Source organism: Microbispora sp. KK1-11 (assembly GCF_006874435.1).
GTDB classification, from domain to species: domain Bacteria; phylum Actinomycetota; class Actinomycetes; order Streptosporangiales; family Streptosporangiaceae; genus Microbispora; species Microbispora catharanthi.
Map to the genome: position 1 here is coordinate 169,473 of NZ_VIRJ01000003.1, position 111,999 is coordinate 281,471.

Below are 111,999 nucleotides of genomic sequence, written 5' to 3' on the forward strand. Positions count from 1 at the left end.
GCAGGCGGGCGCGGGGGCCCGGCACGTCGTAGAGGACGCTGGCGCCGCGCCCGGTCATCGGACCACCGCCAGGCGCCGGGCCAGCCGGCCGGACAGCAGGTTCATGGGAAGGGTCAGCACGACGAACCCGGCGGCGAAGCCGAGGAAGATGGGAATGATCGCGTCTCCGTGGGCGTCGAACAGGTTCTTCATCCGCAGCGCCGCCTCCATGACGCCGATCGCGGCCGCGACCGTCGTGTTCTTGACCAGCGCGTTCAGCAGGCTCCCGAGCGGCGCGATGACCGTGCGCACCGCCTGGGGGAGGATCACCAGGCGGAGCGTCTGCAGGAACGTCAGCCCGATCGCCCGGGCCGCCTCCGCCTGCCCGAGCGGCACGGTGTTGATCCCCGACCTCACGACCTCGCACACGAAGGCCGAGGTGTAGGCGGACAACCCGATGATCGACAGCCAGAAGCTGTTGAGCGACAGGTCGTCCCGGGAGAACTGGACGTTCATCACCGTGCCCAGGCCGAGACCGCAGAACACGATGATCAGTGTGAGGGGCGTGTTGCGCAGCACGTTGACGTACAGCGCACCCGCCCCTCGCAGCACCGGCAGCGGACTGACGCGCATGGCCGCCAGCACGATTCCCCAGATCAGCGAGATCACCCCGCTGACCACCGTGAGCTTCACCGTCAGCCAGAACGCGCCGAGGATGACGGGAAGCTCGTCGACGACGGCCTCCACCGCCGGCCTCCTTCCAGTGCCGCTATCGGTGCTCTAGTACCGTTCGACGGACGGCGGCGAGGTGAAGTATTTGCTGAACTCGCCGAGGTTGGCGTCGAGGGCCTTGCGCCAGCTGCCGTCCTTGAAGAACTTCTCGATCGCGTTGTTGATCGCGTCGCGGCCGGCCTTGTCGTCCAGCTTGATGCCGATGCCGTACTTCTCCTCGCTGAACGGCTGGCCGATCAGCTTGAACTTGCCGGGGAACTGGGCGGCGAACCCGGCGAGGATCGTCGCGTCCGTGGAGATGGCGTCGACCTGCTTGTTCTCCAGCAGCGGCAGGCACGCGCCGTACCCCTGCTGCTGGGTGAGGTTCTTGGACTCCCACTCCGCCCCGAACTTGTCGGCGAGACGCTTCGGCGACGACGAGCCCTGCGCACCGCAGACCTTCTTGTCCTTGAGGGAGTCGACCCCGGTGATCGAGGTGTCGTCGGCGCGGACGAGGATGTCCTGGCCGGTGACCAGGTAAGGCCCGGCGAAGGAGATCTTCTTCTTGCGCTCGTCGGTGATGGAGTAGGTCGCCACGACCATGTCCACCTGGCCCTGCTGAATGAACGGCTCACGGTTGGCCGACTGGGCCTCCTTGAACGTGATCCCGCTCTCCGGCACGCCGAGTTCCTTGGCGACGTACCTCGCCACGTCGACGTCGAACCCGCCGTAGCTGCCGTCGGGCTTCTTCAGGCCCCAGCCCGGCTGGTCGATCTTGATGCCGATCACGAGCTTCTTGTCGTTCTTGGCCTTGTCGGCTATCGAGTCCGCACCGGAGTTGCCGCAGGCCGTCAGGCCGGTGGCCAGGGCGGCCAGCGCGAGCAGGCCGGCTCCGAATCGCATCCGCGTCACCTTTCGCTTCTTGTGGAGCTTGTCGTGAGCTGGGATCAGTGAGTGAGGATCTTGGAGAGGAAGTCGCGGGCGCGCTCGGTGCTCGGCTGGGTGAAGAACTCCGAGGGCGACCCCTCCTCGACGATCTGGCCGTCGGCCATGAACACGATCCGGTTGGCCGCCCTGCGGGCGAAGCCCATCTCGTGGGTGACGACCATCATCGTCATGCCGTCCTTGGCCAGGCCGGTCATCACGTCGAGCACCTCCTGGACCATCTCGGGGTCGAGGGCCGAGGTGGGCTCGTCGAAAAGGATCATCTTGGGGTCCATGGCCAGCGCGCGGGCGATGGCCGCGCGCTGCTGCTGACCGCCGGACAACTGGGCGGGATACTTGCCCGCCTGAGAGGCGATGCCGACCCTTTCGAGCAGTTCCATGCCCCGCTGCTCGGCCTGCTGCCGGGAGATCTTCCGCACCCTGGTCGGGCCGAGCGTGACGTTCTCCAGGATCGTCTTGTGGGAGAAGAGGTTGAAGGACTGGAACACCATCCCGACCTCGGACCGCAGGCGCGCCAGCGCCCTGCCCTCGGCGGGCAGCTCCCGCCCGTCGAAGACGATGGTCCCGGTGTCGATCGTCTCCAGGCGGTTGATCACCCGGCACAGCGTCGACTTGCCGCTGCCGGACGGGCCGATGACGACGACCACCTCGCCCCGGCCCACGCTCAGGTCGATGTCCCTGAGCACATGCAGGGGACCGAAATGCTTGTTGACTCCCTCCAGCCTGACAAGCGGGTCGGAACCACTGATCTCCGTCATGGTCAACAACGTAGGGGGGTCAAGGCTGCCGAGTCACTAACGGGCCGGTACCGAATAGATCACATCCCGGCTGCTCAGGACATCACTCCCGGTTTGTCCGTACGGCCCGCCCCATGCGGCCCGGGACGCGGTCCCGATTGGCTCCTGCCGACCTCTCATCGTGTAGGAGCGCAGATGCTGAAAAATCCGGATCTGTTTCGGAAGACCGTGGCGGGAGCGGCCATGCTGGCGTGGCCCGTCCTGCTCGGCCTGGCCTTCCTGACCTCGCCGCCGGGCACCGAGCACGATCCCGCGGTGTTCCGCGCCAGCCCGGTGCAGGTGCAGGCCAGCGCGCTGCTGTTCCAGTGGGCGACCGTCTGTCTGGTCCCGGTGATCCTCGGGCTAGCCCACCTCCTCCGCGCGCGGGCGCCGCGCACCGGCAACATCGGCGCGGCCGTCGGCCTGACCGGCGCGGTCACCGCCACCTGCCTGTTCATGACCGACTTCTACGACCTGGCGCTGGCGCTCACCCTTCCGGACGCCCCGGCCGCCAGGGTGACCGAGGTGGCCGGCGCGCTCGGCGGGTTCGTGTACGGCATCCTCCTGCCGGGCTTCCTCCTTCACGTGAGCCTGCTGGTGCTCCTGACGGGCCTGGCGGCGGTGCGGCGGGCGCCGTGGTGGGTTCCCGTGGCGGCGCTCGCGGGGACCTGCGGGCCGTTCCTCACGATGGGGCAGCCGCCGGCCGTCCAGGCCATCGGGTCGCTGTTCCACCTCGCCGCGTTCGGCGCGGTCGCGCTGAAGGTCCTGCGCATGCCCGTGGACGACTGGCGGGCCGCCTGAGCGCCCGCGGCGCCCGCCCGTCCGCTACAGGCCCGATTCCCTGACCCGCATGATCGCCTCGGCCCGGTCGGCCACGCGCAGCTTCGCGAAGATGCTGGAGACGTGGTTGCGCACGGTCTTCTGGCTCAGCCCGAGCCTGGCCGCGATCTGGACGTTCGTCAGATGGCCGGCCACCAGGCCCAGGATCTCCCGTTCACGCGGGGTGAGTTCGGGAAAGCTCGGCTCCGGCTTGCGGCCGAGATCGGAGAAGTAGCCCATCAGCCGCCCGGCGAGGGCGGGGCCGAAGATGGCCTCGCCCTCGGCCACGGCCCGGATCGCACGCACGAGCTCGGCCCGCCGCGCGCCCTTGAGCACATACCCGCGGGCCCCCGCGCGCAGTGCCGCGAAGACCGCGTCGTCGTCGTCAGCCATGCTGAGCACCAGGACCCGCACGTGCGGGTTGTCCCTCGTGATCCGCTCGGTCGCGGCCACCCCGCCCATGCCGGGCATGGCGAGGTCCATCAGCACGACGTCGGGCTGCACGCGGGGGAGGAGGGCGAGGGCCTGCTCGCCGCTGGCCGCCTCGTCGGCGACCTCCATCTCCTCCACCGGCCGCAGGAGCGCGCGCAGCCCCGCCCGGAAGGCCGCGTGGTCGTCAACCAGCAGCACGCGGATCGGCTCCATCGCCCGCCTCCCGTCTCGTGTCCTGCGCCGTGTTCAGGCGTGTGTTCCCGGCCGTGTTCCGGGTCGTGTTCTCGGCCGTGTTCCGCGCCGGAAGGCGGGCCAGTACGCGCGTCCCGCCGCCGGGCCGCGGGCCGATCACGCAGGTGCCGCCGAGCTCGGCCGCCCGCTCGCGCATCGACGCCGTGCCCACCCCGCTCCCACCGCCGTCCGCGTGCGGCTCGCCGCCCTCGTCGGCGACCTCCACTTCGAGCACGCCCGCATGAGTCCCGCCGGTCATGCCGAGCCGTACGCGCACCCGCCCGGCCCCGGCGTGGCGGCGCGCGTTCGCCAGCGCCTCGGCCGCGATCCGGTACGCCGCCACCTCGACGGCCGCGGGCAGCGCCGGGAGGGAACCGTCGATCTCGACGTCGATCTCGACGCCGGGCAGCCGGGCCGCGTGCGACCTGATCGCCCCGGCCAGGCCCAGCGTGTCGAGGGCCGGCGGCCGCAGCCCCTCCACCAGCGTCCGTACGTCGCCCATCGCCGTGCGGGCGTCCGTCATGATCTCTTCGAGCATCGCCAGGGCGTCCGGGTCGCGCACCATGTCCTGCACCGCCTCCGCGCGCATGGTCAACGCGGCCAGCGTCGGTCCGAGCCCGTCGTGCAGGTCGCGCCGCAGCCGCCGCCGTTCCTCCTCGCGGGCCGCCACGAGCCGTTCACGGGAGCGCTGCAGGTCCGCCGACAGCCGTACGGCGTGCACGGCGATCCCCGTCTGGCGGGCGAGGTCGGCGAGAACCCTGCGGTCTCTCGGGCCGAGCCCGCTCTCGCCCGGACGCGGAGACAGGACCAGGTCGCCCACCGGCTCGCCCCGGTGCACGAGCGGCAGCCGTACGGCGCCGGGGGAGGGCGCGCCGTAGGCGTGGGTCGGCCCTCCGGCGACCTCGACCGCGACGTGCGGCAGGCGCAGCGCCTCCGCCACCGACCGGGCCGCCGCGGCCAGCACCGCACCCGGCTCCGCCGCCTCCTCCAGGCGCCTGCCCAGCAGGGCCAGCGCCGCGTACGGATCGTCACGTCTGCCGTACATCACCAGATTGACGGCGCGTTGCAGCCGCTCGCGCAGCGGCGCGAAGACGAGGGCGACCACCCCGGCGGCGGCCACCGACACCGGCAGCCCGTCCGCCGTGCGGAACACCGCGCCGAGATAGGTGACCACGAGCACGTAACCGCCGAACACGCACGCCGACAGCAGCACGTAGACGAGCGTGCGGTTGATGACGAGGTCGATGTCGAACAGACCGTGCCGCAGCACCGCGACCGCGGCGGCGGCCGGGAGCAGGCAGGCCGCGAACGTCCCCATGAGCTCCCAGAACGGGCTGGTGATGGGCCAGATGGAGCGCGGGTCGCCGTCCGACAACCCCGCGGCCACCCGCCCCGCGACGATCAGCCCGGCGAGCCCCGCGGCGTACCCGAGCCACTTGAGCTGGACCCGTTCGTCGGCGTCGCCGCGGCCGGCCCGGCGTACGAGGCCGGCCGCGCCCGCCACGAACAGGGCACCCATCAGCCCGGTCGTCAGCGGCTCGACGAACGGGGAGACCGCGGCGAGCGCGGGAACCCCGAGGGGGTTCGGCAGCGGTGTGCCCCACCCGAGCTGGTGGCTGGGGCCGGGCAGCAGGGCGCTCAGCGCGGTCGTCACGGCGGCGACCGCGGCGAGCGCACACAGGGTCGTCCGCCACCCGGGCGACGACGGCCGTCCCGACGGGAAGAAGGCCGGCACGGCGGCGACCGACAGGTTGGCGGGGACCCACAGCCACGTCTGCGGCCAGGCCATCGGGGTCGCGAACGGCAGCCCCGCCAGGGCGTAGTGCCCGGTCGCGTCCAACAGCGCGAAGCACAGGCCGCAGGCCGCCATCAGCCAGCCGACGGCGTTGCCCGGACGTTCGGCGGTGATCAGGCCCCCGACCAGCGCGCAGGCGGTGACGAACAGGAGGTGGCTCTGGGCGAACAGCCCGGCGCCGTTGCGGTGACCGAACACCAGGGCCGCGCCGACCAGGAGCAGGCTGAGCACGCAGACCGCCCACGCCGTACGCTGCACTGCCCGCCTCCTTCGCGCCTCCGGCGCGACCGCCGAGTCGGGCTCAGGCTAGCGACCGAAATGCCCAGACGAACAGGACAATGTCCCAGGACGTCCGGGGTCTCGCGGTCCCGGGCAGCGGCTCATCGGGGGACAGCGGTCATCGTGGGGCAGCGGTCATCGTGTGACAGGGAAACTGAAAAGGCCGGCGTGACCGGCGCGATGCTCGCTCCGGCCGGCGATCTGAGGCGCTTCGCGGACGGGGAGGCGCAGGACGAACCGCGCTCCCCGTTCGCTGTCCTGGATGGTCAAGGTGCCCTGATGCGCCTCCGCGATCTCCCGCGCGATCGCCAGCCCCAACCCGGTCCCCCCTGAGTCCCGGTCGCGTGAGGCCTCCAGCCGGGTGAAGCGGTCGAAGACCGTTTCCCGGTGTTCGGGGGCGATTCCGGCGCCGTCGTCGAGGATCTCCAGCGTCGCCGCCGGTCCGTCGGCACGCACGCTGACGGTGATCTGTGAGGTGGCGTGCCGTTCGGCGTTGTCGAGCAGGTTCACCAGGAGCCGGGTGATCCGCAGCCGGTCGCAGTCGACGAAGACGTTCTGCTGGATATCCCGCACGATCTCCATTCGGTAGGTGCGGCGGTCGAGCTCGCCGCGGACCAGCCGGCCGAGGTCGGTCGCACTGAGGTCGAGGGGGGCGCGGGCGTCCAGCCTGGCCAGGGTCAGCAGGTCGGTCACGATCGCCTGGAGGCGGTCCACTCCGGCGAGCACCGCCGCGGTCATCGTCGGCCAGTCGGTGTCGTCCGGATGCATCAGGGCCTCTTCGAGTTGGGCCCGCATGGCGGTGAGGGGGCTGCGCAGGTCGTGAGAGGCGTCCGAGGTGAACTGCCGCAGTTGCTTGTACGCGCCTTCGAGCCGGTCCAGGGTGTCGTTCACCGTTCCGGCCAGGAGCTTGATCTCTTCCTGGTTGTTGTGCGCCACGGGGACCCGGCGGTGGAGATGGGTGGCGGTGATCTCCGCCAGTTCGGTGCGGATGGCGTCCACCGCGGTCATATCCCTCTTGGCCACGTGGAAAGTGCCGGCTGCCGTCATCGCGGTCATCAGCAGGGACATGCCGATCGCGAAGGACAGCGCCGCAGTGTTCCCGTACCAGGGGACCGTGGGCACCGCCACGTAGAGGAGCCAAGGCCCGTCCGGCTGGTAGACCTTGTAGGAGAAGACGGTCATGCAGCCCTTGAGGCCGGCCGGAGGGCACAGCACCCGTTCGGCGTGCACGCTCGCGCTGGTCGCGTGGAAGGTGGCCATCGGGGGCTTGCCGGCGAGTTGCGGCGTCGCCGCGACGACCTGCTGGTGGGTGTCCAGGACCTGGATCGCGATCTCCTTGCCCGCCGGCAGCACCGAGGGGAGGAACCCCTCTCTGATGAGGGGCACCGTTCGGTCCCACGCCCCGGTGACCCGAGCCCGGGCCGCGTCGGCGTCCTTGCCGCCCGCGACGACGAGGAAGAGCAGGCTGACCCCGGTGCACACCAGTGCCGTGACGGCGGAGTAACCAACCGTCCTGCGGACGAGAACGGATGATCGGTTCCAGTTCAACATCGGTTCGGGCCAATCCGTGGGGAGCGTGGGTCTGATGCCTTCACAACAGCACCACATAGATATGAATGATTCAATAAAGCGAAATTTTCGCTTTTCACAAGCCTGGGTAATGGGAGATGCGAGCCCTGGTCATGACAGTGGGATCCGCGCCCGTGATCCGGTCCGCTCCGGGCAGGGCCCGGCGTGGGGTGACGACGTCGTCGTCGCCGCTCGTATGCGATCGAGTGCGCGACGTTCCGGTACGGGCGGGGGTGGGAAAGCGCCTACCCTTGTAGTGCGATGACTGCGACCACACAGACTGTGACGACACAGGGCGCCGAAGGCGCGACGACGACACAGGGCGCCGAGCGGACCTACGAGGTGCGGACCTACGGCTGCCAGATGAACGTGCACGACTCCGAGCGGCTGTCCGGGCTGCTGGAGGACGCGGGATACGTCCGCGCGGCCGAAGGGGACACGCCGGACGTCGTCGTGTTCAACACCTGCGCCGTGCGCGAGAACGCCGACAACCGGCTCTACGGCAACCTGGGCCACCTGCGGCCGATCAAGATGGCCCGCAAGGGCATGCAGATCGCGGTCGGCGGGTGCCTGGCGCAGAAGGACCAGGGCGAGATCGTCCGCCGGGCCCCGTGGGTGGACGTGGTCTTCGGCACCCACAACATCGGGTCGCTGCCGGTGCTGCTCGAGCGGGCCCGGATCGCGGAAGAGGCCCAGGTCGAGATCAAGGAGTCCCTGGAGACCTTCCCCTCCACGCTGCCGAGCCGCCGCGAGTCGGCCTACGCGGCCTGGGTGGCGATCTCGGTCGGGTGCAACAACACCTGCACGTTCTGCATCGTGCCGTCGCTGCGCGGCAAGGAGAAGGACCGCCGTCCCGGCGACATCCTCAGCGAGGTGCGCACGCTGGTCGACCAGGGGGTCCTGGAGATCACCCTGCTGGGCCAGAACGTCAACACCTACGGCGTGGAGTTCGGCGACCGGCTGGCGTTCGGCAAGCTGCTTCGGGCCTGCGGGGACGTCGAGGGACTGGAGCGGGTCCGCTTCACCTCGCCCCACCCGGCCGCCTTCACCGACGACGTGATCGCCGCCATGGCCGAGACGCCGAACGTCATGCACCAGCTGCACATGCCGCTGCAGTCCGGCTCCGACCGCGTCCTCAAGGCCATGCGCCGGTCGTACCGGTCCGAGCGCTACCTCGGGATCATCGAGCGGGTCCGGGCCGCCATGCCGGACGCCGCGATCTCGACCGACATCATCGTGGGCTTCCCGGGCGAGACCGAGGAGGACTTCCAGCAGACCCTCGACGTCGTGCGGCAGTCGCGCTTCGCCAACGCGTTCACGTTCCAGTACTCCATCCGCCCCGGCACCCCGGCCGCGACCATGGAGGACCAGGTGCCCAAGGCCGTGGTCCAGGAGCGGTACGAGCGCCTGGTCGCCCTCCAGGAGGAGATCTCCTGGGAGGAGAACAAGAAGCAGGTCGGGCGCACTCTGGAGGTGCTGGTCGCCGAGGGCGAGGGCCGCAAGGACGACGCCACCCACCGCCTGTCCGGCCGCGCGGCCGACAACCGCCTCGTCCACCTCGCCGCGTCCGACGTCGCCGCCGAGGCGCGCCCCGGCGACATGGTCACGGTCGAGGTCACCTACGCCGCGCCGCACCACCTGGTGGCCGACAAGGTCCTGTCCGTGCGGCGGACCCGCGCGGGCGACGCGTGGGAGACGCGGCAGGCGGCCCCGCAGCGGGGCAGCGCGGTCAGCCTGGGGATGCCCACCATCGGCCGTCCCGCTCCGCTGCCCGCGGAGCCGTCCGCCTGCTCGGCCGTCTGACGCGCCGAGTCCCGCGACGGCCGGGTCACCGGCCGAGGCGGCTCAGGACCTCGTAGCAATAGGCGCGCCGCAGCTCGTCGTCGAACCGCAGGCAGGGGTCCTGGATCCGGGTGTGCGCCACGCCGTCCGCCCCCGCACGGGGCACGGCGGTGCTGCGCGTGCCCGTGTCCCGGGCGGCCGAGCTCGTGGTCGCGGAGTTCCGGGCCGCCGCGTCCTTGGCCGCGGTGTTCTCGGCGGCCGCGTTCCCGGCTGTGTTGTCTGCCGCCGATTCGCCGGTCGCAGAGCCGCGTACGGCCGGCTTCGAGGCGTCCGGCGCAGCGATGCGGGCGGGCCGGGGCCGGTGCGCATCCCCCGTCCCGGCACGGCCTGCCGTGCCGGTGGGGTCGCTTCCGCCGCTCCGTGCCGTCGAGTCGCTTCCGCCGCTCCGTGCTGTCGAGTCGCTTCCGCCGCTCCGTGCTGTCGAGTCGCTTCCGCCGCTCCGTGCCGTCGAGACGGGCGAGGGCGGCCGGGACCGGGAGGAGGGGTCCGCCGGCCGGGCGGGGCGCCCGGACGACCGCGACGCTTCAGCCTCGTGACCGGGCGGCAGCGCACCGCGTCGACGTGCCGGCCGCTCTCGCTGCGGTCGTCCGCCTTCCGCGCTTTCCGGGTCGTCTCGCGCCGCCGCTTCTTCCGTCTCCCCCCGGCGCTCAGCCGCGCGTTCCGGTTCCGTTTCCGGCCGCTCGGATGCGGGTGCCCGTGGGGCCGTCGCCGGCGAGAAAAAGGGGCCGGCAGCGGGAAATCCCGGCGCCGGACGTGCCGGTGAGGCCGCGGCGCCCAGATCGGCGGACACCGGCCGGGCGGCGGAGGGCGCCGGATCCCGGGCGGGCAGAACGGCCAGGACGACGCCGAGCCCGGCGATCGCGGTCACGCCGATCACGCCCGTCAGGGCGAGGACGGGATGGCCTTGACGCCGATGTCGTGGGGTGGGGGGATTTTCCGGCACTTTATCGATTCTTCCGTTTATCGGGCCGTGGTTTCGTTCCCCAGTCTGCCCGTGCCGGAGTCGTCGACGTAGCCGTTTCCTCTACTGTGAGCTGCTGGAACTCCAATAATCCGCGTTTCTTCCGGGCGAATCGCTTATTAAAGTTGCTGCTACTTAATAACGTGATATCTACGCTCAAGGGCGTATTCGTCGTCGCGGCCCGCAGGACATGTGGGGAGGTCCGTCTGACGGTGCAGAGGCCCGATGAGCAGAAGGAGGCCGGCCAGCGCGACGCCGCCCGCCGTCAGCCACATCGTCGGTCCCGCGCCGAGCGTGTCCCCGAGCGCCCCCGCAGCGAGCGCGCCCGCCGGAATGGCGCCGAAGTTCAGGAACTGCATGCTGACGACCGCCCGGCCGAGCAGGTGGGAGGGCACGTACGCCTGCCGGAAGCCGCCCCTGATGACGTTTCCGGCGACGACGCCCGCGGTGACCACGGAGCCTCCCAGCACGACGAGCGACAGTCTCCAGCCCTGCGCCGCGAGGGGAGTGAGCAGCGCGAACGGCGCGGTGCAGAGCTGGCACAGCACCAGGGCGCGTGCCGTGCCGAAGTGTCGCGACAGCCGGGTGGCGGCGAATGCGCCGAGCATCCCTCCCGCGCTGCCCGCCGCCACCAGGTAACCCACCGCGCCGGGGGCGACGTGGACGACGCGGACGAGGAAGACGACCAGGATCGTCTGCTGCCCGGTGAGGGCGAGATTGCTGACCGCGCCGGCGACGGTGAGCACCCGCAGGTAGGGGTCCCGGCCGACGAACCGCAGTCCCTCGCCGATCTCCCGGCGTAGCCCGATGGTTCGGCGTCGCCGGGCGGTGCCGGGCGGCCCGGCGGTCCCACGCGCCCCCGCCTTGCGGCGCTCGTCGCCGCTCTCCCGGGCGCGGATTCCGAGCAGGCAGGCGGCGGAGACCAGGAAGCTCGCGGCGTCGGCGAGCAGTCCCATGGCCGCGGCGGACGCCTGTGTGATCAGCCCCGCCAGGCCCGGGCCGGCCACGGTCGCCGCCGAGTCGGTGCCCAGCAGCTTGGCGTTGCCCTCCGCGAGGTCCTCCCGGGCGAGAAGGCTGGGGAGATACGCCTGGTAGGCCGTCTGGAAGAACACCGACGCCACGCCGGTCAGGAACGCGACGGTCAGCAGGTGCGCCAAGGTCAGGGCGCCACACCAGGCGGCGACCGGCACGCTGAGGAGCAGGGCGGAGGAGACGAGGTCGCAGGCGAGCATCACCGGCCGCCGGGGCAGCCGGTCGACCCACGCGCCCGCCGGCAGCCCCACCAGCAGCCACGGCAGCCAGGAGGCGGCGGCGAGCGCGCCGACAAGCAGCGGGCTCGCGTCCAGGACCGAGACCGCGACCAGCGGGAGCGCCACGGAGCTGATCGTGCTGCCCAGCCTGCTGGTGGTCTGTCCGATCCAGATCAGGCGGAAGTCGCGCTGATGGAGCAGCCCGCGCCGGACGGGGCGTTCGGCCGTGCTTGTGGCCGTGCTTGTGGCCGTGCTTGTGGCCGGATTCACGGCCGAGCTCATGGCCGGGCCGGGACGCCGTGGGCGAAGACGAACACCGTCTCGCGCCGCTGCCCGTCGTCGGGGATCTCTCGGCCGGCCCACCGCTGGAACAGGGCCGACAGCTCGTGGGACAGCTTGGCCAGCTCGTCCGGGGTCAGTCGCAGCCACTTGTCCATGGAGAACGCGGTGTCGCTCCAGACCTCCTGCTCCGCCTCGGGGGCGGCGTACCAGGCGCGGACGGTGTTCATGTGGAAGTCGAGGTTCAGCGACTCGGCGGCGGCCGCGACGGCGGCGGAGGCGGGGTCGCCGGCGAAGTCCCGCGAGGACCAGCGAAGGCTCGCAGAGACCGGCCGCCACCAGCGCTCACGCCGGTCGCGGGCGAGCTCGGGCGCCTCCTCGATGAGCGCGCAGGAGCCGAGCACCCGCAGGTGGTGGCTGATGTTGGCGGCGGCCTGACCGGTGCGCTCGGCCAGCATGCTGGCGGTCGCGGGGCCTTCGACGATCAGGATGTCGATCAGGCGGCGCCGCAGCGGGTGGGACATCGCCGCGAGCACCCGCGAGTCGGTGACGGTGCGGATCTCTGAGTTCGCCATACCCACACCCTGAACCAGCAACGCCTATTTCGCAACATCTCTTGCGAAAATCTTGTTTCGTAGATCTTGTTGCATATCTGAGCTGAGCCGAGCGCCTAGCATCGGCGGTGTGTCCGTTCGTGAACTGGTCGTCCTCGGCACCTCGAGCGCGGTGCCCACCCGTCACCGCAACCACAACGGCTACCTGCTCCGCTGGGACGGCGAGGGGTTCCTGTTCGATCCGGGAGAGGGCACGCAGCGGCAGATGCTGCACGCGGGGGTGAGCGCGCACGACATCACCTGGATCTGCGTCACCCACTTCCACGGCGACCACTGCCTGGGCATGCCCGGCGTGGTTCAGCGCATCGCCAGGGACAAGGTGAACCACGAGGTGCGGGCGGCCTACCCGGCGAGCGGCGAGACGTACTGGCGCAGGCTGCGCAACGCGTCGGCCTTCGCCGACACCGACGTGATCTCGCCCCGCCCGGTCTCCGGCGAGGTGGCCCGGTGGCCCTCGGGACCCGTGACGCTGACCGCGCGGCCGCTTTCGCACCCCGTCGAGTCGTACGGCTACCGCGTGGACGAGCCGGGCGGGCGCCGCATGCTGCCCCGGGAACTGGCCAGGCGGGGCGTGCGCGGGCCGATGATCGGGGAGCTCCAGCGGCACGGCTCGCTGACGATGCCGGACGGTTCGACGGTCACGCTGGACGAGTGCAGCGTCCCCAAGCCGGGACAGAGCGCGGCCTTCGTGATGGACACCCGGGTGTGCGACGGGGCGTTCGCCCTGGCCGAAGGCGTCGACCTGCTGGTGATCGAGTCGACGTTCCTGTCGGACGAGAGCGCGATGGCCGCGCAGTACGGGCACCTGACGGCGGCCCAGGCGGGCCGGATCGCGGCCGCCTGCGGGGTGCGGCGGCTGGTGCTCACGCACTTCTCCGAGCGGTACACGACGGCGGACGAGCCGCGCTTCGTGGACGAGGTGCGCACGTCCTACACGGGGGACGTCGTGACGGCCCGCGACCTCATGCGCGTCCCCGTGCCGAAGCGTGCCGACTACCAGGCCCAGCGGGCGGCGAAGTAGCCCACGTCGTACGGCGCGTCGTCGTACAGCAGCTCGGAGGCGGCCGGCGGGGGCGCCTCCTGCGCCGCGCCGCCGAGCACCTGGAAGGCCGCCCGGCCCGCCGCCCACAGTTCCCGCGCCTCGTCCGGGTCGAGGCCGAGCAGACGACCGGCGTCGCCCGAGGCGAGCGCGCGGGCGAGCATCTCGTCGTACGGCACGGCGCCGGGATGGATGTAACCCGGCGCCTTCTCGGTGCGCCTGGCCGAGCCGTCGCCCATGACCAGCAGCGCCACCCGCCGCGCCGACTCCGCCAGGCGGCGGCCCAGCGCGGCGCACTCGGCGGGAGGCGTGTCGAATCCGACCGCCTCGAACCGCAGCGCGGGCAGGCCGCCTCCGGACGCGTGCGCCCGCTCCAGCAGCCAGCGGCCGATCGTGAGCGACAGGGGCAGGACGAGATCGCCCGGGCCGACCCGGACGTCGGGGCCCCACGGGCGCAGCGTCCCCGCGGCGTCACCGGGGAAGGACGCGGTGACCTCCGCGCCGCCGACCACGGCCAGCACGTCGGGACGGGCGTCCAGGAGCGGGCCCACCGCCGCGGCGCAGGCCGCGCGCAGGTCGTCGAGTTCGGGCGCGGCGGCCCCGGCGACCTGCGGGACGAGCAGCGGAGGATGCGGGCAGACGGCAGCGGCGACCAGCACCCGATCACCCTACCCCGCCCGGCCACGCGCAGAATGGGACGTATGGACAGCAGCACGGTGGCGTTCGCGACCGTACCGACCAGGCTGGGGGACGTGCTCGCCGCCGTCACCGAGGACGGGGTCGCCGCGACGCATTTCCAGGACGGCCCCCTGCTCAGGGAGCGCATCGCCGATCGCCTCGGGATGGCCGTCGCCGCCGACCCGGCCCGTACGGCCGACGCCGGGGAGGAACTGGCGGCGTACTTCCGGGGCGAGCTGAAGGAGTTCCGCGTGCCGGTGGACTGGCGGCTCATGTCGCCGCTGCAGCGGCAGGTCCTCGGCACGTTGTTCGCCACCGTCCCGTACGGCGAGGTGGTGACGTACGGGGAGCTGGCGGCGCGGAGCGGTACGGGGGTCCCGGCGCGGGCCATCGGCTCGATCATGGGCGCCAACCCGATCCCGATCATCGTGCCGTGCCACCGGGTCGTCGCGAGCAACGGGCTCGGCGGCTTCAGCGGCGGCGAGGGAGTGGAGTCCAAGCGGTGGCTGCTCACCCTCGAAGGCCACCTGCCCCCCACTCTTGACTGGGACGTCTGACCTCGCCGCCGCTGGGACACTGGAGGGTGTGGGGCAGCAACCTGTGATCGCCGTCGTGGGCGCGACCGCGGCGGGAAAGTCCGATTTGGCCGTCGAGCTCGCGCTTCGTCTGGGCGGCGAGGTGATCAACACCGACTCCATGCAGCTCTACGAGGGCATGGACATCGGCACGGCCAAGCTGACCCGGGAGGAGCGGCGCGGCGTCCCCCACCACCTGCTGGACATCTGGCCGGTGACGCGGACCGCCAGCGTGGCCGAGTACCAACGGCTCGTCCGCCCCCTGATCGAGGACCTGCGCTCCCGCGGCCGGGTGCCCGTGCTGGCGGGCGGCTCCGGGCTCTACGTGCGCGCCGCGATCGACGACCTGGAGTTCCCGGGGACCGACCCGGACGTGCGCGCCCGGCTGGAGAAGGAGCTCGCCGCGACCGGCCCGGCGCCCCTGTACGAGCGGCTCAAGGGCCTCGATTCGGTGGCCGCGGAGAACATCCTGCCGAGCAACGGCCGCAGGATCGTCCGCGCGCTGGAGGTCATCGAGCTGTCCGGGCGGCCGTTCTCCGCCACGATGCCGTCGTACGACGCGGTCTACGACAGCGTGCAGATCGGCGTCGAGGTGCCGCGGCCGGTCCTCGACGAGCGGATCGAGCGCCGGGTCGCCCTCATGTGGGAGGCCGGGCTGGTGGACGAGGTGCGCGCGCTCGCCGCGCGCGGCCTGGCCGAGGGCAGGACCGCCGGCCGGGCGCTCGGGTACGCGCAGGTGCTGCGCTTCCTCGCGGGGGAGTGGACCGAGGAGCAGGCGCGGGAGGAGACGGTGCGGGCCACCCGCAGGTTCGCCCGGCGGCAGGAGTCGTGGTTCCGCCGCGACCCCCGGGTGGTGTGGCTGCCGTTCGACGCGCCCGACCTGGCCGACCGCGCGATCGCCGTGATCACCGGCGCCTCCTAGACTGCTGCCATGCGGTTTCTGAAGGGCCACGGCACCGAGAACGACTTCGTCATCCTGCCGGACGCCGACGCCACGCTGGACCTGTCCGCGGCGGACGTCGCGGCGCTGTGCGACCGGCGCGCGGGCATCGGCGCCGACGGGGTGCTGCGCGTCGTGCGCACCAAGCTCTGCCCGGAGGTGGCCGCGCTCGCCGGCGAGGCCGAGTGGTTCATGGACTATCGCAACGCGGACGGCGGCATCCCCGAGATGTGCGGCAACGGGGTCCGGGTCTTCGCCCGCTACCTGGTGGACGCGGGCCTCGCGGCGCCCGGCGAGTTCGCCGTCGCCACCCGCGGGGGCCTCAAGCGCGTACGGCTCGGGGTGACGGGCGACGTGACCGTGGACATGGGCAGGCCGCGGGTGCTGGGGAACAGCCGCGCGGTCGTCGACGGGCGCGAGTGCCGCGGCGTGAACGTGAACATGGGCAACCCTCACCTGGCGTGCGCCGTAGAGGAGCCGGTGGCCGGGTTCGACCTCGGCCGCGAGCCGGACTTCGACCGCAAGGACTACCCGGAGGGTGTCAACGTCGAGATCTTCAACGCCGTGGGCGACCACAAGGTGACCATGCGGGTGCACGAGCGGGGCTCGGGGGAGACGCGCTCGTGCGGCACCGGGGCGGTCGCGACGGCCGTCGCCGCCGCCCACGCCGCCGGGGAGACCACCGGCACCTGGGAGGTCCGGGTGCTCGGCGGCACGGTCACCGTCACGCTTGAGGAGGACACGAGCTACCTGTCGGGGCCGGCCGTCCTCGTCGCCTCGGGGGAGTGGCCCGCCGTCCTCTGATCGTTTCAGTGACTTGCAGAACCTTGTTCTGATCCGCCACCCTGGGTCTGGAGATTAGACCGAGGAGGGCGCATGGACCCGCGTGACGCGGTGGTGGAGACGAAGGCGGCCGTCGGGGCCCTCGGCGGGGGCTTCATGATCTCCCGGGAGGTCAAGGCGCTGTGCGAGCGCCACGGCCTCGGTCCACGCGAGATGTACTTCCGTGGCAGGTGCGGCGTCCTCGGCGAGGTGGACGCCGATGTCGTGCTCGCGGCGGTCGTCTTCTTCCCGGCCGGGCACGTCCGCGAGTCGTGGGAGGGCGGGCGCAAGCTCCCGGCCGAGGAGGCCGCCGCGCTCTACGCCGGCGCCTGCCACGACTGGGGACGGCGCAGGCTCGCCGGGCTCGGGAACGCCGACCGGCTGGCGGAGCTGCTCGCCGCCGTCGCCGACGGCGCCGACCCGTTCTGCGCGCCGCTGTTCGCCGGGTGGCGGGCCATGCCGCGGCCCGGCGGCGGGCCCGCCCTGGCGGCCCACCTGCTGCACGTCGTGCGGGAACTGCGCGGCGCCCGGCACGCGACGGCCGTGGTGGCGCACGGACTCGGTCCGCTGGACGCCACCCTCGTGGGCGCGGACAACACCGGGACGCCGATCCCGTACGACCGCACCTCCGACGTCGCCCGCTTCCTCGCCTGGCCCGAGCCCTACCCGGAGCCGGCGGCGGAGGCCGCGGCGCGCAGGGCCGGGGCGGAGGAGCTGACCGACGATCTCGTCGCACGCGCGTACGCGGCGCTCGGGCCGGCGGAGCTCGCCGAGCTGTGCGCCCTGCTCCGGGAGGCGTCCCAGGCGGCCCGGGGCCGCTGACGCGCCGGTGCGCAGAAGGCCGCGTTCGTTTGGGTCATGGTCGGCGACCTGGCAGACTGACTGCTCATGGACGTGGACATCTGGGCCTGGGTCGGTGGCACCCAGCGTGAACTGCACGAGGCGGGCAACACGGGGCTGGCCATGGCGCTGGGTGACGTGCCCGCGCAGGCGCTGGAGGGCCGTTTCACCCAGCTCGACGTCGTGGCGCCGGCGATCGCGCAGCACGCCGAGACGCTGGAGAAGCCGTGGCTGGAGTTCTTCGCGCGCTACTGGCACCTGCTCGGCCGGGTGGGCGACCGGGCGATCGGCGCGGCGGCGCTCGACGACGCCGTCGCGCTGGCGGACTTCGCCCAGCGTGACGACGTCCGCGACTGTCCCGCCGCCCCCGGCGCGGTGGAGGTCCTGGCGATGGCCCAGGCCAACACCGACGGCCCCGGCTACGCCGAGACCCGGCTTGCCGCCCTGGGCGCGGCCCTCGACGGCGTCGGCCCGGACTCCCTCGCCTTCTCCGGCCTGGCCACGCAGTACGTCGCGGCCCTGATCGACGCGGGCCAGGCGGCCGAGGCCGTCGCGTACGCCGAGGCGGCGGTCGAGCGCCTGCGCGGCGAGGGACGCGAGGCGAGCTGGGAGCTGGGCGCCGCCTCCGCGCGGGCCCTGCTCGCCGCCGGACGCCCGGACGACGCCCTGGCCGCGCTCGACGCCTCGACCGGCTTCAAGCCGGACGACCCGGTCGCGAAGGGCCGCCGCGAGACCCTGCTCAGGTCGCAGGTGCTGGCCACCCTCGGCCGTGTGCAGGAGGCCGTGGACGCGCTGCCCGACCTCGACGTGGTGGGCGACCACGCGCGCGAATGGGTGGAGTGGGCGCGCACGGTCCGCATGCTCACCGAAGGCATCGCCAACACCTGGCAGCTCGGCCGCATCCTGCGTCAGTGGATCGCCTACTTCGAGAGTGTGGGCGGCCACCGCGCCAGGTTCGAGCTGGCGCTGACGGCCGGGCACCTGGCGGTCGCCCGGCAGGGCCTGTGGCAGGCCCGCCTGCTGGCCGACTACGCCGAGGCCGCGATCGCCGACCTCCGCGTCACCGAGGGACTCGCCGAGCGGGTGGCCGAGCTGCGCGCCGCGGCCGACGCCGCCAAGGAGCTTGCGCCGCCCGGCCCCCGTGACGAGCTGGTGGCCTACTTCGACGCCGCCGACGGCCGCACGGCCGACCCCGAGCGGTGGGTGGGCTGGCTGTGGCCGTTGTCCGGCACCGACCTCGAGGCCACCCGGCGCCACACCACGACGCTCGGGTTCCTCGGCTACGCCCCGGTGGGCGCCGACGTCTACTGGAAGACGATCGTCGAGGACGGCGACCCGGCCGCCGCCGGCGACGAGGACATCTCCTACCTCACCGGCCTGCTCATCGAGGCCGGGCAGGACGAGCGGGTGGAGACCCTGGCGGCCCGGCTGCCGGAGACCCGTTCGCACCTCGCGCTCGCCCGGCTCCACCGCGCGCGAGAGCGCTGGGAGGAGACGGCGGCCGAGGCCGAGCAGGCGGTCGCCCACGAGGGCGGGCTGGAGGCGCGCCGCCTGTGGTCGGGCGCCGCCCAGCAGCTCGGCGACAACGTCAAGGCGGCCGAGATCCTCAAGCCGTTGCTCGACTCCGGCGAGGGCGAGGAGGAGGACGTCTGGCGGCTCATCGTCCTGTCCACCGCCGTGGAGGACTGGGCGACCGTCCGCGCCGCCGGCGCCAAGCTCGGCATGCCGATCGAGCCGGGCGAGGGCCCGATCGAGGAGGAGTGGCACCTGGTCCGGGTGATCCTCCCCGCCCCCGACGGCAGCCAGCGGGAGGTGCTCGCCGTACGGACCGGCCCGGCCACCGCGCGCCTGGCGATCCCGCAGCCGCGCGGCATGGAGTACAACGCGGGCGACGTCGTCGTGATCGACCCCCGCCCGCTGGAGCCGATCCCCGAGGACGAGCAGGAGCGGGAGAGCTTCGTCATCCCGTTCGCCGGGGTGACGATGCTGCGCCCGGGCGGCTACACGAGCTGGTTCTTCGACGGCGCGGCGCCGTCGGAGGACGAGTGGGCCGAGTTCAACGAGGTCCTCGCCGAGCGCGGCTGGCCGATGTGGGTCTACAGCGACGAGAACTACCGCGTCACCCACCCGGCCACCGGCGAGCAGCTCCCCGGCGTGTTCGGCTGGATCGCGATCCCGCCCGCCGTGCGGCCGGCGGAGCTCGACGCCGTTCTCGACGACGTCACCGAGCAGTGGTCCCACCCGCTGGCGTGGCTCGACCTCGCCCGTGAGGTCGGCATCGAGGCCGAGCGGCACGAGCGGATCTCCAAGGAGTACGGCCTCTGATCCGCCCGCCCGTCACCCTGGCAAAACCTTGCTCTAGAGTCGGGTTCGATTCCTGAGCGAGGAGGCGGCGTGATCCTGGACCGGTTCCGTCTTGACGGCAAGGTGGCCATCGTGACGGGGGCCTCGTCGGGGCTCGGCGTCGCCTTCGCCAGGGGCCTGGCGGAGGCGGGCGCCGACGTGGTGATCGGGGCCCGCCGTCCCGAGGGCCTGGAGCGGACCCGGCGGCTGGTCGAGGAGACCGGCCGCCGCTGCCTGGCGGTCCCGACCGACGTGTCGGTCCCCGAGGAGTGCCAGGCCCTCGTCGACGCGGCCATGGGCGAGCTCGGCCGCGTCGACGTGCTGATCAACAACGCGGGCGTCGGCACGGCCGTGCCCGCCCTGCGGGAGACGCCAGGCGAGTTCCGCCGCGTGCTCGACGTCAACCTGAACGGCACCTACTGGATGGCCCAGGCCTGCGCCCGGGTCATGCGGCCGGGATCGTCGATCGTCAACATCGGCAGCGTGCTCGGCGAGACCACGGCCGGGCTACCGCAGGCGGCCTACAGTGCGTCGAAGGCCGCCGTCGTCGGCCTCACCCGCGACCTCGCCCAGCAGTGGACCTCGCGCCGGGGCATCCGCGTCAACTGCCTGGAGCCGGGCTTCTTCGACTCGGAGATGACCGCGCAGTATCCCGACGGATACCTCGACCGCGTGCGGGAGCAGCGGGTCCTGATGAAGCGCTCGGGCGACCCGGAGGAGCTGGTCGCCGCCGCCGTCTTCCTCGCCTCCGACGCCGGTTCGTACGTCACCGGGGCGGTGCTCCCGGTCGACGGAGGCATTCTCGCCACCTGAGCCCGACCCGGGTGCCACCTCGCCGGGTGGGTCCTCACGCCGTGCCGCCGCGCCCTCACTGCCCGGTACGGCCCGTGAGGAGAAAGATCACCGGACGATCACGATATGGAGTTTAGGTGGCATTTTTCACCATATGAGGGGCAGCAGGGCCCTAGCCTCAGACCTGTTGTCAAAACAGGATCCGTGTTGCGCGTAGCGCAACGCCTGTGCGTGTGCCCTGAGGAGTCGTTGGCCCCCCGCTCTTCATTCACGGCGTGCGAGCGGCAGCCCTCGCGCCGTGCTTTGGCGTTTCCGGGCGTCCACGCCGCCTCGCGGGCGATCGCCAAGTGAGGGGAATCAGAGTGGGCACAGCCGCGATCGAGGTTCGCGGGCTCTGGAAGATCTTCGGTCCCAAGGCCGACCGGATCATCGGCAGCCCCGACGCCGACCTGGAGCCCGCGCAACTGCGGGCGAAGACAGGGTGCACCGCCGCCGTCAGGGACGTCAGCTTCGAGGTACGCCCGGGCGAGGTCTTCGTCGTCATGGGCCTGTCGGGCAGCGGCAAGTCGACGCTGGTGCGCTGTCTCACCCGGCTCATCGAGCCGACGGCGGGCGAACTGCGCATCGACGGTCAGGACGTGCGCGCCATGTCGGCCAAGCAGCTGCGGGAGCTTCGCCGTCACCGGGTGAGCATGGTATTCCAGCACTTCGGGCTGCTGCCGCACCGGAAGGTCGTGGACAACGTCGGCTACGGCCTGGAGATCCAGGGCGTCGGAAAGGCCGAGCGGCACGAGAAGGCCCGGCGCATCCTGTCGCTGGTCGGGCTGGAGGGCCATGAGGACTCCTATCCCGAGCAGCTGTCGGGTGGTATGCAGCAGCGGGTGGGGCTGGCCCGGGCCCTCGCCGTCGACCCCGAGGTGCTGCTGTTCGACGAGCCGTTCAGCGCGCTCGACCCGCTGATCCGCCGCGACATGCAGGCCGAGGTCATCCGGCTGCACCGCGAGGTCGGCAAGACCATGGTCTTCATCACCCACGACCTGTCCGAGGCGCTCAAGCTCGGCGAGCGCATCGCGATCATGCGTGCGGGCGCGATCGTGCAGGTGGGCACCCCCGAGGAACTGGTCGGGGCGCCCGCCGACGACTACGTGGCCGACTTCGTGCGGGACGTTCCCAGGGCGCAGGTGCTGTCGCTGCGCTGGATCTCCCGCGACCCCGAGCCCGACGAGCCGCTCGACGGTCCCGAGCTCCCCGCCGACACCGTGATCCACGACGCGGTCCCGGCCGCGATGGCGTCCGACCGGCCCATCCGGGTCGTCGCCGACGGCGAACTGGTCGGCGTGGTGAGCCGCGTCGACCTCCTCGGCGCGGTGCGGCCCGAGACCGAGCGCGTGGTCGTCGCCGCCCCCGCCCAGGAAGCCGGCGAAAAGCACGCCGAGAACCCCGCCGAGAACCCCGCTGAGGAGCCCGCTGAGGAGCCCGCTGAGGAGCCCGCCGGCACCGAAGAGCCGACCGGCTCGGAGGAGTCCGCCGCTCCGGAGGAGCCCACCGGCACCGAAGAGTCCGCCAGCCCTGAGGAGCCTGCCGGCGCCGAAGAGTCCGCCAGCCCTGAGGAGCCCGCCGGTCCGGAGGAGGCGGCCGGTACCGAAGAGCCCACTGACTCGGCGGAGACCGGCGGTGAGGAGCCCGTCGCCTCCGGCTCGGCCGAACAGGAGCAGCCACCGGCCGAGGGCGACACTCCCGCCGCACCGCCGAAGAGAAGGCGCGCGAGCACGCGTGCCACCGCCACTAAGAAGGCACCGAAGCCCCCGGCCGAGGGCGGAGCGGACGCGTCCGCCGACGCACCCGCCGCCGCGAGTGGCAGGAAACCGCGGGCGTCGACGGCGAAGGCGTCGGAGCAGCCTTCGGCGGAGGGCGAGGACGACGCGCCCGCGCCCGCGAAGAAGAGCACGCGCGGGGGCGCGGCGGTCGCCTCCGCCGGCGCGTCCGGGGAGGCGTAGATGGTGAGCGCGTCTGTTCAGGTGGCGCCGCCCGTACAGGCGCCGACGCGGGTCCGGCGCCTGCCGCGGTGGGTCCCGCCGGTCGTCGGCGTCGTCGCCGTGGTGGCCCTCTACGTGGCCTTCCGCGGCAAGGCCGTGCTGCCGCACGACGACGACGCCGGCCTGTTCCACTGGCTCAACGACGCCCGCGACTGGGTCGACGCCAACCGCAACAGCAACCCGATCTTCCTGTACGTCGTCAACTACCTCCGCCTGGGCGTGTCCGAGCTCTACACGCTGATCCAGGGGGCCCTGGTCGCGCTGGGATGGCCGGGGCTCATCGGCCTGGCCGCCGGTCTCGGCTGGCTCGCGGGCGGCTGGCGGATCGGGCTCGTGTCGCTCGCGGGCTTCGCCGGCGTCGGCGTGCTCGGGTTCTGGGAGGCGAGCGTCGACACGCTCGCGCTGACGCTGTCCGCGGTGGTGCTGTCGCTGCTGTTCGGCATCCCGCTGGGGATCTGGGCGGGCCGCTCGGCCCGCGTCCGGCGGATCGTGACGCCGGTGCTCGACGTCATGCAGATCATGCCGACGTTCTCGTACCTGTCGCCGATCGTGCTGCTGTTCCTCATCGGGCCGGCGTCCGCGACGTTCGCCACGATGATCTACGCGATGCCGCCGGCGATCAGGATCACGTCGCTGGCCATACAGCGGGTCTCCGGCGTCGTGGTGGAGGCGTCGGAGTCGCTGGGCGCGACCGGGTGGCAGACGCTGCGCAAGGTCCGCCTGCCGCTGGCGCTCAACACGATCATGTTGGGCGTCAACCAGACGATCGCCGCCGCGCTGTCGATGGTGCCGCTGGTCGCGCTGATCGCGGCGCCCGGGCTCGGTGTGGACCTGCTCCGCGCGCTCGCCCGGGTCAACGTCGGCGCCGCGCTGGTGCCCGGCGTTGCGATCGTGCTGATCGCCATCGTGCTCGACCGCGTGACGCGGGCCGCGGCGCAGCGGCGCGAGGGCGGGACCCGGGCGAGGGCCGTCCGCTGGGGCGGCTTCGCCGTCCTCACCGCCGCCGGGCTCGCCCTGACCCCGGTGCTGGCACAGGAGTTCCCCGAGCAGTGGCAGGTGCAGGTCATCCGGCCGATCAACGACGTGGCCGACTGGATCGAGGCGCACTGGTACACCTTCACCGGCTTCCTCAACGACACCGTCGCGTACGGCCTGCTCAACCCGCTGCAGGACGTGCTGACCAGCGCTCCCTGGTGGCTGGTCACGGTGGCGGTGCTGGCGTTCGCCTGGTGGTTGAGCGGGCCGACGGCCGGCCTGATCGCCGCGGGCTGCCTCGTGGGCGTCGCCGCGCTCCAACTCTGGCAGCACGGGATGGAGACGCTCACCATCGTGCTGGTCGCCTCCGTGATCACCATCGCGGTGGGGCTCGCGCTCGGCGTGCTGGCGGCGCGGTGGCGGTGGTTCGCCGCCGGGCTGCGCCCGCTCCTGGACGCCGCGCAGACGATGCCGTCGTTCTCCTATCTGCTGCCCGCCGTCGCCCTGTTCGGCAACGGCCGCTTCACCGCGATCATGGCCTCGTTCATCTACGCGGTGCCGGTGGTCGCGCGCCTGGTCGAGGACGGCCTGCGGACGGTCCCCGCGACCGTCATGGAGGCGGCGAAGTCGGCCGGTTCCACCGACCGGCAACTGCTCTGGAAGGTCCAGCTTCCGATGGCCCGCGGCTCGCTGCTGCTCGCGGCGAACCAGGGCATCGTCATGACGCTGGCGATGGTGGTGATCGGCGCGCTGGTCGGCGCGGGAGCCCTCGGATACGACGTCGTGGCCGGAATCGCGCAGCAGGAGGACTACGGCAAGGGCCTCACCGCCGGAGTCGCCCTGGTCCTCCTCGGAGTCATGCTCGACCGGATCACGCAAGGCGCCAACGGGCGCCGCTCTCCCCACAAGAAGAGGAACGCATGAAGAAGTTAGGCCTAATCGCAGGGGTGCTCGTTCTCGGCCTCACTGCGGCCGCCTGCGGAGGCGCCAAGGTCGAGGACGACTCCGCGGCCGCGCCGAGCGCGAGCGCCGCGGGCTCCGCGGGCGCGTCCGCGGCGGGCACGGTCAAGATGGCCATCAACGGCTGGGTCGGCTACGAGGCCAGCGCCGCCGTGGTGTCGTACCTGCTGGAGCACGAGCTCGGCTACAAGGTCGAGAAGGTGACCCTCGCCGAGGAGCCGTCCTGGCAGGGCATGGAGTCGGGCGACATCGACGTCGTCATCGAGAACTGGGGCCACCCGGACCTCAAGAAGAAGTACATCGAGGAGAAGAAGGTCGCCGTCGAGGCGGGCAGCACCGGCAACAAGGGCGTCATCGGCTGGTACGTGCCCGAGTGGATGGTGCAGAAGTACCCCGACATCACCGACTACAAGAACCTGAACAAGTACGCCGACCTGTTCAAGACCTCCGAGTCGGACGGCAAGGGCCAGATGCTGGACGGCGACCCGTCCTTCGTCACCAACGACGAGGCGCTGGTCAAGAACCTGAAGCTCGACTACAAGGTGGTCTACGCGGGCAGCGAGGCCGCGCTGATCAAGGCCGCCAAGCAGGCGACCGAGCAGAAGAAGCCGCTGCTCATGTACTTCTACGAGCCGCAGTGGCTGTTCAACCAGGTCAAGCTGGTGAAGGTCAACCTCCCCGCCTACACGGAGGGCTGCGACAGCGACCCCAAGAAGGTCGCCTGCGACTACCCGCCGTACGACCTCGACAAGATCGTGAGCAAGAAGTTCGCCGACACCGGCGGCAAGGCGTACGAGCTGGTCAAGGCCTTCCAGTGGACGAACGACGACCAGAACGCGGTCGCGGACGACATCACCAACAACGGCATGTCGGCCGAGGACGCGGCCAAGAAGTGGGTGGAGGCCAACACCGCCAAGTGGCAGGCCTGGATGCCCAAGTGATCTGAGGATCACGACGCCGTGCGCCCGTCCGGGCGTGAGCACTCGTCGGCCGCGATCCCCACGATCGCGGCCGATCCCGCTTGTTGTGGAATACTCTGCCGGTGTCGCCGCGGCCCCGCCGCTCGCGTTCGCCGCCCGTACGACATCAGATGAGGCTAGATATGAGGATCCGTCTCCTTGCCGGCGCGCTGACGCTCGCGCTGGCCATGACCGCCTGCAGTGGCGGGAGTTCGGATGACGCCGCCGGAGCAGGCGCCGTGGGCGGCACGAAGACCGTACGACTCGCGGTCAACCCCTGGATCGGCTACGAGGCCAGCGCCGCGGTCGTCGCCTATCTCCTGGAGCACGAGCTCGGCTACAAGGTCGAGAAGATCGAGAGCGGCGAGGCGGACTCCTGGAAGGGCTTCGAGAAGGGGACGGTCGACGCCGTCCTGGAGAACTGGAGCCATCCGGAGCTGAAGAAGGAATACATCGACGACAAGAAGGTCGCGATCACCGCGGGTGAGGACGGCAACAAGGGCGTCATCGGGTGGTACGTCCCCGAGTGGATGGTCCAGAAATATCCGGACATCACGGACTGGCACAACCTGCCCAAGTACAAGGACCTGTTCAAGACCGACAAAAGCGACGGCCTGGGTCAGTTCCTCGCCGGCGACAAGTCCTTCGTCACCAACGACGAGGCGCTCATCAAGAACCTGAACCTGCCGTACAAGGTGGTCTACTCCGGCAGCGAGGACGCGCTGATCGCGGCGGCCCGCAAGGCCACCGAGAACGAGACTCCGCTGCTGATGTACTTCTACGAGCCGCAGTGGCTGTTCAACCAGCTCAAGCTCGTCAAGATCAACCTTCCGCCGTACGCCATCGGGTGTGACGCCAACGTCAAGACGATCAAGTGCGACTATCCGCCGTACCTGCTCGACAAGATCGTCAGCGTGAAGTTCTCCAAGACCGGCGGCAAGGCGTACGAGTTCATCAAGAACTGGACGTGGACCAACGACGACCAGAACGCCGTGGCCTACGACATGGCGGTGAACAAGATGAGCGCCGAGGCCGCCGCGAAGAAGTGGGTCGACGCCAACAAGATCGTTTGGCAGGACTGGATTCCGGCCTGATCCACCGGACCTGATCCATCGGGCCGTTCATCGGGCCCGTTCGAGGGGCGTGGCGCGCACGGCGTGCCGCGCCCCTTTCGTCGTACCGTCGCGGCTTACCTGCGCGCCTCCTTTGCCACTTTTTTACACTTTGCTATATCTGAGAGGGATATTTCATGACCTAGGGGTGGCAGTGGGCGGGCGTGGTACCCGGTTGATCGCCGGAATCTCGGTGGCGGTGGCCGTACTGGCGGGTTGCGGGCCGATGCCCGAACTGGACGGCGACCCCACAGGGCAGGGCGGTGGCGCGAAGGGCGACTCGGGGACGGAGCGGGGCGTCAACCCGCTCGACAACCCCGACGGCACCGGCCCCGGCCTGAAGGCGATCTCGTCGGACAAGGACCGGGCGAAGGCCCGCGATCTGATCGACAAGGTGGCGACGAAGGGCCGGGGGCCGAAGACCGGCTACGACCGCGACAAGTTCGGCTACGCCTGGGCCGACAACGTGGACGACGTGCCGTGGGGGCGCAACGGCTGCGACACCCGCAACGACCTGCTCAAGCGGGACGGCCGGGACATCAAGTATCGCAGCGGGTCGAACTGCGTCATCGCCTCCATGACCCTGTACGACCCGTACACCGGCAAGACCATCGACTGGAGCAAGTCGCACGCGGCGGAGGTCCAGATCGACCACGTCATGCCCCTGTCGTACGACTGGCAGATGGGCGCGTCGCGGTGGAGCGAGAGCAAGCGCAAGCAGATCGCCAACGACCCGCTCAACCTGATCCCCGTGGACGGCTCCACCAACGGCTCCAAGAGCGACTCGGGCCCGGCCACCTGGCTGCCGCCCCGCCGCGAAATCCGCTGCTCCTACGCCGTGCGGTTCGCCCAGGTGGCCCTCAAGTACGAGCTGCCGGTGACCTCCGCCGACAAGGCGGCCATGCTGGAGCAGTGCAAGTGAAAGGTCCGGCTCACCGGTAGACGGTCTTCTTGGCCGACCGGCCGGGGAACACGACGACCAGGTGCTCCTCGGCCCCCTCGCCGCCCCGGGCGTAGACGCGCAGCCGATAGCGTCCGGGGCCCTTCACCGCCAGGTTCGGCAGCCGGGCCCCGGCGCCCTCGTCGCCGCCGTCGGCGTACGACGGCACCTCCAGGCGGCCGCTGCGGCTGACCAGGCCGATTTCGGCCGCCTGCGCCCAGCCCTTCAACCGCAGCGGGGGAGCGGAGCCGAACGCCTTGACGGTCAGGCACATCGGCTCGTTCTCGCCGTAGGTCATCACGACCGCGGAACTGCCCGCCGCGCCGAGGAACCCGTCGTCCACGCTCGCGTAGGGGTCCTCGCCCTGGGTGGTGTCCTCCGGGTCGTACACGCCGTATCCCCCGCCCTCGAACAGGAAGTACGCGGCCGTGCCCTGCCGCCGGGCCCGCAGCCGCGGCCAGGGGTCCCGGCAGCGGGCGTTGGCCTCCGCGACGTAGCTCTCGTGGTCCGCGCGTGCTCCGTCCTCGGGCCGCGTCGCCTCGGGTGGCCCGGCGTCGTACCACGAGCCGCTGTAGGCGGGGCGGGCGGTCTCCTCCGGCCCGACCAGCACAAGGAACGGCAGCAGGACCGCCGCCAGCAGGACCGGTCCGGACGGGCGGAGCGGCGCAGGTTCCGGCGGCGTGCCGCGCGGGCCGGTGAGTTCGCGGGCGGAGCGGGCCAGCCACACCGCGAGGAAGACGTCGAACTCCTCCAGCATCTCCATCAGCGGGGCGGTGTAGCTGAACGCCCACAGGACGGCGACGGCGGCGAGAGGGGTCGCCAGCGACACCGTGACGTGGCGCCAGCCGGCCGTGACGGTGTCGCGGCTCCAGCGGCCGTCGCGGTGCTGGCCGAAGAGGACGGCCACCTGCCAGGCCGCCGCCATCGCCAGGCAGGCGAACAGGAGGACCCGGGGCGCCCGCACCCCGGGCACCTCGTCCATCGCGATCACCGCCAGGCCTGCGGACCCCGGCCAGGCGGTGACGAGCGCGAACACCCGGAGCCGTCCGCGGAGAGTGAGCGCGAACAGCACCTGCAGCGGGCACCACAGGGCCAGCGTGAGCGCCTCGCCGGCGAGGTCGGGGAGCCGTACGGCCGGCAGCGGGGGGATCAGGGCCTGGGCGACGGCCAGACAGAGCAGGCGCCGCAGCCAGACCGTCCGCCGGTCCGCGGGCCGAGGCGCACGCGGGGGGAAGGTGAAGACCTGGCGGAGCATCCAGGTCTTGAGCGCGAGGATCGTGAAGAGACCCACCGCGGCCGCCACAGGCGCCGCGGTGAGGCCGTCGAAGGAGTGGTCGTCGAGCGGATACCACAGCACGGCCGCCCAAAGGGCGTCGAGACGCCCGGTGACGGCCGTGATCACGGCGCCGACGGCCGAGATCGCCAGGTAGGCCCCGGCCACGATCCACCCCGCACGCTGTCGTAACACTCGGCGCCCTTTCCGGGGTCAAAGAAGGACGATCTTAGGGGAGATCGCCTCCGGCGGCGTCGGCGGCGAGCGTCCGCCGAGGTCGCGCACCTCCTGTCAAGCGCTCACCGGGCCATTCTCCGAGCTCATCTCCATGCCGGTCTGCGTGGTGGACAGCGCGGCCTCGGGGGTGAGCCGCGCGGCGATCCTGGCCGCGAGCACGTGCTTGCACGGCCCGCGTGAGCCGCGGTGGTCCCACCACCAGGGGCAGGTGCACGACCCGTCGGTCAGGCCGGCCTCCCGCACCCCGCCGTCGGTCCGTACGCGTGCCGTGTCGCCGGTGATCTCCACGGCGCCGGCCTCGACCAGCGCCCGCGCGGCCGTCAGCCGCGGGTTGAGGTGCTGCACGTGCTCCCTGTCGTAGGGCAGCTCGCGGTGGAAGTACGCCGCGTCGGACAGGTCGTAGCCGACCCGCCCGGCCGTGCCGAGCTGGGTGAGGGCGGCCCGCACCCGCGTGGAGGACAGCCCGGCGCGGTCGGCCAGCAGGCCGATCTCCACCTCGGGCTCGAAGTTGAGCAGCATCCCCACCACGTCGGCGTCGGCCTCGGCCTCGTCGGTGGCGAGGTCGGCCAGCACCGCGCCCTCGCCGGAGAAGCCGCGCCAGCGCTCCGGCGACAGGACCAGCGTGTAGCGCATTCCGGGCAGCTCCAGCTCCCACGCGCTCGACGCCGGTCCGCCGGGAGCGGCCGGGCCGTACACCTTGAGGCTCCTGGCGAAGCGGAGCAGGGGCAGCAGCGTCGCCAGGCGGCCCACGCCGGACAGGCACACCGCTCCGGGGCCCGGCCGGTCGGCGACGCGCAGGTCGCGGCCCGCGGGGGCGACCCACAGGTCGGCCGTCGCCCGCTTGGGCAGGGACCGCAGGAACCGCACCGCGCTCATGCCGTGCAGCTCGGCCCGCAGGTCCATGCGCGCCGCGATCACCTGTACCTCGGCGAACCCCCGCAGCCACCGCTCGGGCAGCGGCACCTTCTTCTCCACCACCGCGCCGTCGAGCGTGGTCACCGTGAGCTCGTCCGCGCCGACCCCGAGGTGCAGCGGGTCGCGCGCGCCCACCCGCGCCAGCGCCTCCCGCAGCGGGCCGTTGACGTCGACGTTGGTCGTCCCCCGGTCGAACACCTCGCCGTCCAGGGCGTTCTCGAGCAGGTCGAGCCGGGCGTACACCCCGCCGCAGGCGGAAAACGACTCGAACCGCAGCCGGTCGCCGCCGCACGTGACGACCGGATCGCGCGTCCACCCCGGACGCGGCTGGTGATAGCGGGTGAGGGCCACGTCGGCCACGCCCAGCAGGGCCGCCGCCGCGGGCGCCGCCTGGGTCACCACCCCGCTGAAGAACCTCGGCGCCACGGCGGGGCCGCTCAGGGCTCTGCCGCCGGACGTCGAGAGCCCGAGGCGTCCGTCCACCAGCATCGAAGGCGCGGCGTAGCTGTACGCCTGCGTCGCGTTTGTCATGTGCCGGAGGCTAGAGATCACCACTGACAAATCGCCGCCCGTACGGCGGGCCGTACGGGCGGGAGCTCAGAGGCAGCCGGAGTGGGGGTCCTTCACCTCGGGCGCGGTGTCGTCGACCGTGACCTCCAGTTGGGCGGTCGAGGCCACCAGGCTGCCGGTGGGCGCCTTCGCCTCCTTCTCGTCCACCACGACGCCGCGCTCCCCGAGCAGCTCGTAGGTGGAGGGGTCGAAGATGATCTCCGCACGCACCCCGCGGGAGACCCGGCCGACGCCGATGCCGGTCCGCCCGGCGGCGTCCTCGGTGTTCTCGGTCACCGTGACCCCGGGGATCGTGGCGGCGGCCTTGAACAGCGCCGCGCGCTGGGGCGCCGGCACGTACGTCTCCCGCAGCAGGTCGCCGACGGCCGTCCACGCCTCCGCGTCGGGCGGATTGTCGCCGTGCGGCCGGTCGTACAGGTAGGCGCGCATCTTCTCCGGGTCGGCGGGCAGCTTCTTCAGGTTCGTGTAGGCGGTGTCCCGCACGCTGTTGCAGGCGGGGAGCCGCATCCACTCGGTGCCCTTCTCCGTGTACGCCTCCGGCGGGATCGGCCAGCCGGGGTAGGCGTGAGGCTCCAGATTCTCGATCCTCAGCGCGCCGTCCCTCGTGCCGTCGGCGGACAGCCAGATCGTCCGCTTCGTCCGGTAGAGGTAGCGGGACTCCTTCTCGTCCTCGCCGGCCACGTCGGCCTCGTACATCGTCTGGGAGCTGACCTTGACGAACTGGTCGTCGCGCGGCGACAGGTCGGTCACCGCGCCGGCCGCCCTGCCCAGCACCTCCTCGGCCGACATGGCCGACACCTTCGGCAGCGTCACGACTCCCGGGCTCACCTTCGCCGGCCGGGCCTCCGGTTCCGTCGGCACGGTGGTGACGGCGACGACGCCCGCCGCGGCGAGCAACGCCGTCCCGCCCGCCAGAAGCAGGTACGGGCGCGGGCGGGCGGGACGGCTCGTTGGGTCGGCCAGCCGCCGCCGCACGGCCGCCTTGGCCGCCAGGGAGTAGGGTGCGACGTCGGGCCGCTCACGCGCCACCAGGTCGATCTCGTCGGTCATCACACGTTCTCCTCGGGAAGGTCGAGATGACGGCGCAGCTTCGCGCGCACCCGGTGCAGGCGCGAGCGGACCGTGCCGATGGGGATCTTCAGCGCCTCGGCCGCCTCCTCGTAGGAGAGGTCGGCCCAGGCGACCAGCAGGAGCAGGTCGCGCTCGGCGGCCGACAGCCCGGCCAGCGCGGCGGCGAGGGCGGGCCGCAGGGCGGCGGCGCTCGCCCGTTCCGCCCCGCGCTCCTCCTCGTGGGCGCCGCGCTCGCCGGCGTCACGCGGCGCACGGGCGAGCGCCCGCAGCCGGCGCACCTCCGACCGGCGGTGCCCGGAGATGAGGTTGCCGGCGATGCCGTACAGCCAGGGCCGGGCGTCCGGCCGGGAGGTGTCGTAGCGGTGCCGCTTGCGGAACGCCACGAGGAACGTCTCGGCCGTCACGTCGTCGGCGTGCTCGGGGCCGAGACGGCGACCGGCGTAGGCGTGGATCTCGTCCGCGTGCCGGTCGAAGACGCCGGCGAACCGCTCGGGCGCGGTCAGCGACGCCTCGATCAGCCCGGAGTCGCTCGGCTCGTCGCCGGCGACGCCGGGATACGTCGCCGGGGCGCGATCCGGCCCGCTGTCGTTCGCCTCGTCAGTGTCGCGGGTGCCGTCGGATCGGCGATCCGTCGCGACCGAGGGGAGGCGCGTGTCGCCGTCGACCGTCCTCACCACCCGTTGTGTCCGTTCATAGGGGAGTCCTTCCGTGGGCGTCGTCGCGCCCTTCACCCCTACTCCGCCGGACGGCCCGGGCCGGTTCCGTGGTTCGCCGGAGCGACGTCAGCCGGAAGGCGTGCCGTCGGGCCGCCTGGTCTGTCCGTCCGCCTGCCGCGCGACGAGCGCCCCCTCGGCAGGGGACGCCACGGGGGACGCAGCGGAGACCGGCTGGTCGAAGATGTCGATGTCGACCTCCTCGCCGCCGACCGTCAGCGTCTCCCAGGCTCCGCTCACCAGCAGGGTACGCAGCGTCTCGCTCCGCAGCTCGCGCAGGTGCCGGATGAGGGTCGCGTCGTCGGGCATGCCGGGAACACGTGGGGACAGGCGGTCGCGGATCTGCCGCAGGCGCTCCATGAGGGCGTCGATGTCCGCTTCCCTGGCCGGGGCGGCGCGGCCCTCCTCGATGCCCTGGACGATCGTGTCCTTGATCGCCCGGGTGACCCCCTGCTCGTCGGTGGTCACCATCGCGTTCCACGCGCGGCTCTTGTGCCGATACTGCAGCATCGACATCGCCGCCTCGTGCCGTACGAAGTCGGCGTCCCGCAACGGCCTGCCGCGCCAGTTGCGGTTGAGCGACCGGGCCAGCGAGATGGCCGACGCCAGCCCGCTGTTGAGGCCCCGCCCCGGCCAGAAGTGGATCGCGTTGGCCGCGTCCCCCAGGAGGAACCCGTACGTCCCCGGGGTGGTCGAGGTGGGGGAGTACAACCGGGCGGTGAACCGCGGCCGCTGCACCATGTCCAGCCGGAAGGCGGTGACCGCGCTCACGTCGCCGTCGGCGACGCCGAAGAGCGCGAGCCCTTCCTTCGCCCGCCTCCACAGTGCCGAACCCCTGATCAGGGCGGGCAGGAACAGCGTGTGGTGGGTTGAGCAGTGGAAGTCCCCGTCCTCGGTGCGCTCCATCAGGCAGGGGCTGGAGGCGACGCACTCCTCGAACACGTGCCGGACGGGGTCGATGCCGACGACCTCCGCGGCCTCGTCGTCGGTGAGCCGCATGTTGAGGAAGCCCTCGCCGCGCAGGGAGTTCAGGAGGAACCGGTTCTGCGCCACGGTCAGCAGCACGATCGCCGGGTCCGGCAGGCTGGACTTCACCCGCAGCCCCAGCACCACGTCCTGCAGGTGCCGGCCGTCGAGCGAGAAGATCGAGTCGTCGGCCCGGCCGAACCTGTCGGTGAAGTGCTCGCGGGTCCGCGAGCGCCCTCCCTCGCAGATGGCGAGCACGTGCTCCTTGGCCACGGCGTCCTGGCGCTCCGCGGCGTCGAATGTCTCGGGCACCAGGCGGATGCGGGCGGACCTCTCGTTCGCCATCTCCAGCAGGGTGTCCTCGATGTAGGCGATTCGGATGTTCCGCGGGCCGTAGCCGCGGATCGAGTCCGGACCGGCCGGCCACATCTCGCTGTAGGACCCCTCGGTGAACAGCCGCGACTGGACGTCCTCCGGGAGGTTCAGATACTGGCGGCTCTGCACCGTCACGACCTGCTGCCGCCGGTTGTTGCCCTGCGTGGCGTTCTTCCACACGATCCGCGGCCCGTCCTCGGTCCAGCGGCCGTCGTAGATCGTGATGGTGACCCGTTGCCCCATGAGGTGTTCGAGGAGCAGGGCGAAGGCCAGCCCGACGGGCCCGCCGCCGGAGACGGTGACGTGCAGGACCTGCTCCGGTTCGACGTCCGGAACCGACTGGCGGAACCGCTGCATCAGGGAGGTGTTCACGACCGTCTCTGAGTCGTCGAACGCCTCGAAGCGGAATGTCTCCCCTCCGATGGCGATCGTGTCGCCGGGCCGCAGCACATGGGTGGTGACACGCCTGCCGTTGACCAGCGTCCCGTTGCTGCTGCCCCGGTCGAGTAGCACGTAGCCCTCGGCCTCGCGGCGCACCTCCGCGTGGAAGCGCGAGGCCCTCTCGCTCGTGATCACCACACTGTTGTCACCTCTGCGACCGAAGGTGATCGGCTTGTCGTCGATCGGGAAACGCTGACCGGCAAGGGGACCTTCATGCCCGACGATCGCAGGTGGCATCGGTCCGCCCCCTTTCCCTAGGAAACCGCCGATGCGATCATTTATCGTGACACGCTTCCCGTCTGCTGCAAAGCGTTCCAGTCAGGACGGGCGATCACCCCTGCGCGGGCGAGGCGGGGGCCGGCGTCCCGCGGACCCGCGGAGACGCGAGAAGTTCGGGCGTGGCCGGCGAGGCCTCGATCAGCCCGGCGTCGCTCCGCTCGGTGCCCGCCGGGCCGGTTCCACCCGATGTGCTCACCCGGTGACGAGGAACCCGTTGTGGTCACGGGCCACCCCGCCCGTGCGCTCGGCGATCGCGAGGGCGGCCCGCCGGGCGGCGGCGGGAACGTCCGTGCCGTAACCTCCGTCCGCGGACAGCTCGTACGTCACGTCGTCGGCGTCCCATTCGGTGACGAAGACCTCGATCGGGCTCTCGGCGCTGGTGAGCAGCGTCGTGCCGGCGTCGGTCACCGTCGTGACGGCCAGGCCGGGCACGTCGTCCGCGAGCAGGCCGATCACCTCGTCCACCGCGATGAGCCGCCCGCCGGTGACCTCGGCCAGGTCCTCCGGCGGCTCCTGGCACTCCGGGTGCTCCCGGCCGCCGAGCCGCTCGGCCAGGCCCCGTACGAGCAGGCTCGGGCGCGCGAAGTCGCCGCCCGCCTCGCTGTCGATGTTGCGCGCGAAGAACGCGGCCGCCCAGCCCGCCGGCAGGCCCGCCCTGGCCGCCAGCTCCGGGGTCAGCTCGATCGGCCCGCGCAGCTCCACGTTCTCGCCGATCTTGAAGCCCCGCCCGTACGGCCCGGCCTGCGGGTCGTGCAGCCGCACCGTCTCCAGAACGGTCGCGGGATCGGGCGCGTACGGCAGCAGCAGCGTGGGCCCCTTGCGCAGCCGCCGGGCCATGAGGAAGTCGGAGATCATACCCATGCGGCCACTGTCCCGCCCGGCACTTGTGGTCGGCTTGGACCCGCGTGGTCGGACCCCCGTGGTTGGACCCCGTGCTCGGACTCCGGTGCTCGGCTCCGGCGCTATCGGGCGGCCGAGCCGCGGACCTGGAGGGAGGCCAGCAGCGCCGTGCTGGCCTGCGCGATCTCCTCGACCGCGCGGTCGAACGCCTCGGCGTTGTGCGCGGCGGGCGCGCGGAAGCCGGAGATCTTGCGGACATACTGCAGGGCCGCCGCCCGGATGTCCTCCTCGGTCACCTCGTCGGTGAACGGCGGGCGCAGGGTCTTGATGCTTCGGCACATGACCCCATACTGACCGATCCGTGGCGCGGTCAGGAGCGGAAGACGGCGGCGCCGAAGTCCTCGGCCACCTTCCGCAGCATCGCGGCCAGCTCCTCGCGGTCGACCGCGTCGATGCGCTCGGCCGGTCCGGACACCGACATCGCCGCGAAGGCCCGCCCGCCGTCGTGGACCGGCACGGCCATGCAGTGGACGCCGCTCTCCTCCTCGCCCAGGTCGAGCGCGTACCCCCGGTCGCGCACCCGGCCGAGCTCCTCCAGCAGCTCGCCGACCGCCGTGATCGTCCGGTCCGTACGGCGGGGCAGGCCGGTGCGCCGGAACACCGCCTCGGCGTCGTCCCGCCCGGCCAGCAGGGCCTTGCCGACGGCCGTGCTGTGCGGCAGCACCCGGCGGCCCACCTCGGCGAACATCCGCAGCCTGCGCGGCGAGGGCACCTGGGCCACGTAGACGACGTAGTCGCCCTCCAGCACGGCGAGGTTGGCGGTCTCTCCGGACAGCTCCACGAGCCTCGCGAGGTAGGGCTCGGCCCAGACCGCGAGCATCCGCTCGGCCACGCCGCCGATCCGCACGAGCGCGCCGCCGAGGGCGTAGCGCCGGTCGGACTCCTGCCGGACGTACCCACGGGCCAGCAGCGTCTGTAACAGCCGGTGGATCGTCCCGTACGGCAGGCCGGTCGTGGCGGCGATCTCCGACAGACCGGCCTGGCCGCCGTGCTCGGACAGTGCCTCGAGCACGTCCAGCGCCCGGTCGACGCTCTGCACGCTCACCGCGTCCTCCTCCTCGGCGGTGTCATCCTCAATGCGGGAACCGTCCCAGCATGCCGGGTTCGAGGCCGCGCAGCGAGGCGTCGAGCACCTCGGCCGTGTGCGCGACCCGCATATCCCCCTTGCCCGCCCTGCGGACGGCGGCCGCGATCTGCATCGTGCATCCCGGATTGGCCGACACCAGCAGGCCGGCGCCGGCGGCGAGCACCCGCTCGGCCTTGCGGTCGCCCAGCTGCCGGGCCGCCTCGGGCTGGAAGAGGTTGTAGGTGCCCGCGGACCCGCAGCAGATGGCGGACTCCTCGACCTCCCGCAGCTCCAGCCCCGGGATCGCGCGCAGCAGCTCGCGCGGCTGGGCGCGCACGCCCTGGGCGTGGGCGAGGTGACAGGCGTCGTGGTAGGCGACCGTGACCGGCAGCGGGTGGCGCCCGGCGACAGGTCCCAGCTCGATGAGGAACTCCGCCAGGTCGCGGGTCGGCAACGCCTCCGCGCGGGCCGCCCAGTCAGGCTCGCCGGCCAGCACCTCGGCGTAGTCCTTCATGCTCGACCCGCAGCCCGCCGCGTTCACCACCACGGCGTCCACCCCGGCCCGCTCGAAGATCGCGATCGTGCGGCGGGCGAACCTGCGCGCCTCGGCCTCGCGGCCCGAGTGCAGCGACAGCGCCCCGCAGCAGCCCTGCCTGGGCGGGATCACCACGTCGCAGCCCTCCAGCGCGAGCACCCGGGCCGTCGCCGCGTTGACCTGCGGGAAGAACTCGCCCTGCACGCAGCCGGTGAGCAGCCCGACCCGCGCCCTGCGGCGTCGCCTCGCCCGCACCAGCGGCGGCAGCCGTACGGGCCGGGGGACGTCGGGCGCCAGTTCGGCCATCGCGCCGAGGGAGGGGTGCACCTGTTCGAGGAACGGCTGCAGGCGTCTGCTCAGCCGCATGGGCAGCCGCATCGCCCGGAGCCTGCGCCGGTAGGGGAACAGCGCGAACACCAGCGCCCGGATCGCGCGCTCGTCCGGGCGGCGCACGTGCTCGCGCTCGACGACCGCGCGGGTCTGCTCGATTAGGCGGTCGTACCGCACGCCCGACGGGCACGCGGTGACGCACGCCATGCAGCCCAGGCAGGCGTCGAAGTGGCCGGCCATCGCGTCGGTGAGCGGTGTGCCCTCGACGTGCTGGCCCATGAGGTGGATGCGCCCGCGCGGGGAGTCCATCTCCTCGCCCCACAGCACGTACGTCGGGCAGGTGGGCAGGCAGAACCCGCAGTGGACGCAGTCTCTGATCAGCTCGGGGTCCATCAGATGCCTCCCACGAAGCGGCCGGGGGAGAGCCGGCGATCGGGATCGAACCGCTCCTTGACCCGGCGCATCAACGGCAGCGCGCCGACGCGTCCCCACCGGTCGAGGCGGCGCGCGGCCTCCTGGGGCGCGGCGAGCACGACCACCCGGCCGTCGAACATCCCCTCGGCGTCGTCACGCACCAGGCCTGCGAACCCGGCGATCTCATTGGGCAGGCCCCGCAGACCGATGTGCAGGGTCCCGGCGGCGAGTGAGCCGCGGATCGCCGGCCGCGCCCCCGACGTGTGGGCGGCCTCCCTCAGCGCGGGGAGCATGTGGGGAAGGCAGGAGACCCCGATCCTGAGCTCCAGCAGCGTGTCGTCGTCCGACGAGGGAAGCCGGTTCCACCAGGGTGGCGGCTCCTCGGTCACCTCCGCCGTCCCACCCATCGGTTCGCCCAGCAGTTCGCACAGCGTCTTGGCGCGCTCGGCCGCGGCCGCGCCCTCGACGAGGACCGCCAGCGTGCAGGGACCGTCCACGTCGGGCCAGTCGATCTCCACCGCGCTCGGCTCCAGCGGCGACTCGGTCACGGCGGGGACCGCCGTCAGCAGGACGTCGGCCGCCGACATGACCCGCTCCGTCTCGGTCACCGGCCGCTCGACGGTCGCCGTCACCCAGGCGCGGGCGGCGGGCAGGGGATGGAGGCGGAACGTCGCGTCCGCGATGATCCCGAGCGTGCCGTACGAACCGGTGAACAGCTTGCCGAGGTCGTATCCGGCGACGTTCTTGACGACCTTCCCGCCCGACTTGGCGATCGTGCCGTTGGCGAGCACGACCGTGACGCCGATGAGCAGGTCGCGGGCGGTGCCGTGGCGGAACCTGCGCGGCCCGGCGATGCCGGTGGCCAGCAGCCCGCCGACCGTGGTGCCCGGCACGGGCACGTCGAGCGCGAGCTCCTGACCTCCCTCGGCGAGAGTGCGCGCCAGCGCCTCCACGGTCACCCCGGCCTGCGCCCGGACGACCAGGTCGCCCGCCGCGTGCTCCGGCACCCGGTTCATGCAGCACAGGTCGACGAGCACGTCGCAGCGGGCGGGAGGGGCGCCCCAGTGCAGCTTGGTCCCGCCGCCTGTCGCGACGGCGGCCAGGTCGTGCGCGGCGCACACCCGCATCACGGCCGCGATCTCCTCGGCCGACTCGGGCAGCGCCACCCAGCGCGGCCGCACGCCCGCGACCTCGTCCCCGTCGCCGGCCGCGCGCACGGCCACACCGGTCTCCTCCAGCGCGTCCCGGACGTCCCGCGCGGCCATCAGAACTGCTCCGCGAGGCCGGCCTCGACCAGGGGATGGGCGCCCCTGCGCACTCCCGGCACCTCGCCGCACAGGCGGGGGGTGGGGAAGATCTTGCCCGGATTGGCGAGCCCCCGGGGATCGAACGCGCACCGCACGAGTTGCATGGTGTCGAGGTCGTCCTCGGTGAACATCCGGGGCATGTAGCGGGCCTTGTCCACGCCGACGCCGTGCTCCCCGGTGATCGACCCGCCGTGCTCGACGCACAGGTCGAGGATGCGCCCGCTGACGGCCTCGGCGCGCTCGGCCTCGCCGGGCACGGAGTCGTCGAAAAGCACGAGGGGGTGGAGGTTGCCGTCGCCCGCGTGGAAGACGTTGGCCACGCGGATGCCGTACTCCTCCTGCAGACGGTCGATCCCCGCGAGCACGCGCGGCAGCGCGGTCCGCGGCACCACGCCGTCCTGCACGATGTACGCCGGGCTGATCCGGCCCACGGCGGCGAACGCCGACTTGCGGCCCCTCCAGATGGGCGCCCGCTCCTCGGCGGAGGCGGCCACCCGGATCTCGAAGGCGCCGCCGTCGCGGCAGATGCGCTCCACGGCCGCGAACTGGTGCTCCACCTCGGCATGCGGGCCGTCCAGCTCCACCACCAGTACGGCTCCCGCTCCGGCGGGGTAGCGGCAGTGGACGGCGGCCTCGGCCGCCTCGATCGCCAGCGCGTCCATCATCTCGATGGCGGCGGGCACGACGCCCGCCGCGATGATGGCCGACACGGCGTGCCCGCCGGCCTCGATGCCGGTGAAGGCGGCGAGCAGGGTCGTGACCGCCTCGGGCGCCCGCGACAGCCGTACGGTGATCTTGGTGGCGATGCCGAGCGTGCCCTCGGAGCCGATGAACGCGCCGAGCAGGTCGTAGCCGGGGTCCCGGTCCGACAGCTCCACGATCTCCCCGTCCGGTGTGACGATCTCGGCGGCGAGCACGTGGTTGACCGTGAAGCCGTACTTGAGGCAGTGCGCGCCGCCCGAGTTCTCCGCCACGTTGCCGCCGATCGAGCAGACCTGCTGGCTGGAGGGGTCGGGGGCGTAGTAGTACCCCTGGTCCCTGACCGCCTCGGTGATGGCCAGGTTCGTCACCCCGGGCTCGACCACGGCCCGGCGGTTCGGGATGTCGATCTCCAGGATCCGCCGCATGCGGGAGGTGACGATCAGCACGCCGTCCGTGCGGGGGAGGGCGCCGCCCGACAGGCCGGTGCCCGACCCGCGGGCGACGAACGGCACGCCGTGCTCGCCGCACAGCCGCACGACCGCGGCGACCTGCTCGGCGGTCTCGGGCAGCACGACCACCCCGGGGGTCGCCCGGTGGTGGGTCAGCCCGTCGCACTCGTAGGTGCGCAGCCGCACGGGATCGGTGACGACGGCGTCCGGCGGGAGCACGGCCGCCAGCCGTGCCGTCAGCCGTTCGAGCTCGGACATCGGCTCCCGCTTCCCCTCACATCGTCACGGCATGCGCTCGTACGCAGGAAGCGTAAGGAACTCCGCGAAGTCGTCGTCAAGGGCGACCTCCTTGAACAGCGCCGTCGCCTGCGCGTAGAGCTTCTCGTCGTAGCCCGGCCCGGCGGCGATCCCGGCCAGCTCCTCCTCGATGATCCGCTCGGCGAGCTCCCGTGTCACCACCGCGCCGGTGTCGGCCAGCGTGATGTCGTTGTGGATCCACTGCCAGACCTGCGAGCGGGAGATCTCGGCCGTCGCCGCGTCCTCCATCAGGTTGTGGATGGCCGCGGCGCCGTTGCCGCCCATCCAGGCCGCCAGGTAGCGCAGGCCGACGTCCACGTTGTTGCGCAGCCCGGCCTCGGTGATCTCACCGGGGGTCTTGGACACCGCCAGCAGGTCCTCGGCCGTGACGTGGACGTCCTCGCGCTGCCGGTCGAGCTGGTTGGGCCGGTCGCCGAGCACGCCGTCGAACACCTCGCGGCAGATCGGCACGAGGTCGGGGTGGGCCACCCAGGAGCCGTCGAAGCCGTCGCCCGACTCGCGGGTCTTGTCGGCCCGCACCTTCTCCAGCGCGACCTTGTTGACCTCGGGGTCGCGGCGGGACGGGATGAAGGCCGCCATGCCGCCGATCGCGTGCGCACCGCGCTTGTGGCAGGTGCGCACGAGCAGTTCGGTGTAGGCCCGCATGAACGGCGCGGTCATCGTCACCGCGTTGCGCTCGGGCAGCAGGAACTCCCGTCCCCGGGTGCGGAACTTCTTGATGACGCTGAACAGGTAGTCCCAGCGGCCGGCGTTGAGGCCCGCGGAGTGCTCGCGCAGCTCGTAGAGGATCTCCTCCATCTCGAACGCGGCAGGGTAGGTCTCGATGAGCACGGTCGCCCGGATCGTCCCCCTGGGGATGCCGAGCAGCTCCTGGGCCCGGACGAACACGTCGTTCCAGAGCCGCGCCTCCAGGTGGGACTCCATCTTCGGCAGGTAGAAGTACGGCCCGCGGCCCTTGCCGATCTGCCGCCGGGCGCAGTGGAAGAAGTAGAGGCCGAAGTCGAGCAGCGACCCCGACATCCGCCGGCCGTCCACCAGGATGTGCTTTTCCGGCAGGTGCCAGCCGCGCGGGCGGACCACGATCGTGGCCAGCTCCCCGTCCGGGCGCAGCGCGTACGTCTTGCCGCCGGACTCGAAGTCGGTCGTACGGTCGAGGGCGTCGCGCAGGTTGAGCTGCCCGTTGATCGTGTTCTCCCAGGTCGGGGAGTTGGCGTCCTCGAAGTCGGCCAGCCAGACCTTGGCGCCGGAGTTGAGCGCGTTGATCGTCATCTTGCGGTCGACGGGCCCGGTGATCTCGACCCGGCGGTCCTCCAGTCCCGGGGCGGGCGGGGCGACCCGCCACTCGGACTCCCGGACCTTGGCGGTCTCGGCGAGGAAATCGAGCGTGCCGCCCGCGGACAGCTCCTCCTGCCGGGCCTGACGCGCGGCGAGCAGTTCCCTGCGCCTGGGGTCGAACTCGCGCTGCAAGGTGGCCACGAAGCCGAGGGCCTCGGGAGTGAGGATCTCGTCGAACCGGTCCAGCAGGGGGCCTGTGATCTCGACGCCTTCCGTCATTTTCCACCTTCCGGAAAAATAGTTCTGAATGGTGGAATCGACGCTACTTCAGGGGACGGCCAGGGGTCAACGCCAGGGCATTCCTCAGGGGGCGCTCGGGGGATTCCCTGATGGGAGACGCCGTACGCATGGACGAAGATCGAGGACATGAGATACAAGACGATGGCCGTCGCGGGGGCCGTCCTGGGAATGAGCCTCGTCGTGACGGCATGCGACGTGCGGATCGGTTTCGGCGGGCAGCAGGCCGTGGAGTCCTACGACGTGACGGACAAGGTGACCGTCCTCGACGCCCACACCGGGTCGGGCGACGTCGTGGTGAACGAGAGCGACAGGTCCGGCGTCCACGTCACCGAGACCCTGCACTGGCGCGGGGACAAGCCCGCGAACGGCCATTCCGTCGACGGTGACACGCTCACGCTGGCGTACAAGTGCGACAGCTGCTCGGTGGACTACGAGGTGGAGGTGCCGCGCGGTCTCACCATGAAGATCGACACCGCGTCGGGAGACATCACGCTGCGCAACCTGACCGGCCAGCTGAACGCCTCCACCGGCTCGGGCGACGTCGACGCGCGGGGGCTCGCCGCCAAGCAGGTCAACACCCGCACGGGGTCGGGGGACATCACGCTGCGGTTCACCGCCGTACCCGACCAGGTGCAGGCCGTGACCGGATCGGGCGACGGCCGGCTCTGGGTGCCGAACGGCGCCTACAACGTCAACGCGTCGACAGGGAGCGGCGACCGCACGATCGAGGTGGCGCAGGACGCCTCGGCGCCGCACACGATCACGGTCAGGACCGGATCGGGCGACGCCGAGGTGCGCAAGCTGTGATCGCCGTCAGGCGAGCACCGGCTGGTTGGCGCGGAAGACGCCGTCGGGGTCGCGGCGGCGCTTGATCTCACGCAGTCTGGCCAGCGTGTCCGCGTCGAACGCGGAGGCGGCCTTCTCGCCGCCGTTCAGGTAGGTGAACGGCTTGCGGCCGGTCGTGTGCGGCGCCATCGCCCTCGCGATCTCCGCCAGTCGCGCGGCGACCGCCTGCCCGGCCTCCGGCGACAGGACCGGGCCGATCATGTTCAGCAGGTACGGCTCGGCGATGTGCCCGCACGCCCCGCCGCCGTCGGCGGGCCGGCTCAGCGCGCCGCCCAGGTGGCGCACCTGCACCGTGGCCAACGGGGCGACGTCGCCCACGGCCGCGAGTAGGTCGTCCGCCACGGCGTCGCCGAGCCCGGTCAGCAGTTCACCGCGGCCCGCGCCGGGCACCGGCTGCGTCGGCTCGGCGCAGATGCCGCCCAGGGCGTCCAGGGGCATCGCCGCGCGGCTGTCGCTCAGCACGCCGGGGATGTCCTCGAACCACCGCAGCAGGTCGCGCCCCTCCTCCTCACCGCCAAGGAACGTCGAGTCCACCGCGACCACGGCGAGCCCGCGCAGCGGCTCGGGCACCTGGGGCGCCGGCGGGAACTTCGCCATCGCGAACCAGACGGTCAGCTCCGCGGGCGCCGCGGCGGTCACCTCCCGGTAGGCGGCGAGCACCTCGGGCGCCCGCTCCGCGGGCCACAGCATGCGCCCGCCGTACAGCCGCGGCGCCGGGTGCAGGTCCAGCTCCATCGCCGTCACCAGCGCGAAGTCGCCCCCGCCGCCGCGCAGCGCCCAGAACAGGTCCGGGTCGGAGTCGGCCGTCACGCGGGCCTGCGTGCCGTCGGCGCCGACCACCTCGAAGGCGCGTACGGCGCCGGCCGCCCAGCCGTGCCTGCGGGCGAACCACCCGAGCCCGCCACCGAGGGTGTAGCCGGTGACGCTGACGACGGGAGAGCTGCCGGGCAGGCCGGTCAGCCCGTGCTTGCCGGTCGCGGTCAGCAACTCGCCCCACTGCACGCCGGCCTCGACGCGCGCGGTCCGCCGCTCCGGCAGGACCTCCATGCCGCGCAACCGTCCGGTGCGCAGCAGGATCGTCCCGTCGAGGCGGGTCGTGGCGCCGTGCCCGCTCGGCTGCACCGCGACGGCGAGGCCGGCCAGCCTCGCGCAGCGGACCGCGGCGGCGGCGTCGGCCGCGTCCTCGACCTCCACGACCGCGGCCACCCGCTGGTCGACCGCCCGGTTCCACGGCAGCCGCGCGGCCTCGAATCCGTCGTCGCCGGGGACGAGGACCTGCCCGCGTACCGCACGGCGAAGGTCGGTTCCCAGGGTTGTCACGCTCTCCTCCTGCTGCGTCCGGCGGCGCCGGTCGGCCCCGCTCGTGATCAACCCTGCTACATCCCGTTTGTCGTTGATTAGGAATTGGCTCGGAATCGTCTGGTCCTACGGTAGGAATCTGTTTTCCGGTACATGTCGCGCAATGAGGAACGATGGATTTTCGCCTGTTCGGTCCGATCGAGGTCACCGACGCCGACGGCCGGGCGGTCGACATCGGCACTCCCAAGCAGCGGGCCGTGCTGACCATGCTCGCGCTGGAGCCGGGCCGCGTGGTCTCCCTCGACCGTCTCATCGACGAGCTGTGGTCGGGCGAGGCGCCGTCGAGCGCGACCGGGACCCTGCAGGCGTATGTCTCCCAGCTCCGCCGGGCGCTCGAACCCGGCCGGCCGCCGCGCACGCCGCCGAAGGTGCTGGTCACCCGCGAGCCCGGCTATCTGCTGGCGGTGGCGCCCGGCCAGGTGGACCTGGTCCGCTTCACCGCGCTGGCCGAGGACGGCGGGCGCGCGCTCACCCGGGGGGAGCACGCCGCCGCGGCCGAGTCGCTGCGCGGCGCGCTGGAGACGTGGCGGGGCGAGCCGCTCGCCGAGTTCGCCGCGTACGAGTTCGCCCAGCCGGTCGTCGCGCGGCTGACCGAGCTGCGCGCCACGGCCACCGAGAACTGGTTCGAGGCCCGGCTGGCGCTCGGCGACGCGGGATCGTGCGTGCCCGACCTCGAACGCCTGGTGGAGGACCATCCCTACCGGGAGCGGCTGTGGAGCCTGCTCGTGCTCGCCCTCTACCGGTCCGGACGGCAGGCCGACGCCCTCGCGGCGCTGCGCAGGGTCAGGGCGCTGCTCGCCGGGGAGCTGGGTCTGGAGCCCGGCCCCGGGCTGCGGCGGCTCGAGCAGGCCGTCTTCGGCCAGTCGCCGGACCTCGGCTCCCCCGGGCCGGTCCTGCTCGCCCCCGCCGCCGCCGCGCCGGTGACGGCGGTCCCGCCCGGGACCGCGCCGCGACCGCTCGTCCACGACGGGCTCGTCGCCCGGCGCGAGCAGCTCGGACGCGTCGCCGCCCGCCTCGCCGAGGCCCGCCGCGGCCGGGGCGGTGTGCTGCTGGTCGCCGGGGAGGCGGGGGTCGGCAAGACCCGCCTCGCGGAGGCGGCGGCCGACGAGGCGGCCGCCCTGGGGATGGCGGTCGCCTGGGGCCGCTGCGCCGAGGACACCGGCGCACCGGCCTTCTGGCCCTGGCTGCGGGTGCTGCGCGACCTCGGCCCCGACGGAGCGGACGCGCTCACCGCCCTGTCCGGGGGCTCGCCGGGGCAGACACCGGGCGGCGATCCCGGCGCGGCGCTGTTCGAGCTGCACGAGCGGGTGACTGAGGCCCTTCGGGCGGCGGGGCCGGCGCTCGTCGTCCTCGACGACCTGCATTGGGCCGACGCGTCGTCCCTGCGCCTGCTCGCGTTCGCGGCCGGGGAGCTGCACCGGTCGCCGGTGCTGGTGCTGGCGACGATCCGTCCTGAGCCGGGCGGCGACCCCGAGCAACTGCGTGACACGCTGGCCGCGCTCACCCGCGAACGCGGCGCGGAGCGCCTCACGCTGCCGCCGTTCACCCGGGAGGAGGTGGCCGCCTACCTGGCCGGGCGCGACCTGCCGGACACGCGGCTCGCCGCGCTGCTGCACGAGCGCACCGGGGGCAATCCCTTCTATCTGGGCGAGCTGATCCGGCTGCTGGGCAGCGAGCACCGGCTCGACGCCGCCTCGGTCGGTGTGCCCGACGGGGTGCGCGAGGTCATCGGCCGCCGCGTCGCGCGACTCCCGGAGGAGACCCGTGCGCTGCTGGAGGCGGCCGCCGTACTCGGCCGCGAGGTGAGCCTCGACGCGCTGGAGGCGGCCTGCGGCGTGGACGCGGAGGAGGCGATGCTGCGGCTCGAACCGGCCGTGGCGACGGGGCTGCTCGTCGAGGCGCCCGGCTTCGACTACCGGTTCTCGCATGCCCTCGTCCGCGACGCCCTCTACGCCGGTCTCGGCCGGGTGCGCGCGGCGCGGCTGCACCTGCGCACAGGGGAGGCGCTGGAGACGCTTCCGGGAGTCGAGGCGTCCGTGCTCGCCCACCACTTCATGGCGGCCGCCCGGGCGGGCGGCGCGGCCAAGGCGGTGGAGTACGCCGTCCTGGCCGCCCGGCAGGCCGCCGCCGGCTGCGCGTACGACGAGGCGGTGGAGTGGTGGGGCAGGGCCCTCGCCGCCCTCGGCCCGGCGGACCCCGCCCGGCGGTGCGCGCTGCTGGTGCGCCGCGGCGAGGCGCTGCGCGCGGTCGGCGACGTCGCCGGAGCGAGGTCGGCCCTGCAGGAGGCGATCGGCCTCGCCGCCGGGATCGGCGAACGCGCGACGCTGATCGAGGCCGTCACCGTGTTCGGCGCCATGTCGGTGTGGAACTGGCGCCACTACGGCGTCGTGGACGGCGAGTCGGTCACCCTGTTGGAGGGCCTGCTGGAGGAGCCGCTCGGCGACGCGGAGCGGGCCACCCTGCTGGGCACCCTGGGCCTGGAGCTGTACTACTCGCCGCGCAGGGCCGAGGGGGAGCTGCTGGCGGCCGACGGCGTGCGGCTCGCCCGCCGCACCGGCGACCCTCGCCTGCTGGCCCGCTCGCTGAACAACTACGTGATGGCCGCCTGGGTCTCCGAGCGGGAGGACGAGCGCCGCCGGGCGGTAGAGGAGATGCTCGCCCTTCCCCTGGACGCGACGGGGGAGGCCGTCGCCCGCGTCTTCCGCATGGCGCACCTGCTACGGGCGGGCGAGTTCGCGGAGTGGGACCGCGACCTTGCCCGCTGCGCCCGGCTGGCCGACGAGATCAGGCGTCCCGAGATGATCGGGATGGCGCGGATCGCCGAGGCCGCCGGCCGCACGATGCGCGGCGACTGGGCGGAGGCCGAACGCCTCGCGGAGGAGTTCACCGCGCTCATCGCGGGGTTCAGCATGTGGGGGCTCGACTACCCCGGCCTGATCACCCTCTACACCTGCCGCCGGGGGCAGGGCCGGGTGGACGAGCTGGCCGACCGGCTCGTGTCCCGGGCGCACGACCCCGACATGGTGCCGCTGCGCGCGGTCGCCGTGCTGGCCGCCCTCGACGCGGGCGACACCGCGCTCGCCCGGCGGCTGGCGGAGCGTTGGAGCGGCGAGATCCGCGACGACTGGACCGCCGAGTTCCTCGTCGTCGTGTGGGGTCACGTGGCCGCCCGGCTCGGCGTGCCCGACCCCGCCGCCCTCTACCGGAGGCTCGCGCCGTACGGGGAACGGCTCGTGGTCAGCGGCATGGGCGGCGCCGGCTGGGGCTCCACTCACCTGGTCCTGGCCGAGCTCGCGCTCGCCACGGGCGAGCGCGGCCTCGCCCTGCGCCACGCGCGCCGGGCGCACGAGACGCACCTGCGCCTGGGGCTGGACCACTGGGCGGGGGAGAGCGGCCGGCTCCTCGCCGGCCTGGACGGATGAGCCGCCGTCACCCGAGGACGGGGTGGTTGCCGAGGATCACGCCGTGCGGGTCGCGGCGGCGCTTGACCTGGCGCAGGCGGGCCAGGATCCCGGCCGGGAAGGCGGACGCCGCCGGCTCCCCGTGGCCGAGGAAGGTGAAGGGCGTGCGGCCGCTCGCGACCCCCGCCACCGCGTCCGCGACGGCCGACTGGCGGCGCCGGATCGCCTCCTCCACGCCGGGCGCCGCGAGCACGCCGAGCGTGCTCAGCAGGTAGGGCTCCGCGATGTGGCCGCAGGCGCCGCCCTTCTCGTCCACCCGGGCCAGCGCCCCGCCGAGGTGGCGGATCTGCACGTAGGCGAGCGGCGCTATGGTGCCGGGACCGGCGGCGGCCAGCAGTGCCGCCGCGTCGGCGTCGCCGAGCCCGGTGAGCAGCTCGGAGCGCAGCAGGGCGGGCGTCGGGTCGGTCGGCTCCGCGCAGATGTCCGCGAGGTTCGCCACCGGCATCCGGCCGCGCGTGTCGAAGACGGGCTCGGGAATCCCGTCGAACCGGTGCAGCAGGGCCCGCGCCTCGTCCGGGTCACCCAGGTAGGTGACGTCGATCGTCACGGCCGACAGGCCGCGCAGCGGCTCGGGCAGCTCGGGCAGCGGCGGGAACTGCAGCAGGTGGAACCAGACCGTCAGCTCCTCGGGCGCCTCGGCCGTGGTGGCGCGGAAGGCGGCAAGCACCTCCGCGGCCCGCCTGGCCGGCCACAGGATCCGCCCGCCGTACAGCACCGGCGCCGGGTGCAGGTCGAACTCCATCGCGGTCACCACCGCGAAGTCGCCCCCGCCGCCGCGCAGCGCCCAGAACAACTCCGGGTCGCTGCCGGCCGTGACGGTCGCGTGCTCGCCTGAGGCGTCCACGACCTCGAACGCGCGCACGCTGTCGGCGGCGAAGCCGTACCTGCGCCCGAACCAGCTCAGGCCACCGCCCAGGGTGAACCCGGTGGCGCTGACGGCCCCCGTGCTGCCCGCGAGCGGCGTCAGCCCGTGCTCGCCCGCCGCCGTGAGCACCTCGCCCCAGGAGACGCCGGCCTCCACCCGGGCCACCCGCTCAGCCGGCCGTACGGTCAGGCCGCGTAGTCCCGACGTGCGCAGCAGGATCGCGTCGTCGAAGGCGGCGGGGGCGTGCCCGTTCGGCTGGGTGGCGACGCGCAGCCCGGCGAGGCCCGCGTAACCGACCACGGCCGCGACGTCGTGGGCGTCCCGCGCCTCGACGACCGCCGCGACCCGCTGGTCGACGGCCCTGTCCCAGGGGCGCCGGCTCTCGTCGAAGCCCTCGTCGCCGCGCACCAGCACCCGGCCGCGCACCACCCGGCGGAGATCGGCGCCGAGCGCCTTCACCTGGTCCATCTCTTCTCCTCCCCATCGTGGGTTCCTCGTGCGGGACCACCGTGGAACACGGGGATCGGAACGGGCATGGGCGTGGCTTGGAGACCGTCTAAGTCGCCCCCAAGTGGACCGTTCCGGTGGGAGTCGTCCCGGCTCTACGCTTGCGGCAGCGATCAGAGGGGTTTTCGATCATGAACTCGCTGTCCTTCCGGCTGCTCGGCCCCTTCGAGGTCACCGGCGACGACGGCCGCGTCCTCGACCTCGGCCCACGCAAACAGCGGGCGGTGCTCGCCGTCCTCGCCCTGGAGCCCGGCAGGATCGTCTCCCTCGACCGGCTGATCGACGAGCTGTGGGCGGACGAGCCGCCCTCCAGCGCCACCGCGACGCTCCAGTCGTACGTCTCGAACCTGCGCAAGGTGCTGGAGCCGGGACGCCGGCCGCGCACGCCCCCGGCCGTGCTGCTCACCCGCGAGCCCGGCTACCTGCTGTCCGTCGCGCCCGGCCAGGTCGACCTCGTGCGCTTCGTCTCCTGCGTGGAGGACGGCCGCGGGGCACTCGCCCGGCGCGAGTACGCCGCGGTGCTCAAGCTGATCGACCGGGCGCTGGAGGCGTGGCGGGGCGAGCCGCTCGCCGAGTTCGCGGCCTACGAGTTCGCCCAGCCCGTCATCGCGCGCCTGTCCGAGCTGCGGGCGGTGGCGGTCGAGGACCGGTTCGAGGCCAGGCTCGCCATGGGCGACGGGCCCTCGTGCGTGGCCGACCTGGAGCGGCTGGTCGAGGCGTACCCCTACCGGGAGCGCCTGTGGAGCCTGCTCGTCCTCGCCCTCTACCGGTCGGGCAGGCAGACCGACGCGCTCGGCGCGCTGCGCCGGGTGCGCGCCCTGCTCGCCGAGGAGATGGGCCTGCAGCCCGGCCCCGAGCTGCGGCGGCTGGAGCAGGCCGTGCTGGAGCAGTCGCCGGCCCTGGACGCGCCCGCGCCCCTGGAAGCGCCCGCCGTCGCGCGGCCGGCCGCCGCGCCGCAGGTGGACGCGCCGGAGGAGACGCCGTCCCTCCCGGCCGCCGCGCCGCCGCCCCCGTCCGCGGCCCTCGTCGCGCGCGAGAACGAGCTCGCCCGCCTCGGCGAACGGCTCGGCGCCGTACGGCGGGGCCGCGGCGGCGTGCTGCTGGTGACCGGCGAGCCGGGAATCGGCAAGACCAGGCTGGCCCAGATCGCCGCCGAGGAGGCCGAGGCGCGCGGCGTCACGGTCGTGTGGGGCCGATGCGTGGAGGCCGAGGCGGCCCCGCCGTTCTGGCCCTGGCTGCAGGCGCTGCGCGAGCTGGGGGAGCGGGGCCGGGCCGCCGCGCGGCTCCTCGCGGGCGAGGGCGGCGCCGCCGCCGACCCCGAGGCCGCGCTCTTCGAGCTGTACGAGGGCGTGCTGGCCGCGCTCGCCCGGTCCGGCACGCCGACGCTGGTGGTGCTGGACGACCTCCACGCGGCGGACGCCGCCTCGCTGCGGCTGCTCGCCTTCCTCGCGGCGGAGCTGCACCGCAGGCCCGTGCTGGTGCTGGCCACCGTACGGCCGGAGCCGGGCAGGGAGCCCGAGCGGCTGCGCGACACCCTCGCCGCCCTCACCCGCGAGCCCGGCACCGAGCGGCTCGCCCTCGCGCCGTTCACCGCGGAGGAGGTCGGCGCGTTCCTGCGGCGGCACCACCTGACCGACCCCGCGCTCGCCGAGGTGCTCTACCTGCGCACCGGCGGCAACCCCTTCTACCTCGGCGAACTGCTGCGGCTGCTCGGCAGCGAGCACCGGCTCGACGCCGCGTCGCTGGGCGTGCCGGAAGGCGTCATGGAGGTCATCGGGCGGAGGGTCGCGCGGCTGCCCGATCCCACGAGGGACCTGCTGCGCCGCGCCGCCGTCCTGGGCCGCGACGTCAGCCTCGACGTGCTGGAGGCGAGCACGGGGATCCCCGCCGAGGAGGTGATGTCGCTGCTGGAGCCCGCCGTCGCCGTCGGCATCCTGGCCGAGGCGCCGGGCGGCTTCGACTACCGCTTCTCGCACGCCCTGGTGCGCGACGCCCTCTACGCCGGGCTCGGCCGCCTGGAGAAGGCCAGGTTCCACCTGAGCGTGGCCGAGGCCCTGGAATCCCTGCCGGCGCCGCTGCCCGCGTCGCTCCCCGGTGGCGACGGGGCGGCGCGCCTGCCCGTCCTCGCCCACCACTTCGCCGTCGCCGCGCGGGTGGGGGGAGCCGGCAAGGCCGTCGACTACGCCGCAAGGGCGGCCAGACAGGCGACCGCGCAGCGCGCGTACGACGAGGCGGTCGAGCTGTGGGACAAGGCGCTGCTCGCCCTCGGCACGCGCGACCCGGCCAGGCGCTGCCGCCTGCTGATCGAACTGGGCCGATCGCTGCGCGTCACCGGGGACGCCGTGCGTGCACAGGCGGCACTCGAGGAGGCCATCGCGCTGGCGGAGGACACGGGCGACCGGGTGGCCCTGGTGGAGGCCGTCACGGTGTTCGGCACTCTCAGCGTCTGGAACTGGCGGTCGTACGGAGTGGTCGACGACCACACGGTCGCCCTCCTCGAGAACCTGCTGGCGGGCCCGCTGGACGACGCCCACCGGGCGGCACTGCTCGGCACTCTCGGCATCGAGCTCAACTACGGGCCTCGCCGGGCCGAAGGCGAGGCGATGGTGGTGGAGGCCGTGGAGATCGCCCGGAGGATAGGCGACCCCGCCCTGCTCCTCCAGGTGCTCAACAACTACATGATCGCGTCCTGGGTGCCCGAGCGGGAGAACGAGCGCCGCCGCGCCGCCGAGGAGATGCTCGCGGTGCCCGACCTTCCCGCGGCGGCCGAGATCGTGGCCCGGGTGCGCCGGATGTCGTGCCTGTTCAGGGCAGGGGAGCTGGCCGAATGGGACCGGGACCTGGCCCGCGCGGAGCATCTGCTGCAGGAGGTCAGAAGCCCTGAGCTGACGGCCATGGTGCGCATCGCCCAGGCCGCTCGGCTGACCCTGGAGGGCCGCTGGGACGAGGTCGAAGACCTCGTCGGCGAGCTCGGCGAGGTCTTCGGCGACAGCAGCATGTGGGGCCTGGGCGTCGTGCGGCCGACCATGCTCTACACCTGCCGGCGGGGACAGGGCAGGGTCGCCGAGATCCTCGAGGAGGTCATCACGGCGGCGTCGCAGCCGCGGAACGACCCGCTGCGTCCCATAGCCGTGCTCGCGGCGCTCGACGTGGGCGATCGCGAGCTGGCCGGGAGCCTGGTCGCCCGATGGGGCACGACGGTCCCCGACGACTGGTCGGGGGAGTTCGTCGCCGTCATCTGGTCGTACGTGGCGGCTCAGCTCGGCGTCCCCGATCCCTCGGGCCTGTACGCCATGCTGGCGCCGTACGGGGATCGGCTGGCCCTGCACGGCCACGGCACGGCCGGCTGGGGCTCCATCCATCAGGCGCTGGCGATGCTGTCGGTGGCCATGGGCGACCGGGAGCTGGCCCTGGACCACGCGCGCCGGGCCCACGAGATCCACATCCGCCTGGGGCTGGACTACTGGGCGGAGCAGAGCGCGCGACTCCTCACCGAACTGCGCGCATAAGGGAGTGCGTACGTCCCGGGGGTCGTGTCACCATCGACGGAAGGCACCCGGGGCCGGGAAGGCATCGGGGTGTCCGACTGTTCTGTCTAGTAGAGATGACATATATGCGAAACGAGCCCGAAGACCTCGCCGTGGGCGATTACGAACTGGAAGAGCGCCAGGCGCTCCGCCGCGTAGCGGGTCTGTCGACAGAGCTCGAAGACATCACCGAAGTCGAGTACCGGCAGCTCCGGCTGGAGCGCGTCGTCCTGGTCGGCGTCTGGGCGGGCGGCACGGCCCTGGACGCGGAGAACTCCCTGCAGGAGCTGAAGCTGCTGGCCGAGACCGCCGGATCGCAGGTGCTGGAGGGTCTGATCCAGCGTCGCGACCGGCCCGACCCCGCCACCTACATCGGATCGGGCAAGGCGATCGAGCTGCGGGACATCGTGGCCGCCGGCGGCGCCGACACCGTGATCTGCGACGGTGAGCTGACCCCCGGTCAGCTCCGTCAGCTCGAAGAGGTCGTGAAGGTCAAGGTCATCGACCGGACCGCGCTGATCCTCGACATCTTCGCGCAGCACGCCAAGAGCCGCGAGGGCAAGGCGCAGGTCGAGCTGGCGCAACTGCAGTACCTGCTGCCGCGCCTGCGAGGCTGGGGCGGCAACCTGTCCCGCCAGGTCGGCGGTCGCGCCGCCGGCGGCGTCGGCATCGGCGGCCGCGGCCCCGGTGAGACCAAGATCGAGCTGGACCGGCGGCGGATCCGCGAGCGGATGGCCAAGCTGCGGCGGCAGATCAAGGAGATGTCGACCGCACGGCAGACCATGCGGCACCGCAGGCAGGCCCGCGAGGTGCCGGCCGTGGCGATCGCCGGCTACACCAACGCCGGCAAGTCGTCGCTGCTCAACCGGCTGACCGGCGCGGGCGTGCTGGTCGAGGACGCGCTGTTCGCGACCCTCGACCCCACCGTGCGCAAGGCCCGCACGCCCGAGGGCCGCCTGTTCACGCTGGCCGACACGGTCGGTTTCGTCCGGCACCTGCCCCACCAGCTCGTCGAGGCGTTCCGCTCGACGCTGGAGGAGGTGGCGGACGCCGACCTGATCCTCCACGTGGTGGACGGGTCGCATCCCGACCCCGAGTCGCAGATCGCGGCCGTCCGCGAGGTGCTGGCCGAGATCGAGGGCGCGCGGGACATCCCGGAGATCGTGGTCGTCAACAAGGCCGACGCCGCCGATCCCGTCGTGCTGACCCGGCTGACGATGAAGGAGCGGCACAGCGTCGTCGTGTCCGCCCGCACCGGGACCGGGATCGGCGAGCTGATGTCCGTGATCGAGCGGGAGCTGCCCCGCCTCGACCACGAGGTCAGGCTGCTGGTGCCGTACGACAGGGGCGACCTGATCGCACGGGCGCACAGCGAGGGCGAGGTCCTGTCGCTGGAGCACACCGGCGACGGCACGATCCTGCACGCCCGGGTCTTCGCCGACCTGTACGCGGAGCTGGACCGGGTGGCCAAGCCCGTCGAGACCGTCTGACGCCTCCCACAGGCGGGCCACCTCCGGCGTGCCGGTGGCCCGCCGACGGTTGCCCTTGCTACGATAAGGAAAGCCTAATGGGACCTTATGGCGTGGGTAACAACATGACACCAGTCAGTAGCGGTCACCCTTTCCAAGGCGTTCGCGGATATCGGATCGGTCTCGTCGATCCTGATCTCGCCGCAGCGTGTGAGACGAATGATGCGCGGCGATGCGTATGAGACCGGCGTACGTTTCTGTCGCTAACCCTGTACATCAAGCCCACCAGTGAAATACCGTAACTGAACTGAATCGCCCGGGTTCGAGACCCCGGCGGTAGGGTCATCGCACAACATCGGTGCGCGATGAGGCAGGAGACCCCCCAATGACGTCCGGACGCGAAGCGGACCCGGCGGGCCAGGCGCCCGCAGGCGGGGGCCGTTCGCCGTCCCGGGATGTTTGGCTGGTGATCGGATGACCGTTCGCCTTCTCACGAACATCGGCCGGCTCTGGACCGGGCACGATGTGTGCAGCAACGCCGCGATCCTCGTGCACAACGACCGGATCGCGTGGGTCGGCCGCGCCGCGGACCTCCCGCAGAGCGTTCCCGGCGTCGTGGACGACATCGTCGACGTCGACCACGTGGAGAACCTCGGCGGTGCGCTCGTCACGCCCGGCCTCATCGACGCGCACACCCACCCCGTCTACGCCGGCAACCGCTACGCCGAGATGGCGATGCGGTCCGGCGGGTCCAGCGCCTCGGCCATCGCGGCGGCGGGCGGCGGCATCGGTTCGACCGTCACCGTCACGCGTGGCACCGACCCCTGGACGCTGTGCAACGGGGTCCGCGAGCGGCTGCGCGAGTGGCTGCTCGGCGGCACCACGACCGTCGAGGCCAAGACCGGCTACCACCTGACCCGCGACGGCGAGCTGGCCGACGTGCGACTGCTGCGCGAGCTCGAGAAAGAGCCGATGATGCCGCGGGTCCACGTCACGTTCATGGCCGCCCACGTGGTGCCGCCGGAATACTTCGGCCGCCAGCGCGACTACGTCGAGGCCGTGGCCTCGTGGTGCGCGGACGCCGCCGGCGCCGGGGCCGACAGCGTGGACGTCTACTGCGACGACGGTCACTTCACCGCCGAGGAGGCCCGCTGGGTGCTGGCCTCGGGCCGCAACGTCGGGCTGCTGCCGCGCATCCACGCGGGTGCCTACAACCGGCGCGGCGCCGTCCAGCTCGCGGCCGAGATGGGCTGCGCCTCCGCCGACCTGCTCCATCACGCCTCGGACGAGGACGTCGCCCTGATGGCGAGGTACGGCGTGCCCGCCGTCGTCTGCCCGGGCGCGGCCCTGCAGGTGGGCCACCTCCCGCCGGTGCGCCGGATGCTGGCCCAGGGCGTCCCGGTGGCGCTCGGCAGCGACCACAACCCCGGCCACTGCGGCATCACCTCGATGTCCCTGGTCATCAGCCTCGCGGTGGCGGCGTTCGGGATGAGCGTCGGAGACGCCCTGCGGGCCGCCACGCTGGGCGGCGCCCAGGTCCTCGGCGCTCCCGACCGCGGCATCCTCGCCCCCGGCCGCCTCGCCGACATCGTCCAATGGGATGCCGACCACGAGGGCGCGTTCGCTTGGTCGTTCGGCCTCAAGCCGCGTCGCGTCTGGCGGGGCGGCACACCGGTCCAGTGACCGGTGTGGCCTGAACGTTCACGAAGAGGTTGCCGGGCGATCACCCGTGGGTAATCTCGCGATATGTCACCACCTGTCGCTGTCGTCACCGATTCCACGGCGTACCTCGGCGCCGAGGCGACCGGCAGATGGAACATCGACGTCGTACCGGTTCAGGTGATCCTGGGCGATCGCGAGATCGACGACGTGACCCCGTTCGACGCCGGTCTTCTCGCGCACGCCCTCAAGGACCGCTCGCCGATCGTCACCTCGCGCCCGGCCCCCGAGCGCTTCGCCGACGCCTACCGGCGGGCCGCCGCGAACGGCGCCGCCGCGATCGTCTCCGTTCACCTGTCCGGCGCGCTGTCCGGCACCGCGGACTCCGCGCGACTCGCCGCGGGTGAAGCCCCCGTGCCGGTCGAGGTCGTCGACAGCGGGTCGATCGCCATGGGGCTCGGCTTCGCGGTGCTGGCCGCCGCTAGGGCGGCCGCGGCGGGAGCCCCGGCCGCCGAGGTGGCCGACGTGGCCCGGCGGCGGGCCGCCGCCGCGAGCACGTTCTTCTACGTCGAGACGCTCGACTACCTGCGGCACGGCGGCCGCATCGGCCGGGTGGCCAACCTCCTGGGCTCGGCGCTGTCGATCAAACCGCTGCTGCGCATGGCCGACGGCGAGATCGGCGTTCTGGAGAAGGTCCGCACCGGGAGCCGCGCCCTCGCCCGCCTGGAGGACCTGGCCGTCGAGGTGGCCGGGGACCGGCCGGTCGACGTGGCCGTGCAGCACCTGATGGCGGCCGAGCGGGCCGAGGCGCTCACCAAGGGCCTGACGGCACGGCTGCCCAGGCTCGTACGGATGTGGGTGGCCGAGGTCGGGCCCGTCCTCGGCGCCCACGTCGGCCCCGGCATGCTCGGCGTCACCGTCGCCCCCGCCGCCGTGGACTGAACGCCCGGGCAAGGCCGCGTGGGGGCTGCGGCATCGCCGGGCCTTCTCGCTCGTCGCCTGGCGGTCCCTCCGGGGTTCGCGGGTTGTCCACAGAATCGTGTTCGGCACCCGGCGGGGCACTTGCGTGTCCCTACCGTCCAAGGCGTGCGAAGCAAGGAGTCTCGCGGGGCCGTCCGCGGCATCGTCGGCGAGTCCCGCCTGCGTGGGCTGTTGCGTCCGCTCGACCCGGTTCCCCCGTCCGCGCGCCTGCGGTCGACGCCGTCCCCGCCCGGGCCGCCGCCGTCGTTCGGCGCCCCCCACCTCGTCCGTACGGAGACGTACGTGCCGGAGCATCCGACGGAGGCCGAGGACGCCCCTTACCGGGAGGAGACCTCCGGCATGTCCGGCATGCCCGAGGATGTCGCCGATCGGCGGGAAGGACGAGCGGACGGGCCGGGGACGTCCGTGCGGGACCTGCGGACGCTCGGACGGGGTGCTCTCGGTCGCGCCCTGCCACGGCTCGACCCGGGCATGTCCGGGCTGCGGGTGCTGGTGGCCGCCGGGCTGCTCGCCGCGGTCGTCACCGGGATCCTGGCCTGGCGGTCGAGGCCGGTGGCCGAGCCCATCGCCCCGCCGCTCCCGGCCGCAGCGGTTCGCGACCTCGCCCCTGCCGCCGACCACGCCGCAGGCCCCGCCGGCCCCGACCTGCCACCGGGTTCGGCCTCGCCTCCGACGCCGGGCCCCGGAGCCGATAGCGGGCCGGGCGCGACGCCCTACGTCACGGGCGCCGGTGGCCCCATGGCCACCACTCCCGGTTCATCGGCGCGAGTCGTGGTTTACGTGACGGGCAAGGTCCGCACCCCGGGGGTGTTCGTCCTCGCGTCCGGCGCGCGGGTCGCCGACGCGATCGAGGCCGCGGGAGGTCTGCGGAAGGGCGCGAAACCGGGCGGGATCAACCTGGCCCGGCGTCTGGTGGACGGCGAGCAGATCGTCGCCGGAAGCCCGGCGACGGCCGGCGGGGGCCCCGCTACCGGCCCTGAGCCGGGCATGGCGCCGGGGGCGCCGGGCGCCGGGGTGGTGAACCTCAACACCGCCACCGCCGAGCAACTCGACGCGCTGCCTGGGATCGGCGGAGTGATCGCGCAACGGATCGTCGACTACCGGGACGCGCACGGAGGCTTCCAGAGCGTCGACCAGTTGAAGGACGTCCCAGGCATCGGCGACCCTAAGCGGACAAGTCACGTGTAAAGTGCGGTTCATGAAACCCCAGCGTGCCGTGCTGCTCCTCCGCATCAGCGACGACAAAAGCGGCGACGCCGCGGGTGTCGGCCGGCAGGAGGAAGACGGGCGCCGGCTGGCTCACCGCCTCGGGTGGGGCATCGCTCATGTCATCGTCGAGAATGACACGAGCGCTTTCAAGCGGCGGAAGATTCGCCTCCCCGACGGGACGACCGCTCTGCGCACTGTCCGCCCTGGCTTCCGGCGCGGACTGGACCTGCTCGCCTCCGGGGAGGCTGACGGGTTGCTCGCCTACGACCTTGACCGCGTGGCGCGCGACCCACGTGATCTGGAAGACCTCATCGACGTTGTGGAGTCCCGGACGCCCCGGATCCCTGTCGAGTCCGTCAGCGGCTCTCTGAGGCTCGCCAACGACGCGGATGTGACGATGGCCCGGGTTATGGTCGCCGTCGCGAACAAAGCCTCCCGCGACACAGCCCGGCGGGTTTCCCGCAAGCATGAGCAGCTCGCCGAGCAAGGCCGCCCGGGCGGGGGTGGGATCCGCGCGTTCGGCTATGAGCGGGACGGGGTCACCATCCGCGAGAGCGAGGCGGAGGTCGTGCGGTGGATGGCGCAGGCCGTCCTCGACGGCCAGTCGTTGAACGCCATTGCCAGGGAGCTCGCGGCGCGGGGCGTGTCGACGGTGCGGGGAGGGAAGTGGAACATCCGCTCCGTGTGGTCCACTCTGACCGGGCCGAAGATCGCAGGGTTGCGCAGGTTCCGGGGCGAGATCGTCGGGAAGGCGACCTGGCCGGCGATCCTCGATATGGACACCTGGGAGCAGGTGCGGCAGCGCATCTCCGAGCGGGCGCTGGGCACCAGTAACAAGATGGTCCGCTGGCTGACTGGCTCGCTGTGGTGCCCCCTCTGTCAGGGCAGGCTGACAGGGAACTCGGTGACGAGCACCAGGCGGAACGTGGGGCCGATCTACTGGTGCTCCACTGAGCGGGGCGGCTGCGGGAAGATCTCGGTGCGTGCCAGCCATGCCGAGGGTGAGGTCGAGCGGCGCCTGCTCGACTATCTGGAACGTCCGGAGGTGTTCCAGGCGCTGGTGTCCGCTGCGTCAGGGGACTCGATGGAGCAGGTGCGGGCTGAGGTTGCCGAGGATGAGCAGCAGTTGAAGGACCTCGCGCGGATGTGGGCGACCAAGCAGATCACGCTGGGGGAGTATTCGGAGGCTCGCCGCATCATCGATCAGCGGATCAAGGACGCCCGGATGTACTTGGTGGCGTCGGCGCCGCGGCTGCTACGGAGCCTGCTTGCGGGGGACGTGCGGGCGGGGTGGGCGGAGATGGAACCGGTTGACCGGCGGGATGTGCTGGCGGCGGTGATCCCGGATGGGTTCTGGGTGTATCCGGCGGAGAAGCGGCGGGTGTTCGACCCGAACCGGATCCGCCTACGGCAGCTCCCCGAGGCGTAGCCGCAGGTGAACAGCACTTATGGGGTTAGGGGGATAGGGCCATAGGGGGAGGGGGCCATAGGCACCCCTAGGTTCATGATCGTGACGGTCTATGAGCCCGCCTACCGCAGACTCATCCGCCTCATCAGGCAGGACATCCGCGGCGGCAAGTACCCGCCGGGGTCGCTGCTGCCCAGCGAGAACCGCCTGATCCAGATCCACGAGGTGGGCAGGGACACGGTCCGTAGCGCGCTGGCGGTCTTGCGTTCAACGGGCGAGGTCGTCACTATCCGGGGCGTGGGGACGAAAGTACGCGAGGCGTACGACCGTGACGACGAACCCGTAACCAGGGGGTGCCGGATCATCGCGCGCATGCCTACCGATGAGGAGATGCACAAGCTGGGCTTGACGCCGGGTGTGCCGCTATTCGTGATCGAGAAGGACGGGCAGGACCCGGTGGTGTTGCCGGCGGACAGAACGGCGCTGCTCGTCGAGTAAGGAAGGGGCTCGGCCGGGACGAAGGCGGGGGCTGCACGGTCTTCCTCGGCCGCTGGGGACGGCGACCCCGGGCAATGATCCTGCTCGGGGCCGCCTCCCCCCATAGCGGGGGCACCACCGCCGCCCGAGCCGTGGGGAACGCTGCGTGCCAGCGGTGGTGCCGCCTGTGGCCCTCGCCACGGTGGGCTTACCGGATCGTATCTGTCCGGTTTCTGGGTGTCACTAGGCGATCGTTGCCAGGAATCGCGATTTGCGTTTCGTACGTTCAACAACAGGTATCCCGAAGGTTACGTTAGGGTGACTTCTGGAACGCGACAAACCTGGCATACCGCCGCATACTCCAGTCAAAGGTTAAGCCTTCAATCACTGTGTGTGATGGTGCAAATTTTGCTGGTGAGCAGCCGAACAAGCGACAGATTTCGTGGCCTAAGTCCTGTTCCGTCAGCACCGATAAGTGCATACAGTGATGTCCTTATCGCAGAGCCGTGGGGATACGTATCCGCGATGACCGCTCCCCTGGAACGGTCGAAAGGGGCAACACGCCCAATGAAGATCAGCACGATTGGCGTGGTCGCAGTAGCCGTGCCGGGGGCCCTGTGGGCCGGCGTCGGCGTCCACGTCGCAGCCGAGGCGGTCAACGGCTCCATGGGGGGGAGGGGATTCCTGGCGCTGCTCGTGGGCGCGGCAGTCGCCACCCTGGCCGCCGCGGTTCTCTTCATCCACTACAGCCGCAATAGTGGGACCAGGGCACAGGCGGAGGCCATGAACAACCTGGCCGACGCCGTGCGCTCCCACGACCGCACCGAAGCCCGCTGGGAGGAGCGCTTCTACCGGGGCGCCGAGCGGGCCAAGCTCGACGCCGCCGACCACAACGCGCGGTTCCCGAGCAGGAACGACCCCATCCCGGCGGACACCGGGCCGTTCCCGTCGCTCGGGCCCTTCATGGGAAACTGAGCAGGGTCACACAGAGGGGGTCGCGAGAGTCAGGCTCGCGGCCCCCTCTTCTGCTGTCTGACGGTCTCGAACATCTCCCGCCGCATATAGGCGTAAGCCTTCAACATCCGGTCCCGCCCCGACGGGGTGAGGTCTTCCGCTTCGAGGATCTCCCACGCCACGGGGTCGTTGCGGATCTCGTCGGCGGCGGTGAGCTCCTCCGGGCGGGCGAGCCCTCGCTCTAGGAGCATCTCGGCGAGCGTCTTGTTCGGGTCTCGCCTGGAACTTTCAGCGACGGGCGTCGGGTCCCCGCCGTCCCGGATCGTCGCCATGGACCCGTGCTCCCACTGGAGAGCGTCTTCGAGGGCGGCCTCAACCACTGAGCTGATGCCGGCGTCGCCGCGGCGGAACTTCCGCAGGTGTGTGGTGGAGATGCGGGCTTTCTCTGCGATGTGTTCCCAGCGTAGGCCGAGCTCGATTCGCCGTTGGTCCATGGCGTCGGCGAGGCGTGTTCGCTCAGCGGTGTCTCGCGGCATTGCCGGGCCTCTCTTGTGTTGCGATTCTGAGCGCACCATACCGCAACAACCCTGCTCAGCAATGTCTGGGCTTGCGGCTTCGAGTGTTCCGATCGGGTGTTCGGAAAGGATCTTGTTGCGGTCTGTTGCGGTCATGGTGGTGCTGCGGTAAGTTGCGGTCATGGTCAATCAAGGACCTCCCAACATCACGTTCAAGGAGCGCATCCGGCGGGCCCGCCTCGACCAGGACCTGACACTTCGGGACCTGGAAAAGCGGTGTGAAGAGGCCGGGGAGCGCATCGATCACGGCACCCTCAGCCGGTACGAGCAGGGCCTTTTCCGCCCGAAGAGGCGCCGCCGCAAGATCCTCGCAACCGCGCTCAACATTCCGTTTGACGACCTTGACTCCCTGGGCGAAAACAGGCAGGAGTCTCCCTGATGACCGGTCACCGGAGCAACAGCGACCAGGTGACAGGTACCTACCCGGACGTAACTCCGGGCAACTCCCTCGACCTGTTCCCCGCTCTCGGCGTCCCCAGCCCCGAGCTCGCCCGGCGCCTGGTCCGGATGCTGAACCTGCCGGCCGTGGTCGAGCGGCGTATCGCTTCGCAGCGGAGTGACGCGGCATGACCGCCTCGAAGCCTTCCGAGGTCGCCCCGCCCGCCGTGCTGGAGACCACGACTGTCTGCCAGTTCGGGGCCGTGCATTTCATCACGCAGGGCTGTACCTGCCGCTGAAACAGCGGCGGGCCCAACCGCTGGTACCGGCCGGGCCCGCTGATCCCAGCTCAACAACCCATCAACACGAGAGGAGCCGGGACTGATGACGATTGTCGCACTTCCCGAGCCCACCATCACGAAACCCGCTGACACGCTGCGCCGCCTGGCTGACGCCCTGGAGGCCCTCCCGCACCCCAGGATCAGCCCGCCGGACGTGTTCGCTGCCCTGCGTGAGGTCCCCGCCGGGCCGGAGCGGCAGTCCGCGTTGAACCGGCTGCACCGCCGTCTGCGGCACGCGCCCGGGTTCGAGCAGTGGCTGTACCACTGGACGGGCCCCAAGTCACGTGTGGAGGTCGTCGCGCTGGTCCGTGAGGCCGCCGAGCAGGCCGCGCAGGTGACCCGATGAGCGGCCCCGAGCACTACCGCAAGGCCGAGGAGATCCTGGCGGAGGCCGAGAACGCCGACCCTAGGGCCGAGCGCGGAGACATCGCGCTGCTCCTGAGCTTCGCCCAGCTTCACGCGACACTCGCCCTGGCCGCCGCGACTGCGATGAACGACCACGACGGTGGCATGTCCAACGCGGACTTCAACGCCTGGGACAAGGTGGCCGGGGTCAAGCCCGCCGCGTCCTCGGGGGAGACCCGATGACCGCCGCCGACATCGCCGCCGAGATGCGCACTTGTGAGGTCGGCCGCTGCACCAACCGGGCCACGACCTTGATCCACGCGTGTGGGTTCGTGTACGCCTGCACCCCCTGCACGGCGCAGATCAACCGGCTGGCCGCCGACCAGGCGGGAGGTGGCCTGTGAGCGCCGTCCTCGACCGCCCCGTGACCGCACCGCCTGCCGGGGGCGCCTGCGTTGCTCGCCCGGACCTCATGAACCCGAACCCCGGGGACGCCCTGGCTGTCGACACGGCTGTGGAGACGTGCCTGTCCTGCCCGGTGTACGTCCGGTGCCTGGACTGGGTTGAGCGTCTGCCCGCGGACCGTGACCCGGGTGGTGTTGTGGCTGCCCTGACCGAGGCTGAGCGGGCTACCCGTAGGTCCTCCCGCCTGGTCGCTCCCGCTGTGCCGGCTGCGACGGCTAGATCTCGGACCTGCACCCGCTGTGAGCAGCCGAAGAGCCCGGAGGAGTTCTACCCCTACTCGCACGGCTGGTGCTGCGACTGCTACCGCGCCAAGGCGCTCGACCGGTACCACCGGCTCAAGCCTGCTGCTAAGCGCCGAGAGGGCAAGGCCCAGACGCGTACCGAGAAGCCCTGCTCGGACTGCAAGAAGACCAAGCCCATCGAGGACTTCGCCCGTAACCGGGCGCACCGGGACGGGCGGGACAACCTGTGCAAGCCCTGCCAGAAGACGCGGCGCCAGGCCCGCGCCGCTGAGGCCAGGGCCGAGATGGCGGGGTGCGGGCGATGAAGGTGATCTGCCGAAACACCCGGATCAACCCGATCATCCAGGCCCTCCGTGACGAGCGGATCCGCCGCGGCTGGTCGCAGGACGCTCTCGCTGCTCGCCTCTACGTGCACCGCACGCAGATCTCCCATTGGGAGTCCGGCCGGTGCGACCCGACGGGGGATTCGCTGGTCCGTTGGGCGGACGCGCTGGACATGGAGATCACCGCAGCTCCGAAGCGGGGTGAGGCCCGATGACCGCGCAGCCCATCGCCCCCACCAAGACCCTCGCCGAGCGCGTCGCCTTCGCCGCCCGCACCCTGCGGGCCGGGCACGGCACACGGGACGAGGCCATCGCCTACCTGGTCCAGGCGCACCCCGCCGAAGTCGATGAGGCCCGCGCTGGCGAACTCATCGACGGGTGGCGGCCAACAGTCCGCCAGCCGCGCCGCATCCCCTGGCGAGGCGGACCCCAGATCAGCGACTACGCCGAAGACGCCTACGCCCAAGAGCAGGCCGACGACATCTACGACCTCTACGGGGAGGACGAGCTGTGACCCTGCGAACGAGAAAGCCGACCGGTGCCGTCCCCTGGCCGCTTATCCTCCTTGAGGGCGGCGAGAAGTCGGGCAAGAGCTGGGCCTGCGCCGAGCTGTCCACCAGCGACCGCATCGGCCAGATGTACTGGATCGACCTCGGCGAGGGCTCCGCCGACGAGTACGGCGCCATCCCCGGCGCCGACTACCTGATCATCGAGCACGACGGCTCCTTCGCCAGCCTCTACACCGCGGTCGAGGAGATCCACCGGATCGCCGGCCACGCCGCGGCCAAGGGCGAAAAGCCCGTGGTCCTGACGATCGACTCGATGACCGCCGAATGGGACCTGCTCAAGGACTGGGCGGCGAACCGGGCCAAGGGGTCGAAGACCAACCGCAAGAGGCTGGCCGAGGACCCGAACGCCGAGATCGTCATCGCGACGAACTACTGGAACGACGCGAACTCCCGGCACGCCCGGCTGATGCGGCTGCTGATGACCTTCCCCGGGATCGTGCTGCTGACGGCGAGGGGCAAGGACATCGCGCTGATCGGCGACGACGGCAAGCCCGTCGAGGGCAAGAAGTCCTACCGCGTCGAGGGGCACAAGAACCTCGCGTTCGACTCCTCCTGCTGGGTCCGCCTGTCCCGCGAGTCCAAGGCGATCGTCGTCGGCGCCCGCTCGGTCCACACCGGTATCCGCCCCGGACGGGACGAACCGCAGACCCTGCAGGACGACTGGAGCCTTGAGTGGCTCATCTTCGAGGCGCTCAGGTGCGACCCGGCCAAGGCTCACGTCCGCGACCTGGTCGAGGCCAAGCCGGAGCGGACACCGGAGCAGATCCGCGACGAGGCCATGCAGTCCACCACCAGCTCTGCGCGGATGCGGGAGCTGTGGGAGGAGGCCAAGCAGTTCGGCTACGGCGGGGTGACCGTCGACAACGAGAACGGCCAGGAGGAGCTGCTGTCCCAGTTGCTCGCCCGGTTGGGTGCCGCGCGGAAGGCGGGGGAGCCGGCGACTGAGGAGCAGCACGCGCAGATGGACGCCTTGTGGCAGCAGGTCGAGATCTCCGACGAGGGTGAGCGTCTCCAGTTCACCGGGGAGATCATCGGCCGGGAGATCTCGTCCAGTTCGGAGCTGACCGGGGCTGAGGCCGTGATGGTCATCAAGCGCCTGGACGGGTACGCGAAGCAGTCTCAGCCGCAGGTGGGTGCGGCGGCATGAGCGACCTGGCCCTCCGTCTCATCGTCGCCGCTGTCCTGCGGGACCTGCTCACCCAGGCCGACCAGGACACCCGCGCTGACGTGCGCACCCTGTGGATGGTCGGGGACCGGAAGGGGGCGGCCCTCGCGGGTCGCCCCGCCGGGCACGCCCAACTCAAGAAGGGCGCCACCTACGCGAAGGTGACGGACCCGGCCGCGTTCGAGGCGTGGGTGTACGCCCACCGCCCCGACGAGGTCGAGCTCATCAAAACCACGCGGGTGCGCCCCGCCTACCAGGCGGCACTCCTCGCCGCGGCGAAGAAGGCCGGCGCCGCGGTGACCGCGGACGGGGAGGAGATCCCCGGCGTCACGGTCACCACGGGGGAGCCCACGGTCGCCGTGTCCGTGGCTGAGGACGCCGCTGAGCTACTCGCGGAGGCGTGGCAGTCCGGGGAGCTGTGGGAGCTGCTCGGCGGTCTGCTGCCCGCGCTGGAGCCCGCGAAGGGTGATGACCAGTGAGCGACGACCTGACCACACTCGCCGGCGTCGAGTCCCGCCTCCGCCAGCTCGTCACCGATCTGACCCTGGCGCAGCAGGCCCTCGCCAAGACGCGGGACGACGAGGTCCGCGCGAAGCACGTCTACGAGGCGTCCCGGCGGGCGGCGCTGCTGTCGGAGGACTGCCCGAAGGTGGCCCGCGGCATGGTGACCACCGCGGACCGGGACGCCTGGGTGGACGAGCAGGTGAAGCGCGAGTGCTGGCTGTATGAGCTGGCCGAGGTGAAGCGGGAGGCCGCGCAGGATCACCTGCGGGTCCTGCGGGACCAGGCGATGATCGTGATGTCCCTCGGTAAGTCGGTTCAGGCGGCGTTCCAGATGTCGGGGGCGGCGTGATGAACCCTGGGAAGCCTCTGCGCCGGTACGCCCGTCTGGAGCGTTCTACGCCCCTCACGGGCGGCGCCCCGCTCCGCCGTACCACGCCGATGCGTTCGGCTCGCAGGCGGCACACGGGCCCCGGCCAGGACGTGAAGAGTCTGCTTGCCTCCCGCTCTGGCGGGATGTGTGAGATCGGCGCTGTCTGTGGTGGCCTGGCTGCGGCTGTGGATCCTTCCCACCGGGTGGCGAAGGGCATGGGCGGCACCCGCGACGAGCGGTCGAACACGGCGGCGAACAACCTCCACGCGTGCCGGCCGTGCCATGACGCGGTGGAGTCGCAGCCCGCGAGGGCGTACGCGAACGGGTGGAAGATCCGCCACGGCGTGCAGGACCCCACGCAGGTGCCCGCCCGGCATGTGCGGTTCGGGTGGGTGCTGCTCGCTCTGGACGGGTCCTGGACGCCGGTCGAGCTGGCCGAGTGCGGCGCCCACCCCTCGTCGGCGGCCTGCCCCGACTGCACCGCGTGCAAGCGCTGCGGTCCGTGCGGGTGCGAGCTCGTCGCCGGCTGGCAGCAGAGGACCCCGGCGTGACCCCGGTGGAGGACGTGTCCGGCGGCCCGTGCGGCTGGTGCCGCACCTCCCACCCCTCCGGCGCCGAGTGCGTCACCGACCCCCTGACCCGCCCCACCGAAGAGGAGACCACCCGACATGAAGATCCCGTCTGACGTCCTCGCGGTCCTCGACCGCGCCGAGACCGAGGGCCCCGCGCTGCGCCTGACCGGGCAGCTCGACCGCAACCTCTACACCCGCACGAACAAGGCGCTGGAAGCCGCCGGGGGCAAGTGGAACCGCAAGGCCAAGGCGCACATGTTCGACGGGGACGCCGCCGACGCCATCGAGCAGATCCTCCTCACGGGCGAGATCACGACGGTGCAGGACCTGGGCTTCTTCCCGACGCCGCCCGCGATCGTGGAGCAGTTGCTCGACCTCGCCGACGTGAAGCCGGGCATGGTCGTGCTGGAGCCGTCCGCCGGGCGGGGTGCGATCGCCGGGCCTCTCGCGGCGCGCGGCGCGACCGTGGACTGCGCCGAGCTGCTGCCCGAGAACGCCGCCGTCATCGAAGCCGCCGGGTACGCGCGGACCCTCGCAGTCGGCGACTTCCTGTCGCTCGCCTTCGGGGCCGAGTACGACCGCGTGGTCATGAACCCGCCGTTCGCCCGGCAGGCCGACATCGACCACGTCAACCACGCCCTGGCCTGCCTCAAGCCGGGCGGGCTGCTGGTCTCGGTGATGTCCGCCAGCGTCACGTTCCGCGCGAACACCAAGGCCAGCGGGTTCCGCGCCCGCGTCGAGGACCGGGGCGGCCAGTTCATCCCGCTGCCCGAGGGCGCGTTCAAGGCGTCCGGCACGGGCGTGAACACCGTGATCGCCGTCATCCCCAACCCCTGACCTTCCCCGGCTGCTCCCTCCCCGGGGGCGGGAGCAGCCCCGCACCACCCCACGCAAAGAGATCCACCCCAGATCGGAGACCACCCGAATGAGCGACACCAAGGTCCTCACGGACACCCCGCCCACCCCCGGCCTGGCCTACAGCGTCGAAATGGTCCAGTCGATGCGGGACCTGATCGGCAAGGAAATCGAAGCGGTCCAGACCAAGGCCGCCGACCAGATCACGGACCTGAAGACGAAGGCCGCCAACGACATCAACCAGGTCGAGGAGACCACCAAACGCCGCGTCGAGGAGCTGCGTGACGCGCTCCGGCAGATCGAGGCGCGGCAGGTGCTGCTCCCGACGTTCCACTCGCTGCTGCCGGAGGGCTCCCAGGGCTACCCGGAGCAGGTGGGGCGGGACCCGTACGCGGGCGCCCCGGCGTGGGCGGACCGCACGGACGAGCGGATCAAGCGGATCAACGCCCTGCGGGAGGACGGCACCGACGCCGGCGAGGGGGCGGAGTCATGAGCGGTCTGTTCGCCCGTCACAAGGGTTCTCACGTCCGCCGGGGGTCGTCCACGGGGTGGGCTGGCACGGCTCGTCAGGTGCGAGCTGCGTCGGAGCACCCGGTGACGGAGGCCCGGTTCGTCCGCCCGACCGCTGTTTACCGCCCGCAGAGGAGCACCCGATGACCGGCCTGCCCACCATCAAGCCCGACACCGACACCTGGGACTGGGGCGAGATCGTCGTCTTCGAAGCCGCGATCCACTCCGAAGGCTTCGAGTACGCCTTCGACAACTACAAGCCGCTGTTCCGCCGCCCCGAACTCCGCGCGATCGAGGGCGACATGGGCAAGCTCCGCGACTTCATGGACACCCACAGGGCCCTTTTGGAGGCGTGGGAGGACGAGGTCGGGTGGGAGGCGTACGACAAGTTCTACGACGACCACCTGGAGCAGCACCGCGAGGAGAGCGCCCGCCGCCGTGAGGCTGCCGCGTCGGGGAGCCCGTCGTGACGGCGACCCGTGAGGAGCTGCTCCTCGCCGCCGAGGAGCAAGAGGAACGCCACATCGCGTGCTTCGCCGAGTGTGGGCACGACGTGGAGGCGGACCGGCTCCGGGCACAGGCTGCCGCTCTTCCGCCCGTCAGCGTGGCTCTCAGCCCCGCCGGGAGCCACCCGTGAGACCCGACCTCATCCTGCTTTCGCGCCCGGAGGGGGCCGTCGAGGCTCAAGCGTGGCCGTGCGGTGTCCCCGGCCTCAGGGTCGTAGAGACCTCCCACGACTCGATGAACTGCGTCACCCCCGCCTGGTCTATCGTCCACGCCCGCTCAGGCCTCTGCGTGTGGCGCTGCCTGGGAGACCCCGAAACGGCTCTCGATCGCGCTCAGCGCATCAGCGACCTCACGGACTGGACCCAGCGGGCGGAAGAGCTGCGCACTGTCGAGATCCGCCGTGGTCTCGTCGCTGTCGGTGCTCACGCTCACGGCAACGTGGGACGAGGCCGTGACCTCAACGGGGTGCGGTCGTGACCGGGCGGGACCTGTACGAGCACCTGAGGGACGACGGCGCGTGGGGCGCAACCAAGGCGACCCTCCTCATCGTCGGCCTCCTCCTGCTCATCTCCACCCTCATCTGCCTGTGGGAACGCCGCAAAGCCCGCCGCATCGCCGCCCAGCAAGGCATCGAGATCTACCCACCCGACCGGGTCGAGCAGGCCGTCCGGGACGCACTCGCTTACGAGGCCGACCACCGCACGCTCAACGACCCCGGCGACGGACTCACCCGCGACTACCGATGGCCCTGATCGCCACCGTCGTGGCCGTTCTCGTCCTCGGTGCGGTCGTGGCCGTGCTCCGCCTCTTGGCCGCCCGAGGACTGCGGCCCTAACCACTCACCACCTGCAATCCCTCGGAAGGAGGGACCCGTGACCCGCAAGCCCAAGCCCGCCCAGGGCTACAGCCCCGAAGAGTTCGACACGGTCGTGACGATGATCCAGCGCGACTCCGCCCTGCGCGCCGACATCGAGACCATCACCGGGCAGAAGCTCGACGGCCGCACCCCCCGCGAGTTGTTCGACCTGTTCCGCGCGATCGACCAGGCCGCCGACGTGCAGGCCGCCGTCGTCCGCTACGGCCGCGCCCGCCAGGCGGTGCGGCAGACCCGCATCGAACTGCAGGACCTCCCGCCGGCGGACATGCCCCCTTCGCAGGCGGCGTACGTGCAGGGGCTGCAGGAGCGCCTCGACGCGGAGAAGGCCGCGAACCAGCAGCTTCGGGCCGCAAATGCCGCCCTCCGGGCCGGAACGGTCCACCCCATCCCCGCCCGAACCATCAAGGGAGAAGTCGCCTCATGAGCGCCCTCAACGTCTTCAAGGAGCTCGGCGCCGAGGTCGCCGACGAGTTCACCACCTACCACGTGCGCCTGCGCGTCATCGACAAGCTCGTCGGCGGCATCCCGTCCAGCCCCAGCGTCATCAAGGGCTGGCTGAAGTCCCGCATGGAACTCGGCGACCGCGACCTGCAGGAGATGGTCGACAAGGTCCTGCACGAGCGGTTCCCGAACGGGCAGCCTTCCCCGGACGAGCTGGCCGACGCCCTGATGGAGACCGACGCCGCCCCCTCCGTGAACGGCTTCAAGCGCATCCCGGACACGGGGGAGCTTGCCTACGAGGGCCGGTGCATGAAGGCCGCCCTCAAGGAGTTCATGAACTCCGCCTACCCCGGCACCGAATGGCCCGGCAAGACCGAGGTCGCCAAGGGGTTCCGCAAGGGGCTGATGTCCACGGCGGCGGAGCGGGTGTTCGTGGACGAGGTCCTCATCGGCCTCGGGGTGAAGCAGCCCACCGGGGTGGAGGAGCGGATCAAGCACGTCATCACCCCGCAGGGCCCCCGCTCGTCGATCAACCGCGTCGAGTACGTCCAGGAACCCGAGCTGACCTTCACCCTCCGGGTCCGGGACGACTTCCTCCCCATGCAGGCGTGGTCTCGGATCTGGCAGGCCGGCGAGCAGATCGGCATCGGCTCGGACCGTGGCCGGTCGGATGGCCGGTTCGAGCTGCTGGCGTTCGACAGGGCCTGAGAAACGCGTAGGGCCCCAGCACACGGCTGGGGCCCCTCCCACCAACTGACTGTACCCCGGGGGTTCTGGTGAACGTCTGCGACGCCGCTCGTGCGGCTAGCCCATGCGACAAGCCCAGTCCCGCCTCGCTCACGCCAAGGCACCCCGACAAGCCACGCCGTGACGACTCCGACCTGACCGACTTGCCGTACCGCCCGCACATCAAGAAGCCGACCAGTCCCAGCCCGATCGACAGTCCATCCCACGCCCTGCCGACAAGCCAAGCCTTCGCCTGCCTAGCCACGGCGACATGCCAGGCCACGGCTTTCCCCAGCACGCCGACAAGCCAAGTCTCCCCGAGTCAGCCCACTCCTGCCGCGCCTGTCCGACATGCCTCGCTCAAGCCGCGCCGAAGCCGCACCTCCCAACCCCGTGGCGACTATCCCTTCCGTCCCGAACCCGGCCGTGCCGACATACCTCGCCGCTCCTCGACTCTCCAAGCCGACATCCCAAGCCGAGACGTGCCATGCCTGGCCGACATGCCAAGCCCGTCGCAGACCAGCCCAGGCCGACAACCCCAGCCTTGCCCCAGCCAGACGCGCCAACACGACATGCCTACGCCTGCCGCCCCCGCTCAAGCCCGTGCGACTTTCCGTTTCGAGGACAAGCCCAGCCGACATGCCATCCCTGCACACGAGCGCCCGCCCCGATTCATGCCGACTCGCCTACCCGGGCCAGCACCTCGCCGACCAGCCATCCCAGCCCCTCGCTGCCCAACCCCTGCCGACAAGCCAACCCCACCCGGACCGGCCCACCTCGACTACCCGTTCCCTGGCTCATCCCTGGGACCTCCCACACCCGCCCCAGACGACATGCCTTCTCTGACCTGTCCTGACCAATCCGCACCCGCCCGCGCCTGAACTTGAAAGGAGGCTTCTGTGAGCCCCTACCGCGTCCTCGTCACCGGGTCCCGCACCTGGCGGTCACCCACCGACCGGCAGACCCTCAGGGACGCCCTGGACGCCGTCCACGCCGCGTTCCCCAACCTCGTCGTCGTCCACGGCGCCTGCTCCCGCGGCGCTGACTTCCTGGCCCAGCGCTGGGCTGAGGACCGCAACCGTGCCGGCGCCACCATCACCGTCGAGCAGCATCCCGCGGACTGGGACCGCTACCGCCGCGCCGCGGGGTTCCGCCGCAACGCTGAGATGGTCGCCACCCGCCCGGACCTAGTGCTCGCGTTCATCCGCAACGGCTCACCTGGTGCCACGCACTGCGCGGGCCTCGCCGAGAAGGCGGGCATCCCCGTGAGGCGGTGGACGCAGCCGTGACCGGGTGCGGGCATGCGAAAGGGGCCGGTCACTCGGTGACCGGCCCCGGGGGTGACACATCAGGACTCGCCGGCAGCGGGCTCCTGCCGCGGCGGACGCTCGGGCAGCTTCGCCCCACGCTCACGCACGAACCAGCGGATGAACTCCCGGATGACCGCCGAGCGGTTCCGGGGGCCGACAAGGCGGCCGAACTCCTCCCACAGGTCGTCCTCGACCCGGATGGGGCGGTGCGGCGTGTGGGTGTCCTTCACGTGGCACATCGTAGCCCGTGCATATCCAAGGGCCTGGTCAGCAACCTTGCCGTGTATATCCATGATGGCTATGCTCGTGGATATACACGCTGGGCGCAAGTCCCCGCGTGGTCAGGGGAATCGCACCCGACAAGGGGTCTATTTGCCATGCCCGAGAACAGACGCACGACCTGACCTACCCCTCGCCCCTCAGCAGCCGGGCAGTCCCCTTCAACGACCGAATTACCTGGAGTACGCACCGTGGCGCGGATCCGCAGCATCAAACCCGACTTCTTCACATCGGAGAAGATCGCCAGCCTGCCCCTTTCGGCGCGGCTGCTGTTCGTCGGCCTGTGGACCCACGTGGACGACAACGGCGTCACGGTCGACAACGAACGCCTCATCAACGCCGCGATCTGGCCCCTCGAAGATGACCCTCTGGAGGCCCTCCAGAGGACTCGGGAGGATCTCCGGAGACTCTCCACGGCGCGTCTGATCGTGCGCTACGAGGCCGCCGGAAAGGCTCTCCTGTTCATCGCCGGCTGGGACGAGCACCAGAAGGTCTCCCACCCCGCGAAACCGCGGTATCCGCGCCCGACGCCCGAGCAGATGAGCACCCAGATAGTGCCCGTGAACAGCGCAGATGCCACGTTGCCGGAGCCGGTCACTGACTCCTCCGGAGACTCTCCGGAGGATCTCCAGAGGGCTCTTGAGATCTTCGGCCCTGAGCAGGGAGCAGGGAGCAGGGAGCAGGGAAAGGAGATGCCGCCTCCGGCGGCCGAGCCTCCGGCCCGGCGCGACGCCCCCGCCGAGACGACGATCACACAGCGGTCGAAGCTGATCACCGACGCTTACGCCGCCGTCGAACCCATGTGCAAGTGGCCGGCCATCAACGGGATCGTCATCAAGGCGATCAAGGCGGAGAAGTGGTCCGACGACGAGATCCGCGCCGCCCTGCTGCGTCTCGCCGACGAAGGCCGAACGGTCACGGTCGAGACGCTCCGGCGTGAACTCGCAGGCGACCCGCCGCCGGAATCACGTGCCCCCTCGCGCAATCAGCCCTCGAACGGCTCTGGCTCCCAGATGCCGCCACGTGACGCCGACTACAGCGACCCCTTCAGGAGGAAGAAGTCCGCATGAACACCCCCGACATGTCCGAGTGGTGGGAAGAGCGCCGCCGTCAGCGCCTCGAAGCGTTCCGCAACCGCCGCCCCGTCGAGCTCCGCCACAAAGGCGACCTCCGCGACGAGATCGCCGACTGGGGGTCCCGCCTGTTCGACCACACCGCCCGCAACCTGGTCCTGCTCGGCCCGACCGGGACCGGCAAAACCTGGTCGGTGTGGGAGGTCCTGGAGCGCGCCCTCGCCGTCGGCTACCCGGGCCACATCATGCTGCTCGCCGCGGCGGAATGGCAGGAGATCGTCGGTCCGCCCGTGGACCGGGAGCGCGTGCGCCAGATGCGCGAGGCGGACGTGCTGGTCCTCGACGACTTCGGCAGCTTCCGCATCAACGAGTGGACCAAGGACGTCATCGGCCCGGTCATCGACTGGCGGTGGGCGCCCGCCATGCCGATCGTCGTCACGTCCAACATGGCCGACCTGGTCACCCCGCTCGGCGAGCGGATCGCCTCCCGCCTCGGGCACCGCGCCACCGTCGTCGCGCTCACCGGCGAGGACCGGAGGGCCCAGTGAGCCTCGACGACCTGACCCTGACCGGCTTCACCCCGTCCCCGGCGGTCATCGCCGCGGAGATGGCCATCGTCGGCGCCGCGATCCAGTCGAAGGCCGCTCTGGATGAGGCCGCGGCCCTGCTCACCCCGGAGGACTTCTACAGCGAGGCGGGCATGGTGTTCGCCGCCGCGCAGGACGTCCTCGCCGATGGCCGCACGGTGGAGCCCGCGACCGTGATGGGCGCCCTGCAAGCCCGCGGCGACCTGCTCAAGGTCGGCGGCGGACCCTACCTGGGCAAGCTGATCGAGCACGCCGCGTACGGCAACATCGCCACCCTCGCCGAGGACGTGTCCGCCGACGCCCAGCGCCGGCGGGTGCAGCAGGCGTGCCAGCGCGGCGCCCGCATGACGACGTCCGGCGTCTGGGACCCCGATGCCGACCTCGACATGATTCGCAAGCTGCTCGACGAGGCTGCAACCCGCCGCACCGGCGAGATGCCGTCCGGTGTGGCCGACGAGATGGCGGCCCTGCTCGAAGAGCTGGAGAACCCGCCCACCGTCCAGGCCGGGGTGGCACCCCCGTACAAGGACCTGCAGCGGCTCATCCCGTCGTTCCTCCCCGGCGGCCTGTACGTCGTGGGGGCCCGCCCCTCGTACGGCAAGTCGACCGTGGGCGTGGACGCAGCCCGGGAAGCGGCGATCCACCAGGGCATCGACACGGTGGTGTTCACCCTGGAGATGCCGAAGAAGCAGGTGTTGCAGCGCATCAGCGCAGCGGAGTCGGGTGTCCAGCTCACATCGATCATCGAGCACACCGTCACCCGCTCCGAGCTGGAGCGCATCACCGACGCCGGCGTCCGCATCTGCGCCGCCCCGCTCACGGTCGACTACGCCCCCGGCTGCACCGTCGACCGGATCCGCGCCACCCTCCGCTCCAAAATGCGCACTTCACCGGCCGGGCTGGTGGTCGTGGACTACCTCGGCCTGATGCGGGGCCCGCGGGCGGAGTCCCGGCAGCAGGAAGTCGCCGCCATCTCCCGCGAACTGAAGCTCATGGCGGGGGAGTTCGACGTCCCGATCGTCGCGCTGTCCCAGCTCAACCGGAAACCCGAGGACCGCGCCGACAGGAAACCGCAGATGTCGGACCTGCGGGACTCCGGCGCCGTGGAGCAGGACGCCGACGCCGTGATCCTCATCCACCGCGACAAGGACCCCGAGTCTCCACGCGCCGGCGAGGTCGACCTGATCGTCGAGAAGAACCGCAACGGCCCCACGGGGGTCATCGCGGTCGCCTCCCAGTTGCACTACGCCCGGTTCGTCGACATGGCGCCGAACCACACCGCCCCCTCAGGCCGCCCCAACCTCCGCGCCGTCTGACCCCTGGAGCCCCCTCATGACTCTCCAAGCGATCGAAACCCAGTACTCCGGCTGCCGCTTCCGCTCCCGCCTCGAAGCCCGCTGGGCCGTCTTCTTCGACACCCTCGGCATCCCGTGGGAGTACGAGCCCCAGGGCTACCTCATCGGCCCGGAGGACAACCGCCGCCCCTACCTCCCGGACTTCTACCTGCCGGGCATCGGCACGTGGGTCGAGGTCAAGGGCGACCCGATGGGCCTCGACCGCAACCTGATGGCCGCCGCGGTAGACCCGAAGACCGGCCTCGGCAGGTGCAACCCCTTCTACGAGACGACCATCCTGATCCTCGGCCAGATCCCCAAGCCCGGGGTGGCGTACACGCACTGGCTGGTCTCCCGGCTGCCGTTCTCGAACTGCGACCGCTACTGCGGCTGCGTCGACGTGCAGTACACCCGGGTCGCCTTCCTCGCCATGCCGAGGGTCATCACGCCGGAGATGGCCGACGCCGCGATGCTCGACCACAAGCGGGCGAAGGACCTCGCCGGCCTCGGGGCGCTGCTGCACCAGTCCGGCCGCAGCCTGCTCACGCCGGACACCGCGGACCTGACAAAGGCCGAGCCGACCGGGCTCCTGCCGCTCGACCCGGGCGTGGATGAGGCGTACCGCGCTGCTCGTTCGGCCCGATTCGAGCACGGGGAGACGCCGTGATCGCCCGTCGGGTGTCTCGTACCGCCCTCCGGGAGGCGTCATGACCGCGCTGGTGATCCGCGGCGACGCCCGCAACCTGCCGCTCCCTGACGCGAGCGTGGACCTGATCGTGACCTCGCCGCCGTACTTCGGGCTCCGCTCGTACACCGACGGCGGCCAGCACTACGCCGGGCAGATCGGCGACGAGGCCTCACCCCGCGAATACGTCGACAACCTGCTCGCCTGCACCCGCGAGTGGATGCGCGTGCTCAAGCCCGAGGGCAACCTGTGGCTCAACCTCGGCGACAAGTACTCGACGGGCAATAGCGGCCAGAGCGGACTCGCCGAGCTCGGCGCCCAGTGGGCCGGGGGAGGGCACTCGGACCAGAAAGCGAAACGCCGCAGCAACGCCGTGCGCGGGATGCAGCCGAAGTCGCTCATCGGTCTGCCTTGGCGGTACGCCATCGGCTGCATCGACGAGCTGGGGCTGATCCTCCGCGCTGAGGTGATCTGGTCCAAGCCGAACGGGCTGCCGGAGAGCGTGACCGACAGGGTGCGTCGCTCGCACGAGCAGTGGTTCCACCTGGTCAAGCAGCCGCGGTACTTCTCGGCGGTGGACGAGATCCGCGAACCACACGCCTACCCCAACGACATCAGCAGACCGCGGGCGGGCAAAGTCCATCTCGACCGTGCGAGACACATGCAGGGCGGCGGGGGAAACGCAGGCAACAGCAGCGGTGGGAACCCCCTCGGCAAGCTGCCCGGCAGCGTGTGGGAGGTCTCCACCCGGCCGCTCAAGGTCCCCGACGAGCTGGAGGTGGACCACTTCGCGGCCTTCCCCACGGAGTGGCCACGCCGTCTGATCCTCGGCTGGTCCCCGGACGGGATCTGCATCGCGTGCGGTGAAGGGCGTCAGCCCGTCAGCGAGCGTGCCTTGACCGTCGACCGGGGCGGCAGGAAGGCCAACGTGCGCGGCTCAGACCGTGAAGGGTGCGCGGTGTACGAGGACTCCACCACCCTGGGCAGAGAGCGCGTCATCCGCATCGTCGGCTATACCTGCGCCTGCCCTGACTCGTCGGCGCCGACTCGGCCGGCCGTTGTGCTCGACCCGTTCGGCGGCACCGGGACGACCGCGCTCGTCGCCTCGGTGCTTGGCCGCCGCGGCGTCACGGTGGATCGGTCCGCGGACTACTGCCGCATCGCGCAGTGGCGCACCACCGATCCGGGGGAGCGGGCCCGCGTCCTTGGTCTGCCGAGGCCTCAGCCTGTGCCCGAGGGGCAGCCGTCTCTGTTCGATGAGCTGGGGGAGGCGTCGTGAACCCGTTCGATCCCGCCCTGCTGGAACGCCTGTGTGCAGCAGCCGCTCCGCCGCCGGCTCCGTCGTCTACGCCTGCCCCGTGCGGGTGGCGGTCGTCGGTGTACGCGGAGGTTCAGCCGGGGTGCCTGCCCCGGTGGAAAGCCGACTGGGAGGTCACCGACGCGGACGGGCTGACCGAGTGGCTGGAGTTGGCGGACCTGTCGGACCTGACGGCCGAGGTGGGTTCGTGGGAGGCGGCCCGGACCCTGTTCGCCCCGAATGCCCCGTGCGCGGGGCTGTACGCCACACAGGCGCCCCCGGAGCGCCCCTCTCGTGTCTCGGTACCCCCGGACGCTCACAAGCCCGCTCAGCCCCTCCCGTAACCCACACACCGAAGGAGACCACCGTGACCGAGGTGAGGCCCGGCCAGATCTGGGCCGACAACGATCCCCGTTCCGCAGGTCGCACACTGCGCGTGGACGCCGTCGAGAACGGCAAGGCCACCTGCACCGTCCTGACGAACACCACCAAGGCGCAGGAGAAGCTCGACCGAGGCTCGGCCTGGTTCCAGGACACGCGGGGCCGTGTCACCCGGATCTCCCTGTCCCGGTTCCGCCCGACCTCGACGGGTTACCGCCTGGTGTCCGAGGGGGAGGCCCGCGATGCCTGACATCCCGGCGGACGCCATGACCGTCGTTCCCGTCGCTGCTCTTGAGCGCTTGGTGAAGGTCGCCGAGTACGTGTCGCGGGGTCGTGGCTTCGTGGGTGTGGAGCCGTACCCGGATGCGACGGCGCGGTTCGCGCTGGGGGCGATCATGGAGTCTGTGGGGGTGGGGTCGCCTGCCTCTAGCCCCTCGGCAGCCCCAGAATCCACGCACAGCCCTCAAAGCCTGTCGGTCGCTCCCGTTTACCGTTCGGGGGTTGAGCGCCCCGCAGAAACGCTCTCAGCGCTCCGCGACACCCTCACCCGTGTCCGCTCCCACTGCCAGCAGGTGACCACCCGACCCGTGTGGGAGGACTACGAGATCGGCCGCCTTGACCACGCCCGGGAGGTGCTCGGCCTGTTGGACGGGGCGGGTGCCGTCTCCGAGGAGCAGACCGGAGGCGGCAATGACTGACACCGAGACTCGCGAGGAGTTCCGGGACCGCCTGTTCGACGCGCTTCCCGACCAGATGACCATCTGGGCCGACGACGCCGAGCTGGAGCAGTTCGCCGACTGGGACCTCGGCAAGTGGATGCACGCCCTCGGCCACCACCGGGTGCACACGGCGTGCTGCGACCGCTGCGGCTGCGCTGTCACGTGCACGGGGGGCGCGTTCTACGACGCCGTGGTGTCCTCCGTGCTCCGTGAACTCGACCGCATGGGCGCGCTCCGTGAGCCCTTCCCGCCCGCTTCCACCACCGAGGAGACCGACCCCCATGCCTGAGACCCGCGACATGTCCGTGAAGACACGACTCCGGTGGGAACACGAGGACGGCACCCTCTGCGTTGCCGGACACACCGCCGACCTGATCTGCGCCGAAGGCGGCGGGCCCGTGCGCCAACGCCCGGAGAATCGCCCCCCCGTCTGGCCGACCCTGGCCGCCCTCGTCGACTGGCTAAACACCGCCAACGGCAGCGGAGAACGCGAGACCTCCCTGCGACTCCTCAAGCTCGTCGAGGAAGCCGGAGAGGTCGCCTCCGCCTACGCGGGCGCTGTCGGTCAGAACCCGCGTAAGGGCCGCACGCACACCTACAAGGACGTGGCCGACGAGCTGTGCGACGTGGCGTTGACCGCCCTGGTGGCGCTGCACTCGTTCGTCCCGGACCCGGAGGGCCACTTCGCCGCCCGCCTGGCGCATGTGTCCGCCCGGGTCGGCGTCCAAGCGAGCACCGAGGAGACGCCGTGAGCCTCCTCCGAGACCGCCGAACGATCGGCAGCATCACCGCCACCCGCCACATGAAGCGAGTCCTCCTAGTGCTGCTCACCGACGCCGCCAACCTAAGCGGCTACACCTTCATGCACGCCGCCGAAATGAACTCTGGAGCTGTTTACGTGTGCCTCGCCCAACTGGAGGCAGCAGGCTGGGTGACCAGCGAATTCGAGGAAGCGCCTTACCCTCGCCGCCGTTTCTACCGGCTCACCCCGGACGGATGGAACAGCGCACACGAACTGCTCGGGCTGAAGCGGTCGGAGGCTCGCCGTGGCTAACCGCGCGACGAGTTGGGGGATGGTGTTCTATGCGGCGATGGCAGCCCACCGGGCCCAGGATCCTGCTGTGATGTGCGACGTCCTCGGGTGTTCGCACCTGCTGCGTGACTGGCACCTCGCCCAGTTCGACTGCTCGGCGGCAGCCATGGACGCTGCTGGTAGCGCCGCCCTCAGGATCAAAGCGCCAAGCGTTTCCGCAGGTCGTTCGAATGCGACCTGCGGCGGAACCGGCACCAGTACCCGCCAGTAACCCCGTGCGGCTCCCCTGGTTGCACCTCCGGGGGAGCCGCCACACCCGTTCCGCCCCTCAGCGTCGGGTCCCCGCCAGAGTACGACCCAGGAGACCCGGCATGCCCCACACCAACCTCACCGACCTCATCACCCGCGTCGAAACCGACATCACCGAAGGCACCCACACAGGCGTAGGCGCCAGCGAACGGGTCACCATCCGCCGGGCAGACGCCGAAGCACTCCTCGAAACCGCGCACCAACACCAGGCATGCCGGCGCCGCAGAGCCGTGTGAACACAGGAATACGAAGCGCAAGGATCACCGCCAAACCCCGACACGCAGGAGCCCCCATGCCCATCAACAACCGCATCGAAGCGACCGCCGCCGACGAGAAGACCGGCATGACGTTGGACGAACTCGCCGCCTTCGTGCAGGAGGCGATGCGGGCGGGTGTGCCGGGGGGCGCGGTGGTGCGGGCCAGGGTGAACATGCGGGCCGGGATCAAGCGGCTGGAAACGCGATGACCGTGGGGCAATGGGGGAGAGGCGCTTGATGGTCGAGCTGGTTGCCCTGTGCGGCCTGGTAGTCGTCAACGCCGCCACGCTGTGGGTGATGCGCGCCATCATCCGCCAGGGGCGGGAACTCTCCCAGCGGTGGGATCAGGCTGCGGCGCGCTGGGCGTACGCCGCGCAGCAGTGGGAGCAGGCCGCCCGCGCGTGGGAACGGGCAGGAAGGAGTGGCCGTGACCGCCAGCGTTGACCGCGCTGTCGCCGACGCCCGAGCTCTGGGCGTCCGGGCCGAGAGCACGATGGGATTCATCCACTACGCAGCCATGGCGGCACACCGTGCTCAGGACCCTGCGGTGATGTGCAACATCCTTGGCTGCCCCGACACGCTGCGCTGGTGGCACATCGGCGAGTTCGACTACACCGCAGGGCACATCGACTCCGCCGTGTACGCCGGTCTTGTTGCTGGCCATGAACCGGGGGAGGGTTAGTCCTCGACGGCGACGACCCGCCACTCCTCGCCGGTCTGCACCAGCTCGACCACTGCCGACTTCTGCCGGCCGTTGGCCCGTACTCGGTAGTGGCGGACGGTGCGTTCTTCGAGGGACTGGCCTGCGTGTTCGCCTGTCCACCAGGGGAGGACTTCTTCCCAGTGGGGGCCGAGGATTTCGGCGATGGCGTAGTCGCGTCCCCAGGCGGTGAACCTGGTGGGTTGTTCGTTGTCGTCGGTGTGGACGGTGGCGGGCTCGTCGTAGCGGCGCACCCGCCCAGCATCGCAAACCTGTTCGACAACCCGCCAAGCGACCCGCCGAATTCGAGGGTCGCCGAAGAGGACAAAACCGCCCGCTACCAGCAGAAACAGGGGAGAATAGTGCCATGACTGAAGCCCTCTCCGCCCATCCCTCGCTTGTCGCCCGCCTCGCTGAGATCCGGCAGGAAGTCGCCGGGCTGCTGGGTGACATCGACACCCGCGTGAAGCCCAAGCCGGACCGCATTGCGACGGCAGGAGACGGCTTCCCCGGCCCGGTCTGGGACCCCGCCGAGACATGGACCGTCCGGGTGGACGACCCGGCAGACGTGTCCCCGGCATGCGTGTTCGTGAACCACCCGCACATGTGGGACGACGACGTGATCCCGCTGCGGCCGGACGACGCCCGGCGCATCGGGATGGCGCTTCTTGCTGCTGCCGAGTGGGCGGACAAGGTCCGTTCCCGTGATGTCCGGGAGGCGTCATGAACGGCGACGAACTCCGGCACCTGCTCGCCATCCACGAGGACATCTCCCGGGTGATGAAAGACCCGCGGTTCCCGCCGCCGAACCGGTGGGGGAGCGACCTGCGGATGTTCGTGGTCACGGCCCTGTGGGTGATCGCGGTGGAGCGGGCGCCGAAGGGCACCCGCATCCCCCGCGTGTGCGAGGTCATGCACCTCGACAACTTTCACTTCTGGGAGCTGATCCGGTCCGACCTGCCCCGCTACGAGCCGGACACGATGTACCGCGATGGCGGCTGCGTCGCGGTCCTGCCCCGGGCCAAGCGCCGCTGCGGCAAGGGCACCGTATGGGCGTTCTCCGTGACCAACCCGGTGGACGGCACGTGGGAGCTCGTCGGCTACTGCTCGCGGCACCGCGAGGAGGGGCGGGCGGCGGAGGCCGCAGAGCGCCGCCGCAAGCAGGCTGGCGGGATCCCCACGCCGCTGCCGAACCGTGGCGGTCTCCTGCCGTGCTACTTGCCGTGGGACTGGTCGAAGAACTACGCGAAGGCCGACTCGAACTGGGAGCCCCCGGCGGTCGGCATCCGCGCCGATGACTGGCCGGTCCTGACGAAGGTTGAGGCCGCCCACCCCACGCCGCCGAAGCTCACGGTCGTGTCCGGCGCTTTCGAGTTCGAGGAGCCCGACGCGAGCGAGGCCGATGCGGGACCGCCGCAGCTCCGCCTCATCGGCTCCGACAAACAGGGGAGAGTCGAGTAAAACGCTTGCCCACATCGGAAGCCTCCGCCCTCGCAGCGGGGGCTTCTTCGTGTCCTGAACGTCCCCACCCTCTGGCGTCGATCTCCCCAACCGGAAGGACCCCCACCCCCGGATGGGGAAACCACGGGCCCCTTCCGCTGCCCCGGGTCGGACGACCAGGAGGACGGATGTCCCGCAACACCCGCCAGCAAACCCACGCCGCACGCAAGAAAACCAACAGCGCGGTCACAGCAGAGCAGGCCGCCCAGGCGTACGAACTCCGCCTCGCCGGCGCCACCCTCCGCCAGATCGGCCAGCAGCTCGGCATCTCCATCGGCACCGTCCACAAACGCATCGCCACCCACATGGCCGAACGCGTGGACCCCCTCGCCGACCAATACCGCGCCGTCGAACTCGACCGCCTGGACGACCTCACCGCCAAGGCCTACGCCGTGCTCACCGCCAGGCACATCGTCGTCCAGCACGGCAAAGTCGTCCGCGACGAAAACGGCGAACCCATCCCGGACCACGCGCCGATCCTGCAAGCGATCGGCACCCTCGTCCGCCTCGCCGAACGCCGCTCCAAGCTGTTGGGGTTGGACGCTGCGGTGAAGGTCGACGCGCAGGTCACCACCGTGGACCCGGCCGACATCGAGCTCGCCCAGATGATCCGGGAAGCGCAGGCCAAGGCGAAGGTGGAAGAGGCCCGGCTCCGAGGCGAAGCCCAGTGACCGCCCCCGGCATCTCAGGCGACCGCGCCCGCCAACTCCTCGCCGCACTGGCCCACACCGTAGGCGGAACCCTGGTCATCCCCGAGAAGTCCCTCCGAGAGGTGTCGACCGGGGGCATCGTCACCATCGAAGGTCTCGACCCGCACCGTGACGCAGTGGTGCTGACGCTGGCCAGGAACTTCGGCGACCCCGAGTACCCCACGATCATCACGGGGGAGTACGACGCGGAGCCGTCCCCGCTCGCCGGCGTCCCGCTTATCGCCCACGTCGGCCCGCCCCGCCTACACACGCTGGCGCTCCCGGACGGGCGGTTCGTGCTCGTCGTGACCGGCGGCGGCCTGGCCGACGGCGACTACGACACCCTCCGCAACCTCGGCAAGTCGGTGGGCGCGGCCGAGGTCGCCGTGTTCGTCGGGCACATGGAGGTCCGCTGATGCTCCTCGTCGCCCTAGTGCTCGCCCTCACAGCTGGCGTGCTCGCCGCACTCGACCGGTCGGTCCCGCTGGTGACGCTCACCGTCGCGGTCATCATCACGATCCTCGCCATGGCGGGGATGTTCTGATGTCAGCGACTCCGACGCTTGGCCGCACGCCGGCGACCAGCCGCAGCCATCGCGCCCATCTTCTTCGCCCCGAACTTCTTCCTGCCGATCGCCGCAGCCAGAGCCTTCGGATTCTTCACCCCACGCGACCGCAGGGACTTCGTCAACGAAGCGAACCGCTTCCCACTGCCGAGCTTCGGCTTCCGCTTCATGGCCATTCCGACCACCTCCCGTCTGGGGGATCGACACGAGCACCGCGAGGTGACGCATGACCAACCCCATGCCCCCCGAACCCGCACACGGCGCAGGGCCCACCGAGGACGACGAAGAGGCCATCCTCCGCAGCCTGTACGGCGAGCCCGACTCCGACGGCATCTACCGCGGCGAACCCGTCGGCGGCGACCAGTGAGCGGGGCCAAAGCGCTTCTGACCGAAGCACGCCGACACCTCGGACTCACTGGCCGCCCGAACAAGTTCACCCGCGCGTACGCCACAAAGCACGGCGCCGAGTACTTCAGCGCCGCCTGGTGCGACATGTTCGTCACCTACTGCGCCAACCAGTCCGGCAACGCCGCCGCCGTGCTGCCCTTCGGGGACCGCGCCTACACCGTGGCCCACGCAGAGGATGGCCACCGCCTCGGCACCTGGTACGCCGGCACCGTCGACAACATCCGCCGCCACGCCAAGCCAGGTTGCCCGATCTTCTTCGACTGGGGTGGCACGAACAACCGGGCTGCGATCGACCACATCGGCTTCATTGAGGTCGTCTTGCCGGACGGGCGCGTCCAGACGATCGAAGGCAACACCGGCGGCGGCCCCGGCTCCGTCAGGCGACGCGTCCGCGGCGCCGACGTCACCGCCGGTTTCTGGGTTCCGAACTTCAGCAAGCAGCAGGAGGACGACGTGAGCGCCAAGGAAGTCTGGGAGCGGGAACTGAAGGTCCCGTACGGATCGCCCGAGAACCCCGAGTGGCAGGCCGGGAACATCCTGGTCAACAACGGCATCTGGCTGCGGAAGGTCACCGGCAAGGTCGACGCCCTGGCCGCCCAGCTCGCCGCGCAGAACGCCACCATCAAGGAACTCGCCGCCGCCCTCGCAGCCCGCGACGGCGCGATCGACGTGGACGCCCTCGTCGGCCGGATCGAGACCGCGATCCAGGGCATCACCGTCCGCCTCGCCGTCGACCCCGCCGACGGCTAACCCTCGCACCCCCTGTTCGTCCCGCCATCCCTTGGCGGGCTGTCCCCCCAAGGAGGGGCGCATGAACCCGCAGTTCAAACTCCTCGGCCGCGACCCCGCGGCCATCCTCTACGGACTCCAGTCCCTGCTCGCAGTCCTGGTCGCCTTCCACACATTCGGCCTGACCGGGCAGTCCGCCGACTGGGTCATGACCATCGCCAACGGTCTGATGGCCGGCATCGTCGCGGTGTGCACTCGGCCGTTCGTGGTGGCCGCGCTGACCGGCGCGGTTCAGACCATCCTGACCGGGGTCGCCGCGTTCGGCATCGAGGGGTTCACACCCTCCCAGGAGCAGCAGGGCGTGCTGATCGCGGCGCTGTCCGCGGTCCTGGCGCTGCTGCTGCGGCAGAACCAGGCGCCGAAGGAGACCGCGATCACGCGGGCCTGACCACCAGCCACGACGAGCACGAGAGGAGGCGAGACCACATGACCACCACCAGCAGGCGCGGAACGGCGGCTACGGCTCGCCTCCACCCCGCCGGAAGGCGCCGATGATCGGCTACCTCCGCGACGACAACGGCGTCCCCTACGACGCCGGTACCTTCGACCTCGACGCCTACCTCAGCCGCATCAACCCCCGGCTGCTGGAGTCCAGCGAAGGCCGCCGTGTCCTGACCCGGCTGGATCCTTTGCTGTGGGCGATCATGTATGTTCCCCACCTACTCAAGTCACCGGACGGGCAGCTCACCTTCGGCGACGTCCACCTTGAGCTGTACCGCGACGCCCTCGAACTCGTCCGCGAGCCTGGCCCGCAGGAGTCCCGCCGCGCGTACGTCGCGCCGCGCGGGTCCGGGAAGAGCACCACCCTGTTCCTCGCGATCCCCTTGTGGGCTGCCGCGCACGGGTGGATCCGCTTCGTCGCGGCGTTCTCCAGTTCCGCTACGCAGGCCCAGGACCATCTGGCCGGTCTGCGCCGCGAGTTGCAGACGAACAAGCTCCTCCGTGCGGATTACCCCGAACTCGCGACGCCGGCGCGGAAGATGAACGGCACACCGGTCGCGGATTCGCAGTCGATGCTTCACACGAAGTCGGGCTTCAGCTTTGCCGCGAGAGGCATCGATACGGAAGTCCTCGGCCTGGTCGACCCCGAGAACCGCCGCCCCGACATGCTGCTGCTCGACGACATCGAAGGTGAGGAAGGCGCCGGCTACTCCGCCTACCAGGCGAAGAAGCGCCTCATCACGGTCCTCGACGGGATCATGCCGATGAATGATCGCGCGCACCTGCGGTTGATCGGGACCGTTAACCTGCCGAACGGCATCCTGCACCAGTGCGTCAAGGCGGTCACCGAACCAGGCCCGCCCGCCCCGTGGATCACCGAGCAGAAGATCCAGGTCACGTACTTCCCGCCGCTGGTCGACCAGCCGGACGGGACTCGCCGCTCGCTGTGGCCGGGACGGTGGAGCACGGAACACCTGGAGTCCATCGCGCACACCAGGGCGTTCGCGAAGTCGTTCAAGAACATGCCGGTCAACGAGGACGGCGACTACTGGACGCCGGAGGACTTCGCCTACGGCGACGTGCAGGCGTCGAAGGTCCTGCTGCAGATCGACCCGGCGGTGACGGATAAGCGGACCTCGGACTTCCATGCGCTGGCGGTGGTGGCGTTCGAGCCGGGCCGTGATGGGCGCCTCCCGCGGTGTGCGGTCCGCTACGCCCGCGCCTACCGCATGTCGCCGGAGAAGCTCCGCACGAAGGTGCTGGAGATCCTGCAGACGTTTCCGGAGATCGGGGCGGTGCGGATCGAGGTCAACCAAGGCGGGCAGACCTGGCGCGCGGTCCTGCATGACCTGCCGGTGCGGCTGCTGGTGCACACCGAGTCCGCGCCCAAGAAGGTGCGGGCTACGTGGCTGTTGAACCACTACCAGCGCGGCCGGGTCCTGCACGCAGTCCCTCTGCCGGAGGCGGAGGAGCAGATGACGGCGTTCCCCGACGTACTTAACGACGACCTGATTGATGCGATAGGCGCGGGCGTCAGGTTCTTCCTCGACCGCCAGCGGCCCAAGGCCGGGGCTACAACCACCAGCTACGTGAAGGGTGCCGCGTGATAGAGGACCTGATCCCCGCGTACGCCGAGCTCCGGGCCGCTCGGCCGGCGTATGACCAGGCGGAGATGTACCGGGAAGGCGACGCCCCCGAGAAGTTCCCGTCCTCGGACATTCAGCGCCTGCTCAAGGGCGGCTCCCAGGACTTCCACGTCAACCTGGCAGCCCGCCCCGTCGATGCGGTGCTCGACCGGCTGGAGATCGCCGCCGTCGTCTGCGAGCCCGACGAGCACACCGCGACCCTGATGGAGCAGGTGTGGGAGCCCAACGAGCTGGACATCGAGGCGCCGCAGATCCACGACAACGCCCTCACCTACGGCGACGCCTACCTGTTCGTGTGGCCGTCGGACTCCAGCAGCGACGCCGACGAGCAGGGGGAGCCCGTCGCCCACGTGGACGGCGTCCACGTGTTCTACAACTCGCCGCTGTCGGTTCGGGTCATCTACGACGAGGAGAACCCCCGCCTACCAAGGCTGGTCATCAAGGCGTGGTGCGAGGGTGTCGGCGAGGACAAGCGGACCCGGGTCAACCTGTACTACGCGGATCACTTCGAGAAGTGGGTCACGAAGAAGGACTCCGGCAAGAAGTCCGAGGACGCCCTGACCGGGGAAGACTTCGAGCCGTTCGTGGACGACTTCACCGACGAGAACGGGCACATCCCCAACGAGTACGGCCGGATCCCGTTCTTCCACTTCCGCACGCACCGCCCCTACGGCCGGCCGGTCCACAAGAACGCGTACGGCCCGCAGGACGCGTTGACGAAGCTCATCACGAACCAGATGGCCGCCTCGGACTTCGCGGCATTCCCGCAGCGGTACGGCCTGCTGGATCCCGGCGCGTCGGAGGATGACGACCTGGACTGGGGCGACGACACCGAGTCGGACCCGGAGGACCGCCCGTCTCAGATGGTCGCCGCCCCCGGATCGATGTGGATCCTGCGGAATTACAAGAGCGTGGGCCAGTTTGCACCAGCGGACCCGGACGCGTTCTTGAAGCCGCAGGGCCAGTTCATGCGGCTGATGGCGGCGACGACGACGACGCCGATGCGATGGTTCGACCCGTCCGGCGACACGCCGTCCGGCGAGTCCATCCGCGCCGACGACGCCCCGTTGGTGAAGCGGATCGGCGCCTACCAGCGCGCCTTCGGCGCCACCTGGAAGGACGCGCTGGAGTTCGCCCTGCGGATCCTCGGCTTCGACGCGAAGGTCACCATCCAGTGGGCGCCCGCCCAGACCACGGGGGACCTCGAATATTGGCAGGCGGTGCAGGCGAAGCAGGACGCCGGCGTGCCGGTCCGGCAGACGCTGCTTGAGGCGGGGTACACGGATGCGCAGGTGACGGGGTGGGGGTACACGGAGGACCAGCCGAACGGGGAAGGCGGGTTCGACCAGGGGCCCGAACCGCAGCTGGATCTCGCGCCGCTCCCCGAGGTGGTGCCGCCGCTGCCGGTCGGTGGTGAGGAGTGACCACCCCACCCGAGCAGCCGCCGCCCCCGCCGGAGGAGCAGGCGCTCGTCGCGTTGGAGGAGCAGGCCAGCCACACCGTGCGGCATCTGGTGGAGGCGGCCATCGCCGCGGGCATCACCGCCGCGGCGCTCATGGCGTTGCGGGATGCGGTGATGTCCGTGGTGCGGGCCGCGGTCCGGCGTGCTGTGCGGCTGGGCGCGGCCCTGGGAGCCCGCGGGGCGCGACTGGCTCGTCCTCGTGGTCGTGGCCCCCGCGCCCGTGCGGCGGGTCCCAGACGGCGCCCAGCGGCGCGGAGGCCTCAACGCCCAGTCGCCCCGCGGATGCCGCAGACGACGGTCCTGGAAACCCGCGCCGCGCAGGAGATCCGCGCGGTGCTCGACCAGGGCGCCGCGGCTGTCCGGTCCGCCCCTGATGAGAGGCGAGTTCGGGAGGCGGCGGAGCGGGTCGCGTCCCGGCTGTCGGCCGTGGCCGCGACCGCCGTGAACCAGGCCGCGAGCATGGGCGTGGACGCCGTTGCCCGGCAGGCCGGCGCCGACGGCGTCATGTGGATCGCCGAGCGGGACGCCTGCCTCACCTGCACCGCCTTGTCCGGGCAGATCGTCAGGGTGGGGGAGCGGTTCCCGGTCAACCGCACGTTCGGCGACAAGCCGTTGCTGTGGCGTGGGTTCACAGGCCGCCCACCTCGACACCCCTCGTGTCGTTGTAGATGCCGCCCAGTTTGGGGTGACGCTCAAGGTGCGGCCGACGCCCTGCGCCGCGAGGCCCGCCGCAGCGTGGTCCGCGGCTTCAGCCTGCCGTCGGAGTCGCAGGCCGCCCGGTTGCGTGCCGCTGACCGGCTGCTCCGCCGCGGCGCCAACCTGCCCGTGACCGTCGAGGAGTACGGGCGGGACGCGGTTCGCGCCGGCCGGTTCCCCCGCGGTCGTGCTGTACCAACTGGCGCTGGACGGCGCCGACCATGAGAAGGAGAGAGTCCGGATGGACGACACGATGACGAACACCCTCCCGGTTCTGCCGGTTCACCCGTTCACAGGGCTGACCGCCGTCGGGGTGCTGCCCTCCGGCAAGGTGGTGTGGCCGGTGCTGGGCGGGTCCGGCGAGGGCGACGACGCCCCGGAGGAGCAGGCTGACGAGGAGACCGCCGAGCAGGAGACCGACGACGCGGCGGACGCCGACGAGACGGCCGAGGACGAGAAGCCCGAGCCCAAGCCGGACGAGAAGCCGGTGTCCCGCGCTGAGCTGCGTAAGGTCATCGCTGACCGGGACACGGCGAAGAAGGCCCTGCGGGATCTGCGCCGCGAACTGGACGAGGTCAAGCGGGCGAACGAGACGGCGGACGAGACCGCCCGCCGTGAAGCGGCTGAGGCCGCGCAGAAGGCCGCCGACGCGAAGTACAAACCCATCTCCGCGCGTGCTGCCCTGCTCGAAGCCGGGGTGAAGCCGTCACGGGTGAAGGGCGCGCTGAAGCTGCTGGACATGGACGAGATCGAGATCGACGCCGACGGCGAGGTGACCGGTCTCGACTCGCAGGTGACCGGCCTGCGGGAGGAGTGGCCGGAGCTGTTCGCCGACACCCAGCCGGAGCCGGAGAAGAAGGCGGAGGTCAAGCGCCCGGCGCGGGGGGCGGACGGGGCGAACAAACCCGCGCCGCCGAAGAAGGAGATGTCGGTGTCGGAGCGGCAGGCGGCACTGCTGCTCGGCAAGGGCTGACACCCTCCTGAGCAGGGCCGCCGCCCAGGGTGCGGGGCGGCGGCCCGCCGAACACGCTCAGCAAGGCGCGGCGTACCGTTACGCCAGAGCGGGCCGCCGTCATTGCGGGTGACGGCGGCCCGAGCTCGTTCTACAGGTCCCTCCACGCGGGCTTGATCGACGTGAACTCCCTGATCCCGCCGTCCTGCTGGTAGGCGCCCCAGTGCTCCTGCCACTCGCTGAGCAGGGACTGGATGTCCACGCCCGTCATGTCCAGGAGATACACCCAGGTCTTGAGGGTGTCCAGGTCACGCTGCCCCTGGTCGGGCGAATCCTCGGTGGTCTTCGCCCAGTGCCCCCGGATCAGGGCCTGGGCGTCGTTGTACAGAGCCCCGAAGGTCTGCACCGCCCGCGACGGGTCGATGGGAACCGGCGGTGCCGCCGGGATGAGGTTGAACGCCACGCGCTCCTCCTAACTCGAACGTGAGACCGATTTGATCTCACCAGTCCAGTGTGGAGCACACCCGGTTGCCGTTTGTAATCATCCCAACTCGGGCCGCCGCCCTGCCCTGCTGAACACCCTGCCGACGTGGTGTCGATCTCCTGAACAGCCGCACCGGACGGTACGGCGGCAACCAGGTCCCGGACGGGCCACACACACGAGACCCGAACACCACCGGAGGACCGACCGTGGCCGTCAACGACGTCACCACCTGGATCCCGGAGGAATACTCCTCCGAGGTCGTGCAGCGCGTCACCCAGCGCTCCGTCATCGAGGCCATGGCCCGCTCCTGGCCCATGGCCAACAACCTCCGCCACGTCCCCCGCTCCGCGGGCATGGACGTCGCGGGTGTCGCCGCCGGCGGCACCTACGCGGAGGACTCCAACACCAACGACGAGGTCCTGCTCACCGCCCGCAAGATGGGCCAGGCGCTCCGCCTCAACGAGGAGGACCTCGCCGACTCCAACCTCGTGGACGTCATCAACACGAAGAAGATGGACTGGGCGACGTCGTTCGCGAAGTTCTTCGACCAGGCGGCGCTCGGCTGCACCGCAGCGGAGAACGGCACGACCGTTCTGTTCACCAGCGTGTACAAGAGCCTGCGGACCACGCAGTCCAGCCTCGGGTACACCGCCGACGACAACTACGTTGTGTCCGCCTCGGGCAGCGCGGTGACCTACAGCGACCTGTCCGATGTCCTGTCCCGCGTGGAGACCGGCGACTACTGGGACGAGGGCTCCGCGCTGGTCATCGCGCACCCGTCGTTCAAGGCCAAGCTCCGCAACATCCGTGCGCCGCAGTACTCCGGCGACACCGGCGGCACTCCGATCTTCGTGCAGGGTCAGGGCGGCGACAGTGGCACCCCGGACACCCTGTTCGGGCACCAGATCTTCTACACCCTCGGTGCGAAGACTCACGCGACGAACACCAGCAACCCCACGGGGAACCCGCTGCTGATCGTGTGCAACCGGGAGTTCCTGTACAAGGGCGTCCGGTCGGGCCCGGAGTCGGCCATCGCGGGCGCGGACAGCGGCCCGGCGTTCCTCACGGACCAGGCCCTCATCAAGATCCGGGCTCGCAGGGCGTTCGCCGTGGCCCACCCGAAGGCCTTCGCGGTCCTTGAGGACGCCTGAGCCGCACGCTGACGTCGTCCTGGCCCCCTACCCGATGCCCACGGCCCGGGGGCCAGGACGAACCCACGAAAGGGAGCCTGGGATGAGTGAACGGCAGCGGGGCGTCTGCCCCAAATGCAGCGACACCGATGTGCCGCTGGCCCCGAAGACGGGCCTGCTGTACAAGCACCCGGGCCCCGACGGCAAGACCTGCCCCGGCAGCGGACAGAAGCCCGCCGCCCCGCAGGAGCCGGACGAGGTCGACGCCGTGGACGAGTCGGACGACGAATGGCTCACCGACGACGAGCGCGCCCCCGAGCCTCCGGCGCCGGTCACTTCCCCGTCGGCCGGCGCCGGAGAGTTCGTCTGGCTCCTGACGGTTCGGCAGCCCGCCCTGTACCTGGACGACGCGGACTGGCACCAGCAGAACGGTCTGGCCGCCGCGAAGGCCGCGCAGGCTGCCGGGCTCACCCCCGCCGGGGAGGCCCGATGCGCGGGCGTCGCAGCATCGGAGGACGGCGCCGGGCTCGTCCTCACCTACACCATCCCCACCGAAGGAGCCCAGCGTGGTTAAGGCGCTGATGATCCGCCGCACCCGTGACGGCAACGTCAAGGTCCGCGGCGACTTCCCCGACGAGCAGACGTTCCCGTTCTCCTGGCTGCAGCGTGAGATCGCGAGCGGGATGGTCGAGATCACCGTCACCGTGAACCACGAGGACGGCCCGACGGTCTACGCGTTCGAGGGGTTCGAGCCCCACGTGGACGCCGACGGCAGGCCGGAGCGGGACAAGAACGGCGATCCCAAGCTGAACTTCACGGCGTGGAAGTGCCGGAAGGTGGAGGGCTGAGGCATGGCGGACTGGGTCGCGAACATCGCCAAGGGCATGATCAAGTACTACGCGAGCTTGCCTGCCACGAACGACGCCCTGATCGTGGTCCCGCTCGAAGCGTCCGGCTTGGAGGCCGACTCGACGCTGAAGGACTACGACGACCTCGCGTCGCTGCTGGCCGGGTCGACGAATGAGCAGACGTCGCTGGGCCGCAAGACCGTCAACAGCGGCATCGTCATCACCGTGGACGACACCAACGACCGGGTCGACATCGACGCCCCCGACCAGGTGTGGACCTCCACCTCCGGCAACGCCGTGGGCGCGCTGCTGTGGTGCTACGACGGCGACACCACCGCCGGCACGGACGCGAACATCGTCCCTGTGTCGAAGCATGACTTCTCGTTCGTCCCGGACGGCACGGACGTGACTGCGGTCGTCGCCGCGGCGGGACTCCTCCGGGCGTCCTGACCCCCTGTCAGCGCTGGGCGGGCGAGGGGAGGTAGCCGGTGCCCACGCTCGTCCAGGCGTTCTACGTCCCCTCCGGCACATCCGGCGGCAACACGAACACCCTGACCACCCCGTCGTTCTCACCGGCGGCGGGGGACGTGCTGGTCGTCAAGGTCGGCACGTGGGACACCTCGGCGACGATGGGCACCCCGACCGGGGGCGGGCAATCCTTCACGCAGCGGGCTGTTGTCGCCCCCGCCTCATTCCGCAGCTGGTGCGCCATCTACACCGCGACCGTGTCCGGTAGTCCCGGGTCGATGACTGTCTCCTCGACGCCGTCGGCGTCATGTATGCACTCGATACTCGTCGAGTGGTGGACGTCCGCGGCGCTGGGGTCGCCCCCGGTCACAGCCAGCGCGGAGAACAGCAACGGCACCCCCACGGGGTCGATCACCACCACGGCGGCCAACAGCGTCGTGTCAATCGTCAACATCGACTTCAACTCCCGCAACCCGTCCACACGCGCGTACGTGAACAGCGCGAACGTCACCGAGGAAGCCGTCCTCGACGCGTCCCCGACCTCGGACTCGGTGCACTACTACTGGCGGCAGGCCGTCCCCACGGCGGGTGCCACGTCGTTCGGCATGACCTCGCCGACCGCGCAGCGGTACTCGATGGCGGCGATCGAGGTCAAGCACGCGGCAGGCACCAGCGTCAACCTCGGGCAGGGCGCCGAGTCCGACACGGCGACCACGCTGTCACGGCAGAAGAAGAGGGCGTTGGGGCTGGTCGCCTCTGCGGAGACAGCGGCGGTGATCAGGCCGGCCAAGGCGCGCGTCGTCCTCATGGCCACCGCCTCCGACACCGCCACCGTGCTCGGGTTGTCCCACGCCCGGCGGCTCGCGCAGGCCGCCGAGATCGACACCGGCTCGGCGTTCACCCGGTCCCGCGCCGCAGGGTTGGGCCAGCCGGCCGAGGTCGGCAGCGCGCAGGTCGTGCAGCCGGTGAGGGCGCTGCCGCTCACCCAGCCGGTCGAGGTCGACGCCGCCACGCCCGTGGGGAGGGCGAAGGCTCTCGGCGTTGGGCAGGCGGCGGAGACGGGCACGGGGCAGGCCGTGACACCTGCTCACGCGGGGCAGGTGGGGCAGGCTGCAGAGCTCGACGGCGCGACCGCCACCGGCTGGGCCAAGGCAACCGCGCTCGCCCCGGCGGTGGAGGACGACACAACCCAGCAGATGACTGGCGCCAAGACCACGCCGCTGGGGCTGGTGGAGGAATCGGCGACGGCCGACCAGATGGCCTTGGCTCGTGCGCTGCCCATCGCCCAGACCGGTGAGGACGACACCGCCGCACCGCTGTCCGGAGCGAAGGCCGTCACGGTCGGGCAGCCGTTCGAGGATGACACTGCCGCTTCGTACGGGGCGGGCCGGGACATCGGTCTCGGGCAGCCCGAGGAGAACACCACTGCGGGGCAGGCCGTCCCTGGGAAGACGCTCAGCCTGTTGGAGGCGTCGGAGACCTCCACCGGTCATCCCGTCGCCGCAGTCAAGGCGGAGGGTGTCGGGCAGGTCGCCGAGACCAGCCAGGGCCAGCCGGTCTCCCGTGCGAAGACAAAGGCACTGGGTCAGCCGGTCGAGGTCGACGTCGCCCAGCGGGAGCCGCCTGTTCGCATGCTCCCGCTCGCTCAACCCGTTGAGACCAGCACGGCCGGCGCGGACGTCCCCAGCAAGGCGGGGGCCCTCACCACGGTCGATGAGGTGGACACCGGGGCCCTGCTGGGCGAGGCCAAGCAGCGCACCATCGCCCAGCCCGCGGAGGTGGACGCTGCCGGCGAAGTGGCGTCGTCGGTGGCGGGAACGCTCGGCCAGGCGACGGAGACGGACGACGCCGGAACGGTCGTCGGGGGGAAGCGGCTCGCGTTCGGGTTGGTGGTGGAGGACGACACGGCGGCTCTGCTGCGGGTGGCGTTGGGGCGTCTGCTGGGGCAGGTCACGGAAGCCGACACCGCAGGGTCCGTCGTGGGCAGCAAGGCCCGCGGTGTGGGCCTGGTGGTCGAGGTCGATGCTGCTGCCGCGGTCGCGCGGTCCATAGTGCGCGGCCTGGGTGTCGCGAGCGAGTCCGACGTAGCGCGGGCGGTAGCCCCGGGGAAGGCCCGCCTCCTGGGGCGCTCGGTGGAGGTGGATGCCGGTCTGGTGCTCGCGGCGGCCAAGCGGCTGCCGTACCGCCAAGCATCCGTGAGCGAGACCGGGCGTCCGCTGGATCTGCGGGTCGCGGGGACGTTGGGGCAGGCGGTCGAGGAGTCCACCACTGGTCTGCTGGGTGGGGGGAAGCGCCGCCTGTTGGCGTTGGCGGTGGAGCAGACGGCGGCGGGGCGGGTGTTCCGCAAGGCCCTGGTTGGCGCCCCGTTCGGAGGTGGGGCTTCGACGCCGGGGTACGGCGGCGCTGCCGTCCCGGACGCCGGGTTCGGGGGGAGCGCCGCCCCGGGGGAAGCGCTGGGCGGGGTGGTCGTGTTCGGTGCCGGGTTCGGTGGATCGACGAGTGAGGAGACCTGAGTGGGTACGGTGCGGGTGGCGTTGGACCCTGGCTCGGCGCGGTTCGCCTCGTCGTCGTTCCCAGGTCTGAGCCTGGTGCAGGGGACGGCGTTTCCGGTGTTCTCGCTGGCGTTCGATGGCACCTCGACGGAGCGGGCGTACTGGAAGGTGCCGCTGCTGTCCTACGGGTCAGGGAACATCACCTGCACGGTGGAGTGGTACGCCGACACCGCGTCGTCGGGTGGGGTTACGTGGGAGACCGCGCTCGCGGCGATCACCCCGAACGTGGACACGACCGACGTGGAGACCAAGAGCTTCGCCACCGCGAACACGGCCACGGACACGCACTTGGGGACGACGGGTCAGCGGGTCCACACGGTGGACGTCACCATCAGCAATCTGGACAGCGTCACCGCTGGTGACGTGGTGTGGCTGCGGGTGTCCCGCCTCCCAGCGGATGCGGGGGACACCATGACCGGGGATGCCATGCTGCTCGGGCTGACCCTCGCCTACTCCGACTCGTAGGAGGCTGGGGTGGCGGTCAGGTTCTCCAACACGGGCCAGAACTACACCCGTGCCACTGGGCTGAGCACCATGACAGCCCTGTCCGCCGCATGCTGGGTGAAGTTCACCAACCGCCGGTTCTTCTTCTCAACCATCTGGGAGTTCGGCCAGTCGAACAACGCGATCGGGCTAAGCACGGACGGCAACGGCGGCACCTGCGGTGTGATGACCGGGATCACGGGAGCATCGTCGATAAGAGCCAGCAGGGCCGTCACCACGGGAACCTGGTACTACTTCGGCGCATCCGTCTCCCTGACCACTGACGCAGGGACGATGGTGTCCCTGGCAGCTGGGGACTCCGCCTTCACTACCAACACCTGGACCGACACCACCAGTGGCATCCCACTGAGCAGCATGCGGATCGGGCAGGGCGTGACGGCCACCACTTGGTGGCTCGATGGATGCGTTGCGGCCCTGAAGATCTGGAATGGGGTGGCGCTGTCCAGTGACGAGCTGGTCAGCGAGGCGTTCTCCTACCTGCCGCAGCGGACCGCGAACCTCACCATGTGGTACCCGTTCACGCGGGCGGAGACAACGGACTACTCCGGGCAGGGGCAAACCCTCTCTGGTGGCACCGGCGCCACGACGGAGGACGGTCCGCCGATCCCGTGGGCGGTCACTAACCCGACGGTGGTTCTGCCGTTCGGGGTGTCTCTCCCCATCGGTCAGGCGACCGAGACCGACACCGCTCAGCCGGTCAGCCTGGGCAGGGCGATCAGCCTCGGGCAGGCGGCCACCCTGAACACCGCCACCCCGCTCACGCTCACGCACGCCCGCGCCATCACCCAACCCGCCGAGAACGGCACAGCAGCCGCCCTCGCCAAGACGAAGACCCGCCCGACGGGGCAGGCCGCAACGACGGACACCGCCACGCAGGCGACTCCAGCCAAGACGCGGGCCCTGCACTCCGCCACCACCGCCGAGACCGCACAGGCCGTACAACCCAACGTGGCCCGCCCCATCGCTCAAACCACCGAGACCGACACCGGGACCGCCCTCACTCGCACCCGCGCACGAGCCCTCGCCACGGGGATAGAGGCGGACACGGGGCAGACGATCCAGCCGAACCGTGCCGTTCTGTACGGGCAGGCGGCGACCACGGACACCGCCACGCTCTCGCAGGTCGCGAAGTCCCGGACGCTCGCAGGCACGACGGAGACCGACACCCCGCAACCTGTGCGGCCGAACATCGCCCGCCCCTTCGCGCAAGCCGGCGAGGACACCACGGCGCAGCCTGCTGCGCCTGCGAAGATCAGCACCCTCGCCCAGGGCGCGGAGTCGGACACCGCGCAACCGCTGGCCGGGGTCGGCGCGGTCACCCTCACCCAAGCCTCGGAGCAGGACAACGGCCAGCAGGTCACCTTCGCCCGCGCCGTCCTCATCGACCAGGCCACCGAAACCGACACCCCGCACACAGTGGTGGGGGAGAAGCGGGGCAGCATTGCGCAGGCCGCTGAGACCGCCGCAGCCGGGCCCGTAGCCTCGACGAAGACCCTCGTGCTTGCTCAGCCGTCCGAGACCGCCACAGCGAACACTGAGGCCCCCGCCAAGGCACTCACGCTGGCGCAGCCTGCCGACACTGGAACAGCCGTCACCCTTGCCTCGGCGAAGGCTCGCGCCCTTCAGCAGTCGTCTGAGGCGGACACCGGCCAGGCGGTCACCCGCACCAAGGCCAAGCAGGTCGGGCAGACCAGCGAGCAGGACACCGCCCAGCAGGCCACCCTGCACCACCACCTCGCCATCACCCAGACCGGCGAGCAGAACACCGCCACAGCGACCACCCGGACCAGGGCCGCCCACCTCAACCAGGCGAACGAGACCACCACCCCCGGCACGGCCACGCCCACCAAGGCGGACGAGCTCCACCTGGTCGCCGAGAGCAGCACCGCGAGCGGGCTTGACCGCACAGAGGCCCGAACCCTCGGCCTGCCCATCGAGCAGGACACGGCTACGCCCACAGCAGCGGCCAGCGCAGCCACCCTCAATCAGGCGGCGGAAACCGACACCATCACCCCGGCCACACCCCGCAAGACCAGGGACCTCCCGCAGGCCGCTGAGACCGCCGCTGCGAGCCCCGTCGGCCGCACCAGGGCCCGCAGGGTCACCCAAGCGGCGGAGACCGACACAGCCGCACTCACCGCCGAGCGTAAGCACCGCGCCGTCGGCCAGGCGGGCGAGAGCGACACCCCGCACCCTGCCACCCCTGCTAAGCAGCGCAGGACGGGCCAGCCGCAGGAGACCAGCACCGCCGCACGTCAGGCGCCGGCCAAGGCCACCCGCCTCACCCAGGCGGCAGAGTCCAGCGCAGGGGGACAGGCCACGCCGGCGAAAGCCCGCACCCTCGTCCAGCCGGTCGAGGTGGACGTGGCAGCGATCCTTCACCGCGCCAAGCGGAAGTCTCTCGCGCAGGCGTCCGAGACCAGCGCAGGGACCCTGCTGGTGCTGACCCACGCCGCCACCCTCGACCAGGCAACCGACACCAGCACCGCCACACGAACCGGCAGGGTGAAGCGCAGGCTGCTCGCCCACGCCGCTGAGACCACCACCGCCGGGCGGATGTACCGGAAGGCGAAACCCTGGTCGATCTACAGGGGGGACGCCGACACCCCGACCTACCGGGGGGCCGCGGCCACGACCAGCTACGGCGGCACCGCCCGCACCTAGGAGGCCGCATGGCGCAGTTGTTGAAGCTCACACTGGTCGAGCGGAACGACGTCACCGTGGAGTTGGCCGCCACCCGCTCCGGTGTGCCCGTCGCCATCGACCCAGGGGCGGACCTGGAGCTCTACCTGAAGACCACGGAGTACCAGGACGACAGCGAGGCGATCGTCTTGTCCCGCGACGGCGGGGAGATCGTGGTGACCAACGACGCGGCGGGACTGGCGGAGGCCACCATCGACGGCACCCTCATCACCACCGACCTCACCTTCTGGCGGTACGACCTCATCGACGGCGGTGCCCGCCACACCGTCCTCTACGGCCCCCTTGAGGTGATCAACGTATGACCACGTGGACAACCCCGGACCAGGCCAGCACATGGACCAGGACCGCCCTCGACCAGCGGGCCCTCGACGCGGCGTACCCGATCGTTGAGCTGTTCGCCGGCGTCACCGTTGACGCCCAGGACACGCTGAAGCCCCGCGACCTCAGGCTGCTGGCGTACGCGGAGGCGTACCAGGCCGCGTGGATGCAGTCCCAACCCGACGTCACAGGGCGGATGGACGTGACGCAGGTGGTGCAGGACGGCGTCCAGTACTCCCAGGCGGACCCCGACGCGATGGTGCTCGCCCCCTTGGCGAAGCGGTGCATCAACCGCCTGTCGTGGCGGAAGTCCCGCACCCTGCAGCCGCTCACCCCCGACCAGGCCCTCGCTCTGCGCGGCAGGGTCGTCCCCGGCACGATGGCCGGCACCGAGGAGTGGTACGACGACCACCAGGTGTGGGAGCCCCTGCGGTGAGCGCGTTCCTGCCCACTGCCACGGTCGCTGTCCTGAGGGGTGAGACCACGGACGAGTACGGCGACCTCACGGACTCCGACACGCCCGTCCGAGGTGGGGTGCCCATCTCGCTCATAGAGCGGGAGCAGCGCGTGTTCGTCGCTGCAGAGAACCGCTACACCATCGTCCGCTACATCGCTGGTCGGGTCCGCCCCCACGCCGACATCCGCGAGCAAGACCGCTTGCGGGATGAGGCGACGGGGTCGATCTACCTGGTGGAGGCCGTGTCCCGCCCGCAGTCCCCCATCGGGAGAGCGGACGTGCGGCTCGTCCTCCGGCGGGTCGGCACCTGAACCGGTAGACGGCTCACGGCCCGCAGCCCCGACGTAGAGGGAGGGCGGGCACATGGCGGTCATCGTCGTGATGACGCCAGGCTGGGAGTTGCAGCTTGAGCGGCACGTCGCTGTCGCCATGGACAAGCTCGCCGATGACATCGCAGCCGACGCCCGCCGATTCGCCCCCGTCGACACCGGGCACCTGCGGTCGTCGATCCGGGTTCACAAGATTGGTCCGACGTCGCGGCGGATCCACGCCCACGCGGACTACGCGGCGTGGGTGGAGCTGGGCACTCGCCCGCATGTGATCCGCCCGAACAGCAAGAAGGCGCTGTACTGGCCGGGCGCTCGCCACCCCGTGGCGAAGGTCAACCACCCCGGCACCCGTGCTCAGCCTTTCTTACGTCCCGCTTTGTATCTGCGGAGGATCCTGTGAGTTTCCTCCCGCACACCGAACTCGTGGCCATCGCCTGGCTCAAGGGCGTCCCCGGCATCCCCGACGGGGCTGTCGGCACCACCCTCCCCGCCGACAGTTCAGCGTGGCCGGATGGGTTCCTGCAGATCGGCGTGGTCGGCGGCAGCAAGCACCGGGACGTCCCCCAGCATCAGCCGGTCGTGCAGGTGGACTGCTGGGCCGCCAACCCATCGGGTGCGAAACCTCCGTGGGGCAAGGCGAACCAGCTCGCCGAGCGCATCTGCCGGCACTGCTACGGCGGGGTGGATGACGCCCTGCCTGTACAGCGCGAGGTGACCCTGCCGGACGGCTACCAGGCGGCTCGTGTCCAGTCCGCGTACGTCGTGACCGAGCCCCGCCGGATCCCCTCCGACGAAGCCAGGTACGCCCGCTACAGCCTGGACCTGCAGCTCTTCTGGGTGGCCGTATGAGGTACGCGCTGCGCGGCTCCGTCTCGGGTGAGCTGCTCACCTTCCAAGGCCGGGTCCTCGTCCACGACAACCGCGGCGAACTGGAGTGGCTGTTCCCCGGTGAGCGGGTCGTCCCATACGACGGCGCCCTCCCCACCCTGCCCGTTGCCGAGCACCCCGACATGGCCCCCGTCCGGTGGCCGCTACGCAAGGAGGACTTCCGCTGATGAGGGTCCGAACCACCATCGAGCCCGGCAAGGTGCTCGACGTTTCCGAGGCCGAGTACCTCGACCTCAAGCGGCAGGGCCTGCTCCTGCCCAACCCGAACGATGAGCAGGTCCGCATCGCCCAGGGGGCGGCGGACCAGCCCGCGCCCCGGGCGCCCAAGCAGAAGCCCGCCACCGACACCAACAAGGAGAGCTGACCAATGAGCGTCGTGACGTCGAACCTCATCCAGGGCCCGGCGGAAATCTACACCGCCGCCTTCGGCACCACAGAGCCGTCGGACTCCGCCATCAACACCGCGCCGTCCGCGTCGGCGTGGACGGACATGGGCGGCACGATGGACGGCGTTGAGCTGGAGCTCACCCAGGAGTACAAGGAGCTGACGGTCGATCAGCTCGTGGACATCCCGGCCCGCCGGCTGACCAAGCGTGAGCTGAACTTCAAGACGAAGTTGGCCGAGCCGACGCTGGATCGGCTGAACTGGGCGCTCAACTCGGCGACGGGCGGTGTCCAGTCCGGTGCCGGGGTTGAGTCGCTGGAGCCGGACGACAGCAGCGCGGCGACGCAGCCCACCTACTCGGCGGTGATCCTCGACGGGTACGCCCCCGCCGGGCTGCGGCGCCGGATCATCCTGCGGAAGGTTCTCAACGTCGAGGGCGTGAAGACCTCGTACAAGAAGGAGGACCAGACGGTCTACGAGGTGGGGCTGGTCACGCACTACGTGTCGCCCAGCATCAAGCCTTTCAAGGTCGTGGACGAGGTGGCTCCGTAATGGCCGGGCCCCGCACCACCACCAAGGGCAAGGCCCGCCCTCGCCCGGTTGCCGCAGTCCGGGACGGCGACACCCCGAACGTCGTCAGGCTCTCCACCTCGGCCGCGCCTGTCGCGGTGGAGAAGGTGCCGCTGTTCTCGATTGACGACGTCGAGTACGGCATGCCCGCCACGATCCGCCCCAACGTCGCCCTGAAGTACCTGCGGATGGTGCGCACCCAGGGCGGCGACGTCGCTGAGGCGTGGCTGCTGGAAGAGGTTCTCGGCGCTGAGGCGTACGAGGCGCTCATGGAGTACGACCAGCTCACCGTCGACCAGCTCAACCAGGTGATGGCGATCGTCCGGGACCACGTGCTCGGGCAGGCGGAGCAGCAGCGCGCGGGAAACGGCTAGAGCGGGTCTCCCAGGTCATCTGGGTCCTGGACTACTGGGACGACCTCGTCGCGGACTTCCTGGTGTTCTACCGGATCGGCCTGGGTTGCCCGCTCACCATCGATGACCTGCACGCGCCCGAGTTCTTCGCCCTGGCTCACAGGGTGCCCGCTTACGGAGGGGTGATGGCGGCACGCATGGCAGCACAGCAGCAGGGCCCCACCGCCCCCACGCAGGGGGAGCGGCGTGAGGTGCCCTCGGACCATGCTGCCCTGGCCGCGGAGCTGGGTGACCTGATCGAGGTGGCGCATGCCTGACGGGTTCAAGATCGCCGATGCTTATGTAGAGATCCACGCCAAGGGACATGACCGTATAGGCCGCGAGGTCCGTGACAGCGTCCGCGGTGACCGCGACTTCGATGGGGCGGGTGACGAGGCCGGCCGTCGCTTCGGCTCGGCGTTCGGCGACGGCATCCTGCGGGGCGGACTGTCCAGCCGTATGAGGTCCCTCGGTGTCGAACTCGGCGGGCACCTCACCCGTGGTCTTCTCAGCTCGGTGTCGAGCCTCGGGTCAGTCCTCGCGCGCACCATGGGGTTGGCGACATTGGCCGGCGGGATCGCTGCAGTGGGCGGTGCCGCGGCCAGTTCGGCCGGATTCGTGACCGCATTCGCTGCTGAGCTGATGCCCCTCGGTGGGCTGTTGGCCGCAGTGCCTGGGGTGCTGATGACCGGTGTCGCAGCGCTCACCACATGGAAGCTCGCGACGTACGGCGTCGGTTCGGCGATGGCCGCCGTCTGGTCGGGGGACAGCAAAGCCCTCGAAGAGGCGCTCGCGAAACTCACCCCCGCCGCAGCCGCGTTCGTTGCCGAGTTCGAGAAGACCCTCCCTACTCTGAAGGGCTTCCAGGCTGCGGCGCAGACCGGGTTCTTCTCCGAGCTCAACGGCAGTCTCGCCCACTTCACTGACCTGCTCAAGGGAACTCAGCCGTGGATCGAAGGACTTGCGACCAACCTCGGCTCCCTCGTCAGGAGATTCCTCGAATGGGCAACCGGCTTCCAGCAGATCGAGCAGTTCAACACCATCCTCGGTAACACGTCCAGCCTGATCACAGTCCTCAGGAACTCACTGGGCCCGCTGCTGACCGGGTTCCTCGACCTTGCCACCGTCGGCTCGAACTGGCTGACCAGATTCAACCCGGCACTGCAGGACGTGATCACGAAGTTCGGCCAGTGGATGTCCGAGATCTCAGTGATGGGGACCGCCACGGCCTGGCTGAACGACGCCGTTGTGGTGCTCAAGCAGTTGGGCGGCATCGTCAAGGACGTCTGGCAGCTCTTCGCCGGGCTGTTCCAAGCCGCCCGTGACGCCGGAACAGGCGCCCTGGGTGTTCTCGGTCAACTGCTCGACGGCATGAACAAGTGGGTCAACTCCGCGAAGGGCCAGGAAGTCCTGGTCACGATTTTCAAGGCGTTGCAGCAGGTCGGCCAAGCGCTGATGCCGGTCATCACGTCCCTGGTGTCGGGGCTGGCGCTGGTCGCTCCCGCGGTCGCCGACGTCGCTAAGGCGGTCGGCCCGGTCCTCGCTGGCGCGCTCGACGCTGTCGCGCCCGCTATCAAGGCGCTCGCACCGGGGATCATCGCCGTGTTCGGCCAGATCGGGCGCGCCCTTGAGGACACCGGTCCCATGCTCAAGGTCATCGCAGACGGCATCTCCGGCGTTCTCAAGGTGGCATCCCCGCTGATCCCGATCGTGGCGGACATCGCCGCCACCCTGGCCGGGCTGCTACTCACCGCGTTGAAAGCCATCGCACCTGGACTGATCGAGGTCGGTAAGGCGCTCCGGGACACTCTGGCCAGCCCCGCCGTTAAGGACGCGGTCCGTCAGCTCGCGACTGGCCTGTCTAATCTGCTCATTGCGCTTGCCCCCGTGATCCCGCTGTTTGTCGACGGACTGGCCGCGATCATCCCCGGCCTGGTCGAGGTCATGAAGTCGCTGGGGGTCGCCCTGCAGATCTTGGGCCCGTCGTTTGATGACCTCGGCAAGACGATCGCCGACCTTTTGATCGCGGCGGCGCCGCTGCTGCCAGTCATCGCCAACCTCGCTGTGGCGCTTATCGACCGGCTCGGCCCGGCCCTCCCCACGGTGGTGAGCGCGCTCGTTGACATCCTGTCCGCCGTTGCCCAGTTGCTGCCTGCCATCGCTCAGCTTGCCGGGCCGATCCTGTCAGCCCTCGCAGGGGTGATCACGAACTATGTGGCGCCTGGCCTGCAGGTCCTGATCGGCTGGATTCGGCAGGCCGTGGACTGGCTGACTGGGAAGGGTCTGTCGGAGGACTCGTGGCTGTCGCGGGTGATCACGGCGGTCCGGGACAACGCGATGCCGATCTTCCAGCAGATCGGCGACCTGATCAGCAAGGTCGTCAGCGACATCATCGTCTGGTTCCAGAACAACCAGAGCACGGTGCAGCAGTGGGGCGACCGGATCATCTCGATCATCAACAACGCTGGGCAGATCATCTCCGGCGCGTTCCAGCTCATCCGTATCGCCTGGGACACCTTCGGCGGCCCACTGCTCGACACCATCGGGACGATGTTCGGGGCGCTTCTGCAGGTCATCGATGGTGCCATGAACTACATCAAGGGAGTCATCAACCTTGTCCTCGGCTTGATCACCGGAGACTGGCAGCGCGCCTGGGACGGGGTCAAGCAGATGTTCTCCGGCACTTGGGAAGCCATACGTGGGCTTCTCACCGGGATCCTGGAGCAGCTCAGGATCAGCGTCGGCGGGTGGCTGTCGGACATCGGGAACAAGTGGGGCACGATGTGGACCGGGGCGAAGGACCTACTCACGTCGACCTGGAACACCATTACCGGTGCCGTCTCCAACGCGACGAACGCCATCCAATCCGGGATCAGCGGATTCCTGTCCGGGGTGACGTCCAACTGGAACAGCGGCTGGAACTCGATCGGCAGCACTCTGTCCAACACGTGGTCGAACATCCGGAACTGGGTGAACGACGCGATCGGCAACGTCCGCAACAGCATCAGCAGCGCCCTGTCGGACATCTCCTCCGGCTGGAACAGAACCTGGGACAACGTCTCCGACTTCGTGTCGCGGATCTGGTCGAACATCCAAAGCTCGGTCGGCAGGGGCCTCAGCGACGTCCGAGGCGCGATCAGCAGCGCCCTGTCGAACGTGCAGGACATTTGGAACCGGGGCTGGGATTCCGTCTCGAACTTCCTGGGGAACGCCTGGTCGAACATCCGGAACGGGGTCGGTAACGGCATCAACTCCATGCTCGACGCGCTCCGGGGCGTGCCGGGCCGAATCATGTCCGCCCTGGGCAACCTCAGCAACATGCTGTACGACTCGGGTCGGTCGCTCATGAGCGGGTTCATCAACGGCCTGTACTCGATGCTGCAGGACGCCTACAACGCCGCGACCGACATCCTCAACCGGATCCGGTCGCTGTTCCCGTTCTCCCCCGCGAAGGAAGGCCCGTTCTCCGGCCGCGGCTGGGTGGAGTACTCCGGCCAGTCGATCACGCGAGGCCTGGCCCAGGGCATGGCGTCCGGGGTCGGTGCGGTCCACTCCGCCGCCCAGAGCGTGATCGGCGCCGCCGCCGGACCGATCGGTGTGACCCCTGCCGGGTTCGCCGCCTCAGGGACGACTGCACCCGCTGCTGCCCCTGGTCCCGCGGGCCGGTCGATCACCTTCACCGGTGACATCAACGTCAACGGAGTCCTCGACTTCACCAACCCGACGGCCATGACGAGATCCCTGGTGCTGAGCCTGCGCGAGGCCCTGCGGCAAGTTGAGACGGAGTACGCCTGATGCCCATCGTTCACGGCAGATCCATGGGCCCGGCCGGCGGGACCGGCACCCCACCGAAGGTGGAGATCACCCTCGTGGGGTTGGACGGCACTGTCCGCCCAGGGTGGTCGACGGACGCCGACGAGGAGGTCACGCTGACCACGCGGGTGCAGCCCGCTCCGGACGGCACCTGGTCGGTCAACCTCGTGGGGAACGCCCGCATCTACTCCCCGTGGGGCGACACCGTCTACAGGGTCACCGAGGGCTGGAACGACGACCTCGGCCGGCCGCACGTGTACTACATCGGCGTCCCCGCCACGTTGGGCCCGCACTTCGTGGGGGACATCCGTACCGGCCTGGTCCCTGACCAGCCGATTGAGGAGATCAACGGCGTCATCAGCGTTGAGGGTCTGACCGGGGTGGTGGACCTGTCTGGCATCTACGTGCAGCGGGCCGGGTCGACCATGACCGGCACCCTCGAACTCGACGCCAGCACCTCCACGGACGTGGTGCTGCAGGCGAAGGTGACAGGGGACACCCAGCAGCGACTTATCGTCCGTGCCTCAGGGGCGATCGAGCTCGGCTCGGGCAGCGCCACAGCGGACACCACTCTCTACCGATCGGCGGCGAACACCCTCCGCACGGACGACACGTTCGAGGTCGTCGCCTCCACCAGCACCACCGCCGCCCTGCGCACGCAGGCGAGCGGGGACACACAGCAGCGCCTCATCGTGGACGCCTCCGGCAAACACACCTGGGGCAGTGGGAGCAGCGCCGGTGACACGACGCTGTACCGGTCAGGGCTGGACGAGCTGAAGACCGACGACTCCCTCGTGGTCGGCATCCGGCTCGCGGTGGGCACGACAATCGGCTCGGACGTGGCGACGGTGGCCACGGACGGAACCAACGCCGGGCTGCTGGTCAAGGCCACCGCCACGGGCACCGCGGCCAAGGGTGTGCTCGCCGTCGAGACCTCCGCCGCTTCGAAGCGGGCCTTCGACTATCGGGTCACCGGGGACAGCGTCGCCCGGTTGAGCGTGGACGGGTCGGCTGGCAGCGGCTCCGGCACCCTGATCTTCGGCAACGGCACCACGGCGGACGTCAACCTCTACCGCAGCGGCGCGGACACCCTGACCACGGACGACACCCTCACGAGTGGTGTCGCCGTGCAGGCGCCGATCCTGCAAGGAGCGACAGTCCGCGGCGGCACCGGCTCGGCGGGCACCCTCACCCTGTCCTCGACCTCGCACACCACCAAGGGCAAGGTCCTCATCGGGTCCGCGTCGCTGGCCTTGGATGAGGCGAACGCCCGGATCGGTATCGGCACGACCTCGCCAGCCAACCCTCTCCACGTCCAGGGTGCGGCGGGGACGACATCCCTCGTGGCCCTGGATGCGTCGGGGGATACCCAGCGGCGACTCCTCATCGACGCCTCCGGGACGATGACGTGGGGGTCGGGCTCAGCTACCGGCGACACCACGCTCTACCGGTCGGCGACGGACACGCTAAAGACGGACGACAGCATGGTCATCGCCACCCGGGCGACGGTCGGCAACGCCTCTCTGCAGAACGCTCAGTTCCACGCTGAGGGCGCCGGAACCAACCAGGTGCTCCTCGCCAAGGCCACCGCTGCTGGAACAGCCACGGTCGCCGTCATGGCCGTTGAGACACCAACCACCGCCAAGCGGGCGATCGACTTCCGCCTCACCGGGGACACGGTGGCCAGGCTCGCCGTGGACGCCTCCGCAAGCTCGTCCGGCACCCTGACGTTCGGCGACGGGACAACAGCCGACACGAACCTCTACAGGTCAGCCGCCGACACCTTGAAGACCGACGACTCCTTCCACGTCGCGGCGACGTTCCGGCACCTCGGATCCAGCCTGGGGTTCTACAACGCCGCGGCCGTGGCCAAGCCCACCGTCACCGGGTCACGCGGCGGTAACGCCGCAGTCGCGAGCTTCCTCACCGCCATGGCCAACCTCGGCCTCATCACCGACAGCACCACCGCATGACACGGATGGAGGACCTGTGACGACCTGGGGCGCCATCCGCATCGGACGCCTGACCTTGCGCGAGACCACCACGGGGGAGGAAGGGCTGAACGCCCAGACCGGCGAGCGGTCGCTGAAGCTCACCGGTCAGGAGGCGAGCCCGCCTCTGCCGGCCGCAGAGCTGCTCGCCCGGCACGACTCGGTGCTCGGCCTGCACGGGGCGTTGGTGCAGGTGACGTTCGACGACAAGACGGGGCTCGACGGGTACTACGGGGTGACCGACGCCTCGGCTGTCCTCCGCAACGAGCAGGGCGAGATCCAGACCAGCGACTGGAGCGTCTCGCTGAAGCGGTTCGGCGGCCCCGGCGAGGTCGATATTCAGTCCCGGCTGACTGGCATCAAGAGGGCGAACGACTTCTCGTTGAGCGGTGAGGCGTGGCATGCCCCCGCCATCGGGCACTACGCATACTCCGCCGGCGCCGCGATCCCCTCGTCCATGACCAGGGCCACGGTGGACGGCACGATCACCGTGTACCGCGGCCTGACCTCGGGGACGAACCCGCGATGGGGATGCGCGCCGGCGGATTACCCGCTCGGGCGGGCGCGGCTGCTGTCGATGGGGCTGGAACGCACCGGCACCAACCAGCAGTTGGAAGCCTCCGGGTGGGAGCTGACGAACGGCCTGGTCCGCGTCACCCCCTCGTCGAGCGGCACCTTGCTCGTGGAGGCGTGGGGCGGCACCACGTGGGAGGCCAAGGACTGGACCATCTCCGACGGCACCCCCATCACAGGGTGGGACAGCGCGACCCTGGTCCGGAACGACTACGAGCAGACCGTGATCCGCCTCACCCGTGAGCAGGGCCCCAACGAAACCGGCAGGGTCGTCCTCGACATCGGGCTGCGGCGGGGGTCGCGCCTGGTCGAGTGCTACCTGCAGCGCTCCACGTCGGCCACCCTGTCGGCCTATCTCACCGCGGGGGAGGCGTACACGAACACGGCGTCCAGCGGCTACCTCGTCGCGTCCTCGAACGACGCCGACGGCAACAAGGCGACCTGTGGTTCGGCGCGGTCGTTCACGGCGCACGCCAACCTCGGCATCTCAAAGGCGTCGGTGACGGCGCTGGACTGCTATCTCGCCGCCGTGGTCGATGGGAGCAGCGCCGTTTCTGGGGACGCGGCGACCGACCTGCGGAACCAATATGTGGGCGCGCTGCCCGAGCAGACCATGGCGATCCGGAGGTGACCTGCGCATGCCGGTGACAGAGGTCAAGCAAGCCCTCGGCTCGTTCTCCATCAGCCTGCGGTCGTCGACACCGCAGGAACTGCTGGACGCCCTGACCTACCTGGGGCACATCGCCATCATCGAGGGCCGCCTCAACCCCAAGGAGTACGGCGACGAGCTGCTGTCCTCGGCCCGGTACGTCGGCGTGTACCGCAACCGCGTCAACGACGTCGACAACCGCACCCACAACGTGGATGGCACCTACCGCCTCAACGGCGTCGGCATGGCCTACTGGCTGGGGGACGAGAACGGCAAGGGCCCCGTCATCGAGTCCACGGCGACGTTCACGAGCAAGACGTTCGCGCAGGTGATCCGCGGCCTGCTCCCCACATCGGTGGTCGAGGGGACCCTGTTCAGCGTGGCCGGGACCTACAGCGGCCGGCATCAGTGGCAAACCCCGCGCAAGGCCATCGACTACGTGTGCACCACGTTCGGCGCCGAGTGGAGAGTAAACGGCGACGCCTCGTTGGACGCGGGGACGATCGACCAGCTGTACCCGCCCCGCGCTGAGGCGGCGATGCTGGTCAAACACGGCTACGGCCGGGACCTCAAGCTGACCGCCTATCAGGGGAAGATTGACTCGGCGGAGGATGTGGAGGAGTACGCCACACGGGTGGTGATCCTCGCCGAAGGGCAGGGCTCGTCGATCGCGACCGGGGCGGCGAACGCCGTGAGCGTCCCGTACAAGGACCTGTTCGGCCACCAGGTGAAACTGACCAAGGTCGTGTCCGAGTCGTCCACGGCGGGATCTAACGCCACGGTGCGGGCGCAGATCGAGCTGAACGCCATCTCCTCAACCCGCCGCTCCCTCCGCTTGGCCGCCTCGGATTACGACGTGGCGGGCACCCTGGGCGTGGGGGAGTACGTGTGGGTGTACGACCCCGACACAGGCCTGTACGACACCGCGAACGAGGTCATCTTCCGGGGGCAGCGGATCAACCCCGCCCGCTACCGCTGCGTAGAAATGACCTGGCCCATCACCGACGGCATGACCGTGGCGTTCCGGGACCGGGACGGCGTTTGGTGGGACCTCACCGACCACGTGAAGTTCGAGGACCGCGCTGATGTGTCCATCACCATCGGCGAACTCCCCCGCTCGCTGACCGGCGGCGGTTCCGAGCCGATCGGCCCCCGCCCCAGCGAGGACCTGTCGACGCCGGCAACACCGGAGTGGGACGTCCCGTTCACCACGCAGTCCTACCAGGACGCGTTGGGGCAGACCCGCGCCCAGGTGCTGCTGAAGTGGTTCACCCCGCTCAACGACGACGGCAGCACCGTCTTGGATGGGGACCACTACGAGATCCGCTACGCGGTCCACCCAGCCACGGACTGGCAACTCGTGTACGCCGCCTGGGACGCCACGAGTGTCCTCATCCAGGACCTGTCCCCGGGCGGGGACTACGACATCGGGATCCGCGCGGCGGACCGGTACCAGCACGCCTCCCCTTGGTCGGTCACGCAGACCATCACCGTGTCAGCGGACACCCTCGCCCCCTCGACGCCCGCAGCGCCTGTGGTTGCCGGGTCGCTGATCGCCATTCAGGTGGTGCACGAGCTGGGCAAAGCCAGCGGGGGCACCTTCAACCTTGAACCCGACCTGGACCATTTCGAGGTGCACGTCGGCGCGTCGGCGGTGTTCACCCCGGACGACACCACACTCGTCGGGAACCTGCCTGCGAACGCCGGCATGCTGATCGCCCAGGTGCCAGCCGTGGGGACGTTCCCGACCTCGGCGACTACCGCCCGGTATGTGAAGGTCATCGCCGTCGACACCTCGGGGAACAAGTCCACGGCGTCAGATGCCGCGGTCGCGACGGCGGACCTGATCGACGACGCTCACATCAGCGACCTCACCGTCTCGAAGGTCACGGCGGGGACGATCGGCGCGGACTGGATCGTCGGCGCCCGCATCAAAACCGCCAACACCGGAGCCCGGGTCGAGCTCAACTCCGGCGGGATCGGGGCGTGGACGTCAGGCAACGTCCAGACGGTCGCGATCTCCCAGGCCGACGGGTCGTTCCTGCTGCGCTCGGCCGCGACCGGGTCCCGGCTGGAGCTCGACACCACGGGCCTGCGCATCATCAACGCCGGCGGCACGCAGTTGGTGACCATGTCGACGTCCGGGTCCTTCACCCTGCGCTCCGCGAGCACCGGCGCGAGGGTAGAGCTGGACACGGGCGGCCTGCGCACCTACATGTCGGACGGGTTCCAGACCGTGGGTCTGCAAACCAGCGACGGTTCCTTCTTCCTGCGTTCGGCTGCGACCGGGTCCCGGGTGTCGATCGACACGACCGGGTTGAAGATCTTCAACGGCAGCGGCGTCACGCTGGTCGACCTCAACGCCTCCGGGTCGTTCACCATGCGCTCGGGAACCTCCGGCAGCCGGATCGTGATCGACCAGAACGGGTTCGAGGCGTACAACTCCAGCGGGGACCGGACGGTTGATATCAACGCTGCCGACGGCACAGTCACGCTCATCGGACGGATCTCCTCGTCGGAGACGGCACAGAAACGCCTGGTCATCAACCCGGGTCCGACGTTGGGAGCGTATGAGCCGGAGATCCGCCTGTACGAGGAGTACGACCTGGGGGAATATCACTACTTCACGCAGAACATCGGCAGCACCCACGCCTGCGAACTCGGCTCAGCCACCCAGTCGGGGAAGAAGATCCGCCTGCGCATGGAGTCCGCCGCCGGGTGGGACCTGCAGATGATGGACTCCACCATGACCAACGTGGTCGGCGGGTACATCACCGCGTTCGGCGCGATCACCATGGGCTATGCCGGGGCCAGCGGCGCGAGCATGTATATGGACGGGTCCGGCACCGTTCGCATCCGCGGGAAGTGGGCGACGAACTCCGATTCCGCGTTCGTCGCCGGGAAGGTCAACGTCAGCGGGACGGCCGGCACGATTTTCTACGGCTTCACATACAGCGGTAACCCTTACCCCGTGGCTCAGGTCCGCGCGGGCAACTCCGGGAGTTTCAACATGACCAACAATGCGCAGGACAGCTTCAGCTACGTGTGGACAGGGCCCAGCCTGAGCAACTCGGTGGACCATATCAACTGGTTCGGTATCCGGGGATGAGCTGGGAACTGACGGGCCTGGCAGACGACGACCAGGCGGACGACGGCGAGCGGTGGGTCATCGAGTACCAGGTTCCGCCGGAGGTCGCCCCGACAGGTGAGTACAGCGTCAGCATGCCGAAGGACTACGCGCTGGAACTGGCGGCGGTGTACGGCTACGACGTGGACGACCCCGACCACCGTGAGGATCTCATGCGGCACGTCACCTACCTGGCGTACGCGAGGGAAACGCTGCGCCGGGAGGGCCGCCTGGACGAGGTCCAATTCGACCCGTTCACCATGCCCGCCACTGAGGCGCGGGAGCGGGTG

At 71.0% G+C, this 111,999-nt stretch carries 121 protein-coding genes and 1 pseudogene (2 of these 122 running past the window's edge); 94 read left to right on the top strand and 28 right to left on the bottom strand.

The features are described from left to right. The 4 genes in view from FLW16_RS06215 to FLW16_RS06230 are tightly spaced (at most 44 nt apart) and all read right to left on the bottom strand, a layout consistent with a single transcriptional unit that may run on beyond the window. On the bottom strand, window positions 1–58 hold the start of the coding sequence (locus tag FLW16_RS06215) for an amino acid ABC transporter permease (RefSeq protein ID WP_142558536.1). Its footprint begins 821 nt before the window's first position; only the first 58 of its 879 coding nucleotides appear in the window; the start codon lies at window positions 56–58; its stop codon lies beyond the left edge, outside the window. After that, complete coding sequence (locus FLW16_RS06220) at window positions 55–726, bottom strand: amino acid ABC transporter permease (protein WP_139576150.1); 672 nt, start codon at window positions 724–726, stop codon at window positions 55–57. The genes FLW16_RS06215 and FLW16_RS06220 overlap by 4 nt, the downstream gene beginning before the upstream one ends. A gap of 33 nt (window positions 727–759) precedes the next feature. Further along, window positions 760–1,593 (bottom strand): glutamate ABC transporter substrate-binding protein, encoded by an 834-nt coding sequence (locus FLW16_RS06225; RefSeq protein WP_142558538.1) that lies wholly within the window; start codon window positions 1,591–1,593, stop codon window positions 760–762. Window positions 1,594–1,637: 44 nt separating this feature from the next. Continuing rightward, entirely contained in the window at window positions 1,638–2,393 is a 756-nt protein-coding gene (locus tag FLW16_RS06230) for an amino acid ABC transporter ATP-binding protein (RefSeq protein ID WP_079312037.1), read from the bottom strand. Between the two features lie 174 nt (window positions 2,394–2,567). Between FLW16_RS06230 and FLW16_RS06235 the strand changes: the two genes are divergently transcribed. Then, window positions 2,568–3,212 (top strand): hypothetical protein, encoded by a 645-nt coding sequence (locus FLW16_RS06235; RefSeq protein ID WP_142558540.1) that lies wholly within the window; start codon window positions 2,568–2,570, stop codon window positions 3,210–3,212. Between the two features lie 24 nt (window positions 3,213–3,236). Here the strand turns inward: FLW16_RS06235 and FLW16_RS06240 are convergent, their stop codons facing one another. The 3 genes from FLW16_RS06240 to FLW16_RS06250 all read right to left on the bottom strand — a co-directional run bounded on the left by FLW16_RS06240 (window position 3,237) and on the right by FLW16_RS06250 (window position 7,518). Next, a complete protein-coding gene (locus FLW16_RS06240) occupies window positions 3,237–3,875 on the bottom strand; it encodes a response regulator transcription factor (RefSeq protein ID WP_142558542.1) in 639 nt (212 codons plus the stop codon). Next, window positions 3,847–5,946 carry a sensor histidine kinase gene (locus FLW16_RS06245; protein ID WP_142558544.1) on the bottom strand — a complete coding sequence of 700 codons (2,100 nt, stop codon included), beginning with the start codon at window positions 5,944–5,946 and terminating at the stop codon, window positions 3,847–3,849. Before FLW16_RS06245 ends, FLW16_RS06240 begins: the two co-directional genes overlap by 29 nt. Window positions 5,947–6,102: 156 nt before the next feature. Next, window positions 6,103–7,518 carry a cell wall metabolism sensor histidine kinase WalK gene (locus tag FLW16_RS06250; protein ID WP_142558546.1) on the bottom strand — a complete coding sequence of 472 codons (1,416 nt, stop codon included), beginning with the start codon at window positions 7,516–7,518 and terminating at the stop codon, window positions 6,103–6,105. A gap of 360 nt (window positions 7,519–7,878) precedes the next feature. Here FLW16_RS06250 and miaB point away from each other — a divergent pair, with 360 nt between their 5' ends. Then, complete coding sequence (gene miaB / locus FLW16_RS06255) at window positions 7,879–9,339, top strand: tRNA (N6-isopentenyl adenosine(37)-C2)-methylthiotransferase MiaB (RefSeq protein ID WP_260614993.1); 1,461 nt, start codon at window positions 7,879–7,881, stop codon at window positions 9,337–9,339. A 149-nt stretch (window positions 9,340–9,488) separates the two neighbouring features. After that, window positions 9,489–9,914: a hypothetical protein gene (locus tag FLW16_RS06260; protein WP_142558550.1), complete on the top strand. Its 426-nt coding sequence runs from the start codon at window positions 9,489–9,491 to the stop codon at window positions 9,912–9,914. Between the two features lie 556 nt (window positions 9,915–10,470). Here FLW16_RS06260 and FLW16_RS06265 read toward each other — a convergent pair. After that, the gene (locus FLW16_RS06265) at window positions 10,471–11,859 is read right to left on the bottom strand and encodes an MFS transporter (RefSeq protein WP_221890926.1); all 1,389 of its coding nucleotides are present in this window, start codon (window positions 11,857–11,859) and stop codon (window positions 10,471–10,473) included. Window positions 11,860–11,867: 8 nt separating this feature from the next. Then, window positions 11,868–12,443 (bottom strand): helix-turn-helix transcriptional regulator, encoded by a 576-nt coding sequence (locus tag FLW16_RS06270; RefSeq protein ID WP_142558554.1) that lies wholly within the window; start codon window positions 12,441–12,443, stop codon window positions 11,868–11,870. Window positions 12,444–12,552: 109 nt separating this feature from the next. On the opposite strand from FLW16_RS06270, the gene FLW16_RS06275 reads away from it, so the two are divergent. Next, a complete protein-coding gene (locus FLW16_RS06275; protein WP_142558556.1) occupies window positions 12,553–13,503 on the top strand; it encodes a ribonuclease Z in 951 nt (316 codons plus the stop codon). Here FLW16_RS06275 and FLW16_RS06280 read toward each other — a convergent pair. Further along, a complete protein-coding gene (locus FLW16_RS06280) occupies window positions 13,476–14,180 on the bottom strand; it encodes a class III extradiol dioxygenase subunit B-like domain-containing protein (protein ID WP_142558558.1) in 705 nt (234 codons plus the stop codon). The genes FLW16_RS06275 and FLW16_RS06280 overlap by 28 nt on opposite strands. Before the next feature lie 42 nt (window positions 14,181–14,222). Between FLW16_RS06280 and FLW16_RS06285 the strand changes: the two genes are divergently transcribed. The 11 genes and pseudogenes from FLW16_RS06285 to FLW16_RS06335 all read left to right on the top strand — a co-directional run bounded on the left by FLW16_RS06285 (window position 14,223) and on the right by FLW16_RS06335 (window position 27,475). Further along, window positions 14,223–14,756, top strand: a complete 534-nt coding sequence (locus FLW16_RS06285) for a methylated-DNA--[protein]-cysteine S-methyltransferase (protein WP_142558560.1) — start codon at window positions 14,223–14,225, stop codon at window positions 14,754–14,756. A 28-nt stretch (window positions 14,757–14,784) separates the two neighbouring features. Next, window positions 14,785–15,696 (top strand): tRNA (adenosine(37)-N6)-dimethylallyltransferase MiaA, encoded by a 912-nt coding sequence (miaA, locus tag FLW16_RS06290; RefSeq protein ID WP_142558562.1) that lies wholly within the window; start codon window positions 14,785–14,787, stop codon window positions 15,694–15,696. Between the two features lie 9 nt (window positions 15,697–15,705). Next, window positions 15,706–16,518, top strand: a complete 813-nt coding sequence (gene dapF / locus FLW16_RS06295) for a diaminopimelate epimerase (protein ID WP_142558564.1) — start codon at window positions 15,706–15,708, stop codon at window positions 16,516–16,518. Between the two features lie 72 nt (window positions 16,519–16,590). Continuing rightward, the gene (locus FLW16_RS06300) at window positions 16,591–17,358 is read left to right on the top strand and encodes an SCO6745 family protein (protein WP_142558566.1); all 768 of its coding nucleotides are present in this window, start codon (window positions 16,591–16,593) and stop codon (window positions 17,356–17,358) included. Between the two features lie 66 nt (window positions 17,359–17,424). Next, a complete protein-coding gene (locus FLW16_RS06305) occupies window positions 17,425–19,701 on the top strand; it encodes a tetratricopeptide repeat protein (protein WP_142558568.1) in 2,277 nt (758 codons plus the stop codon). 69 nt (window positions 19,702–19,770) lie between these two features. Beyond that, on the top strand, window positions 19,771–20,532 hold the full coding sequence (locus FLW16_RS06310) for an SDR family NAD(P)-dependent oxidoreductase (RefSeq protein WP_260614950.1): 762 nt from the start codon (window positions 19,771–19,773) through the stop codon (window positions 20,530–20,532). A gap of 326 nt (window positions 20,533–20,858) precedes the next feature. Further along, window positions 20,859–21,881 (top strand): annotated as a pseudogene (locus FLW16_RS06315) (glycine betaine/L-proline ABC transporter ATP-binding protein); the annotation flags it as partial. A gap of 627 nt (window positions 21,882–22,508) precedes the next feature. Beyond that, window positions 22,509–24,446: a proline/glycine betaine ABC transporter permease gene (locus FLW16_RS06320; RefSeq protein WP_142558570.1), complete on the top strand. Its 1,938-nt coding sequence runs from the start codon at window positions 22,509–22,511 to the stop codon at window positions 24,444–24,446. Further along, window positions 24,443–25,423 carry an ABC transporter substrate-binding protein gene (locus tag FLW16_RS06325; RefSeq protein WP_142558572.1) on the top strand — a complete coding sequence of 327 codons (981 nt, stop codon included), beginning with the start codon at window positions 24,443–24,445 and terminating at the stop codon, window positions 25,421–25,423. The genes FLW16_RS06320 and FLW16_RS06325 overlap by 4 nt, the downstream gene beginning before the upstream one ends. 161 nt (window positions 25,424–25,584) lie before the next feature. After that, the gene (locus tag FLW16_RS06330) at window positions 25,585–26,535 is read left to right on the top strand and encodes an ABC transporter substrate-binding protein (protein ID WP_142558574.1); all 951 of its coding nucleotides are present in this window, start codon (window positions 25,585–25,587) and stop codon (window positions 26,533–26,535) included. A gap of 193 nt (window positions 26,536–26,728) precedes the next feature. Continuing rightward, entirely contained in the window at window positions 26,729–27,475 is a 747-nt protein-coding gene (locus FLW16_RS06335) for an HNH endonuclease family protein (protein ID WP_260614951.1), read from the top strand. Between the two features lie 10 nt (window positions 27,476–27,485). On the opposite strand, the gene FLW16_RS06340 is transcribed toward FLW16_RS06335, so the two are convergent. The 12 genes from FLW16_RS06340 to aceB all read right to left on the bottom strand — a co-directional run bounded on the left by FLW16_RS06340 (window position 27,486) and on the right by aceB (window position 41,908). After that, window positions 27,486–28,961, bottom strand: coding sequence for a hypothetical protein (locus tag FLW16_RS06340; protein WP_142558576.1), 1,476 nt, complete (start codon window positions 28,959–28,961; stop codon window positions 27,486–27,488). A gap of 96 nt (window positions 28,962–29,057) precedes the next feature. Beyond that, complete coding sequence (locus FLW16_RS06345) at window positions 29,058–30,449, bottom strand: SWIM zinc finger family protein (protein ID WP_142558579.1); 1,392 nt, start codon at window positions 30,447–30,449, stop codon at window positions 29,058–29,060. A 66-nt stretch (window positions 30,450–30,515) separates the two neighbouring features. Next, the gene (locus FLW16_RS06350; RefSeq protein ID WP_142558581.1) at window positions 30,516–31,538 is read right to left on the bottom strand and encodes a CU044_5270 family protein; all 1,023 of its coding nucleotides are present in this window, start codon (window positions 31,536–31,538) and stop codon (window positions 30,516–30,518) included. Next, a complete protein-coding gene (locus FLW16_RS06355) occupies window positions 31,538–32,233 on the bottom strand; it encodes an RNA polymerase sigma factor (protein ID WP_142558583.1) in 696 nt (231 codons plus the stop codon). Before FLW16_RS06355 ends, FLW16_RS06350 begins: the two co-directional genes overlap by 1 nt. 108 nt (window positions 32,234–32,341) lie before the next feature. After that, window positions 32,342–34,291, bottom strand: coding sequence for an FHA domain-containing protein (locus FLW16_RS06360; protein ID WP_142558585.1), 1,950 nt, complete (start codon window positions 34,289–34,291; stop codon window positions 32,342–32,344). A 234-nt stretch (window positions 34,292–34,525) separates the two neighbouring features. Then, entirely contained in the window at window positions 34,526–35,194 is a 669-nt protein-coding gene (locus FLW16_RS06365; protein ID WP_142558588.1) for a hypothetical protein, read from the bottom strand. 101 nt (window positions 35,195–35,295) lie between these two features. After that, on the bottom strand, window positions 35,296–35,514 hold the full coding sequence (locus tag FLW16_RS06370; protein ID WP_142558590.1) for a DUF2277 domain-containing protein: 219 nt from the start codon (window positions 35,512–35,514) through the stop codon (window positions 35,296–35,298). 29 nt (window positions 35,515–35,543) lie between these two features. Beyond that, window positions 35,544–36,278, bottom strand: a complete 735-nt coding sequence (locus tag FLW16_RS06375) for an IclR family transcriptional regulator (RefSeq protein WP_260614952.1) — start codon at window positions 36,276–36,278, stop codon at window positions 35,544–35,546. Window positions 36,279–36,306: 28 nt separating this feature from the next. Further along, window positions 36,307–37,557, bottom strand: coding sequence for a (Fe-S)-binding protein (locus tag FLW16_RS06380; protein WP_142558594.1), 1,251 nt, complete (start codon window positions 37,555–37,557; stop codon window positions 36,307–36,309). Then, the gene (locus FLW16_RS06385) at window positions 37,557–38,843 is read right to left on the bottom strand and encodes an FAD-binding oxidoreductase (RefSeq protein ID WP_142558597.1); all 1,287 of its coding nucleotides are present in this window, start codon (window positions 38,841–38,843) and stop codon (window positions 37,557–37,559) included. Before FLW16_RS06385 ends, FLW16_RS06380 begins: the two co-directional genes overlap by 1 nt. Beyond that, a complete protein-coding gene (locus FLW16_RS06390) occupies window positions 38,843–40,294 on the bottom strand; it encodes an FAD-linked oxidase C-terminal domain-containing protein (RefSeq protein ID WP_142558599.1) in 1,452 nt (483 codons plus the stop codon). Before FLW16_RS06390 ends, FLW16_RS06385 begins: the two co-directional genes overlap by 1 nt. Before the next feature lie 24 nt (window positions 40,295–40,318). Further along, the gene (aceB, locus tag FLW16_RS06395) at window positions 40,319–41,908 is read right to left on the bottom strand and encodes a malate synthase A (RefSeq protein WP_142558602.1); all 1,590 of its coding nucleotides are present in this window, start codon (window positions 41,906–41,908) and stop codon (window positions 40,319–40,321) included. 147 nt (window positions 41,909–42,055) lie between these two features. On the opposite strand from aceB, the gene FLW16_RS06400 reads away from it, so the two are divergent. Further along, window positions 42,056–42,736 carry a DUF4097 family beta strand repeat-containing protein gene (locus tag FLW16_RS06400; protein WP_142558604.1) on the top strand — a complete coding sequence of 227 codons (681 nt, stop codon included), beginning with the start codon at window positions 42,056–42,058 and terminating at the stop codon, window positions 42,734–42,736. A gap of 6 nt (window positions 42,737–42,742) precedes the next feature. Here the strand turns inward: FLW16_RS06400 and FLW16_RS06405 are convergent, their stop codons facing one another. Beyond that, entirely contained in the window at window positions 42,743–44,095 is a 1,353-nt protein-coding gene (locus tag FLW16_RS06405) for an FAD-binding oxidoreductase (RefSeq protein ID WP_142558606.1), read from the bottom strand. Between the two features lie 152 nt (window positions 44,096–44,247). Between FLW16_RS06405 and FLW16_RS06410 the strand changes: the two genes are divergently transcribed. Continuing rightward, on the top strand, window positions 44,248–47,556 hold the full coding sequence (locus FLW16_RS06410; RefSeq protein ID WP_142558608.1) for an AfsR/SARP family transcriptional regulator: 3,309 nt from the start codon (window positions 44,248–44,250) through the stop codon (window positions 47,554–47,556). 7 nt (window positions 47,557–47,563) lie between these two features. Here the strand turns inward: FLW16_RS06410 and FLW16_RS06415 are convergent, their stop codons facing one another. Further along, a complete protein-coding gene (locus tag FLW16_RS06415) occupies window positions 47,564–48,928 on the bottom strand; it encodes an FAD-binding oxidoreductase (RefSeq protein ID WP_142558610.1) in 1,365 nt (454 codons plus the stop codon). A 170-nt stretch (window positions 48,929–49,098) separates the two neighbouring features. On the opposite strand from FLW16_RS06415, the gene FLW16_RS06420 reads away from it, so the two are divergent. The 8 genes from FLW16_RS06420 (at window position 49,099) to FLW16_RS06455 (ending at window position 60,672) form a co-directional block, all read left to right on the top strand. Beyond that, the gene (locus tag FLW16_RS06420) at window positions 49,099–52,476 is read left to right on the top strand and encodes a BTAD domain-containing putative transcriptional regulator (RefSeq protein ID WP_142558611.1); all 3,378 of its coding nucleotides are present in this window, start codon (window positions 49,099–49,101) and stop codon (window positions 52,474–52,476) included. 104 nt (window positions 52,477–52,580) lie between these two features. Next, window positions 52,581–53,984 (top strand): GTPase HflX, encoded by a 1,404-nt coding sequence (gene hflX / locus FLW16_RS06425; protein WP_260614954.1) that lies wholly within the window; start codon window positions 52,581–52,583, stop codon window positions 53,982–53,984. A 453-nt stretch (window positions 53,985–54,437) separates the two neighbouring features. Then, entirely contained in the window at window positions 54,438–55,646 is a 1,209-nt protein-coding gene (gene hutI, locus FLW16_RS06430) for an imidazolonepropionase (protein ID WP_142558615.1), read from the top strand. A 63-nt stretch (window positions 55,647–55,709) separates the two neighbouring features. Next, window positions 55,710–56,564 (top strand): DegV family protein, encoded by an 855-nt coding sequence (locus FLW16_RS06435; protein ID WP_142558617.1) that lies wholly within the window; start codon window positions 55,710–55,712, stop codon window positions 56,562–56,564. A gap of 144 nt (window positions 56,565–56,708) precedes the next feature. Then, entirely contained in the window at window positions 56,709–57,791 is a 1,083-nt protein-coding gene (locus FLW16_RS44385) for a ComEA family DNA-binding protein (protein ID WP_260614955.1), read from the top strand. Between the two features lie 10 nt (window positions 57,792–57,801). After that, the gene (locus tag FLW16_RS06445) at window positions 57,802–59,241 is read left to right on the top strand and encodes a recombinase family protein (RefSeq protein WP_142558619.1); all 1,440 of its coding nucleotides are present in this window, start codon (window positions 57,802–57,804) and stop codon (window positions 59,239–59,241) included. Window positions 59,242–59,316: 75 nt separating this feature from the next. Beyond that, complete coding sequence (locus tag FLW16_RS06450) at window positions 59,317–59,718, top strand: GntR family transcriptional regulator (RefSeq protein WP_142558621.1); 402 nt, start codon at window positions 59,317–59,319, stop codon at window positions 59,716–59,718. 546 nt (window positions 59,719–60,264) lie between these two features. After that, entirely contained in the window at window positions 60,265–60,672 is a 408-nt protein-coding gene (locus tag FLW16_RS06455; RefSeq protein ID WP_142558623.1) for a hypothetical protein, read from the top strand. A 29-nt stretch (window positions 60,673–60,701) separates the two neighbouring features. Here FLW16_RS06455 and FLW16_RS06460 read toward each other — a convergent pair whose 3' ends face one another. Next, entirely contained in the window at window positions 60,702–61,322 is a 621-nt protein-coding gene (locus FLW16_RS06460; protein ID WP_142558625.1) for a hypothetical protein, read from the bottom strand. A gap of 25 nt (window positions 61,323–61,347) precedes the next feature. Here FLW16_RS06460 and FLW16_RS06465 point away from each other — a divergent pair, with 25 nt between their 5' ends. From FLW16_RS06465 to FLW16_RS06550, 21 genes are all read left to right on the top strand, one after another. Further along, window positions 61,348–61,605: a helix-turn-helix domain-containing protein gene (locus tag FLW16_RS06465; RefSeq protein ID WP_142558627.1), complete on the top strand. Its 258-nt coding sequence runs from the start codon at window positions 61,348–61,350 to the stop codon at window positions 61,603–61,605. Beyond that, window positions 61,605–61,796 (top strand): hypothetical protein, encoded by a 192-nt coding sequence (locus FLW16_RS06470; protein ID WP_142558629.1) that lies wholly within the window; start codon window positions 61,605–61,607, stop codon window positions 61,794–61,796. Before FLW16_RS06465 ends, FLW16_RS06470 begins: the two co-directional genes overlap by 1 nt. Before the next feature lie 192 nt (window positions 61,797–61,988). Next, complete coding sequence (locus FLW16_RS06475; protein ID WP_142558630.1) at window positions 61,989–62,291, top strand: DUF3080 domain-containing protein; 303 nt, start codon at window positions 61,989–61,991, stop codon at window positions 62,289–62,291. Next, the gene (locus FLW16_RS06480) at window positions 62,288–62,533 is read left to right on the top strand and encodes a hypothetical protein (protein WP_142558632.1); all 246 of its coding nucleotides are present in this window, start codon (window positions 62,288–62,290) and stop codon (window positions 62,531–62,533) included. Before FLW16_RS06475 ends, FLW16_RS06480 begins: the two co-directional genes overlap by 4 nt. After that, on the top strand, window positions 62,530–62,694 hold the full coding sequence (locus tag FLW16_RS43435; protein ID WP_185949276.1) for a hypothetical protein: 165 nt from the start codon (window positions 62,530–62,532) through the stop codon (window positions 62,692–62,694). The genes FLW16_RS06480 and FLW16_RS43435 overlap by 4 nt, the downstream gene beginning before the upstream one ends. A gap of 260 nt (window positions 62,695–62,954) precedes the next feature. Next, on the top strand, window positions 62,955–63,302 hold the full coding sequence (locus tag FLW16_RS44390) for a hypothetical protein (RefSeq protein ID WP_221890928.1): 348 nt from the start codon (window positions 62,955–62,957) through the stop codon (window positions 63,300–63,302). Next, a complete protein-coding gene (locus FLW16_RS06490; protein ID WP_142558634.1) occupies window positions 63,299–63,535 on the top strand; it encodes a helix-turn-helix domain-containing protein in 237 nt (78 codons plus the stop codon). The genes FLW16_RS44390 and FLW16_RS06490 overlap by 4 nt, the downstream gene beginning before the upstream one ends. Continuing rightward, entirely contained in the window at window positions 63,532–63,834 is a 303-nt protein-coding gene (locus FLW16_RS06495; RefSeq protein ID WP_142558635.1) for a hypothetical protein, read from the top strand. The genes FLW16_RS06490 and FLW16_RS06495 overlap by 4 nt, the downstream gene beginning before the upstream one ends. Beyond that, the gene (locus FLW16_RS06500) at window positions 63,831–65,036 is read left to right on the top strand and encodes a hypothetical protein (protein WP_142558637.1); all 1,206 of its coding nucleotides are present in this window, start codon (window positions 63,831–63,833) and stop codon (window positions 65,034–65,036) included. The genes FLW16_RS06495 and FLW16_RS06500 overlap by 4 nt, the downstream gene beginning before the upstream one ends. Continuing rightward, window positions 65,033–65,533 (top strand): hypothetical protein, encoded by a 501-nt coding sequence (locus tag FLW16_RS06505; protein ID WP_142558639.1) that lies wholly within the window; start codon window positions 65,033–65,035, stop codon window positions 65,531–65,533. The genes FLW16_RS06500 and FLW16_RS06505 overlap by 4 nt, the downstream gene beginning before the upstream one ends. Continuing rightward, window positions 65,530–65,907 (top strand): hypothetical protein, encoded by a 378-nt coding sequence (locus tag FLW16_RS06510; protein ID WP_142558641.1) that lies wholly within the window; start codon window positions 65,530–65,532, stop codon window positions 65,905–65,907. The genes FLW16_RS06505 and FLW16_RS06510 overlap by 4 nt, the downstream gene beginning before the upstream one ends. Window positions 65,908–66,113: 206 nt before the next feature. After that, window positions 66,114–66,479 carry a hypothetical protein gene (locus tag FLW16_RS06515; RefSeq protein ID WP_142558643.1) on the top strand — a complete coding sequence of 122 codons (366 nt, stop codon included), beginning with the start codon at window positions 66,114–66,116 and terminating at the stop codon, window positions 66,477–66,479. After that, window positions 66,476–66,613 carry a hypothetical protein gene (locus tag FLW16_RS43440; RefSeq protein WP_185949277.1) on the top strand — a complete coding sequence of 46 codons (138 nt, stop codon included), beginning with the start codon at window positions 66,476–66,478 and terminating at the stop codon, window positions 66,611–66,613. The genes FLW16_RS06515 and FLW16_RS43440 overlap by 4 nt, the downstream gene beginning before the upstream one ends. Next, window positions 66,597–67,337, top strand: coding sequence for a methyltransferase (locus tag FLW16_RS06520; RefSeq protein WP_142558645.1), 741 nt, complete (start codon window positions 66,597–66,599; stop codon window positions 67,335–67,337). Before FLW16_RS43440 ends, FLW16_RS06520 begins: the two co-directional genes overlap by 17 nt. 88 nt (window positions 67,338–67,425) lie before the next feature. Next, window positions 67,426–67,848 (top strand): hypothetical protein, encoded by a 423-nt coding sequence (locus FLW16_RS43445; protein ID WP_185949278.1) that lies wholly within the window; start codon window positions 67,426–67,428, stop codon window positions 67,846–67,848. Window positions 67,849–68,008: 160 nt separating this feature from the next. Further along, window positions 68,009–68,335, top strand: a complete 327-nt coding sequence (locus FLW16_RS06530; protein ID WP_142558647.1) for a hypothetical protein — start codon at window positions 68,009–68,011, stop codon at window positions 68,333–68,335. Then, complete coding sequence (locus FLW16_RS43450; RefSeq protein WP_185949279.1) at window positions 68,332–68,502, top strand: hypothetical protein; 171 nt, start codon at window positions 68,332–68,334, stop codon at window positions 68,500–68,502. The genes FLW16_RS06530 and FLW16_RS43450 overlap by 4 nt, the downstream gene beginning before the upstream one ends. Before the next feature lie 343 nt (window positions 68,503–68,845). Continuing rightward, window positions 68,846–69,124, top strand: coding sequence for a hypothetical protein (locus tag FLW16_RS06535; protein ID WP_142558649.1), 279 nt, complete (start codon window positions 68,846–68,848; stop codon window positions 69,122–69,124). Window positions 69,125–69,244: 120 nt separating this feature from the next. Next, the gene (locus FLW16_RS06540; RefSeq protein WP_142558651.1) at window positions 69,245–69,673 is read left to right on the top strand and encodes a hypothetical protein; all 429 of its coding nucleotides are present in this window, start codon (window positions 69,245–69,247) and stop codon (window positions 69,671–69,673) included. Continuing rightward, window positions 69,670–70,398 (top strand): hypothetical protein, encoded by a 729-nt coding sequence (locus tag FLW16_RS06545; protein WP_142558653.1) that lies wholly within the window; start codon window positions 69,670–69,672, stop codon window positions 70,396–70,398. Before FLW16_RS06540 ends, FLW16_RS06545 begins: the two co-directional genes overlap by 4 nt. Window positions 70,399–71,315: 917 nt before the next feature. Beyond that, complete coding sequence (locus tag FLW16_RS06550; protein WP_142558655.1) at window positions 71,316–71,705, top strand: DUF2493 domain-containing protein; 390 nt, start codon at window positions 71,316–71,318, stop codon at window positions 71,703–71,705. Window positions 71,706–71,764: 59 nt separating this feature from the next. Here FLW16_RS06550 and FLW16_RS06555 read toward each other — a convergent pair whose 3' ends face one another. Further along, window positions 71,765–71,956, bottom strand: a complete 192-nt coding sequence (locus FLW16_RS06555) for a hypothetical protein (protein ID WP_142558657.1) — start codon at window positions 71,954–71,956, stop codon at window positions 71,765–71,767. Window positions 71,957–72,196: 240 nt separating this feature from the next. Between FLW16_RS06555 and FLW16_RS06560 the strand changes: the two genes are divergently transcribed. From FLW16_RS06560 to FLW16_RS06615, 14 genes are all read left to right on the top strand, one after another. After that, the gene (locus FLW16_RS06560; protein ID WP_142558659.1) at window positions 72,197–73,075 is read left to right on the top strand and encodes a hypothetical protein; all 879 of its coding nucleotides are present in this window, start codon (window positions 72,197–72,199) and stop codon (window positions 73,073–73,075) included. Then, the gene (locus FLW16_RS06565; RefSeq protein WP_142558661.1) at window positions 73,072–73,626 is read left to right on the top strand and encodes an ATP-binding protein; all 555 of its coding nucleotides are present in this window, start codon (window positions 73,072–73,074) and stop codon (window positions 73,624–73,626) included. The genes FLW16_RS06560 and FLW16_RS06565 overlap by 4 nt, the downstream gene beginning before the upstream one ends. Next, entirely contained in the window at window positions 73,623–74,981 is a 1,359-nt protein-coding gene (locus FLW16_RS06570; protein WP_142558663.1) for a DnaB-like helicase C-terminal domain-containing protein, read from the top strand. The genes FLW16_RS06565 and FLW16_RS06570 overlap by 4 nt, the downstream gene beginning before the upstream one ends. A gap of 16 nt (window positions 74,982–74,997) precedes the next feature. After that, window positions 74,998–75,666, top strand: a complete 669-nt coding sequence (locus FLW16_RS06575) for a hypothetical protein (protein WP_142558665.1) — start codon at window positions 74,998–75,000, stop codon at window positions 75,664–75,666. A 40-nt stretch (window positions 75,667–75,706) separates the two neighbouring features. Further along, the gene (locus FLW16_RS06580; RefSeq protein WP_185949280.1) at window positions 75,707–76,963 is read left to right on the top strand and encodes a site-specific DNA-methyltransferase; all 1,257 of its coding nucleotides are present in this window, start codon (window positions 75,707–75,709) and stop codon (window positions 76,961–76,963) included. A 385-nt stretch (window positions 76,964–77,348) separates the two neighbouring features. Beyond that, a complete protein-coding gene (locus tag FLW16_RS06585) occupies window positions 77,349–77,612 on the top strand; it encodes a hypothetical protein (RefSeq protein WP_142558674.1) in 264 nt (87 codons plus the stop codon). Then, entirely contained in the window at window positions 77,605–78,060 is a 456-nt protein-coding gene (locus FLW16_RS06590) for a hypothetical protein (RefSeq protein WP_142558676.1), read from the top strand. Before FLW16_RS06585 ends, FLW16_RS06590 begins: the two co-directional genes overlap by 8 nt. After that, window positions 78,053–78,370, top strand: a complete 318-nt coding sequence (locus FLW16_RS06595; RefSeq protein WP_142558677.1) for a hypothetical protein — start codon at window positions 78,053–78,055, stop codon at window positions 78,368–78,370. The genes FLW16_RS06590 and FLW16_RS06595 overlap by 8 nt, the downstream gene beginning before the upstream one ends. Continuing rightward, complete coding sequence (locus tag FLW16_RS06600) at window positions 78,363–78,833, top strand: MazG-like family protein (protein ID WP_221890929.1); 471 nt, start codon at window positions 78,363–78,365, stop codon at window positions 78,831–78,833. Before FLW16_RS06595 ends, FLW16_RS06600 begins: the two co-directional genes overlap by 8 nt. After that, window positions 78,830–79,135 carry a PadR family transcriptional regulator gene (locus FLW16_RS06605; RefSeq protein ID WP_260614959.1) on the top strand — a complete coding sequence of 102 codons (306 nt, stop codon included), beginning with the start codon at window positions 78,830–78,832 and terminating at the stop codon, window positions 79,133–79,135. Before FLW16_RS06600 ends, FLW16_RS06605 begins: the two co-directional genes overlap by 4 nt. A 350-nt stretch (window positions 79,136–79,485) precedes the next feature. Then, on the top strand, window positions 79,486–79,659 hold the full coding sequence (locus tag FLW16_RS43455; protein ID WP_185949281.1) for a hypothetical protein: 174 nt from the start codon (window positions 79,486–79,488) through the stop codon (window positions 79,657–79,659). A 56-nt stretch (window positions 79,660–79,715) separates the two neighbouring features. Continuing rightward, window positions 79,716–79,889 (top strand): hypothetical protein, encoded by a 174-nt coding sequence (locus tag FLW16_RS43460; RefSeq protein WP_185949282.1) that lies wholly within the window; start codon window positions 79,716–79,718, stop codon window positions 79,887–79,889. Between the two features lie 25 nt (window positions 79,890–79,914). Next, entirely contained in the window at window positions 79,915–80,124 is a 210-nt protein-coding gene (locus FLW16_RS06610) for a hypothetical protein (RefSeq protein ID WP_142558679.1), read from the top strand. Beyond that, on the top strand, window positions 80,108–80,362 hold the full coding sequence (locus FLW16_RS06615) for a hypothetical protein (protein ID WP_142558681.1): 255 nt from the start codon (window positions 80,108–80,110) through the stop codon (window positions 80,360–80,362). Before FLW16_RS06610 ends, FLW16_RS06615 begins: the two co-directional genes overlap by 17 nt. On the opposite strand, the gene FLW16_RS06620 is transcribed toward FLW16_RS06615, so the two are convergent. Beyond that, complete coding sequence (locus FLW16_RS06620) at window positions 80,359–80,634, bottom strand: DUF6504 family protein (protein ID WP_142558682.1); 276 nt, start codon at window positions 80,632–80,634, stop codon at window positions 80,359–80,361. The two genes, FLW16_RS06615 and FLW16_RS06620, sit on opposite strands and share 4 nt — an antisense overlap. A gap of 113 nt (window positions 80,635–80,747) precedes the next feature. On the opposite strand from FLW16_RS06620, the gene FLW16_RS06625 reads away from it, so the two are divergent. The 12 genes from FLW16_RS06625 (at window position 80,748) to FLW16_RS06670 (ending at window position 89,549) form a co-directional block, all read left to right on the top strand. Next, the gene (locus tag FLW16_RS06625; protein WP_142558684.1) at window positions 80,748–81,107 is read left to right on the top strand and encodes a hypothetical protein; all 360 of its coding nucleotides are present in this window, start codon (window positions 80,748–80,750) and stop codon (window positions 81,105–81,107) included. Next, window positions 81,104–81,841: a hypothetical protein gene (locus FLW16_RS06630; protein ID WP_142558686.1), complete on the top strand. Its 738-nt coding sequence runs from the start codon at window positions 81,104–81,106 to the stop codon at window positions 81,839–81,841. The genes FLW16_RS06625 and FLW16_RS06630 overlap by 4 nt, the downstream gene beginning before the upstream one ends. Before the next feature lie 167 nt (window positions 81,842–82,008). Further along, window positions 82,009–82,551, top strand: coding sequence for a hypothetical protein (locus FLW16_RS06635; protein WP_142558687.1), 543 nt, complete (start codon window positions 82,009–82,011; stop codon window positions 82,549–82,551). Then, window positions 82,548–82,985, top strand: coding sequence for a hypothetical protein (locus FLW16_RS06640; protein ID WP_142558690.1), 438 nt, complete (start codon window positions 82,548–82,550; stop codon window positions 82,983–82,985). The genes FLW16_RS06635 and FLW16_RS06640 overlap by 4 nt, the downstream gene beginning before the upstream one ends. Next, window positions 82,985–83,113 carry a hypothetical protein gene (locus FLW16_RS44995; RefSeq protein WP_260614960.1) on the top strand — a complete coding sequence of 43 codons (129 nt, stop codon included), beginning with the start codon at window positions 82,985–82,987 and terminating at the stop codon, window positions 83,111–83,113. The genes FLW16_RS06640 and FLW16_RS44995 overlap by 1 nt, the downstream gene beginning before the upstream one ends. Window positions 83,114–83,360: 247 nt before the next feature. Continuing rightward, window positions 83,361–83,501: a hypothetical protein gene (locus FLW16_RS43465; RefSeq protein ID WP_185949283.1), complete on the top strand. Its 141-nt coding sequence runs from the start codon at window positions 83,361–83,363 to the stop codon at window positions 83,499–83,501. Further along, window positions 83,498–84,292 carry a CHAP domain-containing protein gene (locus FLW16_RS06645; RefSeq protein ID WP_142558692.1) on the top strand — a complete coding sequence of 265 codons (795 nt, stop codon included), beginning with the start codon at window positions 83,498–83,500 and terminating at the stop codon, window positions 84,290–84,292. Before FLW16_RS43465 ends, FLW16_RS06645 begins: the two co-directional genes overlap by 4 nt. Before the next feature lie 61 nt (window positions 84,293–84,353). Beyond that, entirely contained in the window at window positions 84,354–84,719 is a 366-nt protein-coding gene (locus tag FLW16_RS06650; RefSeq protein WP_142558694.1) for a hypothetical protein, read from the top strand. Between the two features lie 103 nt (window positions 84,720–84,822). Next, complete coding sequence (locus tag FLW16_RS06655) at window positions 84,823–86,379, top strand: hypothetical protein (protein WP_142558697.1); 1,557 nt, start codon at window positions 84,823–84,825, stop codon at window positions 86,377–86,379. Beyond that, window positions 86,376–87,842 (top strand): phage portal protein, encoded by a 1,467-nt coding sequence (locus FLW16_RS06660; protein WP_142558699.1) that lies wholly within the window; start codon window positions 86,376–86,378, stop codon window positions 87,840–87,842. The genes FLW16_RS06655 and FLW16_RS06660 overlap by 4 nt, the downstream gene beginning before the upstream one ends. Further along, window positions 87,839–88,801 (top strand): hypothetical protein, encoded by a 963-nt coding sequence (locus tag FLW16_RS06665; RefSeq protein WP_142558702.1) that lies wholly within the window; start codon window positions 87,839–87,841, stop codon window positions 88,799–88,801. Before FLW16_RS06660 ends, FLW16_RS06665 begins: the two co-directional genes overlap by 4 nt. A gap of 16 nt (window positions 88,802–88,817) precedes the next feature. Further along, the gene (locus tag FLW16_RS06670) at window positions 88,818–89,549 is read left to right on the top strand and encodes a phage scaffolding protein (RefSeq protein WP_142558704.1); all 732 of its coding nucleotides are present in this window, start codon (window positions 88,818–88,820) and stop codon (window positions 89,547–89,549) included. Window positions 89,550–89,679: 130 nt separating this feature from the next. Here the strand turns inward: FLW16_RS06670 and FLW16_RS06675 are convergent, their stop codons facing one another. Then, the gene (locus FLW16_RS06675) at window positions 89,680–89,991 is read right to left on the bottom strand and encodes a hypothetical protein (RefSeq protein ID WP_142558706.1); all 312 of its coding nucleotides are present in this window, start codon (window positions 89,989–89,991) and stop codon (window positions 89,680–89,682) included. Window positions 89,992–90,218: 227 nt separating this feature from the next. Here FLW16_RS06675 and FLW16_RS06680 point away from each other — a divergent pair, with 227 nt between their 5' ends. The 22 genes from FLW16_RS06680 to FLW16_RS06785 form a co-directional block, all read left to right on the top strand. After that, on the top strand, window positions 90,219–91,163 hold the full coding sequence (locus tag FLW16_RS06680; protein WP_142558708.1) for a phage major capsid protein: 945 nt from the start codon (window positions 90,219–90,221) through the stop codon (window positions 91,161–91,163). Window positions 91,164–91,245: 82 nt separating this feature from the next. Next, a complete protein-coding gene (locus FLW16_RS06685; RefSeq protein ID WP_142558709.1) occupies window positions 91,246–91,716 on the top strand; it encodes a hypothetical protein in 471 nt (156 codons plus the stop codon). Next, complete coding sequence (locus FLW16_RS06690) at window positions 91,709–91,990, top strand: hypothetical protein (RefSeq protein ID WP_142558711.1); 282 nt, start codon at window positions 91,709–91,711, stop codon at window positions 91,988–91,990. The genes FLW16_RS06685 and FLW16_RS06690 overlap by 8 nt, the downstream gene beginning before the upstream one ends. A 3-nt stretch (window positions 91,991–91,993) precedes the next feature. Next, window positions 91,994–92,440: a hypothetical protein gene (locus FLW16_RS06695; RefSeq protein WP_142558713.1), complete on the top strand. Its 447-nt coding sequence runs from the start codon at window positions 91,994–91,996 to the stop codon at window positions 92,438–92,440. Window positions 92,441–92,478: 38 nt separating this feature from the next. Further along, window positions 92,479–94,971, top strand: a complete 2,493-nt coding sequence (locus tag FLW16_RS06700) for a hypothetical protein (protein WP_142558716.1) — start codon at window positions 92,479–92,481, stop codon at window positions 94,969–94,971. Next, on the top strand, window positions 94,972–95,475 hold the full coding sequence (locus FLW16_RS06705) for a hypothetical protein (RefSeq protein ID WP_142558718.1): 504 nt from the start codon (window positions 94,972–94,974) through the stop codon (window positions 95,473–95,475). It begins immediately after the preceding gene. A gap of 9 nt (window positions 95,476–95,484) precedes the next feature. Beyond that, window positions 95,485–98,178: a hypothetical protein gene (locus tag FLW16_RS06710; protein ID WP_142558720.1), complete on the top strand. Its 2,694-nt coding sequence runs from the start codon at window positions 95,485–95,487 to the stop codon at window positions 98,176–98,178. Between the two features lie 8 nt (window positions 98,179–98,186). Next, window positions 98,187–98,519 (top strand): hypothetical protein, encoded by a 333-nt coding sequence (locus FLW16_RS06715; protein WP_142558722.1) that lies wholly within the window; start codon window positions 98,187–98,189, stop codon window positions 98,517–98,519. Beyond that, the gene (locus FLW16_RS06720; RefSeq protein WP_142558724.1) at window positions 98,516–98,971 is read left to right on the top strand and encodes a hypothetical protein; all 456 of its coding nucleotides are present in this window, start codon (window positions 98,516–98,518) and stop codon (window positions 98,969–98,971) included. The genes FLW16_RS06715 and FLW16_RS06720 overlap by 4 nt, the downstream gene beginning before the upstream one ends. Further along, entirely contained in the window at window positions 98,968–99,303 is a 336-nt protein-coding gene (locus FLW16_RS06725; RefSeq protein ID WP_142558726.1) for a hypothetical protein, read from the top strand. Before FLW16_RS06720 ends, FLW16_RS06725 begins: the two co-directional genes overlap by 4 nt. A 52-nt stretch (window positions 99,304–99,355) precedes the next feature. Next, the gene (locus tag FLW16_RS06730) at window positions 99,356–99,721 is read left to right on the top strand and encodes an HK97 gp10 family phage protein (protein WP_142558727.1); all 366 of its coding nucleotides are present in this window, start codon (window positions 99,356–99,358) and stop codon (window positions 99,719–99,721) included. After that, window positions 99,718–100,170, top strand: a complete 453-nt coding sequence (locus FLW16_RS06735) for a hypothetical protein (protein WP_142558729.1) — start codon at window positions 99,718–99,720, stop codon at window positions 100,168–100,170. The genes FLW16_RS06730 and FLW16_RS06735 overlap by 4 nt, the downstream gene beginning before the upstream one ends. Continuing rightward, window positions 100,167–100,376, top strand: a complete 210-nt coding sequence (locus tag FLW16_RS06740) for a hypothetical protein (RefSeq protein WP_142558731.1) — start codon at window positions 100,167–100,169, stop codon at window positions 100,374–100,376. Before FLW16_RS06735 ends, FLW16_RS06740 begins: the two co-directional genes overlap by 4 nt. Continuing rightward, window positions 100,376–100,573: a hypothetical protein gene (locus FLW16_RS06745; RefSeq protein WP_142558733.1), complete on the top strand. Its 198-nt coding sequence runs from the start codon at window positions 100,376–100,378 to the stop codon at window positions 100,571–100,573. The genes FLW16_RS06740 and FLW16_RS06745 overlap by 1 nt, the downstream gene beginning before the upstream one ends. A gap of 3 nt (window positions 100,574–100,576) precedes the next feature. Then, window positions 100,577–101,146, top strand: coding sequence for a hypothetical protein (locus tag FLW16_RS06750; protein WP_142558735.1), 570 nt, complete (start codon window positions 100,577–100,579; stop codon window positions 101,144–101,146). After that, the gene (locus tag FLW16_RS06755; RefSeq protein ID WP_142558737.1) at window positions 101,146–101,538 is read left to right on the top strand and encodes a hypothetical protein; all 393 of its coding nucleotides are present in this window, start codon (window positions 101,146–101,148) and stop codon (window positions 101,536–101,538) included. Before FLW16_RS06750 ends, FLW16_RS06755 begins: the two co-directional genes overlap by 1 nt. A 62-nt stretch (window positions 101,539–101,600) precedes the next feature. Next, entirely contained in the window at window positions 101,601–101,834 is a 234-nt protein-coding gene (locus FLW16_RS06760) for a hypothetical protein (RefSeq protein WP_142558739.1), read from the top strand. Beyond that, the gene (locus FLW16_RS06765; RefSeq protein WP_142558741.1) at window positions 101,827–105,351 is read left to right on the top strand and encodes a hypothetical protein; all 3,525 of its coding nucleotides are present in this window, start codon (window positions 101,827–101,829) and stop codon (window positions 105,349–105,351) included. Before FLW16_RS06760 ends, FLW16_RS06765 begins: the two co-directional genes overlap by 8 nt. Further along, a complete protein-coding gene (locus FLW16_RS06770; RefSeq protein ID WP_142558743.1) occupies window positions 105,351–107,342 on the top strand; it encodes a hypothetical protein in 1,992 nt (663 codons plus the stop codon). The genes FLW16_RS06765 and FLW16_RS06770 overlap by 1 nt, the downstream gene beginning before the upstream one ends. 16 nt (window positions 107,343–107,358) lie before the next feature. Then, window positions 107,359–108,564 carry a hypothetical protein gene (locus FLW16_RS06775; protein ID WP_142558745.1) on the top strand — a complete coding sequence of 402 codons (1,206 nt, stop codon included), beginning with the start codon at window positions 107,359–107,361 and terminating at the stop codon, window positions 108,562–108,564. Between the two features lie 7 nt (window positions 108,565–108,571). Then, complete coding sequence (locus tag FLW16_RS06780; protein WP_142558747.1) at window positions 108,572–111,691, top strand: fibronectin type III domain-containing protein; 3,120 nt, start codon at window positions 108,572–108,574, stop codon at window positions 111,689–111,691. Further along, a protein-coding gene (locus tag FLW16_RS06785; RefSeq protein ID WP_142558749.1) for a hypothetical protein crosses the window boundary here: on the top strand, window positions 111,688–111,999 show its 5' portion. 234 nt of this gene lie beyond the right edge of the window; 312 of the gene's 546 nt are visible here — the first part of the coding sequence; the start codon lies at window positions 111,688–111,690; its stop codon lies beyond the right edge, outside the window. Before FLW16_RS06780 ends, FLW16_RS06785 begins: the two co-directional genes overlap by 4 nt.

What these genes read in the sequence shown, in the direction of transcription:
- FLW16_RS06225 (WP_142558538.1), bottom strand. Translation starts at nt 1,593, where the DNA reads ATGCGATTCGGAGCCGGCCTGCTCGCGCTGGCCGCCCTGGCCACCGGC.
- FLW16_RS06230 (WP_079312037.1), bottom strand. Translation starts at nt 2,393, where the DNA reads ATGACGGAGATCAGTGGTTCCGACCCGCTTGTCAGGCTGGAGGGAGTC.
- FLW16_RS06235 (WP_142558540.1), top strand. Translation starts at nt 2,568, where the DNA reads ATGCTGAAAAATCCGGATCTGTTTCGGAAGACCGTGGCGGGAGCGGCC.
- FLW16_RS06240 (WP_142558542.1), bottom strand. Translation starts at nt 3,875, where the DNA reads ATGGAGCCGATCCGCGTGCTGCTGGTTGACGACCACGCGGCCTTCCGG.
- FLW16_RS06250 (WP_142558546.1), bottom strand. Translation starts at nt 7,518, where the DNA reads ATGTTGAACTGGAACCGATCATCCGTTCTCGTCCGCAGGACGGTTGGT.
- FLW16_RS06270 (WP_142558554.1), bottom strand. Translation starts at nt 12,443, where the DNA reads ATGGCGAACTCAGAGATCCGCACCGTCACCGACTCGCGGGTGCTCGCG.
- FLW16_RS06285 (WP_142558560.1), top strand. Translation starts at nt 14,223, where the DNA reads ATGGACAGCAGCACGGTGGCGTTCGCGACCGTACCGACCAGGCTGGGG.
- dapF (WP_142558564.1), top strand. Translation starts at nt 15,706, where the DNA reads ATGCGGTTTCTGAAGGGCCACGGCACCGAGAACGACTTCGTCATCCTG.
- FLW16_RS06300 (WP_142558566.1), top strand. Translation starts at nt 16,591, where the DNA reads ATGGACCCGCGTGACGCGGTGGTGGAGACGAAGGCGGCCGTCGGGGCC.
- FLW16_RS06305 (WP_142558568.1), top strand. Translation starts at nt 17,425, where the DNA reads ATGGACGTGGACATCTGGGCCTGGGTCGGTGGCACCCAGCGTGAACTG.
- FLW16_RS06320 (WP_142558570.1), top strand. Translation starts at nt 22,509, where the DNA reads ATGGTGAGCGCGTCTGTTCAGGTGGCGCCGCCCGTACAGGCGCCGACG.
- FLW16_RS06325 (WP_142558572.1), top strand. Translation starts at nt 24,443, where the DNA reads ATGAAGAAGTTAGGCCTAATCGCAGGGGTGCTCGTTCTCGGCCTCACT.
- FLW16_RS06330 (WP_142558574.1), top strand. Translation starts at nt 25,585, where the DNA reads ATGAGGATCCGTCTCCTTGCCGGCGCGCTGACGCTCGCGCTGGCCATG.
- FLW16_RS06345 (WP_142558579.1), bottom strand. Translation starts at nt 30,449, where the DNA reads ATGACAAACGCGACGCAGGCGTACAGCTACGCCGCGCCTTCGATGCTG.
- FLW16_RS06350 (WP_142558581.1), bottom strand. Translation starts at nt 31,538, where the DNA reads ATGACCGACGAGATCGACCTGGTGGCGCGTGAGCGGCCCGACGTCGCA.
- FLW16_RS06360 (WP_142558585.1), bottom strand. Translation starts at nt 34,291, where the DNA reads ATGCCACCTGCGATCGTCGGGCATGAAGGTCCCCTTGCCGGTCAGCGT.
- FLW16_RS06365 (WP_142558588.1), bottom strand. Translation starts at nt 35,194, where the DNA reads ATGGGTATGATCTCCGACTTCCTCATGGCCCGGCGGCTGCGCAAGGGG.
- FLW16_RS06370 (WP_142558590.1), bottom strand. Translation starts at nt 35,514, where the DNA reads ATGTGCCGAAGCATCAAGACCCTGCGCCCGCCGTTCACCGACGAGGTG.
- FLW16_RS06380 (WP_142558594.1), bottom strand. Translation starts at nt 37,557, where the DNA reads ATGGACCCCGAGCTGATCAGAGACTGCGTCCACTGCGGGTTCTGCCTG.
- FLW16_RS06385 (WP_142558597.1), bottom strand. Translation starts at nt 38,843, where the DNA reads ATGGCCGCGCGGGACGTCCGGGACGCGCTGGAGGAGACCGGTGTGGCC.
- FLW16_RS06390 (WP_142558599.1), bottom strand. Translation starts at nt 40,294, where the DNA reads ATGTCCGAGCTCGAACGGCTGACGGCACGGCTGGCGGCCGTGCTCCCG.
- aceB (WP_142558602.1), bottom strand. Translation starts at nt 41,908, where the DNA reads ATGACGGAAGGCGTCGAGATCACAGGCCCCCTGCTGGACCGGTTCGAC.
- FLW16_RS06400 (WP_142558604.1), top strand. Translation starts at nt 42,056, where the DNA reads ATGAGATACAAGACGATGGCCGTCGCGGGGGCCGTCCTGGGAATGAGC.
- FLW16_RS06410 (WP_142558608.1), top strand. Translation starts at nt 44,248, where the DNA reads ATGGATTTTCGCCTGTTCGGTCCGATCGAGGTCACCGACGCCGACGGC.
- FLW16_RS06415 (WP_142558610.1), bottom strand. Translation starts at nt 48,928, where the DNA reads ATGGACCAGGTGAAGGCGCTCGGCGCCGATCTCCGCCGGGTGGTGCGC.
- FLW16_RS06420 (WP_142558611.1), top strand. Translation starts at nt 49,099, where the DNA reads ATGAACTCGCTGTCCTTCCGGCTGCTCGGCCCCTTCGAGGTCACCGGC.
- hflX (WP_260614954.1), top strand. Translation starts at nt 52,581, where the DNA reads ATGCGAAACGAGCCCGAAGACCTCGCCGTGGGCGATTACGAACTGGAA.
- hutI (WP_142558615.1), top strand. Translation starts at nt 54,438, where the DNA reads ATGACCGTTCGCCTTCTCACGAACATCGGCCGGCTCTGGACCGGGCAC.
- FLW16_RS06435 (WP_142558617.1), top strand. Translation starts at nt 55,710, where the DNA reads ATGTCACCACCTGTCGCTGTCGTCACCGATTCCACGGCGTACCTCGGC.
- FLW16_RS06445 (WP_142558619.1), top strand. Translation starts at nt 57,802, where the DNA reads ATGAAACCCCAGCGTGCCGTGCTGCTCCTCCGCATCAGCGACGACAAA.
- FLW16_RS06450 (WP_142558621.1), top strand. Translation starts at nt 59,317, where the DNA reads ATGATCGTGACGGTCTATGAGCCCGCCTACCGCAGACTCATCCGCCTC.
- FLW16_RS06455 (WP_142558623.1), top strand. Translation starts at nt 60,265, where the DNA reads ATGAAGATCAGCACGATTGGCGTGGTCGCAGTAGCCGTGCCGGGGGCC.
- FLW16_RS06460 (WP_142558625.1), bottom strand. Translation starts at nt 61,322, where the DNA reads ATGACCGCAACAGACCGCAACAAGATCCTTTCCGAACACCCGATCGGA.
- FLW16_RS06465 (WP_142558627.1), top strand. Translation starts at nt 61,348, where the DNA reads ATGGTCAATCAAGGACCTCCCAACATCACGTTCAAGGAGCGCATCCGG.
- FLW16_RS06470 (WP_142558629.1), top strand. Translation starts at nt 61,605, where the DNA reads ATGACCGGTCACCGGAGCAACAGCGACCAGGTGACAGGTACCTACCCG.
- FLW16_RS06475 (WP_142558630.1), top strand. Translation starts at nt 61,989, where the DNA reads ATGACGATTGTCGCACTTCCCGAGCCCACCATCACGAAACCCGCTGAC.
- FLW16_RS06480 (WP_142558632.1), top strand. Translation starts at nt 62,288, where the DNA reads ATGAGCGGCCCCGAGCACTACCGCAAGGCCGAGGAGATCCTGGCGGAG.
- FLW16_RS43435 (WP_185949276.1), top strand. Translation starts at nt 62,530, where the DNA reads ATGACCGCCGCCGACATCGCCGCCGAGATGCGCACTTGTGAGGTCGGC.
- FLW16_RS06490 (WP_142558634.1), top strand. Translation starts at nt 63,299, where the DNA reads ATGAAGGTGATCTGCCGAAACACCCGGATCAACCCGATCATCCAGGCC.
- FLW16_RS06495 (WP_142558635.1), top strand. Translation starts at nt 63,532, where the DNA reads ATGACCGCGCAGCCCATCGCCCCCACCAAGACCCTCGCCGAGCGCGTC.
- FLW16_RS06505 (WP_142558639.1), top strand. Translation starts at nt 65,033, where the DNA reads ATGAGCGACCTGGCCCTCCGTCTCATCGTCGCCGCTGTCCTGCGGGAC.
- FLW16_RS06520 (WP_142558645.1), top strand. Translation starts at nt 66,597, where the DNA reads ATGAAGATCCCGTCTGACGTCCTCGCGGTCCTCGACCGCGCCGAGACC.
- FLW16_RS43445 (WP_185949278.1), top strand. Translation starts at nt 67,426, where the DNA reads ATGAGCGACACCAAGGTCCTCACGGACACCCCGCCCACCCCCGGCCTG.
- FLW16_RS06530 (WP_142558647.1), top strand. Translation starts at nt 68,009, where the DNA reads ATGACCGGCCTGCCCACCATCAAGCCCGACACCGACACCTGGGACTGG.
- FLW16_RS06545 (WP_142558653.1), top strand. Translation starts at nt 69,670, where the DNA reads ATGAGCGCCCTCAACGTCTTCAAGGAGCTCGGCGCCGAGGTCGCCGAC.
- FLW16_RS06565 (WP_142558661.1), top strand. Translation starts at nt 73,072, where the DNA reads ATGAACACCCCCGACATGTCCGAGTGGTGGGAAGAGCGCCGCCGTCAG.
- FLW16_RS06575 (WP_142558665.1), top strand. Translation starts at nt 74,998, where the DNA reads ATGACTCTCCAAGCGATCGAAACCCAGTACTCCGGCTGCCGCTTCCGC.
- FLW16_RS06580 (WP_185949280.1), top strand. Translation starts at nt 75,707, where the DNA reads ATGACCGCGCTGGTGATCCGCGGCGACGCCCGCAACCTGCCGCTCCCT.
- FLW16_RS06590 (WP_142558676.1), top strand. Translation starts at nt 77,605, where the DNA reads ATGCCTGACATCCCGGCGGACGCCATGACCGTCGTTCCCGTCGCTGCT.
- FLW16_RS06595 (WP_142558677.1), top strand. Translation starts at nt 78,053, where the DNA reads ATGACTGACACCGAGACTCGCGAGGAGTTCCGGGACCGCCTGTTCGAC.
- FLW16_RS06600 (WP_221890929.1), top strand. Translation starts at nt 78,363, where the DNA reads ATGCCTGAGACCCGCGACATGTCCGTGAAGACACGACTCCGGTGGGAA.
- FLW16_RS43455 (WP_185949281.1), top strand. Translation starts at nt 79,486, where the DNA reads ATGCCCCACACCAACCTCACCGACCTCATCACCCGCGTCGAAACCGAC.
- FLW16_RS43460 (WP_185949282.1), top strand. Translation starts at nt 79,716, where the DNA reads ATGCCCATCAACAACCGCATCGAAGCGACCGCCGCCGACGAGAAGACC.
- FLW16_RS06625 (WP_142558684.1), top strand. Translation starts at nt 80,748, where the DNA reads ATGACTGAAGCCCTCTCCGCCCATCCCTCGCTTGTCGCCCGCCTCGCT.
- FLW16_RS06630 (WP_142558686.1), top strand. Translation starts at nt 81,104, where the DNA reads ATGAACGGCGACGAACTCCGGCACCTGCTCGCCATCCACGAGGACATC.
- FLW16_RS06635 (WP_142558687.1), top strand. Translation starts at nt 82,009, where the DNA reads ATGTCCCGCAACACCCGCCAGCAAACCCACGCCGCACGCAAGAAAACC.
- FLW16_RS44995 (WP_260614960.1), top strand. Translation starts at nt 82,985, where the DNA reads ATGCTCCTCGTCGCCCTAGTGCTCGCCCTCACAGCTGGCGTGCTCGCC.
- FLW16_RS43465 (WP_185949283.1), top strand. Translation starts at nt 83,361, where the DNA reads ATGACCAACCCCATGCCCCCCGAACCCGCACACGGCGCAGGGCCCACC.
- FLW16_RS06650 (WP_142558694.1), top strand. Translation starts at nt 84,354, where the DNA reads ATGAACCCGCAGTTCAAACTCCTCGGCCGCGACCCCGCGGCCATCCTC.
- FLW16_RS06655 (WP_142558697.1), top strand. Translation starts at nt 84,823, where the DNA reads ATGATCGGCTACCTCCGCGACGACAACGGCGTCCCCTACGACGCCGGT.
- FLW16_RS06670 (WP_142558704.1), top strand. Translation starts at nt 88,818, where the DNA reads ATGGACGACACGATGACGAACACCCTCCCGGTTCTGCCGGTTCACCCG.
- FLW16_RS06685 (WP_142558709.1), top strand. Translation starts at nt 91,246, where the DNA reads ATGAGTGAACGGCAGCGGGGCGTCTGCCCCAAATGCAGCGACACCGAT.
- FLW16_RS06695 (WP_142558713.1), top strand. Translation starts at nt 91,994, where the DNA reads ATGGCGGACTGGGTCGCGAACATCGCCAAGGGCATGATCAAGTACTAC.
- FLW16_RS06715 (WP_142558722.1), top strand. Translation starts at nt 98,187, where the DNA reads ATGGCGCAGTTGTTGAAGCTCACACTGGTCGAGCGGAACGACGTCACC.
- FLW16_RS06720 (WP_142558724.1), top strand. Translation starts at nt 98,516, where the DNA reads ATGACCACGTGGACAACCCCGGACCAGGCCAGCACATGGACCAGGACC.
- FLW16_RS06730 (WP_142558727.1), top strand. Translation starts at nt 99,356, where the DNA reads ATGGCGGTCATCGTCGTGATGACGCCAGGCTGGGAGTTGCAGCTTGAG.
- FLW16_RS06740 (WP_142558731.1), top strand. Translation starts at nt 100,167, where the DNA reads ATGAGGTACGCGCTGCGCGGCTCCGTCTCGGGTGAGCTGCTCACCTTC.
- FLW16_RS06745 (WP_142558733.1), top strand. Translation starts at nt 100,376, where the DNA reads ATGAGGGTCCGAACCACCATCGAGCCCGGCAAGGTGCTCGACGTTTCC.
- FLW16_RS06750 (WP_142558735.1), top strand. Translation starts at nt 100,577, where the DNA reads ATGAGCGTCGTGACGTCGAACCTCATCCAGGGCCCGGCGGAAATCTAC.
- FLW16_RS06755 (WP_142558737.1), top strand. Translation starts at nt 101,146, where the DNA reads ATGGCCGGGCCCCGCACCACCACCAAGGGCAAGGCCCGCCCTCGCCCG.
- FLW16_RS06765 (WP_142558741.1), top strand. Translation starts at nt 101,827, where the DNA reads ATGCCTGACGGGTTCAAGATCGCCGATGCTTATGTAGAGATCCACGCC.
- FLW16_RS06770 (WP_142558743.1), top strand. Translation starts at nt 105,351, where the DNA reads ATGCCCATCGTTCACGGCAGATCCATGGGCCCGGCCGGCGGGACCGGC.
- FLW16_RS06780 (WP_142558747.1), top strand. Translation starts at nt 108,572, where the DNA reads ATGCCGGTGACAGAGGTCAAGCAAGCCCTCGGCTCGTTCTCCATCAGC.